The following is a 115,343-nucleotide window of genomic DNA, read 5'->3' as shown; positions in this document are numbered from 1 at the left end:
AGAGCTTAATTGCACCTTCACCTAGCAATTCCACAATTCTTAACCAAGAGATACCGGTTAAAAGCGTAAAGCCTGCACCCCAGAGGAAAAGAAGCACAAGCGTACTACCCAGAATATTCAGCGTTGGCAGTGCAAGGCTCGTTAATACGTCACCAACCACGCCACCTGATGAGAAGTACCAGATATCATCGAAGTTAATGTCAGCCAAACCACAGCTGGTCAGGATAAGCACCGTTAAGCCAAGTAAACGGGAGCCCCACAACATAAAGTCGATCTGTTCGTCTTCATTACGCTTACGGAATAAGACCCAAGCTGCAAAAGTCACTAAGATAGGGAGTGGATAAGCCAGAGAGCCGAACACAAAGAAAAGCGTATCTGCTAGCCATGCACCTAGATAGCCACCTGCGTTTTGAATATCACCACCCCACGCGGTTTGCGACCATGATGGATCGGCTGGGCTAAAGGTTAATAACGCAACGGCAAGTAGAATAGAGAAAAGAACACCCAATATCAGGCTGCACTCTTTAAGGCGTTGAGAACCATTCAGACGAGAAGACTGGGGCTCTTCACTCGTTTTAATGATTGTTTCTACTTTATTACTGCTCTGCTTGAACATAAACCAACTTAATAATTAAACGGGATAAAAACATAGCGAGCGGCACAGGCCGCCCGTTTCAATGAAACTACTGTTGATTTAACCATATCAAACCAAAAAACCCAATTCCAGAAAGCAAGAAAGCGGAACAAATGTCCGCTTTCTTTCATTTCACCAATTATGACTAACGAGTTTTAATCACAAGTTGATTGGTTTGTTTCACTTCTTCCATTACCACGTAAGTTCGAGTGTCGTTTACGCCCGGTAGACGAAGTAACGTATCACCCAGTAGCTTACGGTAAGCACCCATATCAGATACACGTGTTTTTAGAAGATAGTCAAAGTCACCCGACACTAAATGACACTCTTGGATGTCATCCAGTTTCTGCACAGCGGTGTTGAATTGTTCGAACACATCTGGCGCACCACGGTTCAAAGTAATTTCAACAAACACCAAAAGTGAAGCATCAAGGTACTGTGGGTTCAGCAGCGCTGTGTACCCAGTAATGTAACCTTGACGTTCTAAACGACGAACACGTTCAAGACACGGAGTCGGAGAAAGTCCTACTCGTTTTGAGAGTTCAACGTTCGAGATACGACCGTCTTTTTGCAACTCATTAAGAATGTTGCGGTCAATACGATCTAGTTCCTTGGACGGCTTCTTATAATTGTCTGCCATTTTTTATTCCACCTTATTACTTCCTTGCAAAAAAATATACTACAACTTTTTAATATTCAGTATCAAATTTTATCTGAACATATCTATACTAGATATTAATTCGACAGAATTACCCTACACATAGATAAAACAACCAAAATAAAATGAGGAGTCAGGATGATCATTGGCGTACCTAAGGAAATCAAAAACCACGAATACCGCGTTGGTATGACCCCAGCTAGCGTGAGAGAACTAATCTCACACGGCCACCAAGTTTTTGTTGAAACCAATGCCGGTACTGGTATCGGTTTTTCAGACGATGATTACATCGCTGTAGGCGCATCCATTCTTCCTACTGCTGCTGACGTTTTCGCGAAAGCAGAGATGATTGTAAAGGTTAAAGAACCTCAAGCTGTCGAGCGAGCTATGCTTCGCGAAGGGCAAATATTATTTACTTATTTACACCTTGCACCAGATTTTCCACAAACTGAAGAGCTTATCAAGAGCAAAGCTGTCTGCGTAGCCTATGAGACTGTAACAGATAATATGGGTCGCTTGCCACTATTAGCACCAATGTCTGAAGTAGCTGGTCGCATGTCTATTCAAGCAGGTGCACAAACTTTAGAGAAATCTAACGGTGGTTGTGGTCTTCTTCTAGGCGGCGTTCCAGGTGTTGAACCTGCGAAAGTTGTTGTTGTTGGCGGCGGTGTTGTAGGTGCTAACGCAGCACGTATGGCTGTTGGCCTTCGCGCTGACGTAACGATTCTTGACCGTAACGTAGACACACTTCGTCGCCTTGACGAAGAGTTCCAAGGTCGCGCAAAAGTGGTTTATTCTACTGAAGACGCTATCGAGAAGCATGTTCTAGAAGCAGACCTAGTGATTGGTGCAGTACTGATCCCTGGTGCAGCAGCGCCTAAACTAGTTACAAAAGAGCACATCGCTAAGATGAAACCAGGTTCAGCAGTTGTTGACGTTGCAATCGACCAAGGTGGTTGTTTCGAAACTTCTCACGCGACAACTCACGCAGAACCAACTTACATCGTTGATGACGTGGTTCACTACTGTGTTGCAAACATGCCTGGTGCTGTTGCTCGCACTTCTACTTACGCACTAAACAATGCAACACTTCCTTACATTGTTAAGCTAGCGAACAAAGGTTACCGCGAAGCACTTCTATCAGACAAAGGCTTCCTAGAAGGTCTTAACGTGATTCACGGTAAAGTGACTTGTAAAGAAGTTGCAGAGAGCTTTGACCTAGAATACGTAGATCCAGCTGAAGCTATCGCGATGTTCAACTAATAATGTCATGACTCACTGAGCGTCAAATTTTCTCGTTGAGGCGCTCAGTTGAATCATACACATGAAAAAGCCAGTCCGATTATGTCGAACTGGCTTTTTTGTCTCTGTAACACTCATATTCGAAAACTGTGAGAAGCACACTTTCTAGTAGCCGCACCGTTTATCGGTCGCTCTTAACACCATGAATCAACAGGTTTCTGGGGGTGATGCTACGTTCACAAAACTCTTCTATGGTTGCTTCATAGCCTTGTTCTTTTAAATAAATCGCTCTGTCTAATGCTAGCCATATCTCTAATGGGCGCCTGAAAACCTGCTGAACCAGACTTAACTTTTCCATCTCCCAGAAAAGTTCTTCGCCTTGCACTAGATAAGAGTCAAAATCGACATTAGAACCAAGCGACAACTCCTTCACTTCACAAGCCCAACGGCAGAACGACTCAAACCCTTTAGCTAGCTCTGATTTTTTGATACTCGGCACAGGAATGTATTCATCAATTCCCATTTCAGCCTTGAGTAACTGGCTGAAGGCTAGGCGATAACTCATCTCTAATTGACGATGACGCTTAACCCTCTCACCACCGGTCACAGTCTCTTGCAGTGGGATTCGTAAATCGCTCTTGCTCAATGTTAAATCCGAGGTCTTTGCCACTGATGACATCGGTTGGTAGTTTTCGTCACGAATAAGGTGATAACAACAAGGGGATATAGTCACAGCAGGAAGCCCATGCGACACGGACTTTTTAACTAACTCGACATGAAGATCACCACAGGCATGCAGCGCGACAGCATGTTGATTTGGATTAAATACCTCATCTGCCCTTTCAGAAAACGCGTCACCTTGTACAAAGGTCATCTCTAGATGTTGTGCATCCGCAATTTTTTGGCCACTCTCACACAGTGATTGTTGCCATTCAAAGCTGGTCACCTTTTGGCTCGATTGCTGAGACAAAATTCGCCCTAAGAACCCTTTACCAGAACACCACTCCAACCACTCTTTTCCGTGATGATGTTCAAGCGCTGCTTCACCCATAGATACGATTTGCTGCAACTTTCTTCCAGGGATACCGTCTTCAGTCCCTCTAGGAAGCTGCAAGCCTTTGAGAGCTGTATTAGTAAATTGAGTGCTTTGGTGAGCCTGCGCAAGCTGTGGCAGAAAACGACCGAGCTCAGTAATCAACAGATCAGGCTGCTCTTTCAGCGTCTGAATATTTTCGATCGTTAAGACATTTAACCAGTCAACAAGTGGCGGGTTAACTTCTTGCCATGGTTGCTGTTGTGTTTGGCTTAGGTGAAAAGGTTCGGAACGCCAATAAACTTGGTGCTCAAGCAAAAATAAGTCGAGTATTTTAAATCGTGAATGCATGCTTCCCCCTATGGTGCGTGGATTGTAGGGGTAACCGGCTTAAATGAAAAGGTTCGAGGTAAAGAGAACGAAAGGTGAACGGTAAATGCCAAAAAGAAAAACGGCCTGTCACTACAGGCCGATTAAAAATCTTGTTTTCAAGATAGAATTAACGAACTGGCAGCTCGATATCTTTAAACATCTCTTCAATCTCTTCATTCGATTTCAAAGAGATAGCTTGCTCTACCACTGGGCGAGTCAAATGAGGTGCAAAACGTTCCATGAAATCAAACATGTAAGAACGCAGGAACGTACCTTTTCTAAAGCCAATGCTGGTTGTGCTCGCACCAAATAGATGGCTCGCATCAATCGCAACCAAATCGGTATCTTGTTCATGGTCAATCGCCATGCTCGCAATCACACCAACACCAATGCCCATACGAACGTAAGTTTTGATTACATCAGCATCCGTTGCAGTAAATACCACGCGTGGTGTTAGACCCACTTTGTTAAATGCGGTATCCAGCTCAGAACGACCTGTAAAGCCGAAGACGTATGTTACCAGAGCGTACGCCGCCAGATCCTCAATAGTGATGTTCTGCTTTTGAGCTAGCGGGTGATCTTTTGTAACCACGATAGAACGGTTCCAGTGGTAACAGGGTAGCATGATCGCGTCTTGGTAAAGGTGAAGTGCTTCTGTCGCGATCGCGAAGTTTGCTGTTCCTTTGGCTACCGCCTCAGACATTTGGCTTGGCGTACCTTGGTGCATATGAAGCGACACTTTAGGGTAGCGTGCTGTGAAACCTTTAATAACATCAGGCAGAGCATAACGTGCTTGAGTATGAGTCGTCGAAATGTTCAATGTGCCCACCTCTGGATGAGTATGCTCACCAGCTACGGCTTTAATACTTTCAACGCGAGCTAGAATCTCTTGAGAGATACGAATGATATCCTCACCAGCTTGAGTAACCTGAGTCAAATGCTTGCCGCTTCGCTCAAAGATCTGGATACCCAACTCATCTTCCAGTAATCTAACTTGTTTACTGATGCCTGGCTGAGAAGTGTATAAACTCTCCGCTGTCGCAGAAACATTTAGGTTATGGTTTACAACCTCAACAATGTACTTCAGTTGCTGTAACTTCATATCTAACCTCGTAATCCTTTACTCATTTCTGTGCTAACTTATTTGCAAAGAGAGCATTCTAGTCTCGTGTAATATAATTATTAGTTATAACGCTTCAAGCACTAAAAAGACAGAAAAATTGAGTTTTTCTCGATTAACAAATAGAAATGACACGATGGCTTTGCTAGCTAGCCCTCATTCCCATAAATTAGTTGATAGTTTTGATTGCTGATTACGCTCAACAAGAGATAATCAGAAATTGCATTTTACGAGTGCCGATACATCATGGAATCGTGTATCCTCTCTAGTTAGCTCAAGAAAACATAAGCAGACATAAATATATGAATAACCCTGGTTTAATTATTGCCTTAGTCGCGATTCTTTTGGTGTTGGTATTAGGTTACAACATCATGCTTCAGTACAAAGTTAAGGTAGAAACAGCGAAGAAACAGGAAGCTTCTCGTTATTTGACCATTATTGATGGAACCGAAGAGCTTATTGGCAACGCGCACCACATGCCGTTTAGCCAAGATCTTCTTGTGTGCTTAAATAATCGAATTCTCGATGCATTAGAAAACATGTATCAGCTCGACCCCAAAAATAAGCAACTTGTCCAGCGTATTGAAAGCGTAAAACAGCAAATCACCCAGCTTAAAGAGAACTACCAAGGTGGCGAAAGCACGGCCTTTAGAGTTCCAAGCAGTGATAAACAAGCAATCATGATGCTCAAACTGGTTAAGCGCCTGCGCGATACGGTTCGTAACGAGCACAACAAAGGCCGTTTTGAAACCCAAGCTTACGTGGTAGAAAACGCACGTTTAGAGACTATTCAGATTCGAATCAACATTGAGAACGTGATCAAACGTGCTAATGATTCAATTTCACGCGGTCAACCAGGTACCGCTATTCAACTGCTTCGTAAAGGTATTGATGCATTAGCAACCAAGAATGACGCATACTCAATGAGAGCAAAAGAAAAACTTCAGCAGATGCTGAATGACCTTGACCAAAAACGCCAAGACAAAAACGCACACGATTTACAGCAGATGGAATCCAAAGAGCGCGAAGACGATATGGACGCGCTATTCGGTCAGAAGAAGAAGTGGTAACTGCAGCTTAATCCGAACGATTGAGAAGGCCACCATTAGATATCTAAGGTGGCCTTTTTTATCGCTGACGAATTTCCTTTCTCGATATAGGGAGATCCTATTAGCTGTGATAAACTCCCGCATTATCAACAAACCTGCTCCGACCATGTATCAAGAACTACTCGCACCAATCCACTCTTTTCTAAAAGCTGAAACGCCAGATTCATGGATCGATGAAGCCAAAAAGCCTGAAAACCTTCACATCATTTTGCGCGATCACATGCTGTGTGAACTTAAAGCAGCGCAGAGCGCTTTGTTCCTTATCCGTAAATACGCGGTAGATAAAGAAAGTGCTAAACAACTGAATGAATGGATCTTGCCATACGAGCAATTTGCCTACCGTCGCATTGGTAATTTAGAGTCACTTCGTGGCAAGAGCAACGTTTCAAAGCAAATCACAGCAAAAGAAGGCTGTAATTACGGCGCCGACCTTATCGATAAAATGGTGATGTTGATTAAAGAAGAACTGCACCACTTCTACCAAGTAATGGAACTGATGGAGAAGAAAGGCGTCACTTACCAGCCGATTGAAGCGGGTCGTTACGCTAAAGGGCTAATCAAACAAGTAAAGACATACGAACCAGATGCCCTAGTCGATAAACTGATTATTGGTGCCTTTATTGAAGCACGCTCTTGTGAGCGTTTTGCCAAATTAGCGCCTTTCTTAGAAGAAGACATGGAGAAGTTTTACGTATCTCTACTTCGTTCAGAGGCTCGTCACTACCAAGATTACCTTGAGTTGGCAGAGCAAATCGCTGGCAAAGATATCTCAGAGCGTATTGTTCATTTCGCTCATGTGGAAGCAGACCTGATCACCTCAGACGATAGCGACTTTAAATTCCATAGTGGCGCACCAGTATAATCCGCTAAGAAAGTACGCTCCAATCCAAACAAAGAGGGCCAGCTAATTGCTGGCCTTTTTATTTGTTCCACGCTAGCTATAAGAGAAAGTTAAGCTAGAGTGCCGTTGATTTCAGCAAGCACAGCTGCAGGGTCTACAGCCTGAGTAATTGGACGACCAATAACTAGGTAGTCAGAACCTGATTCAATCGCTTTAGAAGGCGTCATGATGCGCTTCTGGTCACCAACATCGGCACCTACAGGGCGAATGCCTGGAGTCACCAGCTTGAACTCCTGGCCAAGAGCACCTTTCAATAAAGAGGCCTCTTGTGCTGAACACACGACACCGTCAAGACCTGAGTTTTTAGTTAAAGAAGCCAAACGCATGACTTGCTGCTGTGGTTCAAGATCTAAACCGATACCAGCTAAGTCCGATTGCTCCATGCTCGTCAGTACTGTTACACCAATCAGTAATGGGCGATCTTTACCATAAGGTTCCAAGATTTCACGTGAAGCCGTCATCATGCGTTCGCCACCACTTGCGTGCACGTTCACCATCCATACACCTAGCTCAGCGGCTGCACGTACTGCTTTTGAACATGTGTTCGGGATATCGTGGAATTTAAGATCCAAGAATACTGAGAAACCACGTTTATGCAATTCACGAACAAATTCAGGACCAAACAGGGTAAACATCTCTTTACCCACTTTTAGGCGGCAAGATGCTGGATCAATACGGTCAACAAAGGCTAACGCATCCGCTTGGTTGTCATAATCCAAAGCTACAATGATTTTTTGGTCGTTCATTTCATCTCCTAACGCAGTTAACTTTCTTAAAAATATTTTCCCACCTATGTAGGTGGTATATAACAGTCATAAAAATGCAGCCCGAAAGCTGCAATTAATAATTTGGTCTAAAATGACCACAAATCTATTCACCATCTAGCCCACGAATAGGCTTGATCGTCCCCCACCCTTTACATGAAGGGCAGTGCCAATACATTGAGTGTGTTGAGAACCCACACTGACGACAACGGTAATGAGGCTTAACCTTAAGCTGTTCACCAACCATAGATTGAAGCGTGGTTAAGCTTTCTTTTGCTCGACCTTCTTCTGCTTCTGCTAGGTGGTAATCGATCAATCGATAGAAACCTTTCATGGTTGGGTTTTTCACGAGTTGCTTAGTCAGTAACTCTTGAGCAGAACCAATATCTTCATGATGAGCGACTAACTGCGCCAGCATCAATTCGGCCGACACGCCAGCTTTCTTCTGGATACAAGCTTTAAGGAATTCAACCAACTGAGCTTCATGCCCAAGTTTGTGGTAGCACTCAGAAAGGGTCGGTAACACCTCACTGATAAAATCAATATCTTGCTCAAGAACAGCCTCAAGACAATCAATCGTCTTTTGGTAATCTTCATTCGCTAAGTGGAATTTACCCAAAGCGATGCTCGCACGCACGCACTTAGGGTCTTCAGATAACGCCTTCTTAAAATACGCTAGTGCTTTAGAGCGATGACCATCGGCTTGTTCTTGCATTGCAAGTTCACACCAAAAATGCGCAACCGTAGCACGCATCTTCATTTTCTTCTTACCCAGCTTTACTAGGATATTTCCGTAATGTATTGCTTTGTTCCACTCTCGAGTTTGCTGATAAATCGCAACTAACTGCTGCAGAGCACCCTCTTTGTGGTCAGGTTCATCAACTAGTTGTTCAAAGATTTTTTCAGCACGATCAAGAAAGCCAGAGACCATATAGTCTTTAGCTAATTGTTGCAGTGCGAGGTTTTTCTGGTCGAGAGTAAGCCCTGAACGGGAGATGAGGTTTTGGTGAATGCGAATAGCACGGTCGACTTCGCCTCTTGAACGGAACAGATTGCCCAAGGCCAAGTGAGTATCGATGGTTTCATTGTCTACTTGAAGCAGCTCTATGAAGTGATCAACCGCTTTGTCAGATTGGTCTGACAGTAATAGGTTCAAACCCGTCACGTATTGACGGGAGATCTGGTGTGATTGCTTTTGTTTTTCTTGCTGAGCATTACGATTGCCCATATACCAACCATAAGCGGCTGCAATCGGCAAAAGTAAGAACAGTAACTCTAACATCAAATATAGCCTTTAAGCTTTAGTATCAGCAGCGACCTGCTTTGATTGCTTATTGAGTTGCTTCTTCAAGCGATGAATTTTCAGCTGAGATCGCATGTGCATGTTACCAAAGACTAACCAAGCAAGAGCAAAGCCTGAAATGAAGACAATACCTAATAGTCTGGAAAGGTGGAAATCACCTTGTGCTAGCAGGTAATTAAAAGTCACGATAGTTTGGTTTTGAGAGCCTAAAGCCAGTGCAATTAGGAAAAGTGCGATAACGGCGACTATTTTTATAATTTTCATAGTTCATCACTCATTGGTTGGTTAGCTGTACGATTATGCAGGAAAATTACTAATCAGACCACCATATTATGGTCATAAAAAAGCGGCATACATTATAGTATGCCGCTTTTCATAATTCCGATAAGTAGACTACATTCCTGTGTTTACTCGTTCACGTAGCTCTTTGCCTGGTTTGAAGTGAGGAACGTATTTACCTTCTAACTCTACCTTGTCACCAGTCTTTGGGTTACGTCCAACACGAGGCTCACGATAATGCAGAGAAAAGCTGCCAAAACCGCGAATTTCGATTCGATCACCACTTTCTAGTGTTGAAGCCATATGCTCTAAAATATCTTTTACAGCGTCTTCAATTTCTTTTGCAGAAAGATGCGTTTGCTCAGCGCACAGTCTTTCAATCAATTCAGACTTAGTCATAGTTACCCTCGTTGGTTTTCTTTTTAGAAATTATAGACCTATCGGAAAAATAAGCAAAAAAAAAGGAGCCTTACGGCTCCTTTCTTAGCGAAAAGTTAAATTATTCGCCTTTAGCAGCTTTGAATGCGTCTGCCATTGCGTTACCGAACGCGCCTTCTTCAGACTTGTTCAGTGAAGCCATTGCTTCTTGCTCATCAGCTTCATCTTTAGCTTTAATAGATAGGTTGATTACGCGGTTCTTACGGTCTACACCTGTGAACTTAGCTTCAACGCTGTCACCAACGCTTAGGATTAGAGATGCATCTTCGATACGATCGCGAGATACTTCAGAAGCGCGGATGTAACCTTCAACGCCTTCGATTAGCTCGATAGTAGCGCCTTTCGCGTCAACTGCAGTAACAGTACCGTTTACAAGAACACCTTTCTTGTTGTCAGCAACGTATGCGTTGAACGGGTCGTTTTCCATTTGCTTAACGCCAAGAGAAATACGCTCACGCTCTGCATCTACTGCTAGAACAACTGCTGAGATTTCGTCGCCTTTCTTGTACTCACGTACAGCGTCTTCGCCAGCAACATTCCAAGAAATGTCAGATAGGTGTACTAGACCGTCGATACCGCCTTCTAGACCGATGAAGATACCAAAGTCAGTGATAGACTTGATCTTACCAGTAACTTTGTCGCCCTTAGCTTGCATTTCTGCAAATGACTGCCATGGGTTAGCTTTACACTGTTTCAGACCTAGAGAGATACGACGACGTTCTTCGTCGATATCAAGAACCATAACCTCAACTTCGTCGCCAACATTAACAACTTTAGAAGGGTGGATGTTCTTGTTAGTCCAATCCATTTCCGAAACGTGTACTAGACCTTCAACGCCTTCTTCGATTTCAACGAAGCAGCCGTAGTCAGTTAGGTTAGTAACACGACCAGAAAGCTTGTGACCTTCTGGGTAACGCTTAGCGATTGCTACCCATGGATCTTCGCCTAGTTGCTTAAGACCTAGTGAAACACGAGTGCGCTCACGGTCGAACTTAAGAACTTTAACTAGGATTTCGTCACCAACGTTAACGATCTCTGATGGGTGCTTAACGCGCTTCCAAGCCATATCTGTGATATGTAGAAGACCGTCAACACCGCCAAGGTCAACGAATGCACCGTAGTCAGTAAGGTTCTTAACGATACCTTTAACTTCAGTACCTTCTTGTAGAGTTTCAAGAAGTTCGTCACGCTCAACACTGTTTTCAGATTCGATAACAGCACGACGAGAAACAACAACGTTGTTACGCTTCTGGTCTAGCTTGATTACTTTGAACTCTAGCTCTTTGTTTTCTAGGTGAGCAGTGTCACGGATAGGACGTACGTCTACTAGAGAGCCTGGAAGGAAAGCACGGATACCGTTTAGTTCAACAGTGAAACCGCCTTTAACTTTACCGTTGATGATACCAACAACAGTTTCAGCTTCTTCGCAAGCTTTCTCAAGAACGATCCAAGCTTCGTGACGCTTAGCTTTCTCACGAGAAAGTTGAGTCTCACCGAAACCATCTTCAACAGCGTCTAGAGCTACGTCTACTTCAGCGCCAACTTCAACTTCAAGTTCGCCAGCAGCGTTCTTGAACTGTTCAGCAGGGATAGCAGATTCAGACTTAAGACCAGCGTCAACAAGAACGAAACCGTTCTCGATAGCTACTACAGTACCTTTAACGATGCTGCCTTGTTGGAATTCTGTTTCGTTTAGAAACTCTTCAAAGAGTTGAGCAAAAGATTCAGTCATTATTTAATCTTCAATAATTAAACGTCCATGGGTATCCTACCGCATGGGGTTGATAAATTCGCCGGTCATCATCCTTGCGACCAACGTTCTTGCCAGCCGGGCAGAATTACCCGGCTAGTTTCGATTCAATATAGTGTAGTGCTTTTTCTACTACCTGCTCAATATTCATTGAGGTGGAATCAAGCACTAGAGCATCCTCTGCAGGGCGAAGTGGCGCCACTGGGCGATTACGATCTCGGTCGTCTCGCTCTTGGATCTCGCTCAAAAGGTCGTCAAATTTAACATCTAACCCCTTCTGTTGCAACTGTTTAAGGCGGCGAGTCGCACGCTCTTCTGCACTTGCATCTAAAAATATTTTTGCTTCTGCTTCAGGGAAGACAACGGTTCCCATATCGCGACCATCAGCTACCAAACCTGGCGCTGCGCTGAATGCACGCTGACGACGAAGTAGTGCTTCACGTACACGAGGTAATGCAGCAACTTTTGAAGCCGCCATGCCAGTCTCTTCTTTACGAAGTTCACCCGACACATCTTCACCTTCTAGGATAACCTTAACTAGGTCGCCTTCAGCAATAAACTGAACGTCTAAGTGAGTTGCAAGAGGAACTAAAGCGTCTTCCGATTCAGTATCTACACCGTGATGAATTGCTGCTAAAGCCAGTACGCGATAGATCGCACCTGAATCTAGAAGATGAAAGCCTAGCTTATCTGCTAGTAACATACACAGGGTACCTTTGCCTGCACCACTTGGTCCATCAACCGTAATCACTGGGCTTTGAGAAGGCATTTTTTACTCCACGTTTAGTCGTAAGTTTTATTCTGTACTAGCGAGTCGCCACTACTTTATAGGCGGCATATTATAGAGAAAAATTAGAAGTCGAGCGAGGTAAATCTCAGATAATTCCAAGATGATGATGCATTCGATAATGCAACAGGCCTAATATCAATCACCTGATGCTAATAAGACTTTCTACCGGCTGTAAATTGGCATAAAAAAGCCTCGCACGAGCGAGGCTAAGTATATTCGTTGCTTCAAGCAAATCTAACCGATGATGGCGCGTACCGCTTCCAAGTCTTCTGGAGTATCAACCCCCGCAGCGGGCGCTTCAACGGCAACATCTACGTGAATCTTCTCACCGTACCAAAGTACGCGAAGTTGCTCTAGGCACTCAATGCGCTCTAGGGTACTTGGTTCCCAGTTGATGTAGGTATTGATGAAACCCGCTCGGTAAGCGTAAATACCAATATGACGAAGCAACGGAGATTCTGCAGCAGTACCGTTATTAGCGTAAGCGTCACGATCCCAAGGAATCGTCGCACGGCTAAAGTACAGCGCATAACCATCTTTATCCGTTACTACTTTTACAGCATTAGGGTTAAACACCTCATCAACGTGAGAGATTTCTACACCAAGTGTAGCCATCGGCGCTGTGCTGTTTGCTAGGTTATTCGCCACCTGATTAATAATTGCACGTGGAATAAGTGGCTCATCTCCTTGTACGTTCACAATAATGTGGTCGTCAGGGATGTTCATCACTTCAATCACTTCAGCTAGGCGTTCAGTACCAGACTCGTGATTCGGTGACGTCATACACACAGTCGCACCAAATGCTTTCGCAGCCTTTTCAACGCGAGCATCATCGGTAGCGATAATAACGTTATCAGCTCCCGCTTTCATTGACTGTTCGTATACCCATTGAATCATCGGCTTGCCACCAATGTCAGCCAGAGGCTTACCTGGTAAACGACTCGATTGGTATCTTGCTGGTATAACTACCGTGTAAGACATTACTTGCCCTCGTCCATTGAAAGAGTGCGAGCTTCAGATTCAAGAAGAACAGGAATACCCTCTTTTATTGGGTAAGCTAGGCGATCGATTTTACAAACAAGCTCTTGCTTATCCTTGTCAAAAGTTAGTTTACCTTTACATACAGGGCAAGCAACGATCTCAAGCAGACGGTGATCCATAGTATTCCATAACCTCTTTTATTCTTTTTAAAATTTGCTGTTGCGCTTCTTCTTCGAACTGCGCAGAAACTGGAAGATACCACCAGTTGTCTTGGGCATATTCTTCGCATTTTACAGCGTCTTTTTCTGTCATAATCATATTCATACCTTTCTTTGCTAAGGCATGAAGTTCATCTTTATCAAAATCCTGATGATCGGCGAAGCCTTGTGTGTAAACCACATCACCATCAAGATCGTCTAATGTTTTGAAAAAGCGTGGCGGGTGTCCTATTCCAGCAAAAGCCACCAGCTTTGGTAATTCTGAAACTGGCTTTTTCTGACTAGTCTTTAGATTAACGGCTTCACTCGGAGCCAAAGACATTGAGAACTCTCGCCCTTGTACCTTCCCGCCATTGTTAATCAAGAAATCTACGTCAGCCAAACGTGATACTGGCTCTCGCAACGGGCCTAATGGAATCAGACTCTCGTTACCAAAACGCCTTACACCGTCGATAACTGAAAACTCAATATCACGCTCAAGCGCATAATGCTGCAAACCATCATCAGTAATAATGACATTCACGCCTTGATTCAATAAAGCCTTTACCGCGTTCGCTCTTACTGGGTCAACCGCTACCGGCGCACCCGTTCGCTTTCTAATTAGACGCGGTTCATCACCCGAGTGTTCAGCGGGCGTGTTCTCATCCAAAACCAGAGGGTAACTCGGCGCTTTTGCACCGTAGCCACGAGAAACCACACCGGGGTTAAAACCGTTGGCTTGAAGCATCTCAACCAGCCAAATCACAACCGGCGTTTTACCGTTGCCACCAGCGGTAATGTTACCAACAACAATTACAGGTAAAGGTGGTCGATAGGTCTCTCTTTTTCCAGATAGATAAGCATCACGTCGCTGCCCACTGATCATTTTGAACAGCAGACTCAATGGCCACAATAGCGGCCAAAGAAGGTATTTTAACGGGTGATTGTTAAACCAAATCTTTTCGATCACAACAAAGACCTAATCTTATCCGCTGAACTGAATTCGATGCAGTTGAGCATAGGCACCATCATGAGCAATTAGCTCTGCGTGAGGGCCTCTTTCTACAATCTGACCATCATCAACCACTAAGATTTCATCAGCTTGTTCGATCGTCGATAGTCGGTGAGCAATAACCAACACAGTTTTATCTTTTTGCAGTTCTTCTAATGCAGATTGAATCGCTCTTTCTGACTCAGTATCGAGCGCAGACGTCGCCTCATCAAGAATCAGAACTGGCGCGTCTCTCAATAGTGCTCGAGCGATCGCAATACGTTGTCTCTGACCACCAGACAAACTCGCACCATTTTCACCCACTACCGTATCAATACCATTTTCCATGCCCTCAATGAATTCACTCGCATGAGCAAGCTTAGCAGCATGTTCGATCTGTTCGCGTGAGTACTTCTCTTCAGCAGCATAAACGATATTGTTCGCAACGGTGTCATTGAATAGGTGTACGTTTTGAGAAACCAGAGCAAAGTGTTCACGCAGGTTTTTCAGTTCGTAATCACGAATATCATGGCCATCCAGTTCAATAGAGCCCGAGTCTACGTCATAGAAACGAGTAAATAGATTAGCAATGGTACTCTTACCTGAGCCCGAACGCCCAACAAGTGCAACCGTCTTACCTTTAGGTATATTAAAGCTAACATTATCGAGTGCAGCCTTCTCGGCGCCTTCGTAAGTAAAGGTCACGTCTTTTACTGCAACATCGCCACTTACTGTTTCAGGTTTCAATGTACCTGTGTTCTGCTCTGTGTCTAAGTCCATCAAGCCAAACAGTGTCGTACTTGCAGCCATACCACGTTGGAATTCAGAGGTTACGTTAGTTAATGCTTTTAGTGGACGCATTAGGCCAAACATTGCTGAGAAAACGACCGTAAACGTACCCGGCGTTAGCTCAGCCTTAATTGAATCAACGCTCGCCAAGACAAGTACAACAACAATAGCAACCGATGCAATCATCTGAATGATCGGGTTTGCGGCCGCTTGAGCTGTTACTAGCTTCATGCTCTGTTGACGCATCTGATTACTTACTTTATCAAAGCGATGTTTTTCTAAATCCTGACCGCCGTAAGTAAGCACCACTTTGTGCCCTTTCAGCATTTGTTCTGCTGAAGAAGCAACGTGACCCATGCTGGTTTGCATGTTTTTAGAAATCTTTCTGAATCGCTTCGATACTATGCTGACTGCCCAAGCTACCAGTGGAGCAACCGCAAATAGAACCAAAGACAACTGCCAGCTGTTCCAAAACATCAAGGTCAATAAGCCAATGATGCTTGCGCCTTCACGAACAATACTCACCAGTGCTTTACTGGTTGCTGCAGAAACTTGCTCTGAATCGTAGGTAATTCGAGACAGCAGCGCACCCGTCTGCTCTTTATCAAAGAAAGAGACTGGCATATGCATAAAGTGACTGAATATTTTACGGCGGATTTCCATTACCACATTGCCAGAAACCCAGCTCAAGCAATAGGTAGATACGAAGCCACTGACGCCACGAATGAACATCATGGCAAAGATAATAAGAGGAAGTGTGCGTAGGAAATCAGATTCTGCACTGCCAAAGCCTTCATCAAGTAATGGCTTTAGCAAAGAAATCATGTAGGTATCAGAGACGGCATTAACAATAAGCGCAATAACCGCAACACCAAGGCCAGCCTTATATAGTCGAATATAAGTCCAAAGTCGTTTAAATGTGACCCAGGTAGTTTCATCTGTTTGTGTTGACATAAAATCGCTTAATTTTCTCACAATAGTCTATCTATTCTACTCCCTTACGAAGCATCTGCCTATACCACTGCCGCCCTTGTTCTTCTCTAATCGTATGATAATGCCAACCTTCTTGGTCAATAGTGATGGTTATTTGTCCACTTTCACCCGTATCAAGCCAGGCACTTCCACTTTTTAGGTAACGTTGAATGACAGACTCACTTGGCATCCCCCATTGATTACCTTTTGCCAACGAAGCAATTGCTAACTTTGGTGAAACGGCTTCTATGAAAGGTGTAATAGATGAAGTGTCACTGCCATGATGAGGCACTAACATGACATCGCTTTGAAGGTGTTCGCCTTCCCGAGCAAGTAACCACTCACTCACGAGTTCAATATCACCCGTAAGCAACATCGAAAAGCCCGAATCTGGTTCAATAATTCGTATGACACAAGAATGTGGGTTATACGCCCTATTCACTAGTTTTGGAGGCCACAACACCTCGAACTGCACGCTCTGCCATTCCCACACTTCACCTAACGTACATGCTTGAACAACTGAGCTCATTTGATGATTCAAACTTTGGCTAGCTCTTATCCATTCAGGTTGATAGCTCTCAAGCAATGCAGGGTAACCGCCAGCGTGGTCAGAATCGAAATGGCTAATGATCACTCCTTGAATTTCATCAATACCTCTTTGCGATAAAGTAGGAATCAATAGTGACTCGACCATCGACCCTCCCGGCCACGCGTTGCCTAAGTCGTACACTACCACGTGACTGTTCTTATCAAGGATGAGAGACAAGCCATGCCCTACGTCCAAAACATCAATAGTTAACCTGTCCTGTTTAACTTTGCCAAATTCCCACCACAACAGGAATACAGAAATGATGACAGCAGCTGCTCCATGTCTAAGGTATCGAGCAATAAAAACGAAGAATAAGATAAGAAAAACGAGCAGCACGGTTACGTGATTATCTACCTGAATCCAAAACTGTTCAGAAAAAGGCAAGCTAAACACCAAGGGGTCAAGTGATAAATCAACCAGTTTCCATAACTGCGTAGAGAAACGAGCCATTGAGTCGCTCCGCCCAATTAAAGACTTAGTGATCAAACTTAGAAACATCGACAAAAACAGCAAAGGTATCATCACCATTGATACCCAAGGCAATAGCAGCAAATTGTAGACGACCGAAATCAAACTAACGCCTTTGAAAAACAACATCGAAAAGGGAGCAATTAACAAGGTCAGCATGACCTGTATTTTGATGAGATTTAGCACTCGTTCAATAAAGGTAGCTTTTGTAGAAGAGGCGTTACTATTGAACGCGATGTAAAGAACCGCACCCAATGTACCAAAAGATAGCCAGAAACTACTGGATAGCGCAGAAAAAGGCCAAATAACGAGGACGATACACAAGCTAACTAGAACATAGCGAACCATACTGATACTTTGTCCGCGCCACAGAAAGTAACTCGCCACGACACACATCACTAGCGCTCTCAGGGTCGGCAGTGTAAACCCAGCAAACCAACTGTAGAAATAGGCGAAGCCTAAACCGAACAGTGTCGGAAGCCACAACAACCGAGGAGACAGCAAACGCACTAGCTTCCCCACCTGATAACCGATACCAAAGGCAATACCAATGTGAAGCCCAGAAATCGCCATCAGATGAATCAATCCGCTACTTTTCAACAGCTCCCATCGCAAAGAAGGAATAAGCTCTCGGTAGCCGAAACTCAAGGCGACTATTAGGTCGTTATTGTTTAGCTGGCTAAGATTATCAAGACTTCGCTCGAACCACCGAGCACGTAGATGATTGCTAGAGTGGATTCTATATTTAGTATTCGCTCGGTAATTCGCATTTGCCGTAATCCCAGTGCTAAACAGGTGCTTTTCCAAGTCAAAGCCCGCTTCATTAAGCTTCCCAAAAACAGACTTGATACTTACCGACAAATGAACGTCATCACCCAAAGTGAGCTTGAAAGGCGTAAACAATCGCAATTTTATCAATTGAGGAAAGATTAATTTTTCACCGTCAATTGATCTAACTACTACGACGCTTTCAAAACCATGGTTATTTTCACTAAAAAGACTAACTACTGAGGCATTTATGGTAGTATTCTGCACTGATTGAAATAAGCGACTTGTTTGGATTTCAATCGCATTCCCTAGGCATACAACGAGCATCAACGCAGTAGCTAGACCTCTTGTACCTCGGAAAACGCTATACTTTATCGATGCGATTAGTAATAACAGCATCAATGGTGCCAAGACCCAATGTGGCATCACAGGCCAGAAGCTGGCAGACACAACTGTCGCAGCAAATGAAATCAAGAACCAAGTGTTAAACAAGAGAGTAGCTTCCTCCTATGCCAAGAAAGTTTATCAAACGATTTATGCCTGACCATGAGCTCATCAAGCGTCAGAAAGCATTAAAAGTTTTTGGCAATGTTTTGTACAACCCCAACTTATGGTGCCTTAATCGTCGCTCCGCGGCCGGTGCGTTCGCTGTTGGGTTATTCATGGCGTTTGTCCCTCTACCAAGCCAAATGATTATGTCTGCAGGCCTAGCCGTTGTATGTGGTGTTAACTTACCGCTGGCTGTCGCTCTCGTTTGGATCAGTAACCCCGTAACCATGCCGGTCTTGTTCTACTTTGCTTATAAAGTAGGTGCATTCGTTATGCATGTTCCGCCGCAAGCTTTTCAATTCGAGCTGTCTTGGGACTTTATCTTGGCGCAAATGAGCACCATCGGGCCTCCGTTCTTATTGGGCTGCATGATTTGTGGTGTGATTTCCGCAATAATTGGTTATTTCGGCATTCGTGGCTTATGGCGCTACTCAGTGGTAAGAAGCTGGAAGAAACGACAAGCAAGATAGTGAATCTATACTGACGCACTCTCCACTTTTAATGGATAGTGATCAAAATCAGACGAGTTATAAGCCATTAGGTGATAGGCATGTAATGAAAGTCTTAGATAATACAGTTTGAATTCAATAAAAAAGGATCCCACAGGGATCCTTTTTGTATCTATCAAAACAGTAGATTTGTTATTTGGAGCTCAACACAGAAGCTGGATTTAAGTTCGCTGCTCGAGATGCAGGGTACCATGTCGCCAGCAAACTTAAAGCGATTGCAGTACCCGATACCACAATGACATCCATCATATTCAGCTGTGATGGCAAGAAGTCGACAAAGTAGATATCTCCCGACAGAAATTGATGATCGATCAGCTTCTCAAGCCCTCTAATAAGAGTGGTCAGATTGAGTGCAACCAAAACACCTATCGCACTGCCAACTAAGCTACCTAATACGCCAGAGAACACGCCCTGCCAAACAAAGATACGCTTAACTAAGCCATCGGAAGCACCCATGGTTCTTAGGATTGCGATCTCCGAAGCTCTGTCTTTTACCGCCATCATCAATGTCGAGACAATATTGAAGCACGCAACACCAATTACCAGCACCATGACTAAATACATAATGGTGCGAACCAGTTGAATATCTCGATATAAGAAGCCGAATTTCTGTTGCCAACTACGCAGGTAAACATACACATCAAGTTGGTTTCCGACCTCTCGGACAATCTCGTTCGCGTTCAGTACATCGGTGACTTTCAAAGAGACACCTGTCACTGCCTCACCCAAGTTCGCGTAAACTTGAGCATCACCAATCGGAATGAGCGCTAAGCTATGATCGATTTGTCCATTAAGCGTCAGCAAGCCGGCAACTTTTACTCGTACCCGCTTGGGCGCCTGAACCCTAACAGAGCCGTTGACTGTGGGGATCATCAAGGTCAAATAATCACCCACTTGAGCGCCAAGCACATTGGCCACACCAGAGCCTAAGATGATCTGTTGCTGTCCTGCTTTGAAATCGCTCCACACTTGCTTATCAATGAAGCTTGATAGACTCGATACCTGCTGCTCAAGCTGTGGGTCAACACCACGCACTTCAATCGCTTTAAGTTCTTTGCCCTTTTCAGCCAGCGCTGTTATTTTCACATAAGGTGCAGCTGCAACGACTTTGTCATTTTTTTCGGACTGCTCTACCACATGCTCCCAGCGAGTTACAGGTTCATTGACCCCTTCAAACTCACCATGTGGAATCACAGACAGCACGCGCGATTCTAGCTCACGCTCAAAACCATTCATGGCTGATAGACCGATAATGATCACCGCCACACCAACCGCAATACCAATCGTCGAAGACAAGGAGATGAAAGACACCATCTTGTCTCGCTGTTTAGCACGGCTGAAGCGGCCGCCTACCAATAGAGATAAAGAAGAAAACACTTAGCTCTCCTCTTTTTCTACGTTAACCAACAAACCATCTTGCATGTGCAGTTGGCGGTCCATTTTAGCTGCGAGTTCGCCATCATGGGTCACGACTAAAAAGGCAGTATCGTACTCTTGGTTTAACTCTCGCATTAAGTCATAAATAGAAAGCGCAGTATTGTGGTCAAGGTTACCCGTCGGCTCATCCGCTAGTACAAGAGCTGGCTTGTTGACTAATGCACGGGCAATCGCCACACGCTGCCTTTCGCCACCAGAAAGCTCTGAAGGTCGGTGATCAACTCGATGACTTAGCCCCACTTTATCAAGTAGCAACTGTGCTTCTTGTTTCGCTTTCGCAGGCTTTTCACCGCCTATTAGCAATGGCATAGCAACGTTTTCTAGTGCAGAAAAGTCGGATAGCAAGTGATGGAACTGATACACAAAACCAAGGTGTCGGTTGCGAAGCTTAGCCTGCTTGTTCGAGCTCAGAGACGCTAGGTCTTGACCAAGAAAGCTCACACTGCCCGCAGAAGCATCATCAAGCGCCCCTAGGATATGTAGTAGCGTACTTTTACCCGACCCAGAGGTGCCAATAATCGAGACCAGTTCCCCTTTTTCAATTTCAAAGCTAACACCTTTGAGGACTTCGGTATCCAACGAGCCTTCACGGTACGTTTTACGGATATCATTACATTGAAGAAAATTACTCATAACGAAGGGCCTCAGCAGGTTTCACAGAAGATGCACGGTAAGAAGGGAAAATAGTAGCAATCAAGCTAAGTGCAATAGCGAGTACCACCACAACGGCGATTTGAATTGGGTTAATCAAAATAGGTAACTGACCACCAAACGAAAATAGAACAACTCCCATCGCTTCTAAAATCGGGTTAAGGTTCATTGCCAGAACAACGCCTAGTGCGCCACCCGATAGTGCGCCAATGACGCCGCTACTCGCACCCTGAACCATAAAGATGCCCATCACTTGACCATCGGTCATGCCTTGGGTTTTAAGTATCGCGACCTCAGATTGCTTCTCCATCACCACCATAATCAGCGCAGAGATAATATTGAATGCAGCAACACCAATGATCAGCCCAAGCATTAGGCCCATCATGTTTTTCTCCATACGAACCGCTTGGAACAGTTCACCGCGTTGGTCACGCCAATCACTCCACAACCATCCATCGGGTAAGGGTTGGCTCGATAGTTCCGCGACTTCAAATGGGTCTTCAAAAAACAGGCGCCAACCTGAAATGGTGTCTGACTTATAACGCATCAAACGCCCAGCATCTTGGATATCCGTCACCATAAGTTGAGCATCAATATCCGAGCCCGTATTAAAGATACCGGCTACCGTGAAATTACGTTGGCTAGGAATACGGCCAAGAGGTGTGTACTGGCTTGCGCTGGTCACCATTAGACGAACCTTGTCGCCCATCGATACTTTTAGGTTTCTCGCCAACGTGTGGCCAAGGAACAGCTGATATTGCCCAGCTTTTAGTGAAGACAGTCTACCCGCGATTAAGTGGTCTTGAAGTGGGTCATCCGAATTGGGTTGGATGCCAATCAAAAGGCCCGCTGACAGCTGAGCAGGGCTCTGAATCACCGCCTCACTGCGAACAATAGGTTCAACGTGACCATTGAGCGAAATCTGCTTAGCAAAACTAGGGGCCTGTTCAGAGATTAGCGTCTTACCACCTTGCTCATAAACCACTGCCTGAGGTAAAACGCCGAGAATTCGGTCTTTTAATTGCGCTTCGAATCCATTCATTACCGACAAAACAGTAATCAAAGACAGCACACCAATGGTGATACCCGCTGTCGACATATAAGAAACAAAACGGCTAAAGCGATCACCTGAACGGCCTTTCAAATAACGCAGGCCAACAAACATTGAAATAGGATGAAACATACTTTGAACCATCAAAAAGGGATGCGGGTTAATGTAACGGGTATTGCTGTTACTGTGTAGGGGTTAATTGAAAATATAGAGTGAATTAACTCAATTAGTTAGGCCTGAAAAACAGAACCCTGTCAAAACACCAAATTTCAAACAACTATTTGATAGTTTCAATTAACTGACCTTGATTACTGCCGCCACATAGTGATAATCAATAGGTCACTTCAAGGAACTAACGCATGACAGAACAAGAGTTTTTCACTGTTCACCACAGTCTTACCGCCAATATAGAACCGATGGAAAGTAACTTCACTTTACCCTCTCAAATTCAGTTCGAATCCGAGATCCCTGCCCCTTTTGTTGTGGCGAGTGAATTTAGCCAGTTGGACCTATTAGCCGACAGTGCTCGCGCAGAACTGAAAAACAGCGACTTGAAGAATGTCACCAGTTTATTGGATGCACAGAACTCTAAATTAAACCTGCTGCTGAGCTTTATGTTATCGCAGCAAGATGATGAGAAGTTTCGAACTCACACCTACTCCTTCGGTGCGAGCCAATTTTCCTGTTTTTCTAACACAGACATCGAACCAGGTCGCTTAGTAAAAGCTAAGCTGTTTTTGGAACACCCTGCCGCAGCAATTTACTGCTACGCGGAAGTGTTTGCAAGCCAACCTAAAGATTCAGGTTTCGAAATCAACTTCAAATACGTTCATCTTCGTGATACGGACCAAGACCTGCTGATCAAAGCGGCACTTCATCAACAACAGAAACTTTTGCGTCAACGCTCTCTAGACCGAGATAACAAGTAAATTAACATGACCAAACAATCTATTTTTACCCTACCAACCCTCAAAGGAGCCGGTGACAAAAAGCACATTGGTAACCTTGTGGGTTCATCTCTCGCTCTTGCTATTGCTAAACTCGCAGAGCAACACAACAGTCATACCGTACTTGCTGTGCCAGATCCACAAATCGCACTCAAGCTGCAATCTGAAATTGAACAGTTTACAGCGAGCGAAGTTGCACTATTCCCAGACTGGGAAACTTTGCCTTACGACAGCTTCTCACCACACCAAGAGATCATTTCAGATCGTATCGCGCGCCTTTATGCCTTGCCGACCTTAAAAGACGGCATCACGATCGTGCCGATCAGCACGCTACTCCAGCGCCAATCACCACGTGACTTCTTACTACAGTACACTCTAATGGTGAAAACTGGTGATCTTTACTCACTAGAGAAACTGCGCCTGCAGCTTGAAAAATCTGGCTATCGTCACGTTGACCAAGTATTTGGCCCGGGAGAATACGCAAGCCGTGGTTCTATTCTTGACCTGTTCCCGATGGGCAGTAAAGACCCTTATCGTATCGATTTCTTTGATGACGAGATCGACACAATCCGAACCTTCGATCCAGAGAACCAACGTTCTATCGAGGACATCTCTGAAATTCGACTCTTACCAGCTCACGAGTTCCCAACTTCTGAAACTGCGATAGAAGATTTCCGCATTCGTTGGCGTCAACAATTCGATGCACGTCGAGAACCAGAATCGGTTTACATGCAGGTATCTAAAGGCACATGGCCTGCTGGTATTGAGTACTGGCAGCCTCTCTTTTTCGATCACACTGAAACACTATTTGACTATGTCGCTGACGAAGCACAGATTTTAATTTTAGGTGACGTCGAGACCGCCGTTGACTCTTTCCTTACAGATGTCGCTCATCGATATGATCAGCGTGGGGTCGATCCATTACGTCCTCTACTAGCGCCAGAACAGCTTTGGCTGAAAAAAGATGAACTGTTCGCACACTTCAAGCAAAAGCCACAGGTCAACCTGAGCTTAGAGTCTATTGAAGAGAAAGCTGGACGCATCAACCTTCCGGTTACGTCACTGCCTGATCTCAGCGTTCAACACCAAAACAAAGAGCCTTTGGCTAACCTAAGAAAATTCACTGAAGCCTTCGATGGCAAGGTTGTTTTTTCGGTTGAATCAGAGGGTCGCCGTGAGGCACTAAGCGAACTACTGCGCGGTATAAAAGTACGACCAAACGAAGTAGAAAACCTCGATGCAGCCGTCAAGGCCAAGGACAAGTTCAGCCTGATCATAGGTTCAGCTGAACACGGCTTTGTTCACGAAGAGAAAAACATCGCACTTATCTGTGAAAGTGACTTGCTTGGCGACCGCGTTGTTCAACGCCGTAAAAAAGATAAGAAAAGCGTTAATAGCGATACGGTTATCCGCCATCTTGCGGAGCTAAAACCAGGTCAACCTGTTGTGCACATTGACCACGGTATTGGTCGTTACATAGGCCTGCAGACCCTCGAAGCCGGCGGCATGAAAACCGAATACGTTACGCTTGAGTACCAAAACGATGCCAAGTTATACGTGCCAGTTGCTTCTTTGAACCTTATTGGGCGTTACTCCGGTGGTGCCGAAGAATCAGCACCACTGCACAAGCTAGGTGGTGAGGCTTGGCAAAAAGCGCGTAAGCGTGCCGCTGAAAAAGTGCGTGACGTTGCCGCAGAGCTGCTGGATGTCTACGCCAAGCGCGAACTTAAACCTGGCTACAAATTTGTTTTGGATCGCGGGCAATACGCAACCTTCAAAGCTGGCTTCCCGTTTGAAGAAACCGATGACCAAGCAATGGCAATCAATGCTGTTATGTCTGACATGTGCCAAGCAAAAGCCATGGACCGCTTAGTGTGTGGTGATGTTGGTTTTGGTAAAACCGAAGTGGCGATGCGCGCCGCTTTCGTGTGTACCGATAACAGTAAACAAGTAGCGGTTCTGGTTCCAACTACCCTACTTGCTCAACAACACTTCGAAAACTTCCGAGACCGTTTCGCGAATTTGCCGATCCGTGTTGAAGTACTTTCTCGATTCAAATCAGCTAAAGAGCAAAAAGCGATCATGCAAGATGTCGCAGACGGCAAGGTTGATATCCTAGTCGGTACTCACAAACTGCTCTCTAGTGATATCCAGTTCAAAGACCTTGGCCTACTGATCGTCGATGAAGAACACCGCTTTGGTGTCCGTCAAAAAGAGAAAGTAAAAGCGATGCGTGCCGATGTCGACATCCTAACGCTGACTGCGACCCCAATCCCAAGAACACTTAACATGGCGATGAGTGGGATGCGTGACCTATCGATCATTGCTACCCCGCCAGCGCGACGCTTAGCTATCAAAACTTTTGTTCGTCAAAGTGATGATGCAGTAGTGAGAGAAGCAGTACTCCGTGAAATCATGCGTGGTGGTCAGGTTTACTTCCTCCACAATCAAGTCGATACCATTGAGAAAACCGCAGAGTCATTACAAAAGCTGATTCCAGAAGCGCGTGTAACGGTCGCTCACGGGCAAATGCGAGAGCGCGAACTAGAACGCATCATGAATGACTTCTATCACCAGCGCTTTAACCTGCTGGTGTGCACAACCATCATTGAGACCGGTATCGATGTTCCGACAGCCAATACCATCTTGATGGACCGAGCCGACAACCTTGGTTTAGCACAGCTTCACCAATTGCGTGGTCGCGTAGGTCGTTCTCACCACCAAGCTTATGCGTACCTGCTAACACCGCATCCGAAAGCGATGACCAAAGATGCAATTAAACGATTAGACGCGATTGCCTCTCTGGAAGATTTGGGCGCAGGCTTCACTCTCGCAACACACGATTTAGAGATTCGTGGTGCCGGTGAGCTGTTGGGTGATGAACAGAGTGGTCAAATCCAATCTGTCGGCTTCACGCTGTATATGGAGATGCTTGAGCAAGCGGTTGAGGCCTTGAAAGAAGGTCGAGAGCCATCACTTGACGATCTGTTACGTGAGCAAACTGAGATTGAGATGCGCATCCCAGCGCTATTGCCAGATGACTACATTCCAGACATCAACACACGCTTATCAACATACAAACGTATTGCGAGCGTGAGTGATACGGATGAACTTGCGGAGCTGAAAGTCGAGCTTATCGACCGCTTTGGTATTCTTCCTGACGCAACCAAGAACTTATTATCGGTTTCCGAGCTTAAGTTAGCGGCGGCCTCTATCAAAGCGAAGAAAATTGAAGCGCACGATAAAGGCGGATTTATCGAATTCTACCCGGATGCTGACATAAACCCAAACTACCTTGTTAAACTGTTGCAATCTCAACCGCAAAAGTTTTCAATGGAAGGGCCAACTAAGTTCAAGTTTACAATACCATTGGTCGACAGACGCAAGCGAATTCAATTTGTTAGTGATTTATTGGGCGAATTCAGACAGAACTTACTGCCTTCAGCGTAAAGCCTAATCCACTTACACATATAATTTATCCAGCCGGTAGTGCGGCTGGAAAACGGAGTAAAAATGAAAAGACTGATCCCACTGCTACTATTGTTCGTCTCACTGCCAAGTTTGGCACAGAGACAATTTGATATAGAAGTGATCATTTTTAAGCGCGCAGTTGATGCCGAGAAGGTAAATGAGTCTTGGCCTAATACCCAACCAAAGATTTCACTTGAGCGCGTTGGTTCATTTCAGGACACCCAGTACCGAGCAAGTAAAGGGGTAAAGATGCTCCCTTACTCGGAGTACAAACTGACACCTCAGAAAGATAAGCTAAAGCAGCATGCTGGCTTTGAAGTATTGATGCATACGGCTTGGCGTCAAGGCGATCAAGGGAAGAGCTCAGCACCTGTATTTCACATTCAAGCAGGTAAAGACTTCTCGAAACAGTTCAATGCTGACGGTTCAGAAAAAGGCGCAGTAACGGCATCTGCAGATGGCTTCCAAGAAGAGACTATCGACAAGCCGCTTTACGAACTAGACGGCAAGCTACAAATCTATGTTCAGCACTACCTATACGCTGAAACCACTCTGGATTTGAAAGCACCAAGCGTTCGTGAAGTGAAGCTGCAAGAACAGCAAATCGAACTCGACTCTCCAGTAAACGGTGCTGAGAGCAATGTTCAAGTAGGTAACCTAACGGAAATCTCTCCAACGGTTGAAGTGGAAGAGTTCCTCAAGAGCTACCGTATGGAGCAAAAACGTCGCATGCGCAGTACTGAGACTCACTATCTTGACCACCCGCTCCTTGGCATGGTGATTCAAGTTCGTCGCGTTGCTGAGTAAACAGCCCAAGTGATATAGCGACGAAGCTAGTTGGTTTGTTAGCACCCGAACTATACTCCTACTAATCATTCAAAACGCCCTCCATTGTGAGGGTGTTTTATTAAGTGCTGGCTACTCTCAGCAGGTACTTACAAATTTAATTGGTACGCCCTATGAGCCCCGACTTCCAGATCAATACTCAAAACCTTAACCTAAGAATTATTGAGCCTTCTGACGCTCACGAGTTTTCTCAACTGATCAAGTCTTCCCCTAGCTTACTGCCTTGGGTCGACTGGTGTCATGATCGGTTCTCTATCGCGGAAGCTGAAAAGTTCATTCTCGCCACTCGCTTAAACTGGGTGAAAGCCGATGCGTTTGGCTTTGGCATTTTCGAAAGAAAAAGCGACAAGCTGGTTGGCATGGTGGCAATCAATGAGCTTTACCACACCTTTAATATGGCGAGTTTAGGGTATTGGGTTGGCGACCAATTTCAAAGAAAAGGCATTGCAAAGGAAGCGATGCTAGCTCTGTTTGAGTTTTGCTTTGCTCAGCTCAAGCTAACACGTTTAGAGATAGTCTGTGACACCGAAAACCTACCAAGCCAAAGGCTCATAGAAAAGTGCGGCGCAGGGCGAGAGACCATTGCCAGGAATCGCTTTATCTTCAACGGTAAACCAAAAGATGGGGTCGTTTACTCGGTATTGCCGCCGGTGGCTTAGCAATCACCAACAAGGCTACCACTTAACTGATACGATCAAAAAAGAGCTCCGAAGAGCTCTTTTTTACTATTAGCGTTAAGCGTTTTGAAAGCTTAACTCTTCCTCGAAAAGCTAACTAATTAGTGAAGCTTTAGATTTGGACGTAGAGCACGGTTAATACGACTAACCAACATCATTAGAGATGTCTTAATGATTCCGTGAAGCGCCATCTGGTGCATTCGATACAAAGAGATGTAAACCATACGAGCAATCCGACCTTCAACCATCATCGAACCTTTGGTCAGGTTACCCATCAAGCTACCTACTGTAGAGAAACGGCTTAACGATACTAGTGAGCCTTTATCTTTGTAGATGTAGTCTTTCAGGTCACGACCGTTCAACTTAGCAATGATATTGCTGAATGCGCAACTTGCCATTTGGTGAGCCGCTTGAGCACGAGGTGGCACAAATGAACCATCCGCTTGTGTACATTGCGCCAAGTCACCGATCGCAAAGATGTTGTCATCAAGCGTCGTTTGCAGCGTGTTTTTCACAACCAGTTGATTGATACGATTAGTTTCAAGACCACCAATATCTTTCATGAAATCTGGCGCTTTGATACCTGCTGCCCAAACCATAATTTGAGCAGGAATTTTGTCGCCATCTTTAGTCGTTAAACCATCAGCGTCTGCTTGCGTCACCATAGTATTGGTACGAACGTTCACGCCAAGCTTAGTCAGCTCAGAGTGTGCAGCGCTTGAAATACGAGGTGGAAGAGCAGGAAGAATACGCTCGCCCGCTTCTACTAGGTTTACGTTCAACTTGCTTGAGTCTAGGTCGCCGAAACCGTAGGTACGAAGCTCTTTCACAGCGTTGTGAAGCTCAGCCGACAGCTCTACACCAGTGGCACCCGCACCAACAATGGCGATGTCTACCGTGCCTTGACCGTTCTTAGCATGCAGCTTTAAGAACTGGTTGTTCATTTCAGTACGGAAACGGTGAGCTTGCTCTGGGCTATCAAGGAAAATACAGTTATCACGAACGCCAGGAGTATTGAAATCGTTAGACGTTGAACCTAATGCCATAACAAGAATATCGTATTCAAGCTCGCGGCTTGGCATCAGCAGTTCACCGTGCTCATCTCTCAGCTCGCTGAGTGCAATCAGTTTACGCTCACGATCGATATCGTTCAGGCTGCCCATTTGAAAATCGAAGTAATGGTTTTTTGCGTGCGCGCGGTAACTTAACGCATCAACACCTTCATCTAGAGAGCCAGTTGCTACCTCATGAAGTAATGGCTTCCATAGGTGGCTTGCTTTACGGTCTACCAGTGTAATCTGGGCACGTTTCTTACGACCTAAAGTGCGGCCAAGCTTAGTTGCTAGTTCTAAACCACCAGCACCGCCGCCTACTACGATAATTTTTGTCACAATGACAATCCTCTACAAAATGAATAAATAGGGTTCGGCTCGATTACTCCAACCGATAAATTCTATGTATCTACCCGGCCTTTACATACGGCTGTGACATATTGGATAACCGCGAAAAAGAATAACGACAGCTCACCGAGTAGTTAGAGGGATTACAAGCAACAAACATCCGCTTGTCGACTTGCTCACGTGGATAAAAAAGGTGACGACCATAGAGGCAGTACACAAATGATGGGCAAGTTTTATCACTCGCTCTCAATTTTTTTGATATTTATCAAAATATTTTGCTTTCGAACATTATATATAGCAAACCGATGACCGCAACTAAAATCCTTACCCTCAATGAGGATTCACCGCTAAATAGTTAACGTTTGCGCAAACTTATCAACATAGCAGCTACGACAGCATCATCAATAGTAACGTTTCATTCAAAATAAAAAAAGCGGCACTCATTGAGTGCCGCTTTTTATAAAATACTAGAAGTCTTAAGCGTCTTTGAAAGCTTTTATTGCTTGAAGATGTTGAGAGATCTTTTTGAATTTATGGCTCTCTTTCTCATCCCAAATAACATCGTAGTAATCTTCGAGTGCAGCAGCGGTTTTGCTATTGTCGTGAATTTCATCTTCTCGAGAAAGCACCACTAGGCAGCGACCTTTGTTTTTCATGCGGTACTGTTCCACACACTTAGTCGCAATATCTTCGTACTCTTCAGGACGGTCAATACGGCCTACCATGTTGTTCTCAGGTTGAAGATTTGGATTGAAAATAACCTGTTTGATACCACACAAGAAGCCAATACGCTCAGACCAAAAACCACCTAAACCAACACCACAGATAATTGGATGTGGGTCGTCTGATTGCTCTATCACTTTGTGCACCTCTTTCAGTAGGTGCTGCATGTCGTGCTTTGGATGCAAAGTACTGTAGTTGATAAAACGAACGTCATCATCAATGAATTGCAACTGCAGTATTTTTTCGTGATTGCCTGGGCTTGTTGAGTCGAAGCCGTGAAGATAGATAATCATTGTACCTCCCCCATTGAATATTGGTACGTTTTGATCAATCTAACATGAAAAACAAGGTTTTAAAGGGAAGACCATCGAAATTATATTTTTCACTTCCTAAACGTGATCCTAGCTACAAAAAGTGTGACTCAGAGCCTCAGCTTCACGTAGGTAACTTTCATCTCCCCACAGTTGGTGAGCGAGCAAATACCACAACATCGCCATCATTCGACTTCGTGGTAACCACGCTTTTACACCATCTAGCCAAAGCTGAACATCGTGAATACCGCGCAGCTGACAATACTTTTCAACCGTTTCTTGCACCCGGGCATCTGCAACTGAAATGGTTAAAGTTAAATCTAATCTAGGGTCAGCAATTGCCGCGTATTCCCAATCAATGATTTTAATCCCGTCACTGTTCTTCACCAGGTTATAACCGCCGAGATCAAAGTGGCATAAGGAGAGCTCAACACTCGGGATACTTGGCGTTGTGCGCCACTCTTTATAAATGGTGCTGTAGGCTTCGGTCTTATGAACGGCATCAAGCTGAAGCCAGTAGTGGTCAACTCTCGCTGTAAAACTAAACGGCTTAATTGGTAATCGTGCGGTGTTAACCAGATGCACAGAGATAAGCGTTTTCAGAAGGTCATCAATATCTAACCCTTCATATAGCGTATCCCCAGCAACCCATTCAACCAGTAAGCCCTGCTCATTCACCACTATCGGGCTTGGTCCAATACCGAGACGCTCTATGGCAGACAACACTTGGTACTCTTCATGGCGGGAAATAAAGAAGGCGTTGGTAATTGGTGTGATCGGACGCCACACATATTCAGCGCCATTAACAGAAACCAGCTTCCAACATCGGTTAGTCAGACCACCGGTGAGTGTCTGAGCCTTCACTGGCGGCTGCGAAAAATAGCCATCAAGCGAACTCAAACTGGTATCAAGAAGCTTAGCCTCAGACCAAGAGAAAATTGCCATTACTCATTCCCTATAAACGTCTTCGTTTCCCTACAAAAAAGACACTGACCAGAGCCAGTGTCTTCAAATATCGGCACATCATGTACTGAATTGGCGTGTAACCAACTCATCCACTTTCAAAAGTAAGTGTTCAAAGTTGGCAGTTAAGCGAAATTAAAGACCTAGTAGGCTCTTAGATTGCTGCTTACGGATTTCCGTCTCGTCAGCCCACTCGATCAAGCCAGACTCAAGGTCCATCAGACGCATGGTCATTTTGTAGTACACGTCTTCGTCGCTGCCCGCTTTCTTAACGATGCTTGATAGGTTGCCGTACAGCATGTACTGAGCACCAACCATCTTACCGAACTGAATCGCAGAACTTTGGTTCACTAGCTCATCGTTGTTTTGGAAGTTTAGTTGGTCACGAACAGACTCTACACGGTCCATGTCAACGAAACGGAACTTACCAGAGTTCAGCATTTTAGTACTGATTGTGTCAGTGATTGACTCAGTATCAATGTGCTCACTTGTTTTGTTCTTGATTCGCTCTACGAACACGATTGGACGCTGATCACGAGTAATGTAAGACACTGAACCAGAAGCCATCATGCTATCAACCATCTCACCAGCAATAGTTTGAAGGTCAGTTGAACCGAAATCGATTGTCGTGGTTTCTACTGCTTGTGCATCACCGTAGCTTACCTTGTTCGAACAACCGCCTAAAATAACCGCTAAGCCTAATAGTGCAATAACACTCTTTTTCATGATGTTTCCTCAACTTATCATTGAGTGGGGTTACCCACACTCTTAAATTTTTATCTGTGCGAATCAATTCGCTTTCTTAAGTGCTAGTCGACATTAACTCGCACCGTCTGTAACTAAATCTGTTCTTACTGCTCTCGGAACTGTACTCGGAATTGAGTTGCTTTCGGGTTTACCGATACTTCCGACAACGAAATGCTTTCAAAGCCACGCACAATCGCTTGCTTCCAAGGCCCTTGTTTCAAGTTGACTTCAAGCCCAGCATCGTCATACCAATAGAAACGATAAAGGATATGTTGGTCGCCTTTATAGTTACTGTTTAAGCGGACAATACCTCGAGTGTGGCCATCAATCTGATCGGTACGAATATCTTCAACTTGTAAACGGCTGCCCAATACATTGTCGCCAAAGAATACGTTCTGAGTCAGACTATCAACCCTTACGCCAGCTGTATTATCAGCACAACCAGCCAGAGCTATAACCGCTGCTAAGCTCACTAACCACTTTTTCATTACAGCCTCCCTAGCTGTTTATGCCACATTGTTGCGTTGTTTCCTTGTCGAGAAATCCATACCAAAGTGGTCTGCCCTTCTCGAATATCAAAATCGTAGGTTTTAGCGCCCGCTTCCAAGGTATATTGACCGCTGTTTGCTACAAACGTACTGCTCTTAATCTCAGCTGGTAATGATTGCCAACTGCGGGTGTCTGGTTGCTCTGTCAGCGTGTTCCACACATTGAACAAAATATTGCCAACATCATCCCCCTTGGTTGCCTCTTTACGAATGCGGTCTTTTGCGACCACCCGCAGTGCTTGGCGAATAACAATGCTCGTCATACGCTCAGATAGATCGTTCTGAGCCATGGCGTTTACGTTGGTGATCGAATGCTCTTGCAGCGGTTGCCCACTGATTCGTAATGGAGAAAAACGCTCTACGTTCTGACTTGGGTAATATGGCAGCGCAAGAGAGTATATTGCTCCCTGATCGCGACTGTCATAAACAGGTAAATCTAATCGCCAACTGTCCATTGCTTGAACAGCACTCTGCTCTTGAAGAACAATCACGCGCCCTTGGCCGCTACTTAACTTAGATGACTGCTTGTAACGCTTCTCAAGTGTCGCTAAATCCTGTCGCATACCCAAGCGTGACGCCGTTGCCATGGTTCTGTCGATAATCTCTTGATTATCAGGCATCACTGCCAATGCACGTCGATAATCAACATAAGCACTGTTTAGGTCGTTTGAAGCTTCATAAAGCAGACCCGATAAAAACATCAGATAAGCATTTTGTACTGACTGCAGCTTTTTACCCGCATCTGGGTAATTCGCAAGAATACTGCCAACATTGGCAGATACCCCCTGCTTCTTCGCATCGCTGGCTGCTCTTTCTAGCTCAGCCTCACGCTGCTTCTTTGCTTGCTCTTGAACTTGGTTGGCGCGACGCATTTCAATCACCGCACCTTCTAAATCGTTTTTCTTTAGATAATTCAAACCGAGGTAGAGATGAAGAAAGCCTAACTCGTAATCGGGCGGCACATACTCGGTAATGTTGTCATTCACAGCCAATGCACCCACACTGGTTGCACTGTCTGAGATTGAGATGACGGCTTTTCTCTGTTGCTCGGTAACAGCCTGATCCGCCGCTTCAAACGAAGACTTACTCTCTGGGTATTTTTGATCCAACAGATTGATTCTGCCTCTCTCAAAATTATCGAGAATATCGCCAGCTGTGTAATCTGGTAACTCTTGTTGAGCCTCTGAATAATCTCCAGATTTAACGGCTTGGTAGATACTTTTATTTTGTGCGCTGTAATGACTGAACAGGTTACCTGCAGACATACTCGCGCATCCCGCGGTCAGCGCCGATAGTAGGGCAATGGAAGCGAATCTAAACTGTTGCTTCACTTATCGTCTCCGTGCATGTTTAAAATGCCAACTTTGTTAGGGTCTGCTGACCTTTCGTGGTTGAATTTTGTTCGAGATAGAATCATTTTAGACGCGGCAAGGAGTATGTAGCCTAGTCATTCTAAATTAATACTTCTTAACAAAGCATAAAACGATTCTAGCCGAACCCTTCGGGCAGTCTTTGTGGCTCATTTCTACTGCGTTATCAGCTTCTCATGTAGACTGGCTACACTTTAAAGCCTCTGCCTTGTAGAAATTTCCCGAAAAGTTCTGCAAAAATCAGCTAAACAGACCCTATTCTCGCTATCAAAACGAAACGTGCTGTAAAAAGGATCTCAAGCAAGTAAATGCTTGCTTCATCAGGCCCTGGTTAAGTAAGGCCGATATTCAGACAACAGATAACTATTAAAGTTGGCATACAAACAACAAATTTTCCAACTTGCTGTTTGTGTTAATTAACTCATTAACTTCCCAGTTCGTTAATTGACTATTTTGTTAACTCGTTAACTCATTTGATTAGCTCATAAGTAGAGGTCCAAGCGGACGGCCACCAACTAAGTGCATGTGGATGTGGTAAACCTCTTGGCCACCATGAGAGTTACAGTTCACGATAAGACGGTAACCATCTCCCGCGATGCCCTCTTTTTCTGCTAGCTTACGAGCAACAGTAAACATGCGCCCCATCATTGCTTCATCTTCCACTTCAACATCGTTAGTCGTTGGGATCAGCTTATTAGGGATGATAAGGATGTGGCTAGGAGCGCGTGGATTGATGTCACGAAACGCTGTCACTAAATCGTCTTGGTATAGCAGATCTGCTGGAATTTCTTTATTAACAATCTTACTAAAGATGGTTTCTTCAGCCATGTTTTTCTCCAATAAAACATTTACTTTTTAGTATTTTGAGTATGCGCTATGCCGCATCAAACCACAATAAACCTGCTGTAAAGCTTAATAAAAAACACCGTTCAAATCAAAAAAAACTGGTCTTAACTCTCAAGAATGGCATGTTGATTACAACTGAGCGCTATTTTTGACGTGTGCGTCATAAAATGCGTAAGAGGAGCTCATTAGAATGCTGACAATTTTGTTATTTTTACTTTGACCTGACATTAGGTCTGTATTTTATCTAGGGAGAAAGCCATGAAGGGATCTGTGATCAAGCGTATGTACGCTGCTTTCGCACTGATCATCATCATGTTCGCAGTCACGATAACCATCATGATGAACAGCATGAATCAGATACACAGCAATTTTGAGAGTGTTTCAGAAACCTCATTACCGCTTGTTGCGCTTTCCAATCAAACAAGTGTCCAATTGCTTTCTGCTGATAAGTTATTTAAAGATTTCTTAACCACACAAAACGCTGAACGCATGTCTGCAATGCGCACAGAATTTGCTGCATCACAAAACGCTTTTTCAGAAGTTCTTGGTAATCTAGAAACAGCAAGCCAAAACAACACCTCCCTCATCGAACGCATTACTCAGCTTAGAGCCATGGAAGAGCGATACTTTGCTGAAGCGGGTGAAGCGATGAACAATTACGTTGCGATGTTTGAAGCACAAGAGCAAGTACAAAAAGCATCACGTGATTTCCAACGCCTGCACTCAGAGTTGACCGTTGGCATGAAAGAATACGTTGCCGATCAAAAAAGCATCTCTGTGAAAGTAATGGCGAAAAGCTACTTCATTAAGCTGCAAGACGCAGAAGTCATAACATCAGACGCACTTGCGAGCTCTGATGTGGCATTCGTACAAAAAGCTGTGAACCAAAACAAGAAAGCCGTTACTCACCTAAACTACGCCTACCGCGGTTTGGCAACACAGCTACCTGCTCTTAAGAATGTATTCGATGAATCAGTTCAGAAATTCACTAAAGACGTAGGCCAAAAAGGCGGTGTTCTCGATAAACACAACAACTACCTACAAGCAAAGCAAGCCTTGTATGTGAACATCGCAAATCTAGCGGTTGAAGTAGACCAAGCGATGGCAGTTTTAGACTCATTCAACGTAACAGCCGAAGAACAACTTAACTCTTCATTAGCAGACGCGAGCAGAATCTACGACAAAGGCCTATTCAATGCTATTGCCATCGGTGTGGTTGTCACACTATTTGCAACAGCAATTGGCTACCACATCGCGCACAGTGTAAGAGAGCCACTAACCCGTATCCTTAAGACACTGGAAGGCCTAACAGAAGGCGACATGACACAGCGCATCGATATTCGTTACAACAACGAATTCAGCCGTGTAAGTGGTCACATCAACACCTTAGCCGATAACCTGCACAACATTCTTGTGAAACTTAACGATGCGTCAGATGACCTAACCAAAACAGCAAGCGTTAACCAGAAGACTTCTTCAGAAACTCAGGCTCAACTGAACAACCAGCGTGAGCAAACTGCAACAGTAGCAACGGCGATGACAGAGATGTCGCACTCTGTACAGGAAGTGGCAAATAGCGCACAAAGCTCTTTGACTATGGTTCAGCAAGTTGAAACCGCTTCTGAATCAGGTCGTCAGATCATGAACACCAACATCAGTACCATCAATCAACTGGAAACTCGCTTAACCGAATCAGTTAGTGCTGTGGGGGAACTGCAACAGATGAGCAGCCAGATTGGCTCAATCCTAGACGTAATTCGCGGCATTGCAGAGCAAACTAACCTACTTGCACTGAATGCTGCGATTGAAGCGGCGCGTGCCGGTGAGCAAGGTCGTGGTTTTGCGGTCGTTGCCGATGAGGTTCGTGTACTGGCACAGAAAACAACGCAATCTACAGCTGAAATCGAAACTATGATCAGCAACCTACAATCCAGTTCGAAAACCGCAAGTAACGTCATTAAAAGCTGTATGAGTGATATGGACATGTCGGTACAACAAGCATCGAATGCCAACAGTGCAATGGAAGAGATTCAAGCCTTGATTCTAGAAATCAGCCATATGAGTACTCATATATCTCAAGCAGCAGCTGAACAGAGTGAAACGTCGGGCGATATCGCGCGTAATATTGAAGACATCAACCACATTGCCGATGCAAGTTATCAAGCAATGTCATCAATAGCTGAGGCGAGCCAAAACCTAACGATTCTAGCGAGTCAACAAGGAGATTTGGTTCATCAATTTAAGCTATAGATAAATGATTTAACCATAGATATTAGGTGAGATTATTGGGACTTTCTACCCAATAGTGGTAACTATTTGAACAAGGGCAACTTTTATCAAGAGTTGCCCTTGTTTTTTATGAGCTTTGTCATTATATGATTATTAAGGCTTGCTGTTTCCAGTTTTCTTTCACCTTTATGAGCGAGCCGCTATTAAGGAATTTATATGGCTGTTCATGTTGGCATTATCGATCAAGACCCTATTCGCTTGCTTACCCCACTACTTGATAATCGAACGATCAGCACTCACATCGTGTTCATCGGCGATAAGAATCAAGTCGATATGTATCAGCGCTTAGACAGCGTTTTACAAAAGCGTGATATTACGAGCGAGTTTTTTGAAATTCCGACGATCGTAAATACGTCAGTAATTAAAGAATCCATTCAAAACCTTGCGGAAGATTTAAAAGCACGTGGCCAAGAAGTGAAACTCAACGCTAGTTGTGGTCTGCGTCACCGTCTACTTTCAGTTTACGAAGTGTTCCGTACTTACCACTGGCCTATCTTCGTTGTAGAGCCAAATAGTGACAAACTGTGCTGGCTTTACCCGAACGGAAAAGAAGACGCGCAAGTTCAAGACCGTATCACTATCGATGACTACCTAACCGTATTTGGCGCCCGTGGCGAATTCAGTGATGTACAGCTACCTCCACAACTCGATCAGAAGCTATACGAGCTAGGTGAACGTTGGGCAAGTAACGCACTTGAATTAGGTCCTGGTCTTGCGACACTTAACTACCTTGCAACCACTTGTCGCAAAGAGCAGAAGCTGGATGTTGAGTTATCAGAGAAGCAACAGGGCTATCGTGAACTGAATATGCTTTTAAGCGATTTAGTAGAAGCGAAAATTGCGACTTATGAGAATGGCACCCTAACCTTTGCCAGTGAAGATGCTCGACGCTTCTCGAACGGCGAGTGGCTTGAAACTCTCGTTCACAGCACGGTAAAGCAGATCCAAGATGACATGCCGACCATCCAAGATCGTTCTTTGAATGTTCAGGTATACCGCCAGCTCGGCGAACGTGAAGTTCGAAATGAGCTAGATGTGGCATCTGTGGTGAACAATAAACTGCACATAATCGAATGTAAGACGAAAGGCATGCGTGATGATGGTGATGACACCTTGTACAAACTGGAATCACTAAGAGACCTTTTAGGTGGCCTACAAGCCCGCGCTATGCTAGTGAGCTTCCGCCCGCTTCGCCATAACGACATCACACGCGCAGAAGATCTTGGCCTTGCTTTGATCGGCCCTGACGAGTTGAAAGATCTTAAAACGCACCTAACAGCTTGGTTTACGGCTGCTGGCGGTAACGAAGACCAAGAGTGCTAAAAAGAAGCATTTAAGAGCAAGCTTCTCTTAAACCAATATAACAAAGGCGAGTCACTATTCAGTGACTCGCCTTTTTCTTATCTGTTTTTCTCTGTCACTTAACCAGTAAATAAAAAATAGCCGCATCAATCGATGCGGCCATTTCAAAATTTGCTGTCAGATTGAGACTTAAAACACTTTTGCTACTTAAAGCATTTTGCGAGCAGCTTCTACAACCACTTTGATTGAGCGTGCTTCTGTTACTTTTAGTGTTTCGTGATCAGGCGTCTCTGTTTGCGTACGGTTGATGATTACACCAGCAACACAACCCGCTTTCAGACCAGAACTTGCACACATAGTTAGCAGCGTTGCAGATTCCATTTCGAAGTTTAGAACGCCCATGTCTTGCCACTCTTGCATAGAGCCTTGGAAACGCTTAACTACACGACCAGAGAACGTGTCGTAACGCTCTTGACCTGGGTAGAAAGTATCACTTGAAGCCGTTACACCCATGTGAACTGTTGCGTCAGCCTCTTCAACTGCAGCTTTCATTGCTGTCGCTACTTCGAAGTCAGCAACTGCTGGGAACTCCATTGGAGCAAAGTGTAGGCTAGCACCGTCTAGACGAACAGAACCAGTAGAAACAATCATGTCACCCACGTTTACATGAGGTTGGATAGCACCAGTAGTACCAACACGTAGGAAAGTGCGAACCCCCAGTTGAGCTAGCTCTTCTACAGCGATAGAGGTAGATGGACCACCAATACCTGTTGAACATACAACCACTGGCTTACCGTCTAGCTCTGCGCGGTAAAGTGTGTATTCACGATGGCTAGCAAGAAATACTGGGTTCTCCATCTCTTCTGCAATTTTCTGTACACGAGCAGGATCACCAGGAATGATCGCAAGAGTAGCACCGTTAAGATCTGCTTCAGTAACACCTAAATGGAAAACAGCTTGAGACATAGTTCGCTCCTTTTGGCTTATTGGGCTTTTTACCCTTATTTAAGCTCATAGTAAATTCGTGGGGTACGAACACACTCTAACCAAGCTCATTACAAAATGAAGTGACACAACTCACACCATTGGTAGCAAAATGATTTCAAGTTTCACAAAAAAACGATTGGTATCACAAAGATAAGCAATCTCAGAAACTTCGTTGCATACTAATGAGACAAAAACGCCTTTAACGTATTACCGCTAAAGGCGTTTATATAGAAGGCAATTTTGTATTAGAGCGTTGAATTTAGTCTGCTTTAGACTTGAATCGTAGCAGGCGCAATGCGTTCAATGTCACTAGTGCTGTTGCACCACTGTCCGCTAGAACCGCTACCCACAAGCCCGTAATACCAAATAAGCTCGTCACTAAGAACACACCTTTCAAGCCAAGAGCCAGAGCGACGTTTTGACGGATATTATTGATAGTAGCTTGCGACAGCTCAATCATTGCTGGTAATTCAGTTAGACGGTTATGAGTCAGTGCTGAATCAGCAGTTTCCAGAGCAACGTCTGTACCCCCACCCATTGCAATACCGACATGAGCGGTTTTCATCGCTGGAGCATCATTAATGCCATCTCCAACCATCGCTACATGCGACTGTTGGGACAACTCTTGTACGTAAGACACCTTATCACTTGGAAGCAGGCTTGCTTTGTACTGCATACCAACCTTGCCACTGATAGCAGCAGCACTGCGCGGGTTGTCCCCTGTCAACATAATAGATTGAATACCGAGACCATTAAGGCGCTCAATCGCTAACTTCGCGTCACTACGTAATGTGTCTTGCCACGCAATCAGACCAATGGCGTTGGCTGCTTGATCAGAGTCTTTAACCTCTAATGCAATCACAACGGTTTTACCTTCATCTTCTAGCGATTCGATTTGCTTAGATACCTGTGTATCCAAATCAAAATCAAGTTTAGATGGCGCAAGCACTCGATATTTCACACCATCGACGTCACCTTCCACGCCACTACCAATCAGCGCTTTCTTGTTGTGTGACTCAGGAATATCAATACCTAATTCTTCAACTTTTGCCACTAGCGATTTTGCCAATGGGTGAGTAGAGCCAACTTCAATAGCACCAACAAAACGAAGCATCGCCTCTTTCTGCCAACCTGACAGTGGCTCAATATCAGTCACCTGAGGCTTACCTTCGGTCAGTGTGCCTGTTTTATCGAAAGCAATAGTTTCGATCTTACCAAGCTGCTCAAGTGCTGCACCGCCTTTGATTAGCGCACCGCGTTTTGCTGCCGCAGCTAAACCAGAAGTTATCGCCGCAGGAGTTGAAATAACAAGTGCACAAGGACATGCGATTAGCAGTAGCGCTAGACCACGGTACACCCATGTTTCCCAAGGTTGAGCAAACAACAATGGTGGCGTGATGATGACGAGCAAAGCCACTACCATCATCAATGGTGTGTACCAACGACTGAACTTATCAAGGAAACGTTCTAGTGGTGCTTTACGTGATTCCGCTTCTTCAATCAGGTGAAGAATACGGTCAATGGCGTTCTCACCTTGTTTCGAGGTAATGGTAATCCGAACCACTTTATCGACCACAACAGCACCAGCCATGATGCTATTACCTTGGGTGTGTTCCACAGGCACAGACTCGCCAGTCAACGCACTTTCGTCAAAACTTGCAGCATCGGAAATCAACTGGCCGTCTGCTGGCAAACGAGAACCCGCAGCCACTTCTATCACATCACCAGGTACCAACTCGCTTACCGCTACTTCAACACGTTCACCATTGATAATCTTAGTCGCATTCTCAGGCACTAAGGCCATTAGCGCTTGAACGCCGCTTCTCGCCCTAGAAGAAGCAAACGCCTCTAAGCGCTCACCAATCAAGAACAGAAGCAATACCATTGCCGCTTCTGCGGTCTCGCCTAGGTACAGTGCACCAAATGCTGCCACACTCATTAAGGTTTCTATCGCGAAAGGAGTTCCCGAGCGTGCTAGTTGAACAGCTTTCTTAGCGACCGGATATAATCCAAGTAGACATGTCACGATGAATAAGCCTTCACTTAATTGAGGCGCTGAACTTTTCAGTAACGCCGCGAACAGCATCGCAGCGGCTATCGCTATGATCTGTAAATTAGGTTGGATATGCGCTTGCCAAAATGTCTCTGGTTGTTGTTTTTCTTTCTTAGAACCCACTTCCGTTAATGGGAAGCCAGTTTTGATAGAGACTTGTTCGATAGTGTCTGCAAGACTTTCATTGTTATATTTCACAACCAGTTTTTCGGTAGCAAAGAGCACCTTCGCTTGAATTACACCGTCGATATTACTGATCGCTTTTTCTATTTTTCTGGCACAAGCTGGACAGTCCATTCCGGAAACTAACCAACTTTTAGAAAATTGGGCATCGTTCGTTGTCGTTGAGGACTGACTGTCTTCTTCTCCGCTGTCTGAACTACAACAGCCATCACCCGATGACGAGACTGTCGCTGAAGAAGAGCTGCAACATGCTGATGATGTACCAGCTGCAGTAATGCTTGAAATTTTAGGGCTAGAGCAGCTTGTTGCGGCTGCTTGTGGTTGAACGTCCACTTTTACTGAGCGGCACGCTGCGTGTTTTGCGCACATAATGTATCTCCTTAATACTTCAATACCCTTGGAAGGTTGCTCAGCCATTAAAGCAACCAACCCCAAGTCCATCGGAAGTATAAACCTTAGAGGTAGCTCCAAGGTCAAGAAGAAGTTTTCGGTTAAGGCGTTTTATTTAACAGCCTCAACCAAGTAGGTCACTATTATCGAGGCTTCAGTTCGGCACACTCTTCTCTATTCGCAGAAACATCATCAATCAGTACAGCATCATGAGAACAGAAAGGCTGTGTATTCAAACTTACGATAGACACGTCGTCTTCAACAGGATCAACGTTAGAGCCCTGCATCAATTCAGAGATGTGGTAACGAAGGACTAAGACACCCAGCAATCCAAACAGAATATTACCCAGCGCTTGTCCGTAAAGAACGCCTAACGCGCCATACCATTGCGAACCTAAATACACGAAAGGTAAAGTACCAAGTGTCGCCTTACCTAAGTTCAGAGCTGTGGAATACAGCGGCTTGCCTAGGTTATTAAATGAGGTATTCGCGACAAACAGCGCACCGTTAAAGATGAAAGTAATGGCTACATAGGTACAGAAAGCAGCAACAATGATCGCCGCATCCCCTTGCAGGCTAAAGCCATGAATCACGAGGTCTTGTAGGAAGTACAACAGGACACAAACCACAATGGTGTACACCGTGGTCACAAACAGAGAGTTACTGAGCGTCTCTTTTACTCTGTCCATTCTCTCGGCACCAAAGTTCTGACCAATGATTGGCCCTACCGCGCCAGACAAAGCAAAAATCACAGCAAAGCACACCGGCGTTAAGCGACCAATCACCGCGAAGCCCGCAACGAAGTCTTCACCATATTGTGCAATACCTGTCGTGACAATGGCATTGCCGATAGGTGTCGCGGTGTTAGTAATGATTGCAGGGATCGCGATTGCTAAGATTGGGCGGATATTGATGCGCCACTGCACGAATGATGGCGGAGCCACCAGCTCATGACTGCGAATCAAAGGATAAAGTGAGAAAAAGAGAACCGAAAAACGTGCCACCACAGAAGCGATAGCCGCCCCTTCGATGTTCCAACCAAAGCCAAAAATAAACAGAGGGTCTAAGATCGCATTTACGAGCCCTCCCGATAATGTCGCCCACATTGAACGCTTGGCATCACCCGCAGCTCTTAGGCCAGCACCTGCAGCCATCGCAAGCGCCAAAAATGGGCCACTCGGTAATAAAATCTGCAAATAAGCTTGTGCACGCTCTGCGGCCAAGCCTTTCGCGCCAATGGCTGCCAATAGCTCAGGGATATAAGCGTAAATCACAGCAGTGACCGTTGAGCTAATGACAAACGCGGTCAGCATAATACTGGTGCTGAGGTTTCTAGCTTGGTCTCTATTTTTTGAGCCAATAGCTTTTGATACTAACGCTCCCATCGCAATGGAAGTACCAATCGACACAGAAGTAGAAAAGAAAGTGAGTGTGCCAGCAAAACCAACCGCAGCAGCCAGTTCAACCTGACCTAGCATACTGATAAACAACATATCGAGCAGGTCGACCACAAACAATGCCATCAAGCCGACTGAGCCTGCTCCCGACATCACCAAAATGTGGCGCATCGTTGAACCTTCTACAAACTTTGCAGCTTGGTTTGACATGAAACCTCCAAAAACTGAAACACCAAAGGCTAAACCTATAGACCGACAAACAGGTCTAATTAGAAAAACTCCACGAAGAAAAAGGCGCTAGTGCGCCTTTTTTATTTCAGGATGTTGAGAAAAATAATCGTTCTTAACACGCTACTATACAGGATGTTGGAAACATTCATCTAAGTTCTTGCCGATTGCTCTTAAAACATCGGTTCGAGTGATAATACCGACCAATTTCTGATTGTCGATGACAGGATAAGCTTTCGGTTTACCTACCTGCATCATATCTGCCAATTCGATAATAGATAAATCTGGTGCGACTGATAGCACCTCTTGGTACATACAATCACCAACAATATGGGTGTCTTGGCAGAAGTAGCTAACCTTAACTAGCTTCTCTAATAAATCTTGCTCAGAAAGGAAACCAATCACTTGCTCATTGTCGTCAATAACTGGTCCACCCATGTGATGACTACTCATCACTTTGTCTAACGCTAGACTTAACGGCATATCAGGAGTGAATGTCACAACCTGCTGCGTCATGTAATCTTTCACTTTAATTGAATGCATAGCGTTCTCCCTAAATACTTTGCGTCATGTTTTTATCTGCTTCTTTCATTTAATTGTTGTCTAAAATCTTGATTTTACTAAATGGATTTCAGCAATTTTATTGATAGGCAAAACCTAACAAGACAAAAAAGCGAGGTAGATAAAGGGTTGAGCGTATTTTCAAACATCCAAAAAAAGTAAAAAAAGAGCCCTTACAAAGCCTTACTTTCTCTTTCTCGACCTTACTTAGCCGCACTAGCCTGTATATATGAACCCTGTAATCTTCACCGTATCAATAATAAAAACACCATTTGAGAAAGTTTATGCAACACAACGAAAATGCTATGTATGCTTATGTCTATAAGGGCCAGAACGGCACGGACAACCCACTCATTGCCACTATCGACAACCAAGAAAAGCCTCTGGTTTCGAATTGTCTCGACGAAATAAAAAACATGTCGAATCTAGCCATTGATTTAGCCGCTCAAAACAATCTAAGGGTCAAGCTCGTCAAATATCAAAAAGAGCAAGAGATCGATTTCGGCATGTTCTTCAAATAATCATTCACATACTCCCCCTCGCTATACGGCAGCCATGCTCGAGTGGTTGCCTAATTCAGACTGACAAGCTTGAGCCACAAACGGTATACTTGATAAACACCACGTTCTCTTCCTTATTCGGTCTCGCATGCCTTTTCCCACCGCCATCTACAAGATTAAAACTTACTTCAGCACATTACTGGATTTTCAGTCCCGTATTTGGGTGGTTCATATCTTTGAAGATTCGATTACTGACCATTCATTTGTCATTAATGAGGATGTCTTTAAAGAGCCGCTAGAGTGGATGAAAAAGCGGGATTACCAATCAAAAATGCTCGAACGTGTTGATAAGATGAAGATATCACAGGTTATCGAGATTCAATTCGAAGACAAAATGCATAGACTGATGCGAGTAAAATAGTGGTTCAGTCCTGGCCATTTAACCGAAACACCCGATACAAAAAAGGCCAGCAATCACTGACCTTCTCTTACAAGTTCTGTCGTATTTCAACTAACGTGCACAGTACTCATGCCATAGGCGTACCGCTTTTTGTTAGGCCTCAGTTTTGTCATGCGTCTCCGCAAACAAAATAGCTGTCATACTATCGACCACTGTGTTCGCCATCAAAGTCATCTCTTCAGCTGGTGTCCCGGGTACACACTCACTCGGCAATGGTAGATCTGAGTTCATCATCTCTTCCCAATAGAAAGACTCAACTTTATCAGGAGAGCTCATCCATACCGTTTGACTCACTTTCGGGTTGTATTCCGACTCACCGTTCATTCCTTTGAAAGAGATAACCGAATGAGATTTGTTGCCAATCACATGCTCAACTTCAGCATGAAGCTGTGGGAAGCCAGGGTGGAAGCTGCCACGTAAACCTAAACGGCCACCCACTTCCCTTATCAAGCTGAACTGCCTCTTGAACAACAGCTCGCATCAATCGCGAATCAAGAACTAGAGCTTTTAGAGTCTGAAGGTTTTATCAATTTATCACGCGTGCTTTTCTCTGAGTACTTCCATAATATGGAACTCGCGAGCCAAGTAATGGAGAAATACTCTCAAGCAGAGAGTGGGCTGATGACTTGGATAAAAGCTGCGCAGGCCGATGGTCGCTTAGTCGAGCTCGACCCTCTGTTTGCTTCAACTCAATTCATTGCACTCATTAAGTCGTTCGCTTTTTGGCCGCAGATCATTGGTCATACCCCTTCTCCAGACACACAGCACAAACATATCATCGTGAACTCAACGGTTGAGATGTTTCTCAAACAGTACCAGGCCAAATAAAAGTTGAGCCCTGCTAAGTTTTGCTGGGTTTTAATTAGAGATAGATAAACGAGTGAGGTATGATTTGCTCGTTTTGTGGCTGAGCGGTTTGCCAGTTGCAGAATCTGATTTATTTCAGCCGTTGTTCAGATACAAAGACCACTATTTCATGCCAAAGTTGATAAGAAAAATTTGGGTACACGTTTTTATGCTGCTTGCGATGTTAATGGCCACTTTTAGTGTGGATAGCATTGCGAGTAACAATATCGTGGCATCTCAACATCTATCGACGCCGTCAAACAGTATCTCGCCTTCACAGCCAATCGCTCAGTCTAATATTAAACATCATTGCTGTGGCTCAGTCTGCTTATTAAAAATGCCACCATTGATTATGTCTGGGTCCTTCGTTACTCAAATTGCCTCTTTGGCTCTCATTGAAAAAGAGCCTTCACACAAAGCGATTATTGCGCCTCAAGCACCTTATCGTCCCCCTATTTCTTAATCGTTTGTCCCCAATTGGCAATCCATGCCACCCAAAAACAGCAGTTTTGCTGTACTTATCGACATCCAAATTTAGGAAATAAACACATGAAAAAACTATTTAGCCTTTTTGCTGCTCTAATTATGAGCGCTTCAGTCAACGCCGCTCAGTTTGAAGAAGGTACTCACTACAAGATCCTTGATGTAGCAAAAGCAGAAAAGCCAGTTGTGACTGAATTTTTCTCTTTCTACTGCCCACACTGTTACAAGTTCGAAGGGGTAATTAAGTACCTAAAAGAAGACCTACCGGAATCAGCAAGCTTCCAAAAGGTTCACGTCGCTTTTATGGGTAACAATATGGCAGTGCCGATGGCCAAGGCTTACGCAACAATGATTGCGCTGGATGCTGAAGAGACCATGGTTCCTGCTATGTTTGCTCAGATCCATGAAAAGCAAAAGACATCACGCGACGAAGCTGAACTGCGCCAAGTATTCATTGATCATGGTGTCGATGCGAAGCAGTTTGACGCGGCATACAACAGCTTTGCGGTTAACTCGATGCAGAAACGCTTTGATCAGCAATTTGATGCAAGCACGCTAACCGGCGTTCCTGGTGTGCTGGTCAATAACAAGTACATCGTAAAGCCGGACCAAATCAAAAGCTACGAAGAGTACAACCAGCTAGTTAACTACTTGCTAACGCTCTAAGTCGTTTTTCATCTCCAAGCCAGTGAACTCATCACTGGCTTTTTTATCCTATCGGCGCCCAGAGCGCATGTAAATTAAAGACTCGCGCTATTGTTCACTGGCATCCGCAGTAAATTTTCATATACTGCACCTTATTAAGTCATCGACTATGTTGTTGTACTGAAAATACTCGTACTCAAAACCCTTAGCACTCAAATATTGGGACCTTTATGATCACTCTGACTACCAACTTTGGCGACATTGAAATTGAACTGAACCTTGAAAAAGCACCAGTAACGTCGAAAAACTTCCTTAAATACTGCCAAGACGGTTTCTACGAAGGCACGACATTTCACCGTGTTATTGAAGGTTTCATGATTCAAGGTGGTGGTCACACTATCGACATGACAGAAAAACCAACACGTGCTCCTATCGTGAATGAAGCAAACCGCGGTCTAAAGAACGTAATTGGCTCTGTAGCAATGGCACGTACTGATGCTCCACATTCTGCAACAGCACAATTCTTTATCAACCTTGATGACAACGACTTCCTTGATCACACCTCGACTACGAACGCAGGTTGGGGTTACGCAGTATTCGGTAAAGTATCGGCAGGTATGGATGTAGTAAATAAGATTGCAGCTGAACCAACGACAATTCGCTGGGGTCACGAGGATGTACCTTGTGAAGATATTGTGATTACAAAAGTCACGATCAACAAGTAATCGATAGAGAGTAAAAAATACCCCGCTTATGCGGGGTATTTTATTAGTGCAGCGCTATAAAAATGGCAGCGGGATCAGTTCTAGTCCAAGAACACCGCTGATGCTCATCACCACCAGTAAAGAGACTTTAAAGACCGTCTTTGACCATTGGATGTAATTGGCGCAATCGACCTTACGGAATGTCACCTTGGTCCACATAAAGCATACTGCCGCCGACACCGCTAGGTATTCGTAACCCGCTTCTCCGAGCAAGAACAGCCCAAGAGCAACCGCGCCAAAAGCAACCACGTACGCTTTCATGTGTTTGTGGGCCTTATCGACACCCTCTTTTACCGGTAGTACAGGAATGCCCGCATCTCGGTAATCTTGAATGCGGAACATAGCAATCGCATACGAGTGCGGCATCTGCCATAAGCAGAACATGATAAACAGCAGTACCGCTTCGATACTCAAGTAGTTTGTCACACCAAGGTAACCAACTAATGGTGGTACCGCACCAGAGATACTGCCTACGAGCGTGCCATACACCGAATTACGCTTGTACCACATGGTGTAGAAAAAGACGTAAAACACGTAGCCTAGTAACACCACTACCGCAGACATCGGGTTAACGTATTGGAACAATAAAGCCGTACCAGCTAGCAACATGACCAACGCATAGATGAATGCGACGTCAGTATTGATGTTGCCCTGAACCAAATCTCGGTTCTGAGTGCGTTTCATTTTTTGATCAATATCGCGATCAAAAATGTTATTCACCACACAACCTGATGCAATCACAAGCCCCACACCCGCCAATGTTGTCAGCAACAACATCGCACTGGCTGGTTCTGTCTTTGCGGCAAGAAAGAACCCCGCCGCAACAGAAATCAGGTTGCCGAAAATGATGCCCGGTTTAGTAATAGACAAATAACTTTTCAGCATACCCTAGCCTACAACTTCATGTTGACGTTCATGTTGTAGATGATCCATACCGAGCCAGCGATCAGGATCAATACAACAATGGCAGTAAACATCAGTGATACTAAGTTCCACTGACCATCGGTTGTCTTCACTTCCATATGTAGGAAGTACTTAAAGTGTACGAAGACCTGCACTAGCGCACAGCCAAACAGAACTACGTAAGTCTCAGTACTTGGAAGCGCATGCGCCCACACTACATAGAACGGAATAATGGTCAGAATCAGTGATGCGACAAAGCCAATCACGTAATCTTTTGCGCCACTGTCTAGATGCTGTTCCATTACATCACCCCCATTAAGTACACGATGGTAAATACACAAATCCAAACGATATCTAGGAAGTGCCAGAACAAGCTCAAGCACTGAAAGCGCATCGACATGTTGTCGTTTAAGCCTTTAGTTGAAAGCTGGTGATACGCAACAGCCATCCAAATAAGACCGAATGTCACGTGCAAACCGTGTGTGCCTACCAAGGTAAAGAACGCAGATAGGAACGCACTCTCTTGAGGGCCATAACCTTCAGCAATCAAGTGATGGAACTCATACACTTCCATACAGATAAAGGCTAGACCCAGCAGAAACGTTACTTTTAGCCACTTTTTCAGACCAGAAACGTCTTGACGCTTCATTGCGATCATGCCAAAACCGAAAGTGATACTACTGAACAGTAGCATCATGGTTTCCACAAACACGAACGGAAGTTCGAAGATGTCTTTGCCGGTTGGTCCTGCAATAGAGCCACTTTCTAACACGGCATAAGTCGCGAAAAGCGTGGCAAACAGCACACAGTCACTCATCAAGTAAACCCAGAAGCCAAACAACTTGTTGCCCGCTGAGTCATGGTGATGATCATGCGAGTGTGCAAGATCGTAAGTGTGCGACGGAGTATTAGCTTGCATACGTCGTCTCCAAATCATCTTTATTTGTGTTGTTATCACCGTCGGCGCTGTTCTCACCCACCGACTGTTTTTTCGCTTCTGCTAACTGTGCACGTCGAGCCGCTTCAATCGCTTTGATCTCTTCTACTTCCACGTAGTAGTCAACATCGTCGTTGTAGCTGTGTTGAATACACGTCACGACAATACCAACCAGGCTTGCCGCCGCTAGCCACCAGATGTACCAGATCATTGCGAAACCAAATACCAACGACCATGCAGATACATAAATACCTGTCGGTGTGTTCTTCGGCATATGGATACGTTCGTATTCTTCTTCCTGAGTTGGATCAAACTCGCCGCTTTGCTTTTGATACCAGAACGCATCTAGCTCATCGCCCTTAGGCAGTTTTGCAAAGTTGTAGAACGGCGGTGGTGAAGACGTTGCCCATTCAAAAGTACGTCCGCCCCACGGGTCCCCAGTGAGGTCGCGGTTTTGGTCGCGGTCACGAACACTCACGAAGAACTGAACAAACTGACACACAACACCCATCGCAATCACACCTGTACCTGCAGCCGCAACCGCCAGTAGAGGGAAGAATTCAGGGTTAATGTCTTGGCTCAAACGACGCGTCATGCCCATGAAACCAAGAGCGTAAAGCGGTAAGAACGCCATCAAGAAACCGATGATCCAGCAGTAGAACGCACGTTTACCCCAAACTTCGTTCAGAGTGAAACCTGTCGCTTTCGGGAACCAGTAGCCAATTGCCGCAAAACAACCGAATACTACGCCACCGATGATCACGTTATGGAAGTGAGCAATTAGGAATACTGAGTTATGCAGAATGAAGTCTGCACCCGGTACTGCCATTAGTACACCCGTCATACCACCAACGGTGAAAGTGATAAGGAAACCAACAGTCCACAGCATAGGTGTTGTGAAACGGATACGGCCTTTGTACATGGTGAACAGCCAGTTGAAGATCTTAACCCCGGTCGGGATAGAGATAATCATGGTTGCGATACCAAAGAAGGCATTCACATTCGCGCCAGAGCCCATGGTAAAGAAGTGGTGTAGCCAAACGACAAACGCAAGGATTGTGATTGCAACCGTTGCCCAAACCAGTGAGGTGTAACCAAACAGTTTTTTGCGTGCAAACGTTGCTGTCACTTCAGAGAACACACCGAAGATAGGCAGGATCAGGATGTATACCTCTGGGTGTCCCCATGCCCAAATCAGGTTCACATACATCATCACGTTGCCACCAAGATCATTGGTGAAGAAGTGCGTGCCGATGTATCTATCCAGCGTCAGTAGCGCGATAGTTACCGTTAGGATCGGGAAAGAGATGATGATCAAAATGTTGGCACACAGGGATGCCCACGTGAACACTGGCATCTTCATCATTGGCATAGACGGAGTACGCATGCGTAGAATGGTCGCAAAGAAGTTCACACCCGTTAGCGTTGTACCGACACCAGATATTTGCAGCGCCCATATCCAATAGTCCACCCCGACTCCAGGGCTTGCCTCAATACCTGATAGTGGCGGATAAGCCAGCCAACCTGTACGACCAAATTCACCAAGGCCTAGTGACATATTGGTTAGGATCACACCCACGACAAACAGCCAGAAACTCAGGTTGTTTAGATAAGGGAACGCAACATCACGAGCACCGATTTGCAGCGGTACGATGATGTTCATCAAACCAATAACCAGCGGCATCGCCACAAAGAAAATCATGATCACACCATGAGCGGTGAAGATCTGATCATAGTGATGCGGTGGTAAGTAACCGCTCTCGCCTGCAGCGGATAGCAACTGCTGACTACGCATCATTACCGCATCAGCAAAACCACGAATCAACATGATCATTGCAACAGCAATGTACATGAAGCCCAGTTTTTTGTGGTCTACTGAAGTAAACCATTCATTCCATAAGTATTGCCATTTCCCAGCTTTCGTTACCGCAGCAACAACAGCCAAACCAACCAGCGCAATCACCGCAAGTGTCACGACGATAATAGGTTCATGGTAGGGAATGGACTCTAGAGTTAATCTTCCAAACATTACGATTATCCTTGGTTTTCCGGCAAACAGTTCATTGAACCAGGGTGCTGGGTCACAACATCAGTGAACAAAAATGGTGGGACACTAGAAAACAGCGTCACAGGTTCAGCGACACTTGGTGCTGCCAGTGAACGGAACTGCTCCCAATCTTCAATGCGATCAGGGCTTGCCTTCACCGTCTCCACCCAGTTTAAAAATGCCACTTGATCAGGCAGTGCTGATGCTGTGAATTTCATCTGAGAGAAACCTTCTCCACTGTAGTTCGATGCAAAGCCTTTGAAGTCACCTTCGTGGTTTGCAATCAGGTTCAACTTGGTCACCATTCCCGGCATCGCATAGATCTGCGAACCAAGACGCGGGATAAAGAATGCGTTCATGATGTTGTCTGAAGTCAGCCTAAACGTAACAGGAACATCTTTCGGGAACGCCACGTAGTTAACCGTTGCAATGTGTTGTTCCGGGTAGATGAACAGCCATTTCCAGTCCAGCGATACCACTTCAATCACCATTGGCTGTATATCACTCTCTAGAGGCTTAGATGGCTCTAGTTCATGTGTTGAACGCCAAGTGATGGTCGCAAGAATCGCAATAATGATGATTGGAATCGTCCATACTACGATTTCAATCTTGGTCGAGTGCGCCCAGTCTGGGGCATACTCTTCCGTGGTATTGGTTTCGCGGTATCTATAAGCAAAGTAGACCGTCATTAGAATCACGGGGATAACGACAATCAGCATCAGGAGTAAAGCAGTAATAATCAGCTCTTTTTCCTGAACACCAACACTACCTTTAGGGTCGAGCAATGCGGAGTTGCATCCTTCGAGCATCAGGGCAGTTGCCACCAAACCAATCCTCGACAGGTTTGCTCTCGATAAAATGCGTTTATATCTTGAAGCTTCCATTAACTTTCTCGATGGTTATCCAGTCTCAAATCGAATGTCCGAGTACTGGTTATCATGGTCATTAGAATATTTATGTGTTGAGCATGTGAAACGCTGCATCTCAAAGGGAAGCCAAATTAAGTTTAATTTTTCTTGGTGAAAACATTACCGCACGGTTAAAACCACACAAAAATTATGACTTAATTGTTACACTTTGAAATGCATTGTTACATTTGGCGCATTATGGAGAGTTTGAATTGAAAGCTCACCCAGCAAACTTGAAAACTAACCTTCCAGTTATGAAAGTAGAATGGCTGAAATGAGTCGAGAGAAAGGTGCACGAGATAGGCGTGCTACATCAACAAAGTTAATGGTGAAAAGGAATTGCAAAGAAACAATTGACGAAGAGGCAGGTAGTCAACGACCACCACAATGATGAACTACATTAGAAATCACGAATTAAATAAAGCGTGATCTTGTTCAAATTTATGAATTCACATACAAGCTTAATGGTATTCATAAATAAATTGTTAGTACGAAGTATTAATTTCCAATATGAATGACAAGCTTCATTTCATCGCGATGATTGGTATCGAAATAGAAGATCAATCAAGTTAAAGAAGAGTAAAAGGAGTCATTTTTGCCAACAAAACCTAGAGGCAAGCACACCCTTACTCTCTCACTTCGAGGAAAGTAAGGGTGCTGGTTTATCAATTATACCACTTGTGGTGCCATGGTTTTACGCTGTTTTTTTAGTCATCAAACGATAAACCACAGGCACAAAATAGAATGAGATAAGTGTGGTTAGTACCGTACCGCCAACAATCGCAACCGCGAACGGAGGCCAGAAGCCACCACCAGCAATAATCAACGGCATAAATCCACCGACAGTGGTGATCGTAGTTGAGCTGATATGACGAGTACACGACATCACCGCCTCTACAACCGCATCAACATTGCCAGTTGATGCTTGTTCGTCGAGCTTCAACTCCGCCAAAATAACGATAGCTGCATTAATCGCTAGCCCTGCAATTCCAAGCATCGCTATGATCACTGTAAAACCAAATGGATAGCCGAAGATCCACACCGATAGCAATCCTAGCCCACCAGCTAATGCCGCTACCATAAAGATGATGCTACTTAACCTAAACGAGTTAAACGACATCACGACGACTAACACCATCAACACAACCACAACAGCAACATTCGAGATAAGACTATTTACCGAATGATCGCGCTCTGCCGACTCTCCGCCAAACTCGATGCTGTAGCCCGATGGAATTTCGTAACTTTCCAATCGGTGTTGGAACTCATTGAGCACGGTTTGCGGCAAGACGCCCGCTTCAATGTAGCCCTCTATGGTGTTAACACGTTGTCCGTTACGACGAGTAATCGCACCACGACTGGTGGTCAGTTCAAGCTCAGCCAAAGTCGAAACATTAATGCCCGTCGAGTCGACTTCAGAGCTGATTGGCAAACGAATATTGCTTAAATGGGTCAGGTTTTCACGGGCTTCATCAGCAACACGAACACGAATAGGCACTGACTCACTGCCCTCAATCACAGAGCCACTTTCACGGCCAATCAATGTGGTTTGCAACATGCCAGCAAACTGATTCAGTGAAATACCGTTGAGTTTTGCCGTATCTTCATCGACCTTCAGCCACACCTTTGGCGTACCCGGTTGCAGCGTTTCCCTTGTGTGAGTGACATTAGGAACACCGGCCAAAATCAGACGAACATCTTCACCAATAGCTTTTAAGGTATCAAGATTTTCACCATAAACACGCAGCTCAACTGGCGCGGTAAATGGAGGCCCTTGGTTAAGCTTTCGTACCAAGATTTGCGCTTCTGGTACCTCTTCATCCAACACCTTTTGCAGCTGTGGAATTAGCGCATTGGCTTGGTCAAAGTTCTCTGTTTTCACCATGGCTTGCGAGAAGTACGGAGCGTTGTTTTGCCTTGCCTGCAAGTTGTAATAGAAAGATGGGAAGTTAGCGCCCACTAGCCAATCAATACGCTCCACTTCTGGATAGCGATGAATGATGTCGTCTATTTTTTCCGAGGTATTTTTCGTCGCATAAATACTGGCTTGCGGCGGCATGTAAACCTGAATCTCAAACATGTCTCTGTCTGATGGCGGGAAGAATTGCTCAGTCAGTTGAGACATGCTCCAGTAGCCAGTAAACGGCACCAACAATACCAACGCAATAGTGATGATTGGATGTGTGACACCAAAACGGACAGAAGATGAGAACCAACGTGTTAGAGCAGGAACTCTTAAGCCCGTCATGTACCAGTGATGTTGCCCCTTCTTGTCCACATCACTCAATTGTTTCGGCAGTAACCTTGTCGCTAAGCCAGCAATTAAGGTGTGCGAGATAATGTAAGAACCGATTAATGAGAAAGAGACGGTAATCGCAATACCACCAACAAATTCACCCGATGCACCCGGCATCAAGATAATCGGTGCAAACGCCAGAACCGTAGTCAAGGTTGAGCCAAGTAGGGGAACCCACAAGTGCTTCAGCGCATTCATGGTTGCTTCTGCCCTGTGCTGCCCTTTCAATCGATACGCCTGAATCGTATCAACCATCACCACTGCGTTATCGACCATGATCCCGAGCGCAACAATCAAGCCCGTGACTGACATCTGGTTGATTGGCACACCAGTGATTTTCATGATCGATAGCGTAAGCAGTGAAGTGAGTGGCAGCGAAATAGCCACTAATATTGCCGCACGGACACCTAAGGTCACAAACAATACAATCAAGATCAAACCGAAACCGATCATCAAGCTTTTACCTAAATCATCTAGGCGACTTTCGGTATAGCCCTGCTGATTGAACAGCAAGGTGACATCGATATTACTTGGCAGCTCTTGTTGAAACTTGTCGATCAACGCATTAGCACGTGAAGTCCAGCTATCAACCCGAAGATCAGGGTGCATTCGCGCCGCGACGATCACACCCGGTTCACCATCAATAATGGCGATCTGATCTTGTGGGGTTTTCTCACCACGCTTTACCGAAGCAATGTCTTCCATGCGGATGATGTGACCATTGCTATCCGTCGCGATAGGGACTTGCTTAATACGTTCAATCGAATCAAGTTCCGATTCAATCTCTAAACCAAATCGAGAATACGCGCTAACCAGTTCACCTGCTGAGTTCTTAGCATCTGCCCCTTCTAGCGACTCTGCGATGTTTGAACTAGAGCGACCAAGCGCTGCAGCATCAGCAGTTCGCAGGCTTATCTGGATTTCTTCTTGAGGCATCCCGTATTCATCAACGAACTCAGTGCCCGAAAGGGTTCTTAATCGCTTGGCTAACTCTTTGGCATAACGCCCTAGTGTTAAGCGATCAGGCTCACCAGCACCAGACCAAGTCAAAGAAGCAATGGTGGTGAAAGCATAGGTATGGTCACTGTCGAGATCGGGAGAATGGGCACCCGCAGGTAAAATGGATTCGATATCAGACAGCTTGTCACGTGCTTGCGACCAAACAGGTTCGGGCTCGGTGATAGTGTCATCAAGCTCAAGCGTCACAATAGACACGCTCGGCCTTGAGGTTGATCTCACCAGTTTAACTTCACTCAGCTCACGAAGCTTATTCTCGATAACCTCTGTAACCAAAGTTTCCACTCGTTTGGCACTGGCACCTGGAAAACTCGTCGTGATATTCGCATAACGGTTGATGATCACCGGATCTTCTGCGCGCGGCAGCGTCATGAAGGCTGAAATGCCACTTACCATCAGCAGCGCTGTCATTAAGATCAACAGTCGGGTATTGGAAATAGTCTCTATGATTTTCATACTATTCCCTATTCAGCAGCAGTGCTTATTGGCTTCACGGTTTGGCCTGGAACCAAGCGATGTAAACCACTCGCAATAACCTGCTCACCATCTTCAATCGCACCACTCACATACGCTTGTTGATTGTTAGCAAACAACACCTGAACACTTCTACGTTCAACCTTGTTGCCATCGCCAATTACAAAGATATTCCACACACCACGCAAGCCATCAATTAAGCCAGTTAAAGGGACCCAATAGCCTTGCTCCTCAACTTGTTCGTCAAATTGAAGGTAGGCCAGTTGCCCTTCCAATACCGAAGATTGCTCCGGAAATAGGTAGCGCAATCCAACACTGCGAGACTGAGTGTCGACCATCGCCCCCGGATTCAATAGCTCTACTGCATAATCGTTAAGTCCAACTCGGATACTAGGCGCAGAGAGTGACGTGACCTTTTGCATTTGGTGGGCTGGAATACCAATAAAGGCTTCTTTGTCTTCCGATGCCAATAGATTAAGCGTTGGATTACCGACATTGACCACATCACCTAACGAGACAAATCGAGTGGCGATAGTGCCAGAATAAGGTGCAAGAATCGTCGACTTCACTAGCTTGAGATCATTACCTTTCACCGAGGCGTCAATGCGCAGCAAGTTCGCTTGCAATACACGCTGCTCACTGGTTAACGAGTCGATTTCTGCTTCGGCACTGAAGCCTTTTGCTTTCAGTGAGCGTTGACGTTTTAAGTTCGCAGCCACAAGGCTCAATTGCGCTTTCACTTCTTCAGCTTGTGCTTTTAGTTGGCTGGATTCGGTCTTCAACAGCTGAGTATCTAACTTGATTAACGGCTGACCTTCTGTGACTGTGTCACCGACATCCACCAGAATCTCGTTAACTTTCCCCGCCAATTCAAAGCCGAGATTCGCCTGTTGGCCCGCTTTTACCACACCGACATATTCACGTTGTACTTCGTATGATGGAGAACGTTCTAGGGCGACGGTTTCTACCGTTAACACTGTCGAGCCAGCACTGTTCGATTCGGCAGTGCTCGCAGCATCAGAGGTTGTCTCGGCTTGTGTGCTTTCACCACACCCAAAAAGAAGAGTCGACAACGCCACGGCTACTGCGCTTCCCTTCATCAATTTATACATACTCACTGTTCCTATGCGGTACTCAATTATGTTCTTTTTTTAGACTAACCAAACCAAACTAGACTGTCTAGTTTGATTATGTTAAAAATAAGTTTCATCGTTAGTGATTGATAAAACCATCACAAAAAGCATAATGCTAGCGCACAACGAGTTAGCACTTGGTAGCGAGAAATAAGCACGTGACGAAAATCATCAAAAGTGAACAGAAGAGATCGCAGATCTTAACCGCAGCAAGTAAACTTTTCTCTGAACATGGCTTCAAGATCAATATGGATCAAATAGCCAAAGCAGCGAACGTTTCCAAGCAAACGGTCTACTCTCACTTTAAAAATAAAGACGTACTTTTTGAAACCTGCATGCAAACCGAATGTGCCGAGCGTGAGCTGAGCCATTCAGCCTTTGATATGGACGCCACTTTGGAAGAAGAATTGGTGAAGTTTGGTGTGAAGTTTCAGGACTTATTACTGGATGAACAGTCACGACAAACCTTTCAGAATGCGGTAAGCCAATCCAACACACACCCAGAGATCGCCTCTATCTATTTAGAAAGTGGCCCTCAAAAAACAACGAAATTACTCGCCGATTACCTGCAATCAAAAATAGATTCTGGTGACCTTACTTTGTCGACGTCTAGCTCACCGATCATTGCAGCTCGTCAACTGCTGCTGATGTTTCATGGCAAATCAGCCTATTGGTCTTTCTTCGGTCACGATAGCGGTGAATCCGATAAAGAAAGGCTCAACTACACGCGCGAATGCGTTGCACTTTTCTTGAACGGAAACCAGCCTCGTTAATTGTAGCTCTATCTTTGAATAAAAAAGGCACAGAGAAAGTCATCCTCTGTGCCTTATCAATCATCAGTCACTCTCAGCAATAATAGCGGTCAGTTTATTGGATATGTTCCACAATGATCAGCTCATCGGTATTAAACCCACGCTCTTTCGACATCGCTTTAAACTTCTCCATCACTTCTGGTGCAACTTCAGGCGTTCTTGCTAGTAGCCATAAGTAATCGGTGTCGGGGCCGGAAACGAACGCGTATTGGTATCCTTCCTCTTCCAATTCAAACACCACATAAGCACCATAAAACGGACCGAAGAATGACACTTTTAAGTAACCTTGGTCGCTACCTTCAACAAAGTACGCTTTGCCTTCTGCCTCATTCCATTCGCCCTTTTCAGCCGAATAGCCACGGTTGATCACTTTCACGCCGCCATCATCGCGTAGGCTGTATTCAGCGCTCACATTACTTAAGCCGCGCTCAAATGAGTGATCCAAACGAGCCACTTCGTACCATTTCCCTAAATATCTATCCAATTCAAACTGCTGAACTGGCTTGACGGTTTCTGGCATGCCAACGCATCCACCCAATAAAATCACACTCAGCAGCAAAAGTATTTTCTTCATCCTAACCTCGACTTGTTTTAATCGTAATACGAGTAAGTTATTTGAGTCTTAACTTACGTCCTTGTTAATACGTGAACCTCATTAGCATGGTTCATATAACATTAAATTATTCAGGCGTTTATGGAAATCGTTTCGTTGGTGAATGAATCAAAGCCGCTTCATTGACTCTCGATATTGAGTCGGCGTCACCTGCTTATAAGATTTGAACTGGCGATTGAAGTTAGCTTGGTTGTCATAACCGACTTTCTCCATAATTAGATTCACAGGCAGAGATGTATTTAGCAGTAAATCACACGCGACATTTAATCTAATTTTCTTCAACCGCTGACTGAAGTTCTCGTTGTAGTGCTTTTGATACAAACGCCTGACGCTACTTTCACTAATATACAAATGGCTATCTAAGTCTTTTACGGAAATATCGTGAATAAAATGATACATCAGAAAGGCTTCGACCTTATCTTGTTTGTCGCTGACTTCGCCTTTTTCAACCGAGTTAAAAGTTGGGTCAATTAACTGCACGACTTCTTGGTCATCAATCAGCAGTGCAAAACCAAGCGGCTGACCAAATTTTTACTAATGCCGATATACGGGCATCGAGAGTCAGATTCTATCGTTACTTATCACGGCAAGATCATTTTTATTGGCGGCCTCGAACAAGCACAAACATTTCAAGGGCAGAATACCGACGTTATCGACTTAGGGAATGCTTTTGTTCTGCCGCGTTTCATAGACAATCACAACCATGTTTTTGAAGCCGCCTCGGAACTGGGTGGCACTTACGAGCTGGATTCAGAAGCAACACTTGAAGAACTAATCCCCTACTTAGAAGCCTGTAAAATCAATGCGGATTCAAACGGCAGAGGATGGTTAATAGGGTATGGATTTTCTTTGGAATCCACAATCAACAGTGACTCAGAGTACACGTCACTTGAGATCATCGACAGTGTCTTCCCCGATCGACCAGTCGTGATCATGGAGCAGACTTTACATTCAATGTGGGTTAACTCCAAAACGCTAAAAATCACCTGGATTATTCCGCAATCACCAGACCCACAAGGCGGCGCATATTTAAAAGATCCTACAAGCGGTAGGCTCAACGGTATCTTACTGGACAACGCCGGTGACCAAGTCATGGAAATGGCGTGGAACAGTCAAAGCGAACTCTTCGAACAGAACTACCAAGGCTTAATGTACGGCCTTGATGCAGCAGCATACGGTATCACCACCATAGGTGATAGTAGAATGTATTGGAAGCGCGATTGGTATGATGTTTGGCTAGAAGCCAAGCAAAACCATGATCTTACAGCACGCGTCTCACTGCGTCCCTAGGTTTACCCTTCCATGGCAATGCTTTCTCAATTGGAAGTGTTCGAGAAGATGTACTCAGATGACAAAAGTCGTCTATTGCTGGTCGATCAGGTGAAAATGTACAGCGGTGGTATTTTTATCAATGGCACGGCAAAAACGCTCGCTCCTTACTTAGATACTTACTTATCAAACTCTCCTAACGGCTTGAACTTCATTCCACCAGCACGGATGAAACAGTGGTTAACGGCCCTAGAAAAAATCGGCTTTAGTGCCCACATACATGCCATTGGTGACGGCGCAGTTCGAGAATCTTTAGCTGCCATCGAGAGCGTACGTACGTAAGCAAGGTTCGCAAAAGCCATACACGCTAACCCACGTTGAATTGATCAATGATGAGGATGTTCCACGATTCAAACAACTCGGTGTAACCGCGGATTTCCAAGTTGGATCAGACTACGTCGTGCAACATGACCACGAATGGGCTAATGCCTTGTTAGGTGCAAGACGCGCGAAAGCCATGATGAACCTCGACGCAATCCTCAAAACCGACGCTAATATCACGTTAAGCAGTGACTGGAATGTACACGACATCAACCCACTGGTTGGCATCGCGAATAGCTTGATCATGGGAAAAACCGGTCTAACCGATATCTATACCGCTATCGACGCTTACACCCTCAACGCCGCTAAAAGCCTAGGAATTGATGATATTACAGATACGATTGAAGTTGGTAAATCTGCAGACTTCACCATTCTAAATAAAGATATCACCACCTTGTCAGCAAGGGGCATTGCCAAGACTCAAGTGCTGATGACGGTACTGCGTGGCGATGTGGTGTGGTGTATACGCAGAACGATTAAAACTAACCTCATTCTAAACCTAAGGAACTGTTTTTATTAGATACTGAAAACGATGTGGCAAGAATGAGTGTGGCAAAGATCAGACACAAGTAGATGGGGTATAGCGGATGGAGAGTAGCGGTGAACGCCAGCAACGACGCGACTCCATAGCCAAGTGTGTGAGACATCGAAATGAAGCCTGCGGCAGCACCCGGGGCTTCATTTTGTTTTTCAGTCGCAAATACCGTGTATGCAGGAACAAGCAGCGCAGCACCAATGGCTGTCAACATCATCGCACCACCAAACACCCAAATATCAGATATCAGCAACACGATAAACCCAAGCACTAAACATAATGCGCCAAAGCGATACATAGTTGGGGGCGTCAATTTGCTTTTCTTAACCACCAAAACTTGAGTCGCAAAAGTAAACGCTGCACTAATGGTTAATAATACGCCAATCGCATCACTCACTTTTTCAGTTGACCAACTAGTAACAGCATAAATGAGTGGCGAGAAGCTATATTGCGTTAATGCCACTGTCGCACAAAGCAACAACCCGCTCGACAAAAACACCCATAGCCCTTTTGGGGGCAGCCACGATGCGCTCTCTCGCTGTGCCTGCCTGGTAATGAGCATTGCCGGTTCAGGCAAGAAAATAGCTAAGACTAGCGCAACACACGGCAGTAGAATCATCAACATGAGCGGTGCGAAATAAGAAAATTTGAGTGCCACAATAGAGATGAGTGGGCCAATCAATCGACCAGCACTCAAACCGATACTCACCGATGTTATCGCCTGCAATCGGTTCTTCTCACCACACAACAATATTGCCCAGTGCTGACTTGCCGGCACCAAACCTGCGACCGTGCAGCCATATAGAATTCGTGCGATGACCAGCCCGATAAAACAGACAATGTACACGCGAGCACTATGGCTATCCGATTGAAAATAGGCGCTATTCATTGCAAACAGTGCCAATAACGCAAAGCTAACCGCCATTCCTGATAATGCCTGTAACACCACTTTCTTTGGGCCATGTTTATCACTGTACCTTCCCCAAAAAGGGGCGGAAGGCAAAAACAGCAAACTTCCAATCGCGATAAATACAGACCACGTAGGTAAGCTGAACGCAGAGTGTTCAACAAGAAACGGTAACGAGACAAGTAAACCGTTTTGTCCTATGCCCATCAACGCCGAAATCAAGCTAATAGCCACTAAATGAAATTTTTTATTTTGTATAACGGACATAATCTCGAGGTTGATTAAGCTATTTTTGAAAGCAAGTGAGTGGGTAACAACATGAATAGCAGCAAACTAATTGATTTGGAGAATAATTATCATTTGTTTTTCATTATGTTACATTAACGGCTAGTAGCCTATAACTCAACTTCATATTTCACTATGTACAAACTTACCAATGCCTCGTTCGAAATCGACGGTAAGAAGATCCTCTCCCCTACCCAATTAACCTTTGAGCCAAAAAAGGTCACCACATTACTTGGTCATAATGGATGCGGTAAATCGACTCTCATGAAACTACTGAGTCGACAAAATGCCCCAACCCAGGGAGAAGTATTCTTCAACGAACAACTACTGTCTTCATACAGTAACCTAGAGTTTGCACATCAAGTCGCTTACCTACCGCAGCATCCACCTATCACTGATGGTGTCACCGTTCGTGAGTTAGTTTGCTTTGGTCGCTACCCTTGGAAAGGCGCATTTGGAAGATACAGCAAAGAAGACTACCAAATTGTCGATGAAGCTATTGAAAAAGTAGGCTTGAACGATTTCTCAGATAGATTCGTTGCAACCCTATCGGGTGGTGAGCGACAAAGAGCTTGGGTCGCCATGCTACTTGCCCAAAAAAGCCAATGTATTTTATTAGACGAACCAACATCGGCACTAGATGTTGCCCATCAACATGAGCTACTGTCTTTAATTCGAGAGCTTAACCAATCACTGGGTTTGACCGTGATTATGGTACTTCATGACGTCAATATGGCGGCAAAATTCAGTGACCATCTTATTGCTCTTCACTCCGGTGAAGTGGTCGCTTCTGGCTCTCCGAAAGAGTTGATGACACCGGAAACGCTGATGAAAATCTATGGCATGGAGCTGGCGCTATTCGACCACCCTGAAACAGGGCAACCAATCAGTTACATCCCTTAAATGACGAGGAATCTGTTATGAAAAAGTTCATGGCGCTACTGTCTGTCTTATTCGTATTTAATGCTTACGCGCTAGAGAGCCCTCATGCATTAGAAATCACACACGAAATGGGAACCGATTCTTTCGAAACAACCCCTAAAAAAGTTGTGGCGTTAGATTGGGTTCTGTCAGAAACGATGCTCAGCCTTGGCGTTGAGCTAGAGGGCATTGCCGATGCCAAAGGTTATCAGCAGTGGGTTGTGAAGCCAGAACTGAACCAAGGTGCCACCGATGTTGGTTCTCGACGCGAGCCTAACTTAGAACTATTAACGAAGTTGAAGCCTGATGTCATCCTGATTAGCGAACACATGGCTGCGGCTTATCACCAACTCAATAAAATTGCTCCGGTGCTGGTTTATAGCGTTTACAGCCAAAAGAAGCAGCCGATTGAATCTGCTAAAGCGATTACGTTGTCGCTTGGTAAATTATTCGGCCAAAAACAAAGAGCCCAACAAATTATTGCAGACACAAAGCAGCGACTTCATGACAACGGTGAAAAAATACAAGCAGCAGGCAATTCAGATAAGCCATTGATTTTTGGTCGTTTCATCAACGATAAAACTTTACGAATTCACAGCCAAGGTTCACTAGCGCAAGCGACCATTGAAGCGATGGGGCTAAAAAACGATTGGCAAGAACCGACCAACCTTTGGGGCTTTAGCACCACAGGTGTGGTGAGACTCGCGGAACATCAACAAGCAAACGTGATGCTTTTTGGTCCTTTGACTGAAAACGAAAAAAATCAACTCACTCAATCTGCACTTTGGCAGGCCATGGAATTCACCAGAACAGATTCAGTGTATGAGCTTCCGAGCATCTGGACCTTTGGAGGCCTTATCGCTGCGCAAAGATTTAGTGACCACATAACAAAACTACTGACCCAAAAATGATAGCAACCACCAAGATTGAAGGTTCAGCAGTGGCAAGAACTCACGTTAAAGCAGTCGCCCTATCGGTTACGGCTGTTCTCCTTATCAGCTCGCTACTTCAGATAACCGCACCTTACTCGAAAGGCATTGGGTTGATTTGGGATACGCTCTTTCATTTTGATTCAGCGAACTACCAACACCTGATCACCCATCTCACTTATTTACCGAGACTTGCAGTTGCACTCCTTTGTGGTTTTGCACTAGCAGTCGCCGGCTGTGTGATGCAGTTTGTATTGCGTAACCCTATTGCTTCACCGACGACACTTGGTGTCGCTGCGGGCGCAGAGCTAGGTATGGTATTGGGTTTACTTTTAACCCCGACAAGTGTCGCTGTTCCTCTTTTTATCCCAGCTTTCATTGGTGGCTGCCTTGCTACGGGTTTAGTCTTTGCACTCAGCTCTACGCGTGGGTTTTCGCCACTACATATGGTTCTGGCGGGTATGGTCGTGAGCCTATTTTTAGGATCACTCAACACCATGCTACTGATGCTGCATGAGCAACAGCTCACCAGTGTATTCGTATGGGGCGCAGGTGTGCTTAACCAAAATGATTGGTCTAGCGTTCAAGTTTTATTACCCCTGATTGCCATTCCAACTCTACTACTGCTCGTCCTGCAAAGGCCATTGTCTGCATTGCAGTTTGGTGATAATGTTGCCACTTCGCTAGGCGTGAACATTAAGCAAATCAAACTGTTGTGTCTATCTCTCGCAATCTTTATCACCGCTGCGGTAGTCAGTGAGGTGGGCTTAATTGGCTTTGTGGGTATTGTTGCCCCAGCGATTGCAAGGCTACTAGGCGTTAGATCATTCGCTAAACAAATATTAACCAGTGGCTTGATCGGTAGTTTAATCCTGTTGATTGTCGATTTAGTGATTCAGCCATTCTCAGGTTTTGGTGGTGAGCTACTGCCAACGGGCGCAATGACAGCATTACTTGGCGCTCCATTTTTATTGTGGCTATTGCAACGTACTAAACTTCAGTCGGATCTTAAGAGCCGTAACGAGCATATTGAACAGTACAAGCGAGCTAATACGGCCAAAACCGTGATTGCTATGTCTTTAGTATTGGCGGTTACATGTTTGATTGCGCTCACTGTCGGTAAAAATCAATTCGGCTGGAGTATTGAGATTCATGAATCCTTATTTGAATTGCGCACGCCACGAGTACTGGTTGCACTATTAGCCGGTATTGGCCTCGCTTTCGCGGGCACCATTATTCAACGTATTTCAAATAACCCGATGGCGAGTCCGGAAGTGTTGGGCATAAGTTCAGGTGCTGCCCTAGCGCTGGTTCTCGGCACACTCTGGGGCAACTCGATTGGACGCGAAGAACAAATGCTGCTTGGTACACTTGGAGCAACATCTGTTACGACTGTAGTTTGGTTGATGGGCAGAAAGCACAACTTCGCGCCAACGCAAACTCTGTTAACCGGTATCGCGCTAAGTGCTGGGCTTGATGCTTTGCTGCGTATTACGATGAGTTCAGGTAACGAAAATGCCACGGCGCTGCTGACTTGGTTATCGGGTTCAACGTATCTGGTTGCCACACAAGATGTCGTTTTACTTGCTGTTGGTGTGACAATGGTTGGTGCTATTTCCCTTTCACTACATCGCTGGGTTGAGCTTATAAACCTGGGTGAAGTGACCACCAGCAGTTTGGGGATGAACACAACTACAGTTCGCTTAGCCTTGCTGTTATTGGTCGCAGCACTGACTACGCTGTGCACTATCGTTATTGGTCCTCTGAGCTTCATCGGACTATTAGCACCTCACATGGCCCGCTCGCTTCACCAATACAGAGCAATTCCGCAAATGCTGACAGCGGCATTGTTGGGCGCGAACATCATGGTCGCAGCGGACTGGATTGGTCGTACGTTGTGGTTCCCTTGGCAGTTCCCTGCTGGGCTACTGGCCTCTCTACTTGGAGGCGGCTACTTCCTTTACCTAATGAGAAAGTAATCTTTCAACAAGCCCCTTCACTTCGCTGAACTCCGAAGTGGAGGCTTATTTCAATTCTATCTTTATCTTTGTCTGTTCAATCCTTATTTATCCCCTCAACCCTCTTTTATCCTCTCAGTCGGCATCGCTAATCCGGAATACTGGTAATTGTTTTTTGGTTGCAGAAACACAATAAATGGTATTCGAGCACTTTTATGTTTACCATGGTTCCAATAATCAACTGATTTGTAAGCCCTATGGACATAACGACAATTACAAAGCTCCAACAAGACTTGCTATTTAAAGTCATTGCTAGCTTAAAAACCGAAGACGCTAAAGCCGGTAGCAGCCTCAATGAATCTTCTTTGGCACAACAATTCGAAGTCTCAAGAAGCCCAATACGCGCCGTTTTAAAACATTTGTCGAGTCAGGGCATTACTAAGGTTGTTCCCTATAAAGGTTCGGTGCTTCAAATGGACGCGGCTGATATCAAGCTAGACGTACCGACAGGCGACGAACAGCCCCGCCAAGAACAACTGTACCTGAATATTTTAATGGACCTGTTCTTTGGGGAATTAAACAGTTCCTTCTCGGAAAAAGACTTACAAGAACGGTATGAGGCTAATCGTGGCGAAATTCAAAATGTCACTCGTCTACTAGAAAGCGATGGTATTTTCCGCCGCAGCCCCGGCTATAAATGGCAACTTGATGGTGTTCTAAACACACTTGAAAGGCATACCGAGAGCTATCGATGCCGCTTGATCTTTGAACCCGCAGGACTACTTGAGCCGACATGGAACTTAAAGCGTAGCGAACTAGAAGCATGCCGAGATCGCCATATCTACGCCATCAACAATCCAAAATCGACTTCCGCTAGTCAACTCTTCGCACTAAGTGTCGACTTTCATGAACTGCTCGCAGCCAGCTCCGGAAACCGCTTTTTGTTGGGGATGATGCAACAACAAAATCGTCTGCGTAAGGCTACTGATTTGGTCTCTATGCATATCCAATCTTCCGTGGTCAAGTCATGCCAGCGCCGCTTGGACATCATGGAACTGGTTCTGGCAGGCGACAATCAAAGTGCCTCAACACAGCTAGCCCAATTGCTCGAAAACGATATACGAGTAATGAATCGCACCTACAACAATGTCATGAACGTATCGCGTGAACAACGAGAACAATTACGCAGCAGTATTTCAGGAAAAAACAATTAATCTAATAGCAGCATACTTTGATGCTGCTCTCTCTTCATTTACTTTCCGTCGCCCCACTCAAAAAAAATAGCATTTAATCAGTAATTTAAGATGAAATCAGACATAAGAACTGGGCTTTAACGACCCTGTAAAACAGACACTATTGTTGCATCTGAAAATAAATTGCATTCTCATATTGTTTTTTCACATCAAAAATACAATAATAATGATTCTTATTTAGACTAAGAGCTGAAACAGCAGTAATAACAACTCACTTATCCGATTCGTCATTACTCATCACTCTGTTGAGTCTGGATAAACACAATAAAAAATAGAGTCACCGCGCCAAAAGAAATGTGTGCAGCCTTTCATTGATAAATGCAGAGAAAAAAATGAAGACCGAAAAAGGAAGTTTCAAGCTTTCCACCGTCGCAATAGCAGTTGCGGCAGTAACCACAGTATTTACAGCCCAAGCTCAAGATCTAACAACTGAAGAAAAAATGGTGGTGGTTTCTAGCCGCACGCCTCAAACGATCAGCGATATTCCAGGTACCGTTTGGTACATTAACTCAGAGACTATCGAGCAAGAATACCGCGGTGGCAAAAGCCTTGATGAGATTCTAGCAGCTACTATCCCTTCACTGGATGTAAGCAGTGGTGGTCGCACTCACGCTGGCCAAAACTTACGCGGTCGCAGCCTGATGGTAATGATTGATGGTATATCTCTACAATCAGTTCGATCAATAAGCCGTCAGTTAGACTCAATTGACCCATTCAACATCGACCGCATTGAAGTACTCTCTGGTGCGACATCAATTTACGGTGCCGGCGCTTCGGGTGGTGTTATCAATATCATTACTAAAAAAGCGTCTGGTGAAGAAGTCGAATTTGAATCATTTGTTAGTGGGGCTTCAGGCTTTTCATCAAGCGAAGATTTTGACTACAAACTGGCTCAGTCAATAGCAGGTGGAAACGAGAAAATTCAGGGACGCGCATCGGTCGCTTACACCAAAACACAAGGCTATTTCGATGCAGATGGTGAGATGGTAACTCCAGATATGACTCAGGGTTCGACTCAGTTTAACGAGACCATTGACCTACTGAGTAACCTACAAATTAATGTTGCTGAAGGTCAACAACTACACTTGTTGGCTCAGTACTACAATAGCCAACAAGACACTCCTTACGGCCTTTACTTTGATAAAGATGGTAGCGGTAACTTCCAGTTTGTTGATGTGAGAGAGGGCTACTCAGCGGATCGAGAACAAGGCACAGAGCGTGTCATGTTAAGTGCGGCATACAGCAACAACAACTTCTTAAACCATCAGCTAATTGCTGAACTATCTTACCGTGCCGAAGAGCACACCTTCATGCCTTACACAGTTGATGGCAAGACAACTCTATCGACTAACTCCTCTCGCCAATCTACTGATATTTGGGCAATAAAAGCGGCACTTAATAGATCATTTGGCTCTTGGAATCTGACCTACGGTATCGACGGTTACATCGATAAATTTGATAGCGACAGAGCGATCTACGATCAAGCTACGACCGAAGCTACGGGAGGTTTAGTAAACGTCATCAGTGAAATGCAAGGTCGTTACCCGGGGATCGACACTCAATCTATCGCTGGCTTCATTCAAGCGGAATACAGCATTACTGATGATTGGTCTGTACAAACAGGTTATCGCTATCAGAAAATGGACATAGACGTGTCTGACTTCCAAGCGACCTCTAGTTCGGACTTCATTCCTGGCGGCTCAACAGATTACGCTGAAGGTTTGTTTAACTTTGGTACTATCTATCACCTAAATCCTACTTCTCAGATTTGGGCTAACTTCTCACAAGGTTTCGATATCCCTCAGCTATATCGCTTCTACGGCAAGAGCGCTACTCAAGATGTCGCCGCTTCTAAGCTAGATGGAATCAAAACCGACAGCTACGAATTGGGTTACCGTAACGATTTAGATAATATCTCACTACAATCTGCAATCTACTACTCACACTCAAGCGCAACCGTTCAGTACGAAGATGACCTATCGATATCAGGTCTTGCAGAGCCTAAACGTGTCTACGGCGCGGAAGCTCAAATCAGCTACTGGGCAACAAACATGCTACAGCTTGGTCTATTAGGTCACTATGTTGTGACAGAAATTGAAACAGACACTGGCTGGGAAGATCACGAGGCGATGGAAGCGAGCACTTCTAAAGCGGGGGCTTGGGTTGGCTGGTACGACAATGACTATAGCCTGAAGCTACAAAGCCTAACTATGTTTGACTACAAAGATGCTGATCAACGTGAGCTAGATGGCTTCACAGTAGTTGATTTCACAGGTAGCTACCAGCTTCCAGTTGGTAATCTGGGCTTTGGTATTAAGAACCTGCTAAACGAAGATTACTACACAACCTGGAGCCAACGTGCTCAACACTGGTACACCGGTAGCGATGCGCTTTACCAATACAAAGGCCGTGGACGTACTTATACTCTGAACTATCAGGTTAAGTTCTAAAGTTCGCTGTAGTTTATTAACAATTACAGGGTTGGTATTTAGTACCAACCCTTTTTTTATTCAATACTAATTTAGAATAACTAAATAAATAGGAGTCAGATTGTTAATATAAAATCGACTTAAAAATGCCCAGTATTAAATAGCGTAAAATTGAACAAGTCTCTCACTATAGCCGAAATTAGCCGGTGTATGGTTAATTTCAACTGTGATATTACCAGACAATTCACCGTCAGCTTTATATACAGGGCAAGATGCAATATCAGATAAATATGACTCTTCTGTTGGCGCGCTGAAGTAATAAATTTTTTGTAGATTACATTCGCCGACCTTCATTCCCAACGCTTCAACTTCAGAACGCTGACGGTAGTAATGTGGACCAATATCAAGAAGGTACTCAGGACTATGTGTATAGATCTCGCTAGTGTAGCGTTCGGTAAACTCACTATCCGCAATAAAGTGTCCACTTTCCATGCTATAAAGCACATTCAGGTGCCAGTAGATCAACTCAGACTCATCACTGGTTGATGCGCCTGGCTTAGAGTACACACACTGGATCTGACTATGAGGAACTTCAAGGCTCTGAGTCGCTTGGATATTATTACGCAGAGCCTTGATTCCACAGCGATGCATCGTGAAACCCTCTGTCTTCATCGACTCGGTAACTTGGTTGATAGACTGATATTGAACGTAAACCTCTTCCGGTGATTCGCCAGTGATAACATTAGTATTATCAGCATAAGCAAACGAACTAAGAGAAGAGATTACAGAGACTAAAGCTATTGTTTTTTTCATTGTTATTTTTCCTTTGTGATTGGCGGCAGGAAAATAACTCAGAAACCAAATATGCAACACAGTACATATCAATATTTGTGATCTTGGTGGAAGCAATGATTGCTTTTATGAATATTAAAGATTGGCGTCGGGTATATTTTATATATCGAAGGTTAAATAACTTAAATTTAATATGGATATAAAGTTAGTGAGAGAAACTTAATAGAGACATGGCGTTTATTATTAATAATTTAAACAATCAAGAAATATTCAACTATCACTAACAACGATTCTTTTTATTCACTATTCTGTTTAATTATAAACCATAAGGCGAACCTAATAGGTTCGCCTTGATTATTCATATCGTAAACTGATTTCACGACTGTTATTGAGACTCTGACAATAAGAGAGATACACCAGAAAAACTTCGGAACGCATTGATCATGATGTAAAGATCTTCATCAGCCCTAGGCACCTCGCAAGTTTCAAAGTTGCCAGAGCGATAAGGTCGGCAATCGTAAGTACTTTTCGTTGGTTGCGCGCCAGAACGAATGTAGAGATCAGCATCCCCTACTCCAGACTTCATAATAACATTCACGCCCGTATTGCGATTTGCAGCTTTGAGCACAAACAGTTTCTGTTGTCCGGACGTCGCGGAGAGATCGCTAATCAAGTTTCCTAAAGTCACCTCAGGAATATCATTGTTCGGCTCACCGAATGAGCCATCAGGCAACGTATCACCAAAGTATGCAGACACGTGTGGCCAAATCTTACTCATTTTCACGCCTTGGTTTTCACACCCTCCAAAATGATGCAGAGCAATCGCTTTGTTGTTATCAGTACGTAGAACAGGTGAACCAGACGAGCCGCCAATGGTGTCACAGAAATAGCCAGTATCGGTATTGGCACCTCGCCCACTAGTTGAAGCCACGTCAATCTGACACATTCCGGAACCATTTTGGTCACTTTCAATTGCCAGTTCTTTCGGCTTACCAGCGCCGTGCTGAGGAATGTAAATGCCATCGCCAAAGATTGGCTCTTGGTCATCTAGGCCTAGATAACCAAACGACTCAATTTTTGAAAAATCATCAATGGTGAAAAGTGTGTAATCCAAATCATAATCAGTGCTGAGTATCTTACTCCCCATGACTTTTACCGTGGTGGCCATAGAACCGTCACAAGTACGGCGCTGATAGTTAAACCATACCTCTGTATTTCTCAGTTCTGATTCTGATGCGACACAGTGGTTATTGGTGAACATATGGTTATCTGGCCCCACACGCCAAGCGGTACATAAACTACGCCCATTAATGAGAAGCCTTGCAACGGGGGTTGTCCAAGCCACCTTATCTGGATGAGACTCTTCCCAGCAGGCTACGTCTCTGCGCTCATTAACACCACATGTCGATAACGTTACCAATGCCTCTTCGTCTGCACTCTTGCCCGCCATGTAGTAATCTATCTCGAACTCAGCGTATTGACCCTTTGAGTTTGGCACAACCTCAATCAACATGCGTTCACTTGAAATAGACTGAGCGAACCAATCTGTCTGACTGTCACTATACTCAACCACTTCATCACTGGTGCTCGAACTCAAGCGCAATAGACTACCCTTTGGTACGACAAGCGACTTGAAATGAAGCTTAATGAATGATGCCCCCACATGCTCTATTCGCTGTTTATATAGTTTGTCCGATGTCTCAATCAACGCTTGATGGGACAGTGGATACTCAACTTCATTGGCAATAACAGGTAATTCTGGCTGAACGAGGAGCTGGGGTTGCGCATTTACGAACGAAGAAAATAGACATGTTGTCGCTAAACCAAGGTTAGATAAGATTAATTTCATTGGATTTCCTATATCAATTTGTAGTGGTTCCCTCCATAAACATACGTGCTAACAATAAATATGACATAAAATGCATATATTTTTGTTAGTAAAGAAATCTCAACACACAAAGTAAACTCGAATATTCAATAAGATAGACATCATCAGTATTGATTGACACCTCTCTGACTGTACAAATTTATGTGCTAGTTGAAGAAAAAATGAAACACGGAAAAGTCGCGTTGTTTGCTATTCTGAAGGTACATTCGGCAGAGCTGCACGCTTGATGTACTCATTTAAAACGATAGATAAAGTCTCAAAGCTAACAAGCATAAAAATAGGCGCCTGACCTATAGAGCATAAAACCACCAAGCTCACTTCGTTATTGAGCAGCCACTGAAATCCAATGGGTAAAAACTAAGCTGAACTTTCATTGCTGGTATATATCCTACCGATCACCAACATAACAAACGAACGAACAAGGCTATAGTCTTGGAGCAATGAACCCGTGTGTGGCATAAATACAAATAAAAAATGGAACGCCCTAGCGTTCCATTTTTGTTTGAGTGAAGCTTTAAAAATCGAAATCCATCTTCACATAGTAGGTACGTCCTACTTCTGTTTCTTCGTATACTTGGTTTGATTGGTCCAAGCGCTCATCCGTTAAGTTAGTCACCCCAGCACGAAGTTTGAAGTTATCATTAAACGCATACGATCCCCCCAATGATACGATAGTGTAAGGGTCTAGTTCAGCATCAGAACCGTCTTTTTGCTTGCCGGTATAATTCAAACCAGTAAAGAAAGCTAAATCACGCGTTGCCAACCAATTGAGATTTGCATTCGCTAACCATTCAGGGCTGTACGCGATATCTTTATCATCAACTTTGTTCACCGCATCGGTATACGTCGCATTTGCCGTAAACGACCAGCTTACGGAAAGCTCATAGCTACCCTCTAGTTCAATACCTTTGGTTTCGACTTTATCGACGTTCTCATACTGAATAATTGCGGAGGTGCCAGTGAAAAATGGAGTTAAGTCGCGGTCTATCAAGTTTTTCACATCATTATAGAAAGCCGTCGCCTGCACATACCCATCAACTCCTGAATACATCGCTGAAAATTCGTAAGTCTTAGAGGTCTGTGGCTTGAGATCTGGATTCCCGACCAATGTACATCGACCACCGCAACTCACTAATGAGAAATCTTCGGACGATTGGAAAAGCGTTGGCGACTTAAAGCCTTCGCCATATCCACCTTTGAAGGTCACATTATCGATGCCGTTGTAAACAAAATAGACTCGAGGGCTAAAGTCATTACCAAACTGGTTATTGTGTGTAAGACGACCACTTACGGTTGCGGTTAGATCATCCGTAACAAAGTACTCATCTTGAACATAAGCGGCACTTTGCGTTACTGAACGAGAGCTAGAATAATCACGCTCGTTCTCGACACTGGTATAAGACACTTGTGTCCCAAGTGACAAAATCTGGCTTTCAAACTGATCAACGACAAACTTAGCATCTACGGTGTGGTTGTCTTGGCTCAATACCGCTGCATCTACCATTGGGTGAAAATTGTCTTCATCCACTTCAGAGGTTTCGTAGAAATAACTGGCATCTGATTCACCCCAATCCCAACTACGTATATATCCTAGCGTGCCAGTTAGCTTTTCACCCTCATAATAGCTAGTTGCTAACCTGTTGAAATTAATCAAGTAACGATTCTCTACACGGTCATCCTTTGAGTAAGAAAGATCAAAATAGATTTCGTCTTGCTCTGTCGCGTACCAATTCAAAGATCCACGAAATACATTTCTTTTTTGTTCCGTTTGAGGAGAAAAGCTTGCCCCAGCATCTTCCGGGAACCAAGCATTACGCTCACTAATATCGACTGTCGTGGTGTACGTCAGAACATCGGGAATGATCGACCCGCTGACGAACACATTGCCACTTTTGAGTTCGCCATCTGCATCAGACAATAACGCATTCGCTTTGTTGTCTTCTGGCATGCTATAAGTCAGACCTCCAGAAACATGAGTCTCTGTCGACGCCTGCTTGAGAATCACGTTAACTACACCACCAATCGCTTCACTGCCATATAGAGATGACATCGGGCCGCGCACCACTTCAATTCGCTCAATCGCGCTCATTGGAATGCTCGACAAATCAAACGACGCCCCACGAATCACAGTTTCGCTAGAGCTGATACGACGACCATTTACCAAAAACAGAGTGTAATTTCCGTTGGCTGAGTTTTGGTTCTGCAGGCCACGAATTATGATTCTAGGCTCAGCACCCGTTGTTTTAGCCACATGCACACCCGCGACGCTCTCAAGCGCGGTCGAAATATCGGTCGCAGGAAGCTTATCTATCTCTTCGCGCGTAATCACAGATATTGATGCAGGTGCATTTTTTATCGCCGTTTCATACTGACTTGCGGTAACAACCATAGTTTCTGTGTGCTTTGCTTCACTAGCTTTAGCTGATAGAGAGGCAAATCCAGCCAGCATGAGGGCCGCTGCTAATTTATTTTTTTGTATTTTTATGTGTTCCATTTCTTGGGTATTTCCTTGGTCTTTACTTACTAAAAAGTGTTGTTAGTCCATCAGCGAGCAAAACGCGCCAACTGTAATAGTCATGACCACTCGCAGCACTTTTGAACGTAACGGGGTACCCTTTCTCTTTGAGGGTATTAAAAAGGGTTTTATTGGTTTGATAGATGCTTGCATGCACCGGCTCAGTCTCAAAAACACCTGCATTGAGGTAGACCTTAATGTCTTTCTTACCGCTTGATGCGACCAGTTCACTCATCCAACTTTGTTTATCACTTGCGATACTCTTAGCGGTCTTTGGCTGCCACCAAAATGAACCAGACTGACTCAACACTTTTCCAAAACGTTGAGGGTGCTCCAACGCAATGAACATTGACGCTAATCCACCAAAGCTCGAACCAGACAACACTGTATTTTCAGCTGCGGGGCATATTGAGTGCGTACTACAAAGCCAAGGGATAAACTCATTAGCGAGCATGTCGGCAAACACTTTATTCGGTCTCAGCTCTTCTGCTCGAAGGCTCGGTCTGGGCGGGTTAACAAACACCACTCTCATCGGAGGAATAGCTTTACTCGCAACTAAGTTATCTATCACCAGAGGCGCTGGGACTTTGTCGAGGTAAGAATCACCATCAAACAAGATCAAAAGCGGTGACTTATCAGTTGTTGAGTAAACGCTATTTGGCTCATACAGACTGATTTTCCTTGCTTCAGCCTCAGAGTCCCCCTGATAAAGAAAATGCGTTAACTGACCTTTGGGGTTACCTTCTTCTGTCGCTACGCTATCGCTTGATGCATGTTTAAGCGTCAAGGTAGAAGCAGCGCCAAATATTCCAGTATCAGAGCCAAAGCTGGGCTCCAAATTTAATGGGTCTAGTGCTGCAGTCGCCAATACTGCTCTGCGTTGTTCTCGGTTAGTATCTCGAGCTAGTTGAGGCACATTAGGTGCTATTCGATAGGAGAGACGCGTTGAATCTGGAACTTCAAAAGAGCGAAACCAGATATCACTGCCTTCAATTTTGCTCATCTGTGCATGTCCGCCATATGGCGCACCTAATAGCCGAACGTTGTTTGCATTCCCGCGAAATAAGAAAGTAACGAATGCTTTGTTGTTAAGTTGATACTCGACAAGCGGTGCCCCCTGAGACTCAATGATTTGCCAAAACTTTTTTTCTGCATCTTTTACACCGCCTTGAATATCATCTGCAGTACGTGACAATGTTGGACTTAACATCGACACCTTTGGCGATAGATACTGATCCTTTTTCAGAGGCATAGGAGCAAGCTGCATTTCAGCCTTAGATGCCTCAGTATCAGCACTCTGCATTTCAATTCGATAAGTGTCAGCTTGATCGACATACCAGAAAATCTCAGTCTCTCTCGCCTCATGATTCAGTAATTTTTTTATTGGATCGCCAGCGGAATTAAAAGCAATCACGTGTTCCATGTGGCTTTGGCTTCGGATAAAACCACGGTAGTAACCTGGTTCACTGATCTTTAAAAACGTGTCTTGCTGAGAGTGGAGCTCAATGCGCTGAGGCTTATTGGCTTCAACGATCATTGCCCGCGCACTTACTATTTGAGTGAACAGAGCGGTAACGAAAAAAATCCATTTCATGATAATCCAATTGCATTTAATGATATTGATTATCATTTATGATAATTTTCTTTTTCACTTGGGAACAGCAGATTGAGTTATCCAAAGTGACTGGATTGTTATGAAAATTGGCAGGAGCTTATGAATAGTCGAATACCTTCACCTTTTAAGAAAAGTGCCCTAGTGCGTTGGGTAGGGAGTGAAAAAAACTTTCAAATGGTATCGGAGCAATACTCAGAAACAGTCCCTCTAATTGAAGGCAATGTGGATATATGCAAAGTGCAAGAGAACTTCTCTCTGCACTGGGGAACCACGACAGAACTCAACGATCACCAAGTCATCTCGACTGCTCGTAAGGCTCTAATTTTAATAATTTTAAAAGAAGGAAAACTCGATTTCGGCTACGACGATTCAAACTTCTTTATGGATTCAAAACATGGCTATCAAGCCTTGGTAGTCAATCTAGCAAAACCCGCGACGTTCCGACGAGCTGTTCAAAAAGGCAACAAGGTTTCCAAATTAAAAGTACTCATCCCGCACCAGTGGATTCATGAACGTATAGAATCTGGCAGCAGGATTGACGATTTCATTTCTCAACACTTATCCCATTTCGACTTGCAATCAAATCATCAATTACAAGAACTACTCGAAAGGATCATCCAGTTACAAGATGGAAGCGACACATTTAAGAAGATTAGGTTAGAGGCATTAACGCACAGCTTGGTATTAGAAGTGTTCGAACAGCTGTCTAATAGTGATACCGCGTTAGAAGTCGGAGTTACAGAAACACAAACAGCGGCGACTGAAAGTGCAAAGCACTCGATTGATGAGTTGATTAACTACATTGAGGAGAACCTCGACAAAGACTTATCAGTTAAGTCCTTGGCTGAATACGCGACTACTAGCGAATCAAACCTTAGAAGAAAATTCAAAGACGTGATTGGTTGCAGCATCAAAAGTTACATAAGACGTCGTCGACTAGAAATGGCACGCAAGCACTTAGAACAAGGGTTGGTGTCAATCACTGAAGTAGCTTACCACGCAGGTTATCGACACCCTTCTAACTTCACCAGCGCTTATAAAAAAGCGTTTGGCTACCCACCAGCATTTTCAGTAAACAAACAAGATTGATTGCTCTAATAACTTGAGTGGAATAAATAAGAAAATGAAATAGGTATCAATAGAAAATTAAATTCGCAAGCAGCGCTCTACATAACCAAAAACACGTAATATCGAGCCCACTAATGTGAAATAGGTTGCACTTAATGGGGATTATTTTGATTTTATATAATTACGTAACATATATTCACCCGTATTCTTATTACTTAATAATAAAATCAGAGACTTATTATGCAAAAAACTCGCTTTGCTGCTTCTGTCCTAATGACCCTGGCGTTGGCTGGCTGTGGCTCCCTAAACAACTCTTTGGTAGAGAAAACTAAAACCGTTGAGTATTATCGAATTTTTAATATTGAAACCAATAGTCACCGTTCCTCTGTAATAGCTGCTGCTAGCGACGGGCTAGGACAAAATATTAATAACGCAACAGAGAACACCCCAATCCCATCATTTTCTAAGCCACCTTCTGAGCCAGGCAGATTCAAGCTAATTAATCCTTTTGAAGGGTCTTCAATGGCAGCTTTAGCTGCAGCAAGTGGTGCATCTATTAAAATGGCTTCTTGCGAGGGAGCAGTTTGGGTAGCTCAAGCCAATCGCGATGTTGAGGGCAGTGACAGTTTGAGGATTACAGCTTGTCTTTGGGAGTACGAAGGAGGGTATCATCTAGATACATATGCTACGTTCAAAAAACAAACTGGTGGACTTATGCAAATTAGCCGCGAAATGGCACAAGCAATGGTTGGAACTCCTGAGGAATGGACAGAAAAGACATTTCTTGACATTGTTAGGAAAGTAAAAAGTGAAACCGGTGCTGAAATTACTTACCTAGAGGGTTACCCTAATCTCCAAGGCACACCTTGGTTAGATACAGGCGAAGAGATCTAATAAAATATTGGAAGCTCCTTGCTAAAGGAGCTTCTTTCAGCTCAAGCACAAGCGGTTTATCATGCTTTAAGTTATTTTCAGTTCCCACATTCATTTTTCCAAAGCTAATTTTTAGCCTAATCCATTCGGGTAATGAAGGTTTGCTCATCATCCACAAAAGCAACAAAACCTCCGTGATAGATAAATACTCGACCACGCCCCTCAACTAAGCAGGCAAGCTGTGGGTTCAAATCTTCTTCATTATCCGGGCTTTGAAAAGTTCCGGTATCGGTGATAACGCCGCGAAGTGGAGGTAGGTATCCATAAGCGCGCTTGGCTTGATCAATCAGGCTCAATTCGCTAGCGACAGAAAAGCAGCGAGGGATCCTGCCTGCATCTTCGATAAACATAGTTCTCAGTTCTTCAAAAGCGGTAATAACCAGCCAGTCGATGTCATTAACTTGATGGATAAACATGGAGTTTCTCGGTAATTCTGATTCGGGGATTCTATCACTATCTGAGGCTGAGCGGAGTAGATATTGAGTTCCCACAGGAACACTCGGTGCCTTTCCATCGATCTATTAGAATACGTTCTTGTCACACCTAAGTTGGAGCCCTAAAACGAAGGGGGTGGTATCTCTACCAACCCTTGGAGTTTCACAAACCAACTCAAACTTAGAGGTGATTAATGTTTGTACCTAAAGGTATTACTGTCATCAACAATTTCGATTCTAACAGGAACTGTGCCTTGCTTAACGTTGCCGATTTTCGCAAATGCTTTGTGAGAAAGGTCGATCACTCGGCCTTTTACGTAAGGGCCTCGGTCGTTAATTTTCACTTCGACAGATTTATTATTGGTGGTGTTAGTCACTCTCACGATCGTGCCAAAGGCTAAGGTTTTATGCGCTGCCGTGTAAGCATTCATATGATACGTCTCACCACTTGCTGTGAGCTTGCCATGGAACTTATCACCATACCAAGAAGCTTTACCAGCAAGAGCATGTGACTTGGCATATTCCTTTGTTTTAGAACTGCCGACCGCCGACGTTGAGGTGCATCCGGCCAATATCATAAGAATAAGAGCGGTAAAAGTGATATGCAGTTTTTTCATGTAACTTGGGTGCGCTAATCTGTGCATTTTCTCTGTTTTCGTTGTGTTTTGGTTCGCCATACAGTGCTGAGTATAGTCGCGGTTCAGCAAAGGCTACCATCCGGTATGAATGCACCATGTTTTCATGAAGATCGCTTTCTCCAGTCATGTTCATGAAAGGTTTTATCGTCAAAACGTCAACTTTAACAAAACCTATCAAAGTACTGCGGCCTGTCCATCAGTACTTTGAAAACAACAGGATCAATAACCCACCAAGCTCAAAAAACGTTCAAAGCATCCTATGCACAAAAAACTATAAATAAGTTTTACAAGATTATCTTCAGAAAACAACGAACACAAAATACTTAAACCACGTACTTCTGAACAAAGAAATGCTTCTAAAGCTGCTTGTCCACATTGAATTATTAATAAAAATAAGTGATATAAAAGCCGAGGTCTATTTTATCATCCAAGCATCTTCAAGCTGACCAACGATCGGCCAGTGATAAGTTTCAGCAATCGAATAAATTAGAGCTTGAGCGAGGTCTCTTCCATTATCAGAATTTGTCATAATCACAGCGCCTTGACCTGTGTTCGGTAGTCCAACTAGCCAACCTTGGTAACCCGAGTTCTGGCCCAGCTTCATAAAATGAAGGTTATCACCTTGGCCCTTCACTACAAAGCCTAATCCATAAGGTGTATTTTTCTGACGAGAAAGAGATTGCCTTGCAAGTAAAGGGCTAACGATTTGTTTATTAGACCCTCTATAAGCTTTATTAATTGATATGATAAACTTGCCAATATCAGTAGGTGTGCTCCAAAGGCCAGCAGCTGCATATTCAGGATAAACTCTCCACTGATATGGAAATGCCTTACCATCACTATCAGTTGCTTGAGCCGCGTTGGCTAAATTATCATATGTGGGTTGAGCATAACTTGAATTGAACATCGCAAGCGGCTCAAAAATAAACTTATTAGCAGCTCTTTGAGCAGTCATTTGACTGATATTCTCAGTAATTAACTGAACAACCTGATAGCCACCGCCCGAATACTCATACGCGGTGGTAGGCTTTTGTGTTAACACAACAGGCTTACTATTTGCAGGTTCTTTACCACCCAGAGTTTCGAGAAGACTCGGTATTGACTCTCCAGGAGAGTAGCCAAAATACCCACCAACACCCAAACCAGATGACATACTCAATATTGTCCGTAAGGTCACATCATCATTTTGATGATTTTTAGGGTTTGGTATACGCCAATTTCCAAGAAATGGCTCGACATTGTCATCTAAATCAATGAGTCCACTATCAACTAAACTTAAAGCAAGAATTGCAAAAATAGATTTTGATATTGATCCAGCTTGAAATAATGTGTTTACATCGACTTCTTTCGATCCACTACTATTTATGTAGCCTATTGCATCAGCTCTAGCGATCTCGTTGTTCTCTATAACCGCAAAGCTCACAGCTGGCACTTTATAAGAGGTCATGGCTGAAATAATACTGCTAGTATCTAATGCAAACTCTTCTCTACTTGTAACACTTGAGCCCTTCTCTAATATTTTTATATCTTTTCCAGTTGTAAGAGTCTCAGCAGGAACTAGAAACGAAAAAGTTACGCTAAAAAAAAGAAATATTGATACAAAAAGTCGATTATTAATCATCGAAAAACCTCGTAATACCTAAAGTGAGTAACTAGGCGTTTAATAAACGCTACATTCTTGACTAAAAGGCTTATTCGTAATCAATTTGCGTACCAACGTATATCTCATATCTATCAACGATCTATAGTGATTTAAAAGTCAAATAAACAAAACGGATGGTAAAAAAAACCAAGTTATGGTGTAAAATACCTCATTAAATCACGAAGAAAGTAATTACTGCGCTCTCTGATTTCATTGATAATTCTAAAATTAACAATATTTAATTATCTAACCAGCATAGGTAACTTAGTAACCGCTTGAATCGAATCTATGTGAGTTCAAGCTACAAAAAAGGATTGGTATCTCTACCAATCCTCTTTGGGGGTGTTTAGGTTTTCTACCTTAAAGGCGATTACTCGTAATCTGTCGCGTACGTATCTTCGTATGAGTGAGAGTAGAATTCGAATAGGTTGCCAAACGGGTCTTCTAGGTAAACCATTTGTGCTTGTTTTAGCTCGTCTTCTGGGTGATAACGGTGAATGTCCATGCGTACTTTACCGCCAAACTCTTCTACACGTTTGATAGCTGAATCAAATTGCTCTTTTGGAAGCTGCAGACAGAAGTGGAAAATACCTAAACGAGAGAAATCTACTTCGTGACGCTCCTGGCGGTCAACCATTTCGAATAGCTCAACACCGATACCGTCTGAAGTTACTAGGTGAGCAATGTTGAAGCCTTTGAAGCCTTCACCAAATACAGCGATACACATGCGGCCGATTGCAGATTCGCGTTCTTCCATCACTTTAGTGTTGTTCATTACAACTCTTAGACCTAGAGCCTTTGTGTAGAACTCTACTGCTTGGTCCATATCACCAACCATGATGCCTACGTGATTCATTTTCATAACTTTCTCCAATTCTTCTTAATTCTGTACTTTCGAAGCTCAGCTTCTGTATTTCGTTTCGATGGAGAGAGTATATGGAGACAAACCAATTAAATGAAATTATCATAAATTATATTAATGATAATTTTATGTTATCAAGAACCCCAATAAGATCTTAACCCACTTCAAGAAACGCTACATAGATACTCACACTATACATAGGCGCTCACGCTAATAGAGATAAGCCTAATGTAGAGAACAACCTAACGAGCATAGTCACTCAAATTAGGTGTTGCCGACGTTTGATAGCTTTTGTCGATAACTTTCTCCTTTCAAAGATAGGAATCACCTATTGAATCTATAGAAATGTCCGATTTCACTAATTTTCGGTGCGGATGCAATATATCTCCATCGACGCGGGATAGCGTTAAACACTACAAATTAGAAAGAGAATCCAAACATGATCAATACAGAAATCAAACCATTCAACGCAACAGCATTCAAAAACGGCGAGTTCGTAGAAATCACTGAGCAAGACGTTAAAGGCAAGTGGGCAGTGTTCTTCTTCTACCCAGCAGACTTCACTTTCGTATGCCCAACTGAGCTAGTTGACCTACAAGAAAAATACGCAGAGCTTCAATCTCGCGGTGTAGAAGTTTACTCAGTATCAACTGACACTCATTTCTCTCACAAAGCATGGCACGATACTTCTGACAAAATCGGCACTATCGAATACTTCATGGTAGGTGACCAAACAGGCACTATCACAAACAACTTCAACGTAATGCGTGAAGGTCAAGGCCTAGCAGACCGTGCTACGTTCCTAATCGACCCAGAAGGCATTATCCAAGCAATGGAAATCACTGCTGAAGGTATCGGTCGTGACGCTGAAGACCTACTACGCAAGGTTAAAGCAGCACAATACGTAGCGGCTAACCCAGGTGAAGTTTGCCCAGCTAAATGGAAAGAAGGCGAAGAGACTCTAGCACCATCTCTGGACCTAGTAGGTAAGATTTAATCTATGCCTATCTAAAAAGAACAAATCAAACGGTTCTACAGGCGCGCTTCGGCCTCCCTCCTAAAGGGCAGTTGCGCGCCACCCTTTCAAAGCAGCAACACCACATTCAATTTGCCGACTTGCGCCCCCTTTTTATTTTCCTTTTTCAGCAAGAAGGTATTGGTCAATACCACGACACAGAATTTAAGAGCAGGCACGATTATGTTAGATCAAGCAATGAAGCAGCAGCTAAAAGCATACCTAGAAAACTTAAAAACCAATGTTCAGTTAGTACTGAGCCTAGATGACAGCGATACCGCACACAAACTCCAAGGCCTAGCAAATGACATCGCATCTTTAACCGATAAAATTGAAGTAACTCGCGATGATAGCGCAAGCACGCGTAGCCCTATCATGCAGGTAGTGAACCAAGAGAAAGGTACTGCGATCGGTTTCGCCGGTTTACCAATGGGTCACGAGTTCACGTCACTGGTACTGGCACTGCTTCATAGTGGTGGTCACCCTATCAAGCTTGAAGCTGACGTAATCGAGCAAATAAAAGAATTAGATCAAGAGCTTAATGTAGAGATTTTCATCTCACTATCGTGCCAAAATTGTCCAGAAGTGGTTCAGGCATTCAACATGATGTCAGCGATTAACCCGCTGATTAAGACCACTATGATTGATGGCGCAGCATTCCAAGAGGAAGTGAAGTCTCGCGATATCATGGCGGTACCAAGTGTATTCATTAATGGTGAACTATTCGGTCAAGGCCGTATGTCACTAGCTGAGATCCTTAATAAAGTAGACTCTGGCGCAGCGGAAAAGAACGCAACAAACCTAAACCAACAAGCACCATTTGACGTGTTAGTTGTGGGTGGTGGCCCTGCTGGTTCTTCAGCAGCTATCTACGCAGCACGTAAAGGCATTCGCACTGGTGTCGTTGCAGACCGCTTTGGTGGCCAAGTCATGGATACCATGGCAATTGAGAACTTTATTTCAGTGAAAGCGACGACGGGTCCTAAGTTAGTGGCTAGCCTAGAAGAGCACGTAAAAGAGTACGGCGTAGAAGTAATGACTGAGCAGCGTGCTGCCAACATCATTGCTGCAGAAGACACGAAAGACGGCTACATCCACGTTGAATTAGAGAGTGGCGCAACACTGCGAGCTCGATCCGTTATCACAAGTACAGGTGCACGCTGGCGTGAAATGAACGTTCCGGGTGAGCAAGAATACCGCAACAAAGGCGTGGCTTACTGCCCACACTGTGACGGTCCACTATTCAAAGGTAAGAAAACAGCGGTTATCGGTGGCGGTAACTCAGGCATCGAAGCGGCTATCGACCTAGCAGGTATTGTGGAACATGTAACCGTGCTTGAGTTTGCTGACACACTACGTGCTGACCAAGTACTTATCGACAAAGCGAACGCAACGCCAAACATCGAAATCATCAAAATGGCTCAAACCACACAAGTGTTGGGTGATGGAAACCGCGTAACAGGCCTGGAATACAAAGACCGCAACACTGAAGAGCTTAAACAGATTGAGCTTGCGGGTATCTTCGTTCAAATCGGTCTGATGCCGAACAGCGAATGGTTGAAAGGTTCGAAGGTTGAGCTTTCACCACGCGGTGAGATTGAGATTAACGCTCATGGCGCAACATCGATGAAAGGTGTGTTTGCAGCAGGCGATGTAACAACAGTACCTTACAAGCAGATCATCATTGCGATGGGTGAAGGTGCGAAAGCAAGTCTAGGCGCATTTGACCACCTAATCCGTAACCCCGCTCCAGTTAAAGTGGCTGAAACCGCTTAATCTTGTAATCAAATTGTCCTTAAGTGTCCTTGTTAACGTATCAGTTAAGATTAACTTATTAGTGATGATTAACTGACTGTTTATCGTTAACGACTTTGTCGATATTTAGACACCACTCCTATGGATTTAGGAGTGGTTTTTTTCTTTGGTAAAGACGCTCTACGCTGGTTGATAAAGCATAAAAGCAACCACTAACGCTAGGCTTCCACCCAAACAGCGGTTAACCATCACCATTTGTTTTGGTGATTGCAGAAGGCGCTGCAACATAGTGCCGCAATACGCCCAAACCAACATACACAACACACCGGTCCCCACCATGATGGTGGTAATCGTCACCACTTGAATCAGGTAATCTGCCTGTGTGGTGATGAACTGAGAAAATACGGTCAGCGAAGCAATCCACCCTTTCGGGTTTAAAACTTGAATCAAAACACCAGACATAAATCCTGAGCGATTCACCGACTCTTCTTGCTCAATTTCCATGTTGGCAATCGACCACGCCATAAACAGTAAATAAGCCGCCCCAAGGTATTTCATTACCGTGTAGATCTCTGGGTAAAGGGTAAATAGGCTCACTAAGCCAGCGCTTGAACCCGCCAGTATGATGATGATGCCAAAAGCGTTACCAGAGACAAAAGGCAATGTTGCCGCAAATCCATATCGGCTTGATATCCCAAGCAATGCAATGTTTCCTGCTCCCGGTGTAATTCCAATCGATATTGAAAACAACAAGAACGCTAGCATTAATTGAGCGCTCATTCTTTCTCTCCTAGTAAATAAAACGTTATTGGGAGAAGAGTTTACCGATTCGAGTAGGAATTAAATTGCTATATGCGCTAGTATAAAATCAAATTTGAGCAGAATTTATCTAAAAACACCATGAAAGTGAAAGAATCCACCAATGAAGTGCTAGATGATACGGATATTGCCATTCTTGGACATATCCAAAAAGATGGGCGCATGAGTAACAGCAAGCTTGCCGAGAAGGTCAACCTGAGTGAAACACCTTGCTGGCGTCGTTGGAAACGCATGGAAGAGACGGGCTATATTGATGGCTATACCGCGCAGCTTAATCGCAAAAAGCTAGGGCTTCATGTGGCAGGTTTTACCCTAGTGACACTCGGTAACCATGAGGTTGAAAACACCGAGCCTTTTGAAGAATTTGTCGCAGTGACAGACTGGATCACCATGTGTCACTGCATTGCAGGCGGTGCCGATTACATGATTCAGGTTTTGGCGAGAGATCTGGAAGAGTATTTTGAGCGAATCAGCTCAATTCGACGAGTGAAAGGCGTCAGTGCAATTCAATCTAACATTTCAGTGAAGGAGCTTAAAAACAGCTACCAACTGCCACTGCAAGATTAGTGGATTGAAAACTTAGAAGCCCAGTCAGCGATAATGCGACTGGGCTTTTTGTTGTCTTACTTATAAGAGTATCTGCCTCAGAAAGGCTTGAGACTGAGCTGCCTCTCTATTCACACGGATGCGCGAGATGAATTAGCGCTAAACCGCCCAATGAGGTCTCACGATATTTCTTATTCATGTCTTTACCCGTTTGGTACATGGTCGCGATAACCTTATCAAGTGAGATCAAGGATTTACTATTGCGTTTCAGTGCCATGCGAGACGCATTAATCGCCTTCATCGCACCCATTGCATTTCGCTCAATACACGGCACTTGTACCAAACCACCAATTGGGTCACACGTCATACCCAATGAGTGCTCCATCGCGATTTCTGCGGCAATGCAAATCTGCTCGTTGCTGCCACCGCGCAGCGCCGTTAAACCCGCTGCCGCCATAGAAGACGATACGCCGACTTCACCTTGGCACCTGAGATTGAAGCGTTGGTTTTGTACAAAATTCCGATCGCACCCGATACCGCTAAAAAGTCTTTTAACTGCTTAGTATCCAACTCTTTAATGAAGCGATGGTAATACATCAACACTGCTGGAATCACGCCAGCCGAACCATTGGTTGGAGATGTGACTACCTGACCGCCAGCTGCGTTTTCTTCACTTACTGCAAAGGCAAATAAGTTAATCCAATCCATGATTTCCATTGGATCGTTCTCAACCGCAGCATTCGCTTCCAACTTCTTCAGTAGGTTTGGAGCTCGGCGAGTTACGTTCAATCCACCATCAAGAATGCCTTCGGTTTCAAAACCGCGCTCCATACAACGTGCCATCACTCGCCAGATCTGATCAGCCTTTTCCGCAATCGCACCAGCATCTTGGAAAGCCGACTCATTTTTCAGGATCATACCACCAAGGCTCATGCCATTTTTTTCGGCTTGTTGCAGCATTTCATCGGCATTTTTAAAAGGATAAGCCACCTCAACCGATTGAGTTTTGGTGTCATTTTGCAATTCATCTGCCGTTGCAATAAAACCGCCACCGATCGAGTAATAGGTTTCATCGACAATCACATTTCCAGCTTGGTCGAATGCAGTGATCATCATGCCATTTTCATGCAAAGGTAGATTGTCCTCATGAAATAGCATGTCGGTTTTGTAGTTAAATTCGATGTTGTGGCAACCACTTAGCTGTAGTTCACCACTGTCGATAGCATGACGCATCGCTTGGTTAGCACTGGTGATCTTAATCGTATCTGGTTTGTTACCCACTAAACCCAAAATAGTCGCTCTATCAGTGTGGTGTCCGATACCAGTAAGTGACAGTGAACCATAAAGATCGACCTGAACGCGAACCACCTCTGTGATTCTATCCGCGATTAATTGAGTGAAATGAAAACCCGCAATCATTGGGCCGTTGGTGTGTGAACTCGAAGGTCCAACACCAATTTTGTAGATATCAAAGATAGATAACATAGATATACCAGTAATAGTCGGTCAATTAAGAAAGAGCGGCATAAAGCCAATCAGGGATAACAGTGCAAGCAACAATCGTCACTACGGCAAACACCAACAAGCCGTAGTGACTCGCGGTAGGCTTAGCGAAAAAATGCTTTTGCTTAGCGATAAATTCATTCTGTTGTTGAGTAACTTCACCAAAGAAGCGGCTCACGATAACGCCAAAAACGAGAAAAACGACGGTGCCAATCAGTGCAAACCAAGGCCAAGAAATACCACTGTATTTGGCAATAAACACCACAACCACACTGCCTATGCTGCCGGCAATCACCCCCTTCTCATTCGCTTTCTTGAAAAACAGCCCAAGGATGAAAGAGCCAAGACGAATACCAACAAAAATTGAAGTCAGGCTAGCAATGGTTTTAAGCACTGACTCATTTGAAACAGCCAGCAAAGCAGGAACAACTACTGACGCTGCGGCAACAAGGCTCATCTTTCTTGCTACCGATTCATAGTGTGCATCGGAGGCGGATTTACGGAAAAAGCGCTTATAAAAATCGAACGTTGCGACGGTTGCCATAGAGTTGTACGTCGAGTCGAGAGTCGACATAGCGGCAGCCGATAACGCAGCAATCACTAAACCGACAATGATTGGATTGGTGTGGTTAAACACAAAATCGAGAATCACTTCATTACTGTTTTCAAAACTATTGTCTTGGTAGAAGACGCTTAGCAACACGCCCATTACCGCAAAAAATAGGTAGATGAAGAAGGCGCCGTAGCCACACAACAACATAGATTTCTGTGCGGTTGTCACATCCTTTGTCGCCAGCGTTCTTTGAATAATCAATTGGTTAGTGCCATACACACTCAAGTGTAAAAAACTCACTGCCACCACGCCTGCCCACAATGTGGTGTCGACACCTAGGTCAAATTCGAGGTTAATAATATTCAGATGCTCAGGAGACAACACCTCCCCCGCATCAATCTTCATCAGTAATAGGCCGAAGATCGCTATGCTACCGATAATCAATACTGTCGACTGCAGCATGTCGGTCCATATTACGGTTGAGATACCACCAGCATAGGTATAAAGAGCGGTGAACAGGCTGATATAAATAATTGCTCCAGAAATCCCGATGGGTAGCACTTGTACTAAGATCAGCGCTACTGCATACAAAATGACACCTGCAGAAATACATTGAACCACAATAAATACGATGGAGTTAATCGTACGAGCAACAACGCCGAAGCGGTGCTCTAGGTATTCATAAATTGAAGTCAGGCCAAGCTTGTAAAAGACAGGAACAAAGAAAACCACAGCAAAAAAGATCACTATTGGGTAATTCAAATGAACGCTCATCGCTTCCATACCAGAGCTATAAACCCAGCCAGGCATACCCACGAACGTCATCGCACTGATGTAGGTTGCAAGAATCGACACACCTGCCGTAAACCAACCAAATTGTTTCCCACCAGTTGAAAAATCGCCACCACCGCTATAGCGCTTATTAACTAAGTAGCTGATAAATAAGGTAATTAGCACATAAAGGGCAATCACCACAAAACTTGAGTACGTAACCATTTGTAGATTCCGTTTATTATATTTCGCAAATTATTCGCAGCCAATATTACTTAAAATTGGCTAACCTCCCTCAAAAACCTCCTGTAAGTGTGAGTATTGTCACTAAGATAGATGAATAATCACTCAAACATGCATAAAGTGCCAAAAACGTGATCTAATGGGATCAAGATCACCAAAATACACAAAATGGGTACGCACTCATTTTAAAATTGACTTTGATCACGGTTCTAATAACCACAAAAAATCTATTATCTCTCCCGAAACGAAGACTGTGTAGTGACAGCCAATAACCACTACACCGTAATCAAAACTAAAAACACTCTATATAAAATAAAGGTTTATCGGTCATGACTACGAAAAAACACATGAGCGAAGTTCCTATGATTCAAAGGGTAGCTGCTTATCTTGCAATTCTAGTGGGCTACTTTTTCTATTGTTATAACTTTGTAATTATTGACTACGTACGCCCATACATCGTTGATGCGTATGATGGCATTAACTTAGCGGATACCGCTCAGTTCTATACATGGCAGTCGGTTGGTGCGCTTATTGGTGCCCTAAGCTGTGCATGGGTGGCATCAAACTTTGGTAAGAAATCGACTCTTATTGTCATCACTGCACTGAACGGCGGCGCAACGATCATCAACATGATGTTTACTGACTACGCTATGTGGGCAGCCATGCGTTTCATCATCGGTATTTCTTTAGGTGGTTACTTCACAGTAGCAGTAAGCCTAATGATCGGCCTATTCACGCCAACGGTTCGCGGTAAATTAACGGCATTCGCTTCTTCTATGTTCTCGGTAGCTCTAATGGCGATGGGTGCTTACGCAGCGTTTATCTCTAGCATTGACGCACCGTGGCAGAGCCTAATGTGGGTTGGTGGCATCCCTCCTCTAGCAGCGGCAGCACTAATGATCTTTATTCTTCCGAGCGACAAGAAAGTGATCGCTTACGGTGAAGAAGATCAAGCAGAAGCTGAAGCATCAAATGCACCTGCGAAAAAAGGTTCTTGGAGCGAAATGCTTAGCGCACCGTACCGCAAGCAAACCATCACTTGTCTACTACTAGCAGGTCTTAACTTCTACGGTTACCAGTTCTTCTCAGGCTTCGTGACAACGTACCTAAAAGAAGTTCGTCAATTCGACGGCGCGACTATCGGCATCATCTTCTCTATCTCGGCATTCGGTTCTCTATTCGGTGCTTGGGTATGGGGTGCGATTGCAGACAAATACGGTCGTAAGGTTAACGCATTCGGCTTCATCCTTGCGGGCATCATGGCATCGGTATTCTTCGTTGCTCCAAGCGACGTGATGATCGGCAGCCTAAACATGCTTGCTATCCTGGGTCTTATCTACAACTTCGGTCTTTCAGCTTCAGCGGTATGGGGTGGTTACTTCTCAGAACTGTTCCCAGCTCACCTACGTAGCTTCGGCGCAGCTCTATTCCACGGTGGTCGTATCATCGGTATGTGGGCACCAATGGTGTTGGTATTCATCCAAGAGCGCAGCGACCTTGCAACAGCAATGTGGGGCTCACCGATTGTATGGATTGTGGCAGGTCTACTGTGGCTATCTCTACCAGAAACATTGAAAGGCGGCATCTTCGACAAGAGCAAAAAAGCGGAATCAGCTAAGGCTTAATTCCCTTTCGCTAAAGGCCTTTCAAGACAGCGAATGAACACTATTCCGGCAGAGCAATCAGCCAGTAACAAAATCCAAATCGAGTCCTGTTCCGAATGTTGACTCGACAACAAAAAGAGAATGAATTATGTCTAAATATCAAGAAGCTAAACGCATTGTTCGCGAGTACTTTGATGCAATAGAAAATGCAACTCATGAGAACGTAGCTGAAGTACTAAAAGCACACACTTCTGAAGATTACTTGTGGCGCGGTGTTTACCCATTCCGTGAGCAAGAAGGCGCTCAAGCGGCAGCTGACGTATTCTGGGCTCCAATGATGAAATCAATGACTCGCATGCAGCGTCGTCAAGACATCTTCATCGGCGGTAACAACGAAATCAATTATGATGAAATTTGGGTAATGAGCATGGGTCACTTCATGGGTCTATTCGACGCTGAATACCTAGGCATGCGCCCTACTGGCAAAATCATGAACGTTCGCTACGCAGAATTTAACTGCGTTGTTGACGGTAAGATCACTAAAACAGGTCTATTCCTAGACCTACTTGGCATGATGGACCAAGCGGGTTGCTACCCACTACCACCATCAACAGGTAAGCACTTCGTATACCCTGGCCCACGTAACCACGACGGTCTACTGTTTGAAGATGCAGCACCAGAAGAAGGCGTAGCAACGCTTGCCCTAGTGAACAAAATGGTTGATGACCTATCTGCACTTAACGACAGCGGCGCTATGGGTTGCCCACCAGAAGTGCTAGAGAAGAGCTGGTCCAAAGATATGATCTGGTACGGTCCTTGTGGTATCGGTGCATCTTACACCATTCCTCGTTACCAGAAGCAGCACCAACTTCCTTTCCGTAACAACCTGAAAGACAAGAAGTTTAACGGTCACGTTTGTCGCTTCGCTGAAGGTAGCTTCTCTTGCTTCTTCGGTTGGCCAAACCTATCAAACACGCCAACAGGTGGCTTCCTAGGTATGACTGGTGGCGAAGTTCGCGCAGACATGCAAGTGGTTGACGTTTACTACCGTGACGGCGACAAGCTATCTGAGAACTGGGTACTGATCGACCTTCCTTACTGGTTGAAACAGCAAGGTCTAGACGTGTTCGAACGCACTTCTACTATCATGAACCCAACGCTGTAACCTTGCCTCATTACCTGCTTAGTTCTTACCTACGCTAGGTGGACATGACTGCCGAGGGCTCCTTCTCGCCCTCGGCAACTTGCTACAAATCTACTTATCTCACTAAGTAAAGTAGACCAAACAAAGAGAAGTAGATCTATCAAAACACTTGGATCTACCTAAGAAAACAAGCTCCACCCAAGATTATCAACTTGTGCCTCACGGATGGGCACACCCTGCCAAACCATTACGAATATAACGGGCTTGAAAGCACGGTGGCTTTCTACGGCCTGAATAAAGAGAATTACAATGAAAAAGTCGATTCTTTCTGCAATGATCCTGACAGCACTGACTTCAGGTTCAGCTTTTGCTGCACACACTTTTACCAATGACGCGGGCGATAGCCTAACACTAGATGGTCGTTTTGACGTTCGTTACCATGATAAGGGCGGTGATCATAATGGCGAATGGAACAGCGGTAGCTCTCGTTTTGGCCTAAAAGGTCAAATGGGCTTAGATAACGGTTGGACTGGCTTTGGCCACGCCGAATGGGGTTACAACTCTGGTGCTAACGGCGACAATATTTACGACCGACTTCTATACGCTGGCGTAGAGCACGATAAGTACGGCAAGATTGCAGCTGGTACTAAGCAGTGGTCTACCTTCTACGATGTCGCTTGGTTTACCGATATGGGCCGTGTATTTGGTTCACGTGGTTCTGGCTACTACAACCTGTCTGACTGGGGCATCGCTTCTGGTACAGGCCGAGCGGAAAACTCAATTACTTACCGCAACAACATCAACAACAACTGGAAATACGGCTTCACTTACCAAACCACTCGCGAAGATGTTGGCTTAGCTGATGGTAAAACAGCAACACTGAAAAACGGTATGGGTGCATCAACGCTGTACACGGTTATAGATGGCCTAACCATTGGTCTAGCTTACCACCAGAATGAATTTGACGATGTCGACGCAGGCGTTCAAAACATCAAAGATGGTGATACACAGCGTATTGGTCTATTGGGTGTGAACTACACCAATAACGGATTATTTGTTGGTTTCACTTACAGCCAAGGTTCGAACTGGGAAACCACCAGCAAGGCAGAATTCTACGACCACCGCGGTGCTGAATTCTTCACTTACTACCACTTTGAAAACGGCCTTCGCCCAACCTTTAACGTTAACTACTTAACAGATACAGACGACAATGCGAACGGCTACGAGCGTCAGTTGTTTATCCCTGGTCTTGAGTACCACTTTAAGAAGAACAAGTTCTTAGTATGGACGGAATACCAGTTCGATAATGGCAACGACAAAGCAGTGGGCAATCACTACGAAAACAGTGATGACCAGTTTGCTGCGGGTATTCGTTACTACTTTTAATCGCTAATTAAAGCATTAAATTAACGCGACTCAATCAATACTTAATGAAGCTCTGCCTATATCTATTCTATATACGCAGAGCTTTTGGGTTATACCCAGTATAATACCCAACAACGTCAATTAGCCCTTATTTTTCATACCACTCTAACGCATAGACTTTTTGAATACGTACCTACCTATGGTATTCTCTAGTTTGTTACTTGGTTAAAAAGCATGGTCTATGAACTCTCCCAAAAACGCCTCTGCGTCAAAAACAACTGTCACTTCAAAAGATGTCGCTAAACTGGCTGGCGTTTCTCAATCCACCGTTTCTCGTGTATTTGTTCCGGGTAGTTCGGTTTCAGAAAAGACTAAGCTAAAAGTATTCGAAGCCGCTAAAGCCCTCAACTATCGCCCTAATGCGTTTGCGCGAAGTCTAACTACCAATGAATCTAAGTTAATTGGTTTGGTCTTCCCAGACGCTGACTACCCTATTCACATGAAAACCCTACAACTCATTTCTACTGAGTTACAAAAGCAAGGGTATTCAGCGGTGCTTATTCCGTGGCAAGTGGATGCAAATGACAACCATTCGATTCCTAACATCTTCCAATATCGTGTTGATGGTGTGATTGCAGCCTCCGCTACGTTCAACAAATCACTGTATGAAGAATGCAAAGAGTTCGACATCCCGATTGTTCAGTACGCTCGTGTGGTGGAAGGCACGAAGAGTAGCCATGTCGTCAGCGATAACTACGCAGCAGGCCAAGTTGCCGCTCAGTACTTTCATAATGTAGGGGTAAAATCAGCCATTTACCTAACCGGTAATGTACCGACTTATACCAACGGTGAACGTGAAGCTGGTTTCTGCTCAGAGTTCGAAGATCTAACAGGCAAGCAAGCTCGCGTTATCGAGGCCGATTACGACTATCTTGATGCACTAGATACTATTCGCGCTATGTTCTCAGAGTCATCAAAGCCAGAAGCGATATTCTGCGCAACAGATAACTTGGCGATGGCAGTGATGGACATAGCTCGATTGGAGTTCAACCTACGTATTCCTGAAGATCTTCAAGTCATTGGCTTCGATGATATTCCGCAAACGCAGTGGCTTAACTACCAGCTCACGACATTCAAACAGGATTTCAAACGCCTTGCTCGTGAATCCGTGAAAATTGTGGTGAGTCAGATTCAAGACCAAGATACTAGCCTAGTAAAACTGATGGTTCCAGTGAAGTTTATTGAGAGAAAAACAACGCTCAAGTAATACCGACTGAAAGATGCATTCCAACAAAAATCCCGCTCATACAAGCGGGATTTTTATTATGCTGTTTAACTAGTTGTCCACTCCACCGGTATTGTCTGGCTGAATTTCTGGCGTTTTAGGTGGCCACTCTTTGAAGGTGGCTAGGTGTTGTTGCACAGCTGCTTGAAAAGGGCCGAGTGCTACATCTTCTGCCCCATCCACTTCAAGTACATGCCTGACTCTTCCGCTGCTCACTCATAAGGGTTGCGTCGCAAGTTAAATGGTTGGATTGACTATCATATAGTTGCGAGATGGATAACGCAGATCAATCCAGGTTGGAAGTTTCACGCAACTATTGATGCAGGGCTTGGCAGTGATACCGACTTTACTTCATCGCTACTAACTTGCGCTCTCTACCAGATTAATGATTGGTCTGACTTAAATCTCGCTTATAAATCGACTTAGGTGGACTACGAAAACAAAGGGACTTTTGAATATGACACAGCATCGCAAGGTTTCTTAATCGGTTGGGCTGCTCAATTCTAGTCAAATAATAAAAAAGGTAAGCCTAATAGCGTTAGGCTTACCTTACAAAATCATCCTTTCTGCGCTCTTGCCATTTTTAAATAGCGAATAGGCAAAACAGAGAATAACTAATTAAGAATCTGCCTGTTTACAGATCTTGGAACCACGCACTCTTTCTTCATGATTTTAAGACCGACATAGAGAGTTTCCGTCCATGCTTGTTCGACTTGATCATTGTAGTGAGGATCGTATTTCTCGACCGTGTTGAGCAACGATTTAGACCACTCATTGAGCTCTTACTCAGAGATATCCATTCCTAAATCTTTGTGCTGTTTTCCGAGTCGTTTTACGGAATTGCGCACACTGGGCAACCCAGCTGAATTATAAATGAGGGTGATGGAAGCCTTGAGCATCTTAGTTTGTTGCTCCAATCCTACTTTCTCAAAGCGTTCTGAAAACCTAGGATTGTGTTGGCCAAAGTCGGTCAAGAATGACTCCAAAAATGCTTGATCAATCCGGCAACGCTCGAAGCTCTCATAAAACAGTTCGTTTGACGTCACCTCGCCAATCCTTCGCAGTAGTCTATTTGGTTTGAACCACTAAGGTGACTTAATTATACGTCACTGTGGTATAAACGAACTGCGGCATATCGTGAGCTACGATACAAAGTAAGTTGCACAGATCTTGTTTCCATCAGGACCACGCAAATACGCCATGTAAAGTCAGCGCTCATCTGAACCTCTCTCACCTGGCCCGTTTTCAATACTCGTACCGCCATTTTCTTCACCAACGCGATACCACTCATCCACCGCTTCTGGCGAAAAAGCCAAAAAGCCAAAAAGCCAACCGTTATACCAGAGCCTTCGCTGAAACCAAGCACCTTCATAATTGGATCTTAGAAAGACTTCGCGCGCTCAACATCTTTGGTACCAAGAAAAACATGGCTAAACACAACTAACCTCTTATTTGAGTGAAAGAACTTCCGAAAATAGTCCCTTCAACCTCATTTGTCTAGGCGCTCCCTAACTACAGTTTTTGCTTTATCCACTGAGCAAAAAACTGAAGCAAGATTTGCTGTTGAGCCACAAAGCCATGACGCCCAACGGCACGGTCGAATTAATGTGCCATCCCGCGCTTTTTACCAGTGACGAACTGAGATCACTATCTAGCTATCTCACTAAGCGAGTAGAAGAATACACCTTATTGACAAGTCCAACCTTACAACAATGGCTCTCTGACAATAGTATTGAATGCATTGGATTCGATCAGCTTTAGCTAAATCCGAAAACCAATCTAGTCAACGATACGCTGAGCCCCCTGCCCTTGGTCATACAGAATATCTTCTGGGTTTAATAGATGGCACTTCTGCATGCTCAGACAGCCACAGCCAATACAGCCTGTGAGGTTTTCTTGTAATGAACGGATCTGTGCCATCTTACTGTCGAGTTGCCCTTGCCATTTCTTTGCCACTCGCTCCCAATCGCGCTTGGTTGCGGTGTGGTTCATCGGCAAACTAGACAGCTCTTCAGTGATCGCTTCAAGCGTAAACCCTATTGACTGGGCGACTTGAATCAGCGCAATTCGACGTAGCATCGCAGATTGATAACGGCGCTGGTTACCATTGGTACGTATTGAGGCAATCAATCCTTTGGTTTCATAAAAACGCAGAGCCGAGGGTGCGACACCACTGCGCTCCGAGAGTTGACCAATCGTTAAATACACGATGTTTTTCATGTCTGTTTACTTTCCCTGAATGTATTGATGATAGGTTCAAATCCGTTTTGGATTATAGCTAAAGTTAACCTTAAGTTTAGCTATATTGACTAAATTACGTTGACAACACGTGAAACATCTTTACCTGAAACAAAAAGCAGCCGTCAAAGATGGCTGATTTGGCTTAGTATAAAATATAAATCTTATATTCAGATCTTCTTCATGATCATCCTAAGATTCTCGATCATCTCTAGGTTGGTCATCTCGCCCGTCTCCATATCGAAGTTATCGTAGAAGCTTGGCACTGACATTGAACCTTTCACTTCAGCATCGAAGTAAGGTGCTGAGTTCACCGCAGAAGACAATACCGAGGTTGCGCCACCTGGGCCCGGAGAGGTGGCAAGCATCACTACTGGCTTGCCTTGGTACACTTTCATATCGATGCGTGATGCCCAATCGAACACATTTTTAAACGCCGCTGTGTATGAACCGTTGTATTCTGCAAAAGAGATGACCACCGCGTCTGATTCTCCGATTTTGTCAAAGAAGCGTTGAGCGTGTTGATGAATGCCCGAGTCTTGCTCTCTTTTCTCGCTATAAATTGGCATCTCAAAATCATTGAGATCAAGCACCTCAACTTGCGCGCCTTCGACTAAACCTGCGGTGTATGCTGCAAGCTGTTGGTTGATTGATGTTGTACTGTTAGTTGCGCCAATCGCTAATACTTTCATTATTTATCCTCAAATTTGGTTAGAAACATTTCTTTAGAGTGAAAAGATGATGGTTTGTATTTTTAGATTGGGAAGGATGATAAAACCTCAAGTTAACTTGAGGTAAAGCGATATTCTTAAAAAAACAGGAAATAATTTAAACGTGCTTATCAAGCAATGATTTATAATAGGTAAATGGTTGAATGGAGAAAACAAGCACACTCACAAATCCAGTGAGTGTGCTTTATTGATGTACTATTTATTTGAATGGATTTAGTGGACCAACACCAGAATAGGCAACGCCCGATAGTTCTGCCATTTCACGATTCCATGTCGCCAAATCGTGAGGGTTAAATTGATTCAGGTGCTCATGTCCACACGCTCTCGCCATCACTTGCATTAGCTCTGTCGACGCCTCGAAGAAGTTTTTAAGCTGATTCGAGGCCTTGTCAACATTTAAACGCTGGCGTAAGTCGGCCTTTTGAGTCGCAATACCCGCCGGGCAATTATTAGTGTTACACATTCTCGCCGCCACACACCCTATCGACTGCATAGCGCTGTTTGAAATAGCAACACCATCTGCGCCAAGTGCCATCGCTTTCACAAAGTCCATCGGCACGCGTAAACCGCCCGTGATGATCAATGTGACTTGGTCACTAACACCTTGTTTATCAAGGTAGGCTCTAGCGCGAGCCAAAGCTGGAATCGTTGGCACACTGATATGATCTCGGAACATTTCTGGCGCAGCCCCAGTACCGCCGCCTCGACCGTCTAAAATGATATAATCGGCACTGGCATCCAATGCGAACTGAATGTCTTCTTCGATATGGTTAGCACTTAGTTTAAAGCCAATTGGGATACCGCCCGTCACTTCTCGAACTCGGTCGGCGAATTTCTTGAAATCCGCTGCGGTTTTTAGTCCTTTAAAAGTAGGAGGAGAAATTGCCGCAGTGCCCGCTTCAATGCCACGTACTTCCGCGATCTTACCGATATTCTTCACACCAGGCAGATGCCCACCCGTTCCAGTTTTTGCGCCTTGCCCACCTTTAAAATGGAAGGCTTGAACGTTTTTGAGCTTAGCTTCATCGTAACCAAACTGAGCACTGGCTAGCTCATAAAAGTAACGAGAATTGGCCGCCTGTTCTTCCGGCAACATACCGCCTTCCCCGGAGCAGATCCCAGTTCCAGCAAGTTCAGCCCCCGTAGCCAAAGACACTTTCGCCTCCTCAGATAGCGACCCAAAACTCATGTCCGATACAAACAGCGGAATATTGAGCTTAAGTGGTTTTCTGGCGTTAGGACCAATAATCAGTTCCGTTCCTACTGGCACATTTTCCAATAAAGGCTTAGTGGCCATTTGCGCAACCATCACTTGAATGTCATCCCAGTGAGGCAAGAGGTGCCTAGGTACACCCATAGAAGTCATAGGCCCATGATGTCCTACTTTGGACAAACCATCACGCGCTAACTGATGAATAAACTCCACAGTAGGCTCTTCTTTGGTTGCGGTTGCCGCAGGAGATAAATCAGGGGCTGCCGCTTGAATATGAACTTCAGGGCCTTCTTGCCCAACTTGCTCCGCAGTGAACTTTTTATGAGTGCCATCGCAAAAAGGAAGATTGTTAGAATACTTACAGCGACACAGGTAGGCATCACCGTCCTCTTCGGCAACAAAGCTTTTCGGTTTAAACCCTGTACCGGCATGAGAACCGTCACAAAACGGTTGGCTTTTCGATTTTCCACAGGTACAGAAGTAGCACTCCTCCCCCTTGGTCAACTCTACTTTGACGGGTTTGTTATCCGCAATTACTGGACTCTTCATAGTTCGCTCACCTTTTCTTTCTTATGATTTGATGACTGAATCGATGACTTGCTCACAAGAGTAAAGTAAAGGTGAGATACGCGGCTAATTCAATAAATGGCCCATTAGATAGAGTTAGTGAACCAACTCGATAGAAGGAAAAATGGCCGCCCAGTAGGCAGCCATTATGTGCGATAGCTTAGTAGAAACGAATATACGTGGGATTAATCAAACAACTCAATGACCAGTTTGTTATCTCGGATTACCAGATTCGGTTCTGATGACTTGATCAGCGACTCTTGAACCTTGTTGCTATCCAGTTTGTAAACTGGAGATTGAGACAAAGCAAAACCGATCATTGATACCGCAGGCTTAAGCAGCTTTTCAATCTCAGGAGATAGCTGTTGTTCCTTCTCTTCAAATCGCTCTAGACGCAACGACTTTAGGTATACTTCACCACTTTCCTTATCATATTCAGGAATCGCACTGAATTCTAAATCTAGGTCCAACCCCATATTCGGCATATTGAAGACTTGAACTTTTGCATTGGTGTTCGCTAACACTGACACTCTCTGTTCATCTTCTCGACCAATTTTCACTTGTAGATCATCGACCGCGACTTGCGCATACATCACGCTTTGTACACCTACCTCTTGTTCAAGCATGACTGAATCAGCAAGATATTCTGTCATCTCTTGCTCGGTAATGCTGTAGCTGACACAACCATTCAAGATGAACGCGATACAGGTGATGATGAAGCGATTAATTAGCTTGGTTGTCATGTAAATTCGACTCTTAATTTCTAATTGCATGGAACGGATGTTACCTCTAGATGATATCGCAAAACAGTCGTCACACTGACAGTGTCGGATATGTAGGCAGAATGATCCACCTAATCAACATTCGCGTATAGCTTGAAAATGACAAAAATAGTAAAGAAATCAATGACTGAATTAACAATATTTTATGATGGAACGTGTCCACTGTGTGCAAAAGAGATGGCTGCGCTCGCCAAATACGATACCAAGAACAAGATCCAGACCATAGACATCTACAGTGAAGCGTTTGAAAACTATCCTCAGATTGATGCGGATGCGGCTAACACAGTGCTGCATGCTCTTGATGAGAACGGAAAGTTACTAATTGGGTTAGATGTGACCTACCAAGCATGGAACCTGGTAGGAAAAGGTTGGCTATATGCACCATTGCGTTGGGCCATGTTTAAGCCGTTTGCGGACTGGTGCTACCTAAGGTTTGCCAAGAATCGATATAAGATCTCATTCTGGCTAACCGGAAAATCACGTTGCAATGGAAACAGCTGTACGAAATAGTATTGAGTTAAGACATACCACTAGTGACTTTGTAGTAAACGATGCCAAATAGTGCAGCAAATATTAATACGGTAAGTGCGACTTTCAACCAAATAAACTTCATGCTTTGTCCTTTTCAGTCGAGTTACTGATTAAGGCGACAAGTTACCACAACAAGGCGCAAGGTTGTGTAACGATTGATAGAACTTTGTACATGACCCTTATTCCCAGAGAGAGACTTTATGTCGGCAAAAGAGAGAAACCTTCCCACTCATCGACTTTCTAGATTTAGCAAGTTCGCCTCGCTCGCGACAAGAGTCGCAGGTAACGTGCTAACAGAAGGCACCAAGCAAATCGCACAAGGCAACAGGCCCAAAGCAAAGGATTTGCTGTTAACGCCACAGAACATATCTCGCCTGACCGATCAACTCGCACACTTACGCGGTGCGGCTATGAAATTAGGACAGATGCTTTCAATGGATGCGGGGGACATCTTGGAACCGGAGTTAGCCGACATTCTTTCTCGCCTGCGCTCAGACGCTGACCCATTGCCAACAAAGCAGCTCAATCAAGTCTTAGAGAGCTCTCTTGGAAGCGATTGGAAAACCGAATTCCTTTCCTTCAACTTTAAACCGATTGCCAGTGCGTCCATCGGGCAAGTGCATCAAGCGTACAGCGATGCTGGGAACAAGCTCGCCGTCAAAGTCCAATATCCAGGGATTCGAAAAAGTATCGACAGTGATGTAGATAACGTCGGCACACTGCTCAACATTGTTGGCTTGATTCCCAAATCAGTCGACTATAAAGGTTTACTAGAAGAGGCAAAAAAACAGCTCCATGATGAAGCGAACTATGCTCGCGAGGCTGACTATGCGACTCGTTATCACAATGCATTAAAAAAGCACTCACACTTCGTCGTACCTAAGATTCATCCGCAAGTCTCTTCAGAATCAGTGCTCGCCATGGATTTCATTGAGGGCGTCTCAATAGAACAGATAGAAGGTTACAACCAAAGCACCCGTGACTTTGTAATGCACAGCTTGCTTGAGCTCCTATTCATAGAGTTGTTCGACTTTAAGATGGTGCAAACCGACCCCAATTTCGCCAACTACCTATACGTTGAAAACACCCGACAAATTGGCTTGTTGGATTTCGGGGCAACCCGTGAATACAGTGACCGCTTCAGCGAGGGTTATCGTTTGGCCTTTTCCTCTGTCATTAACAATGACGAGCAAGGGCTCAATAAAGCGCTGGAGCAGATTGGATTCTTCAGCGAGACAATTCTTCCTGAACAACGCCAAGCGATTCTAAATCTGGTGAAGATGGCTTGTGAGCCGATGTTAGTAGACGAAGACTACGACTTCAAAGCAAGTGGGTTAGCGCAACGTCTTCGTGAAGCCGGCACCATTCTGAGCATGGAACAAGAATATTGGCACACCCCACCCGCCGATGCGCTGTTCTTACACCGAAAAATCGGAGGTATGTATCTACTCGCGGCTCGCCTTGGTGCGAAAGTGAATATCAGTCGTTTGGTCACTCCATATCTTATCTCAGAGCACAAATGTGCAACTAAAAGCGCGAGTTAATGGGCCAGAAATACTACGCAAAGTGATCATTTTATCGTGCTCAAGAGTAATAACCATTACGCCAACTAAAATGAGCCAACCCTATGAAATGTTCACTACTTTGCTCAATCGCCCTGATCACAAGCCTCACGAGTTCCACCGCTTTTGCAGCGAGCTGTCCCGAGATACTCAGTGGCAAGCAACGCTTACTAAATTCAACCGAAGAAATCGCGCTGTGCGATGAATTTAAAGGCAAGACTCTGTTGGTGGTAAATACAGCGAGCCAATGTGGCTTCACTCCACAGTTTGAGCAACTCGAGCAACTTCATCAAACCTACAAAGACCAAGACTTCACCGTTATCGGTTTCCCAAGTAATGATTTTCGCCAAGACAAGGGAAGCGAAAAGAAGACGGCAAAGGTTTGTTACTTAGACTATGGCGTGACCTTCCCAATGATGGCGCGAGCTTCACTGTCTGGTAGCAACGCCAACCCCGTGTTTGCGGAGATACAACAACAAGCAGGCGTAACGCCCAAATGGAACTTTTACAAATTCTTGATCAGTAAAGAAGGTAAAGTCGTCGCTACCTTCCCTAGCTCCACATCACCAGTGAGCGCTACGCTCAAAAACGCAATCGAGCAACAACTATGAGGGCGGGTTACATGGCAACAACTCAAACCCGTAACACCATGGCCAAACTGGGGTACATGGGGTTAATTCCGTTTTTATTCGGTCTTCTCCTTTCGCTCACCAACAGCCAATTTATGGGGATAAGCGGTGAAACGCTCTTCATCACCTACAGCGTGGCTATTTTGAGCTTTCTTTCAGGGATCTTGTGGGCAAATGGCATTGAAAACTTTGCAAGCCAATCAAGTAACAAAGCACTGCTACTAAGCAACGTGATTGTTCTTGTCGCTTGGCTGGCAGTATTGCTTGGCGAACAAAAAGAGCTGGTGACAACTCTGATTCTCATCTTTGGTTATATTGCGGTTTGGCGAGCTGAAAGGACAATGAGAGAAGAGAACCAGAGCCAAGGTCCTGATGGTTACTTTGATATGAGGACTCGACTCACCTCTAGTGTCGTGTTAATGCACGGTATCGTGATGCTGACTTAGGGCTAAGAGATTGTCTTTGAAGCTTGAACCTTTGATTTAGTTAAGCGCCTTTGATTAAAAACCGTAAACAAAATAGATGATGAGCTGCATCACCAACCTCGGCTCATCATCACCAATGCAGTTTTCTTCCTGTTTGATCGTAGAAAACCCCATCGAAGCGTAGAGCACGTAACAGGATGTGTTGCTTGGATGTACAGTGAGTAAAAGCGTAGCGTCTCGGTGCACCTGCTCAACCGCCTATTGCATCAGTTTCCTGCCAATTCCCATACCACGATAATTCGGGTCTACCGCTAATGATAGGACCCAAATCTCATTATGCTTGTCAGTGGTTGTCGTTAAGGCATAGCCCGCAATCTTTGAGTCTTGCTTAGCAACTAATAGGCCTTTTCCCCAGCAATCAAATGCCTGACGAATGAAAAATTGCGGACAGGCATGGTTACCAAACGAAGCATGTTCAAGCTAGTAAATTTCAGCCAGTTCCTTGTTTTTCCGCACAGAAAATATTCATAGATAGACTTTTATAGATTTGGCTTCACCCTTGTTACAGCTGACCTTCCACCGTAGTGAGCCAAGTTGGTAATCGCTTCCTATACCATTCAAGATACTTCGACGCATCTGAAATATCACGCGTGACTAATAGGTTCGTCACTTCAACAACGATCCAGCTTTTCGCGATGATCAATTGCCTTATTAAATCTTCTCGTGAAACCAGATTGTTATGAGGCAGGTACTGGTCAACAATACACTCATAATCCGACAGAGTGCCCATTTGAGAAACGAGCGGTGCCAAATCGATAGCTGGGCTGCCATAACCAAAACGCTCCCAATCAAATAAAACAATCTGACCATTGTCTCTCTTTCCCCAGTTTCCCTGGTTTGTGTCACCCGAAACCAAGGTGTTATGGTGAAACAAAGCATCACTAAACTTCTGGATATGCAGTAAGCTGTCTTGAGTCACTTCAGGTAAATTCAGAGACGCTAGTGCAGCTTCAGTATCACTGGTACTCCATCTATGCTCTTTCACTTTAAAACTCGGTGAGTATTGAGACTGATGAATACGAGATAGTTGCTGAAACAGCTCAGAAGTCGTTTGAAGCTCATTTAGTGTAAAAGAGTGAGGAATATACTCGATGAACAGAGTATCTCCCTCCACCGCCAACAATGTAGGGCTGTGCACGCCAGATAAATGTTGCGCAGCATGTTGGTAAAAAGAAATCTCAACCTCACCCGCCCCTTGCTTTCGAATACAAGGTACGCCGTTACGATTTACAAGAGTGACCTTAGCCGAACCCATTTTAGATAGGTCTTTGTTACTCATTAGAGCTCCCTAAAAATACAATGAAACGCCTTTCCTTTATCGCTTATTTTCCAAGCGCGCCTCTATCAATGACCATTGCTGAGCAAAAGGCAAAAAGTTCTTATGAGGTATGAATTTACGTGCGGCTAAGTTCTGTTTTAAATACACCTCTTCCAACGCCCAAATATGGTGGTCAGCAAAAATGCCCCAAGCACAGACGCCATCAATGATACTCGCTTTTGAAAGATCATTAATGGACAGGTAACCGCTAACAAATTCGACCGACTTCTTCACATCCATATCAAACATGTACATGCAAGCCCGAGCTATTTCGTAGGCAGGTGGCATATATTGAACCAAGTCCCAATCGATGATACCGCTCACCTTAGAGCGATTATCAAAGAAGAGATTATAATGATGGAAGTCGCCGTGAATGAGTACTCGCTCGGTTTTGGTCTGATAAGAGTGGACGCAGTGGTCACTTGCTAAAAAACAACGTTGCTGCATAGACCTTCGCAGCGCCCAAGCATCCTCAACGTTTTGCTCCCCTTTTGCTTCGATAGCAGCAATGATCTTATCAAGACGCTGCAGCCATTGTTCTCTATTCCATGACAGTTGAATTACTGGAAATATCTCGTTTTGCATTACATTTCGAGGGTAGAGACTCAACTGACGATGAAGCTTAGCAAGGGTAATACCGGCTTCGAATGCATGCTTATCTGTCAAAGCATGCTTTTCAATCAACGAACCATGAGCCTTTGGAAACAATGCATGGTATTCACCATTGGCCTCAACAAAGCTTTGCCCATCTGAAGTGAGACAAGGCGAAACGACAGTGGGTACTTTTTGAGATAAAAAGAACAGCAGTTTATGCTCATTCATTATACGGCTGGCATCATGGGCCCGGTACTTCCTCAAAAAGAAAGCTGGCGTGGATTCAACCTTATACACCGAGTTGTTTGCCCCAAGAGTAACTTCAGCTAAGGACATATGGGGTTTGGTTTCTGGCCAATGAGAAAGGATTTCTGTACTTACCATATTACTTTCAGCCCTGATTCGTTACTGTCGACTCACCAACAGATTAGCACCGGATAGAGCAAGAAAAACCGAGCACGCTTTGTTAAAACGCTTCGCCATTTGCGGCTTGGAGAACCAATTTCTGAGGTATAAACCAAAGGCAGCATAGATAGATATTGCGAGCAGCTCTAGCACTAGGAATGTGCTACCTAGAATGAAGAACTGTGTGTTTACATTGGCTGAAACATCAACGAATTGAGGCAGAAATGCGGTAAAGATGAGTATCGCTTTGGGGTTACCAGCTGCAAGGGCGAACTCTTGTTTCACTAGACCAAACCTGTTTTTATTGCGTTCGATGCCTACGACAGGGCTGGCTTGTGAACGCCATAGGTTGAACGCGATCCACAATAGATACATTGCGCCAAAAAGTTTGATCAGGAAGAACAAGGTTTCAGAAGTATAAAGAACGACAGCCAAGCCAGACGCCGCCAACGCGATCATTCCAGAGAAAGCAAAGATTCTACCTAACCCTGCGATAAATGCAGCTTTAAAGCCATAGCAACGGGCATTATTCATCGACAAAAGATTATTTGGGCCAGGCGTCATGTTCAGCGCAAAGCACGCTGGAATAAACAGCAGCAACTTCCATATTTCCATTGGTGTGTCCTAGTTTCAATATTCCAAGGCAATTGAATCAGAAAGTAAAGATTTCCCTTCTAACTGAAGTTTATCTTTTTGCAAAGACATAACAAGAAATAACGGTCAGCCATCGTCACTTTCAACTAATTCTCAAAGAATTTTTCATATTCTGGAGTCGATAGGTTTTTAGCAACGCCCATTTCACCCACGAAGTAGATTGCGCTGGTTATCGTATCTATCGTTGGATTCGATTCACGTTCAGGAAAATCCCCCGCAGAAGAAACTAATTGTGGTTCGGATATCGAATTACAAACAAGACTGTTACAAACGCTTTGTTGCATTTCCAAAGATGGGAGCTCTGGGACATCAAAATGGTGAGACAATAAATCTTGGCTGACAAGCTCAGCAGAAGCATAAGACAGAGTTGAGCAAAACGCTGAAAGTACAATCCACTTATTCATATATCTTTCCATAGATAGTATTCATTGAATTTATAAATACTATCTAACTCAGTCAATAATGAACAGCGTTTTATTTAGTTGGCGTGTGACTGTTTTCCCGGTGTGAGCTTATCAAGCAAAGCCTGAGGAATAACGATCACCGAATATTTCACAAAGGCCACCAGCGTAATCAATGCGATAACAGTTCCTAAAACAAACTCATGGACATCGACCAACATCAGCCCTAAAACACGGTCACAAACAATAGCAACAATGGCAACACTGATTGCAGTTATCCATCTACGATGCTCATAAGGTAAACGCTCCATCGATTGGCTAACAAAATACAGAAGCAGTAGCCTCAAAGTATAAATAGCACACAGAACCGCAATCACGCCCCACACTCCATATATTGGAGTAATGGTAAAATAACCGATTGCCGCCAATACCGCACAACCGCCTTGGATCCACATCTGAGATTGACTTGAATGACCGCTGAAACAACCTAAGTTGAGATAGTCGCCCGCACTTTTAATAACAGCGATGGCCAGCAGTGCCACCACAATAACTCCAGCCTGGTGATAACTGCTCGGTAAAATAAGAGAAATGAACCCTGGGACAGTCAAAATCATCAAGCCTCCCAACACTATGGCGAAGTTAACTCCAGTTAATGCTTTGTCAGCACACATTTTACTGCCGCCGGGCTGCTGAAGTATGACGACCCGGTTAGGGAACCACCAAAGTGCGTAAGGTTGTAAAAGTAAACCTAGAATTAATGCAAATTTACCACTAACGGCATAAACAGCCAGCTCCTCTACCCCGATAAAAGTAACCATTACCCAACGATCTAAACCTGTAACCATGTAAATCGATGCTCCACCAACCAAAGTCGGCAAACCAAATTTCAAAATTTTCGCGGAATGCTTCAAACAACCCAGACTCCCCATTTGCTGCCATTGATAACGCGTCAGACAAAGCATCAATACCACACTAGAAACCGCGGAAGAAATCAGCACACCATCGATACCATAACCAGCCTCAAGTAACATAATTGTCATAACTGCCTGAACACCAGTTTTCAATACATTAAGTTGGCAAAAGGGTTTCGCCAACTCATTCATTCGCATTAAAGTCAAAGGGATCGATATAATTCCATCCAACGCCATAGGAAAAAGAAGGAGGGCAATCTGGTATGGTTGAAATTCCACAGGCAGAATTCGTAGCAGTAGCGGCATACTCAACCCAATAAGCATACAGCCTAATAGGCACACCACTAAACTGAGCGTGAAGCAGTTCGATATGAGCTTTCGCTTTTCATCGCCTACAGCGACACCAACATAACGATACATCGACTCAACAATACCAAAGCTGAACAATATCGTACCGATGTCTACGAGCAAAACAATCGCTTCTAGGGAACCGTATTCTGCCAAGGTCATTTTGTGAGTTATGTAAGGGAGCATCACCAATGATACCCCTTTCATCATCAATATGCCGACAGCGTAATAGGCAGACTGTTTTAATGAACCCATACGAGTCACCGCTCCCTTACCATGCAGGTTTTAGGAAACTCATACAGTCACCTATCAAGTGTCGCAATGTACGTTTTTGAGGGGCCATCACTAAAGAACGAAAGCTGTAGACAAGAGCCTGTCTGTTCTGTTGTAAGCCTCGATAATAGTCTGCATAGCCCTCTAATATTCTCGCATTTGCAACTTTAAAACTAGACTGAGATAAATCCCAATGCTGGCTGTTGCTTTGATAGCGCTGAAGAATAGTCTCTATAAAAACTAAATTTCTGAGCTTGAGGTCTTCAGTTCGAGTCACTGATGTTGCTCTCATTAAGTAGCCCACTTCAATAGAGTTCAACACACCAACCTGATGGTTTTCACTTATTCGAAGCCACAACTCCCAATCTTCCCCATACTTGATGTCTGCATTAAAGCTATCGGTTTGAGAAAACACATCTGCTTTAAGCATGACGGTCGATGTACCAATAACGTTGTTTTCAATAATGAATTCTAATGGGTTATCGATGTTGATGAACTGCTCTTCTCGGTTTTGGAATTGCGACCAATAACTAAAGCAATCAACAATGACTTCGTAGTCCTCTGTAAGGTGCTCGTAGTTAGTAAAACTCATTGTCATGTCTGGGCACCGTTGGTGAAACTCGAGTTGGCGCTCAATTTTCTCAGGAAACCAGAAATCGTCAGCGTCTAAAAAAGCAATAAACTCCCCTGTCGCTTTCTCAATACCGAGGTTTCTAGCCTGAGGCGCACCAACGCCTGAGGTCGTCAGCGTGATGATTCGATCATCCTCTAAAGAATCTAAGTAGGTGGACGTTCCGTCGTTACTGTTGTCATCAATGATAATGATTTCAACATCTTGATGGGTCTGTTGTAACACGCTACCAATTGCCTTTGGTAGATAGTTCAAGCAGTTATAGGTTGGGATAATAGTACTCACTTTAGCCATAGTGACGATCACTCAATTATTCGTTATACAGCTAACAGTGCATCTTCTATGCCGAGTTCAGAAAACAATTGGAGTTCATTCATATCAGCCACTTACAGCTCTATTCGCAAAATGACAACGGAGAATAACGTGCCAGCAAGCACACAATTCAAAATTGATTTCCATTTTGAGAAAAATAGGGGTAAACGACGCATAAGAGTAAGAAAAGCATCAAAAAGTCGCTCAAACAAGAGCTTTCGTATTGGTTCATATCTTGCTTAGTAACTGTAAATACCTTCATTAGGGAGATGGAGAGAGGTGGGGAAAGTGAAGAAAGTAGCATTTGTAGCGCCGACATATCCTGTACTCAGCGAAACTTTCATACAAACGGAAGTCGATTCGCTTAAAGAGTGCGGGCACGACGTCTGCGTAATGACATTCAAAATTGAAAGCAACGAAAAATCGTTCGACTACGACATTGTTAAAATTGGCCAAAATATCCGTGTGGGCAAAATAACCCACATCAATTGGTTAGGCTTTGTCAAAGCATTTTTATTTGTCTCAAGACAAAACAGTATGCCGAAGCCGTCTCTGTTTGCATACGGATTTAAACTCGCACTGCAATTGGCGGAGAGAGACATAGACCACGTTCATGCTCACTTCTGCCAGCATACTGCTGCTCACGCGATTGTCGCAGCTAAACTACTTAACATTACATGTTCGTTTGTCGCCCACGGACACGATGTCTATGAATACCCGTACGACATTGAACAAAAGATTTCTTCGAGTGATTTCGTGGTTGCCGTTTGTAAAGATATGCTTAACGACTTCAATAGCATGACTAAAGGGAATGTGAAACTGCTCCACTGTGGTGTGAATACCAAGCAATTTCAAATGCAACCTAAAAACGACACTAAACTCATGCGTCTAATCTTTCTCGGTCGACTGGTTGAACAAAAAGGCGTTCATCACTTGATCAATGCACTAGCTCCCATCGCACAACCGCTCAACATACATTTGGACATCATAGGAACTGGCGATTTAGAATCTCAACTCAAGATGCAAGTAGAGCTTCAGAAACTTACCCGAAACGTGACTTTCCATGGTGCTCAAGCCCACGAGTGGGTGAAAAAGAACTTATCTAACTACGATGGCTTAGTGGCGCCTTTTTGTTTTTCAAAAATAGGCTGTGTCGATACTGGCCCCGTAGTTCTGAAAGAAGCGATGGCGGTTGGCGTTCCCGTTATCACCACTAACATTATGGGTTGTAAGGAGATTGTCACTCCAGAGACTGGCTTTTTAGTGCATGCGGGAAATGTTGGTGAGTTACAAGAAATTATAGAGCATTTTGCTCAACTAAGCAGTGACGAAAGAGGCGAGATGGGTATTAGAGCCAGAGCACGCGTTGAGACTGAGTTTAACTCTATCAAGCAAGCCCAGCAGCTGTCTAACTGGATAGAGAACACCGCTTAGGGCCAGCCAAAGCTGTCGAGTAAAATAGAACATAAAACAAAGCGTTACATGCTCAAAGCGGTAACACTTTAGTTAGGTTTTGCTCTCACGAGCAGTTCATGTTAACCGGCGCGCAATGCTAAGATCTCTGCAAGATCGTCCGTTTCGGGATAACGGCTCAAACCTTGCTCCTTCGAAGAGATCGCCACGATAGACATTCGGTCAGCAAGCTCATTGCCCTCAATACCGACGTGACCGTTTACGTGGTAGATAGTAATTTGAGATGCAAGCTCTTTATAAAGTGCATAAGCGGCCTTAATGATATCGAGGTTTTTTATCTCGCCACCAGACTTAGTCCAACCCTTTTTCTCCCAGCCTGATGCCCACTTAGTGATGCAGTCTATCGAATATTTTGAGTCGCTATAAATCGCAACAGACAGACCAGTTTTCAGCTTCTCTTTTGCGAGAATAAAGGCCTGTTCTAAACCTTGTAGCTCAGCAGTATTGTTAGTCCCCATCGGTTGGTACAAGCCATACCATAGTTCAGAGAGATCATTCTTCAAATAAACCGCTAAACCCGTTCCCGCTTCGCCTGGGTTAGGTTCACAAGCACCATCAGTAAAGATTTTAATATCAAATAGCATGTCAGTAATTTGCTGCTGAGAAAGAGGTGGCGTCTTTGACTTGTTTACACCACTGGACTTCGAAAATGCAGACTTAGAGCCAGAGGCAGCTTTAGTAGCAAAAGACGATCTACCACCAAAGGCAGATTCAGCTTCTCCCAGTGTTGGAAACGATTTATATCTCGCGCCTGCAAAACCATCGACTTGCGCTTTACACTCATTCCAAGTGGTAAAGATACCCGATTTACGACCTTTCCAAACCACATAATATTTCTTAGTCAAATTAACTCCTTACCAAAAACTGACGACACAAGCAGTGAATCAATACATTAGAAGTCACCGAACCACGTCTTGCAAGGTCAATTACTCAAAAACGGGTCTAAAGAAGCTGCGCTCATAACTCACAATACAATCAACTTCATCCGCATATTCAAAAGCTCGAATACACTCCGGGTCTTTTAACGATAAGGTTCGATACTCTTCATAAGCCGCTAAACTATCGAAAGAAAACAGTGTCATCGCACTATTGTTGGCACCTTCAGATGGTAAAAAATAACCATCGTGTTGACCGCCAAATTTAGCCACCAAAGGAATCCACATTTTTGCGTAGGTCTCAAACTCCTTAATCTTTTTAGGATCAATTACATATCGAACATAACAAGTAATCATATATCGCCCTCAAATACCGAATAACACACCAAATTTAGATTAGCCATCAAGAGAATAAGAAATCAATCGCCACAAGGTTGTAGAACAAAAACACCGCCATACTGACACCAATGGTTAGCAGCACGTTGCTGGTTTTCCATATCAGCAAACCTGTCACAAGCGCCCCAATTAAATACGGGTTTTCAAAACTTGGCCAAAATGTCTGCTCTGGAGCAAACACAATCGGTCCCCAGATCGCAGTAAGTACCGCAGGGCTCGAATAACGTAATAAACGTCGCGCGGCTTGGTTAAGTCGAAGCGGAATAGCAGGCTCAAGAAATAAGTATCGGCTAAAAAACACAATCGCTGTCATCAGTAATATCGTTAACCAGATCATCTCTATTTCCCTTCCATGATTGGCTTTTTGCCGTTATTGCGCTCTTGAAATGACTCGCTGAAAAAGCCCACTAACATGCCAGCAATTGCTGCAATCATAAGCCCACCTTCAACGTTATTCACCGACATAACAACCGAGGTCACCAATGAAACCAAGACGCACACCACAACAGGCAATGTTCTGATTAACGGGAATACCAATGCAATGAAAGTCGCAGCGACCGCAAAGTCGAGACCAATTTCATTGAGGGATGGGATTTGGCTTCCAGCGACAATGCCAACGAAGCTCGCGATGTTCCAAAACAGATAAAAGCCGCCTCCAACACCCGCGGCATACCAACGATTAAACTCTTGCTGAGACTGCCCACTACAAATCGCAAACAGCTCGTCCGTTAACCAAAAGCCAAGCAATAAGCGCCAACGAGCAGGAAGGTGGCTTATCTTGTCGCGCATCGACACACTGTATAAAAAGTGCCTTGAGGTGATGAACAGCGTAGTCAGTAGCATAGTGCCAAGGCCAATGCCCGCTTTGAACATGCCTGCCGCGACCAGCTGTGCGGAGCCAGCAAACAAAATCGCTGACATTGCTTGTGCTTGCAATTGATTCAATCCAGCATCAATCGCGTATGAACCAGCTAAGATTCCCCACGGTATCACGGCGATACTCAGAGGCATTCCAGCTAAAACGCCTTTCCACAATTGTGCTCGCCAATCCATCTTTTGATTATCCATATTGTTCTTTTCTCTCTTCACATTGGCTATTCAATGTAAAACACCTGATTGGATTCGATTGTACAAACTTGCTCGATTAAGCGACCGTATTTTTCACTAACGCTCAAAGCATCTTAATGTATTGCCCCGGCGTGTAGCCATTGGCCTTTTTAAAGTGTCGATGGAAATGGCTTTGGTCGTGAAAACCACACTCTTGGGCAGTATCTGAAATGGTATGCCCTTGCTTCAGCAGCTTGCGAGAAAGCCTCAAACGAGACTGGATCTGATAAGCATGGGGAGGAAGACCAAACTCTTTCTGAAATGATCGAACTAAATGAAAGGGACTTAAGGCCGCCAATTTAGACAACTCTTCCAAAGAGACATCGGCCTGCGGGAAATCATCTAAAAACTCTTTAACCAGAACAAGTTGGCGCTGGGTTTTACTATCCAACTGAGGCTTAAGGCTCGACTTACCATGTCGGCTAATCAACTTAACCAACATCCCATACATCAAGGTTTCACGGAGCAGTCGATTATCCGATTCATCAATCGCATTAAACACCAACCTCAGTTGATTAGCGAGTTCAGGGTCTTCAACAACTGCCCTAGGGAAATAAGGGGCACCATAATTAGGAAGGTTTAGTTCTTGAGTAATTTTGGCTAGCTGCTCTGGGAGCGGGTACATGGCGCGATAAGCCCAACCGCCTTCCGTTGCCGAATGACCGCTGTGTACCTCGTCGGCATTGACCAGAATAATGGCGTCTTGTGGTGCAATATGGTGACCACCTGTGCGATAGAAACGTTGAGCGCCCTGCTCTATAACCCCAAGCGTGTACCCCTCATGGCTATGACGTGAGAAGTTCTGCTTTTCGTACTCAGCATTAAGGATTTCAATGCCGCCGAGCTCCTCAGCGACTTTATATTCGGCCTTTTCTTTAGAACGTTTCTTGTTCTCCATAACAATTCCCAAGCCTGTTAATTATCGAACGACTTATCAGTCTACTCTATAGGCTCTTTTAGCTTTTGTACAAAATTGCGCTTTTGGTCGGTAATACTATTTTTAGCTTTAGATTCAAAGCTTGCGATAATACTTTCTAATTAAGAGCGAAGTCGTGCTAGGCTGGTACTTGGCGAAAAATTGACAAATGAATGGCTAAATCATGCCAATAATTCTCACCCACCATAAGCTACCCGTAGAGAGATATAATGAAAAAAACCGTAGCACTTCTGTTCTTCTTAAGCCTAACAGGCTGCACTCACAACCAGTCAAAAGCGTTAAGCATGAACTCTTCGTCTGTGAATTCATACCCGCAGTCGATGTCGAACCTACAACTGTGCGATACCTTGTATTACGGAAGGCCGAGTAATCAAACACTGGCAGCTATTGGCAGCGAATTTAACCGAAGAGGTCTGTCAAAGCATTGGTGTGATACAGAAACCAACAAGCTTTATTTAAACAAGACAATTGACTGGGTTACTAAACAACTAGAAGGCAATGAAGATTCTAAATAAACATCGGCATTGAAACTGCCTTCGCATTAAGAAATTTAAACGTGTGGACATGATAATTGATGTTCTTCAAAAATAGTCATTACTAATACGTATTTTTAATTCTTTCATCACAAAAATTAAATATTATCTCCCGTGTTGATATCAATAAAAACCAGAGTATAGACACATAGCTTATG

At 44.4% G+C, this 115,343-nt stretch carries 99 protein-coding genes and 11 pseudogenes (1 of these 110 running past the window's edge); 40 read left to right on the top strand and 70 right to left on the bottom strand.

Annotated elements, in window-relative coordinates; translation table 11 throughout:
• Positions 1–616, bottom strand: partial view of a DNA translocase FtsK 4TM domain-containing protein gene (locus A3712_RS03680; protein WP_063522333.1) — the beginning only. The gene continues 2,552 nt to the left of window position 1, outside the view; the window shows 616 of its 3,168 coding nt (coding positions 1–616); its start codon is at positions 614–616; its stop codon lies off the left edge, out of view.
• A gap of 163 nt (positions 617–779) precedes the next feature.
• Positions 780–1,274, bottom strand: a complete 495-nt coding sequence (lrp, locus tag A3712_RS03675; RefSeq protein ID WP_004734558.1) for a leucine-responsive transcriptional regulator Lrp — start codon at positions 1,272–1,274, stop codon at positions 780–782.
• 156 nt (positions 1,275–1,430) lie between these two features.
• On the opposite strand from lrp, the gene ald reads away from it, so the two are divergent.
• The gene (gene ald / locus A3712_RS03670; protein ID WP_063522332.1) at positions 1,431–2,555 is read left to right on the top strand and encodes an alanine dehydrogenase; all 1,125 of its coding nucleotides are present in this window, start codon (positions 1,431–1,433) and stop codon (positions 2,553–2,555) included.
• 160 nt (positions 2,556–2,715) lie between these two features.
• Here ald and A3712_RS03665 read toward each other — a convergent pair whose 3' ends face one another.
• A complete protein-coding gene (locus tag A3712_RS03665; protein ID WP_063522331.1) occupies positions 2,716–3,918 on the bottom strand; it encodes a methyltransferase in 1,203 nt (400 codons plus the stop codon).
• A gap of 148 nt (positions 3,919–4,066) precedes the next feature.
• A complete protein-coding gene (cysB, locus tag A3712_RS03660) occupies positions 4,067–5,041 on the bottom strand; it encodes an HTH-type transcriptional regulator CysB (RefSeq protein WP_063522330.1) in 975 nt (324 codons plus the stop codon).
• Positions 5,042–5,361: 320 nt separating this feature from the next.
• Here cysB and A3712_RS03655 point away from each other — a divergent pair, with 320 nt between their 5' ends.
• Positions 5,362–6,129: a hypothetical protein gene (locus A3712_RS03655; RefSeq protein WP_063522329.1), complete on the top strand. Its 768-nt coding sequence runs from the start codon at positions 5,362–5,364 to the stop codon at positions 6,127–6,129.
• Positions 6,130–6,235: 106 nt separating this feature from the next.
• Entirely contained in the window at positions 6,236–7,030 is a 795-nt protein-coding gene (gene miaE, locus A3712_RS03650; RefSeq protein WP_269451407.1) for a tRNA isopentenyl-2-thiomethyl-A-37 hydroxylase MiaE, read from the top strand.
• An 89-nt stretch (positions 7,031–7,119) separates the two neighbouring features.
• On the opposite strand, the gene pyrF is transcribed toward miaE, so the two are convergent.
• The 11 genes from pyrF to A3712_RS03595 all read right to left on the bottom strand — a co-directional run bounded on the left by pyrF (position 7,120) and on the right by A3712_RS03595 (position 18,442).
• Positions 7,120–7,815, bottom strand: coding sequence for an orotidine-5'-phosphate decarboxylase (gene pyrF / locus A3712_RS03645; protein WP_061031782.1), 696 nt, complete (start codon positions 7,813–7,815; stop codon positions 7,120–7,122).
• Positions 7,816–7,939: 124 nt separating this feature from the next.
• A complete protein-coding gene (gene lapB, locus A3712_RS03640) occupies positions 7,940–9,115 on the bottom strand; it encodes a lipopolysaccharide assembly protein LapB (RefSeq protein ID WP_063522328.1) in 1,176 nt (391 codons plus the stop codon).
• 12 nt (positions 9,116–9,127) lie between these two features.
• Positions 9,128–9,400 (bottom strand): LapA family protein, encoded by a 273-nt coding sequence (locus tag A3712_RS03635; RefSeq protein WP_063522327.1) that lies wholly within the window; start codon positions 9,398–9,400, stop codon positions 9,128–9,130.
• Positions 9,401–9,529: 129 nt separating this feature from the next.
• The gene (gene ihfB / locus A3712_RS03630; protein ID WP_004741980.1) at positions 9,530–9,814 is read right to left on the bottom strand and encodes an integration host factor subunit beta; all 285 of its coding nucleotides are present in this window, start codon (positions 9,812–9,814) and stop codon (positions 9,530–9,532) included.
• Positions 9,815–9,914: 100 nt separating this feature from the next.
• Positions 9,915–11,585 carry a 30S ribosomal protein S1 gene (gene rpsA, locus A3712_RS03625; RefSeq protein WP_061031784.1) on the bottom strand — a complete coding sequence of 557 codons (1,671 nt, stop codon included), beginning with the start codon at positions 11,583–11,585 and terminating at the stop codon, positions 9,915–9,917.
• Between the two features lie 106 nt (positions 11,586–11,691).
• Positions 11,692–12,372, bottom strand: coding sequence for a (d)CMP kinase (cmk, locus tag A3712_RS03620; protein ID WP_004741977.1), 681 nt, complete (start codon positions 12,370–12,372; stop codon positions 11,692–11,694).
• Between the two features lie 255 nt (positions 12,373–12,627).
• Positions 12,628–13,374 (bottom strand): 3-deoxy-manno-octulosonate cytidylyltransferase, encoded by a 747-nt coding sequence (gene kdsB, locus A3712_RS03615; protein WP_063522326.1) that lies wholly within the window; start codon positions 13,372–13,374, stop codon positions 12,628–12,630.
• Complete coding sequence (locus A3712_RS03610; protein WP_063522325.1) at positions 13,374–13,553, bottom strand: Trm112 family protein; 180 nt, start codon at positions 13,551–13,553, stop codon at positions 13,374–13,376. The genes kdsB and A3712_RS03610 overlap by 1 nt, the downstream gene beginning before the upstream one ends.
• On the bottom strand, positions 13,534–14,541 hold the full coding sequence (lpxK, locus tag A3712_RS03605) for a tetraacyldisaccharide 4'-kinase (protein ID WP_063522324.1): 1,008 nt from the start codon (positions 14,539–14,541) through the stop codon (positions 13,534–13,536). The genes A3712_RS03610 and lpxK overlap by 20 nt, the downstream gene beginning before the upstream one ends.
• Before the next feature lie 15 nt (positions 14,542–14,556).
• Positions 14,557–16,305, bottom strand: coding sequence for a lipid A ABC transporter ATP-binding protein/permease MsbA (msbA, locus tag A3712_RS03600; RefSeq protein ID WP_063522323.1), 1,749 nt, complete (start codon positions 16,303–16,305; stop codon positions 14,557–14,559).
• A gap of 31 nt (positions 16,306–16,336) precedes the next feature.
• The gene (locus tag A3712_RS03595) at positions 16,337–18,442 is read right to left on the bottom strand and encodes a DNA internalization-related competence protein ComEC/Rec2 (RefSeq protein ID WP_443083574.1); all 2,106 of its coding nucleotides are present in this window, start codon (positions 18,440–18,442) and stop codon (positions 16,337–16,339) included.
• 215 nt (positions 18,443–18,657) lie between these two features.
• Between A3712_RS03595 and A3712_RS03590 the strand changes: the two genes are divergently transcribed.
• A complete protein-coding gene (locus tag A3712_RS03590) occupies positions 18,658–19,167 on the top strand; it encodes a DUF2062 domain-containing protein (RefSeq protein ID WP_063522321.1) in 510 nt (169 codons plus the stop codon).
• 171 nt (positions 19,168–19,338) lie between these two features.
• Here A3712_RS03590 and lolE read toward each other — a convergent pair whose 3' ends face one another.
• Genes lolE through lolC form a run of 3 tightly spaced genes read right to left on the bottom strand, consistent with a single transcriptional unit; the run spans position 19,339 to position 22,477 of the window.
• Positions 19,339–20,583 (bottom strand): lipoprotein-releasing ABC transporter permease subunit LolE, encoded by a 1,245-nt coding sequence (gene lolE / locus A3712_RS03585; protein WP_063522320.1) that lies wholly within the window; start codon positions 20,581–20,583, stop codon positions 19,339–19,341.
• Positions 20,584–21,276 (bottom strand): lipoprotein-releasing ABC transporter ATP-binding protein LolD, encoded by a 693-nt coding sequence (gene lolD, locus A3712_RS03580; protein ID WP_063522319.1) that lies wholly within the window; start codon positions 21,274–21,276, stop codon positions 20,584–20,586.
• A complete protein-coding gene (gene lolC / locus A3712_RS03575; RefSeq protein ID WP_063522318.1) occupies positions 21,269–22,477 on the bottom strand; it encodes a lipoprotein-releasing ABC transporter permease subunit LolC in 1,209 nt (402 codons plus the stop codon). Before lolC ends, lolD begins: the two co-directional genes overlap by 8 nt.
• 227 nt (positions 22,478–22,704) lie before the next feature.
• Between lolC and A3712_RS03570 the strand changes: the two genes are divergently transcribed.
• From A3712_RS03570 to A3712_RS03555, 4 genes are all read left to right on the top strand, one after another.
• The gene (locus A3712_RS03570; protein ID WP_063522317.1) at positions 22,705–23,274 is read left to right on the top strand and encodes a hypothetical protein; all 570 of its coding nucleotides are present in this window, start codon (positions 22,705–22,707) and stop codon (positions 23,272–23,274) included.
• Positions 23,275–23,280: 6 nt separating this feature from the next.
• Positions 23,281–26,742 (top strand): transcription-repair coupling factor, encoded by a 3,462-nt coding sequence (gene mfd, locus A3712_RS03565; RefSeq protein ID WP_063522316.1) that lies wholly within the window; start codon positions 23,281–23,283, stop codon positions 26,740–26,742.
• A 63-nt stretch (positions 26,743–26,805) separates the two neighbouring features.
• Complete coding sequence (locus A3712_RS03560; protein WP_063522315.1) at positions 26,806–27,570, top strand: peptidoglycan binding protein CsiV; 765 nt, start codon at positions 26,806–26,808, stop codon at positions 27,568–27,570.
• A 152-nt stretch (positions 27,571–27,722) separates the two neighbouring features.
• Complete coding sequence (locus tag A3712_RS03555) at positions 27,723–28,268, top strand: GNAT family N-acetyltransferase (protein ID WP_063522314.1); 546 nt, start codon at positions 27,723–27,725, stop codon at positions 28,266–28,268.
• 119 nt (positions 28,269–28,387) lie between these two features.
• Here the strand turns inward: A3712_RS03555 and A3712_RS03550 are convergent, their stop codons facing one another.
• From A3712_RS03550 to hinT, 7 genes are all read right to left on the bottom strand, one after another.
• On the bottom strand, positions 28,388–29,677 hold the full coding sequence (locus tag A3712_RS03550; protein ID WP_063522313.1) for an NAD(P)/FAD-dependent oxidoreductase: 1,290 nt from the start codon (positions 29,675–29,677) through the stop codon (positions 28,388–28,390).
• Between the two features lie 485 nt (positions 29,678–30,162).
• Positions 30,163–30,702 carry an alpha/beta hydrolase YcfP gene (gene ycfP / locus A3712_RS03545; protein WP_063522312.1) on the bottom strand — a complete coding sequence of 180 codons (540 nt, stop codon included), beginning with the start codon at positions 30,700–30,702 and terminating at the stop codon, positions 30,163–30,165.
• Positions 30,703–30,810: 108 nt separating this feature from the next.
• Positions 30,811–31,665 carry a phosphotransferase gene (locus tag A3712_RS03540; RefSeq protein WP_063522311.1) on the bottom strand — a complete coding sequence of 285 codons (855 nt, stop codon included), beginning with the start codon at positions 31,663–31,665 and terminating at the stop codon, positions 30,811–30,813.
• Between the two features lie 153 nt (positions 31,666–31,818).
• Entirely contained in the window at positions 31,819–32,409 is a 591-nt protein-coding gene (gene lpoB / locus A3712_RS03535) for a penicillin-binding protein activator LpoB (protein WP_004741952.1), read from the bottom strand.
• A gap of 125 nt (positions 32,410–32,534) precedes the next feature.
• Complete coding sequence (locus A3712_RS03530) at positions 32,535–32,918, bottom strand: YcfL family protein (protein WP_063522310.1); 384 nt, start codon at positions 32,916–32,918, stop codon at positions 32,535–32,537.
• Positions 32,918–34,309: a COG3014 family protein gene (locus A3712_RS03525; RefSeq protein ID WP_063522309.1), complete on the bottom strand. Its 1,392-nt coding sequence runs from the start codon at positions 34,307–34,309 to the stop codon at positions 32,918–32,920. Before A3712_RS03525 ends, A3712_RS03530 begins: the two co-directional genes overlap by 1 nt.
• A gap of 516 nt (positions 34,310–34,825) precedes the next feature.
• Positions 34,826–35,176 carry a purine nucleoside phosphoramidase gene (gene hinT / locus A3712_RS03520; RefSeq protein ID WP_063522308.1) on the bottom strand — a complete coding sequence of 117 codons (351 nt, stop codon included), beginning with the start codon at positions 35,174–35,176 and terminating at the stop codon, positions 34,826–34,828.
• Positions 35,177–35,452: 276 nt separating this feature from the next.
• Between hinT and A3712_RS03515 the strand changes: the two genes are divergently transcribed.
• Together A3712_RS03515 and A3712_RS03510 are read left to right on the top strand one after the other, a co-directional pair.
• Positions 35,453–37,444 (top strand): methyl-accepting chemotaxis protein, encoded by a 1,992-nt coding sequence (locus A3712_RS03515; protein ID WP_063522307.1) that lies wholly within the window; start codon positions 35,453–35,455, stop codon positions 37,442–37,444.
• A gap of 195 nt (positions 37,445–37,639) precedes the next feature.
• The gene (locus A3712_RS03510; RefSeq protein ID WP_063522306.1) at positions 37,640–38,806 is read left to right on the top strand and encodes a DUF1887 family protein; all 1,167 of its coding nucleotides are present in this window, start codon (positions 37,640–37,642) and stop codon (positions 38,804–38,806) included.
• A 186-nt stretch (positions 38,807–38,992) separates the two neighbouring features.
• On the opposite strand, the gene udp is transcribed toward A3712_RS03510, so the two are convergent.
• The 4 genes from udp to A3712_RS03490 form a co-directional block, all read right to left on the bottom strand.
• Positions 38,993–39,751, bottom strand: coding sequence for a uridine phosphorylase (udp, locus tag A3712_RS03505; protein WP_063522305.1), 759 nt, complete (start codon positions 39,749–39,751; stop codon positions 38,993–38,995).
• A gap of 280 nt (positions 39,752–40,031) precedes the next feature.
• Positions 40,032–42,377, bottom strand: a complete 2,346-nt coding sequence (locus A3712_RS03500; protein WP_063522304.1) for a zinc/cadmium/mercury/lead-transporting ATPase — start codon at positions 42,375–42,377, stop codon at positions 40,032–40,034.
• A 164-nt stretch (positions 42,378–42,541) separates the two neighbouring features.
• On the bottom strand, positions 42,542–44,005 hold the full coding sequence (locus tag A3712_RS03495) for an MATE family efflux transporter (RefSeq protein ID WP_063522303.1): 1,464 nt from the start codon (positions 44,003–44,005) through the stop codon (positions 42,542–42,544).
• Positions 44,006–44,149: 144 nt separating this feature from the next.
• Positions 44,150–44,566 (bottom strand): CBS domain-containing protein, encoded by a 417-nt coding sequence (locus A3712_RS03490; protein WP_008221675.1) that lies wholly within the window; start codon positions 44,564–44,566, stop codon positions 44,150–44,152.
• A 302-nt stretch (positions 44,567–44,868) separates the two neighbouring features.
• Here A3712_RS03490 and A3712_RS03485 point away from each other — a divergent pair, with 302 nt between their 5' ends.
• Positions 44,869–45,105 (top strand): hypothetical protein, encoded by a 237-nt coding sequence (locus A3712_RS03485; RefSeq protein ID WP_063522302.1) that lies wholly within the window; start codon positions 44,869–44,871, stop codon positions 45,103–45,105.
• Between the two features lie 127 nt (positions 45,106–45,232).
• A complete protein-coding gene (locus A3712_RS03480) occupies positions 45,233–45,505 on the top strand; it encodes a hypothetical protein (protein ID WP_063522301.1) in 273 nt (90 codons plus the stop codon).
• Between the two features lie 132 nt (positions 45,506–45,637).
• On the opposite strand, the pseudogene A3712_RS03475 reads toward A3712_RS03480, so the two are convergent.
• Positions 45,638–45,979, bottom strand: a pseudogene (locus A3712_RS03475) (glycosyl transferase family protein); the annotation flags it as partial.
• On the opposite strand from A3712_RS03475, the pseudogene A3712_RS03470 reads away from it, so the two are divergent.
• From A3712_RS03470 to A3712_RS03455, 4 genes and pseudogenes are all read left to right on the top strand, one after another.
• Positions 45,974–46,372, top strand: a pseudogene (locus A3712_RS03470) (TetR/AcrR family transcriptional regulator C-terminal domain-containing protein); the annotation flags it as partial. The pseudogenes A3712_RS03475 and A3712_RS03470 overlap by 6 nt on opposite strands.
• 148 nt (positions 46,373–46,520) lie before the next feature.
• Positions 46,521–46,853: a hypothetical protein gene (locus A3712_RS03465; RefSeq protein ID WP_063522529.1), complete on the top strand. Its 333-nt coding sequence runs from the start codon at positions 46,521–46,523 to the stop codon at positions 46,851–46,853.
• Between the two features lie 86 nt (positions 46,854–46,939).
• Positions 46,940–47,539, top strand: coding sequence for a thiol:disulfide interchange protein DsbA/DsbL (locus tag A3712_RS03460; RefSeq protein ID WP_063522299.1), 600 nt, complete (start codon positions 46,940–46,942; stop codon positions 47,537–47,539).
• 209 nt (positions 47,540–47,748) lie between these two features.
• A complete protein-coding gene (locus A3712_RS03455; RefSeq protein WP_063522298.1) occupies positions 47,749–48,243 on the top strand; it encodes a peptidylprolyl isomerase in 495 nt (164 codons plus the stop codon).
• Positions 48,244–48,297: 54 nt separating this feature from the next.
• On the opposite strand, the gene cyoE is transcribed toward A3712_RS03455, so the two are convergent.
• The 7 genes from cyoE to A3712_RS03420 form a co-directional block, all read right to left on the bottom strand.
• Complete coding sequence (cyoE, locus tag A3712_RS03450) at positions 48,298–49,167, bottom strand: heme o synthase (protein ID WP_063522297.1); 870 nt, start codon at positions 49,165–49,167, stop codon at positions 48,298–48,300.
• Positions 49,168–49,175: 8 nt separating this feature from the next.
• Positions 49,176–49,487: a cytochrome o ubiquinol oxidase subunit IV gene (gene cyoD, locus A3712_RS03445; RefSeq protein WP_063522296.1), complete on the bottom strand. Its 312-nt coding sequence runs from the start codon at positions 49,485–49,487 to the stop codon at positions 49,176–49,178.
• Positions 49,487–50,104 (bottom strand): cytochrome o ubiquinol oxidase subunit III, encoded by a 618-nt coding sequence (gene cyoC / locus A3712_RS03440; RefSeq protein ID WP_063522295.1) that lies wholly within the window; start codon positions 50,102–50,104, stop codon positions 49,487–49,489. Before cyoC ends, cyoD begins: the two co-directional genes overlap by 1 nt.
• Positions 50,094–52,151 carry a cytochrome o ubiquinol oxidase subunit I gene (gene cyoB, locus A3712_RS03435; RefSeq protein ID WP_063522294.1) on the bottom strand — a complete coding sequence of 686 codons (2,058 nt, stop codon included), beginning with the start codon at positions 52,149–52,151 and terminating at the stop codon, positions 50,094–50,096. Before cyoB ends, cyoC begins: the two co-directional genes overlap by 11 nt.
• A 5-nt stretch (positions 52,152–52,156) precedes the next feature.
• Positions 52,157–53,053: a ubiquinol oxidase subunit II gene (gene cyoA / locus A3712_RS03430; RefSeq protein WP_082856167.1), complete on the bottom strand. Its 897-nt coding sequence runs from the start codon at positions 53,051–53,053 to the stop codon at positions 52,157–52,159.
• 718 nt (positions 53,054–53,771) lie between these two features.
• A complete protein-coding gene (locus A3712_RS03425) occupies positions 53,772–56,846 on the bottom strand; it encodes an efflux RND transporter permease subunit (protein WP_063522293.1) in 3,075 nt (1,024 codons plus the stop codon).
• An 8-nt stretch (positions 56,847–56,854) separates the two neighbouring features.
• Entirely contained in the window at positions 56,855–57,976 is a 1,122-nt protein-coding gene (locus A3712_RS03420) for an efflux RND transporter periplasmic adaptor subunit (protein ID WP_063522292.1), read from the bottom strand.
• Between the two features lie 179 nt (positions 57,977–58,155).
• On the opposite strand from A3712_RS03420, the gene A3712_RS03415 reads away from it, so the two are divergent.
• On the top strand, positions 58,156–58,770 hold the full coding sequence (locus A3712_RS03415; protein WP_063522527.1) for a TetR/AcrR family transcriptional regulator: 615 nt from the start codon (positions 58,156–58,158) through the stop codon (positions 58,768–58,770).
• Between the two features lie 94 nt (positions 58,771–58,864).
• Here the strand turns inward: A3712_RS03415 and A3712_RS03410 are convergent, their stop codons facing one another.
• Positions 58,865–59,383, bottom strand: coding sequence for a lipocalin family protein (locus A3712_RS03410; protein WP_063522291.1), 519 nt, complete (start codon positions 59,381–59,383; stop codon positions 58,865–58,867).
• A 147-nt stretch (positions 59,384–59,530) separates the two neighbouring features.
• Positions 59,531–59,932, bottom strand: a pseudogene (locus tag A3712_RS03405) (helix-turn-helix transcriptional regulator); the annotation flags it as partial.
• Between A3712_RS03405 and A3712_RS03400 the strand changes: the two are divergent.
• Positions 59,884–61,592: pseudogene (locus A3712_RS03400) on the top strand (amidohydrolase). The pseudogenes A3712_RS03405 and A3712_RS03400 overlap by 49 nt on opposite strands.
• On the opposite strand, the gene A3712_RS03395 reads toward A3712_RS03400, so the two are convergent.
• Positions 61,561–62,781, bottom strand: coding sequence for an MFS transporter (locus A3712_RS03395; RefSeq protein WP_063522290.1), 1,221 nt, complete (start codon positions 62,779–62,781; stop codon positions 61,561–61,563). The pseudogene A3712_RS03400 and the gene A3712_RS03395 overlap by 32 nt on opposite strands.
• 153 nt (positions 62,782–62,934) lie before the next feature.
• Here A3712_RS03395 and A3712_RS03390 point away from each other — a divergent pair, with 153 nt between their 5' ends.
• The 5 genes from A3712_RS03390 to A3712_RS03370 all read left to right on the top strand — a co-directional run bounded on the left by A3712_RS03390 (position 62,935) and on the right by A3712_RS03370 (position 70,310).
• The gene (locus A3712_RS03390; protein ID WP_063522289.1) at positions 62,935–63,702 is read left to right on the top strand and encodes an ABC transporter ATP-binding protein; all 768 of its coding nucleotides are present in this window, start codon (positions 62,935–62,937) and stop codon (positions 63,700–63,702) included.
• A 17-nt stretch (positions 63,703–63,719) separates the two neighbouring features.
• Positions 63,720–64,631: an ABC transporter substrate-binding protein gene (locus A3712_RS03385; RefSeq protein WP_063522288.1), complete on the top strand. Its 912-nt coding sequence runs from the start codon at positions 63,720–63,722 to the stop codon at positions 64,629–64,631.
• Complete coding sequence (gene fhuB / locus A3712_RS03380; RefSeq protein WP_063522287.1) at positions 64,628–66,628, top strand: Fe(3+)-hydroxamate ABC transporter permease FhuB; 2,001 nt, start codon at positions 64,628–64,630, stop codon at positions 66,626–66,628. Before A3712_RS03385 ends, fhuB begins: the two co-directional genes overlap by 4 nt.
• Before the next feature lie 236 nt (positions 66,629–66,864).
• Positions 66,865–67,821: a GntR family transcriptional regulator gene (locus tag A3712_RS03375; protein WP_063522286.1), complete on the top strand. Its 957-nt coding sequence runs from the start codon at positions 66,865–66,867 to the stop codon at positions 67,819–67,821.
• A gap of 371 nt (positions 67,822–68,192) precedes the next feature.
• Entirely contained in the window at positions 68,193–70,310 is a 2,118-nt protein-coding gene (locus A3712_RS03370) for a TonB-dependent receptor (protein WP_063522285.1), read from the top strand.
• Between the two features lie 135 nt (positions 70,311–70,445).
• Here A3712_RS03370 and A3712_RS03365 read toward each other — a convergent pair whose 3' ends face one another.
• The 4 genes from A3712_RS03365 to A3712_RS03350 all read right to left on the bottom strand — a co-directional run bounded on the left by A3712_RS03365 (position 70,446) and on the right by A3712_RS03350 (position 77,078).
• Positions 70,446–71,102 (bottom strand): hypothetical protein, encoded by a 657-nt coding sequence (locus A3712_RS03365; protein WP_063522284.1) that lies wholly within the window; start codon positions 71,100–71,102, stop codon positions 70,446–70,448.
• A gap of 364 nt (positions 71,103–71,466) precedes the next feature.
• Positions 71,467–72,930: a serine protease gene (locus tag A3712_RS03360; protein ID WP_063522283.1), complete on the bottom strand. Its 1,464-nt coding sequence runs from the start codon at positions 72,928–72,930 to the stop codon at positions 71,467–71,469.
• A 553-nt stretch (positions 72,931–73,483) separates the two neighbouring features.
• Positions 73,484–75,463 (bottom strand): TonB-dependent receptor domain-containing protein, encoded by a 1,980-nt coding sequence (locus A3712_RS03355; RefSeq protein WP_063522282.1) that lies wholly within the window; start codon positions 75,461–75,463, stop codon positions 73,484–73,486.
• A gap of 22 nt (positions 75,464–75,485) precedes the next feature.
• The gene (locus A3712_RS03350) at positions 75,486–77,078 is read right to left on the bottom strand and encodes an alpha/beta hydrolase (protein ID WP_063522526.1); all 1,593 of its coding nucleotides are present in this window, start codon (positions 77,076–77,078) and stop codon (positions 75,486–75,488) included.
• 120 nt (positions 77,079–77,198) lie between these two features.
• Between A3712_RS03350 and A3712_RS03345 the strand changes: the two genes are divergently transcribed.
• Together A3712_RS03345 and A3712_RS03340 are read left to right on the top strand one after the other, a co-directional pair.
• Positions 77,199–78,188: a helix-turn-helix transcriptional regulator gene (locus A3712_RS03345; RefSeq protein ID WP_231891760.1), complete on the top strand. Its 990-nt coding sequence runs from the start codon at positions 77,199–77,201 to the stop codon at positions 78,186–78,188.
• A gap of 219 nt (positions 78,189–78,407) precedes the next feature.
• The gene (locus A3712_RS03340; RefSeq protein ID WP_008220953.1) at positions 78,408–79,061 is read left to right on the top strand and encodes a hypothetical protein; all 654 of its coding nucleotides are present in this window, start codon (positions 78,408–78,410) and stop codon (positions 79,059–79,061) included.
• A 116-nt stretch (positions 79,062–79,177) separates the two neighbouring features.
• On the opposite strand, the gene A3712_RS03335 is transcribed toward A3712_RS03340, so the two are convergent.
• The 4 genes from A3712_RS03335 to A3712_RS03320 all read right to left on the bottom strand — a co-directional run bounded on the left by A3712_RS03335 (position 79,178) and on the right by A3712_RS03320 (position 82,676).
• A complete protein-coding gene (locus tag A3712_RS03335; RefSeq protein WP_063522281.1) occupies positions 79,178–79,516 on the bottom strand; it encodes a hypothetical protein in 339 nt (112 codons plus the stop codon).
• 209 nt (positions 79,517–79,725) lie between these two features.
• Positions 79,726–80,178 (bottom strand): septal ring lytic transglycosylase RlpA family protein, encoded by a 453-nt coding sequence (locus A3712_RS03330; RefSeq protein WP_082856175.1) that lies wholly within the window; start codon positions 80,176–80,178, stop codon positions 79,726–79,728.
• A 409-nt stretch (positions 80,179–80,587) separates the two neighbouring features.
• On the bottom strand, positions 80,588–81,793 hold the full coding sequence (locus A3712_RS03325) for a serine hydrolase domain-containing protein (RefSeq protein WP_063522280.1): 1,206 nt from the start codon (positions 81,791–81,793) through the stop codon (positions 80,588–80,590).
• A 391-nt stretch (positions 81,794–82,184) separates the two neighbouring features.
• Entirely contained in the window at positions 82,185–82,676 is a 492-nt protein-coding gene (locus tag A3712_RS03320; protein ID WP_063522279.1) for a VOC family protein, read from the bottom strand.
• Between the two features lie 439 nt (positions 82,677–83,115).
• Between A3712_RS03320 and ahpC the strand changes: the two genes are divergently transcribed.
• The gene (ahpC, locus tag A3712_RS03315) at positions 83,116–83,673 is read left to right on the top strand and encodes an alkyl hydroperoxide reductase subunit C (protein ID WP_063522278.1); all 558 of its coding nucleotides are present in this window, start codon (positions 83,116–83,118) and stop codon (positions 83,671–83,673) included.
• 201 nt (positions 83,674–83,874) lie between these two features.
• The gene (gene ahpF, locus A3712_RS03310; RefSeq protein ID WP_063522277.1) at positions 83,875–85,467 is read left to right on the top strand and encodes an alkyl hydroperoxide reductase subunit F; all 1,593 of its coding nucleotides are present in this window, start codon (positions 83,875–83,877) and stop codon (positions 85,465–85,467) included.
• Between the two features lie 159 nt (positions 85,468–85,626).
• Here ahpF and A3712_RS03305 read toward each other — a convergent pair whose 3' ends face one another.
• Positions 85,627–86,226, bottom strand: coding sequence for a LysE family translocator (locus A3712_RS03305; protein WP_004739990.1), 600 nt, complete (start codon positions 86,224–86,226; stop codon positions 85,627–85,629).
• Between the two features lie 120 nt (positions 86,227–86,346).
• Here A3712_RS03305 and A3712_RS03300 point away from each other — a divergent pair, with 120 nt between their 5' ends.
• Positions 86,347–86,832: an Lrp/AsnC family transcriptional regulator gene (locus A3712_RS03300; protein WP_004739989.1), complete on the top strand. Its 486-nt coding sequence runs from the start codon at positions 86,347–86,349 to the stop codon at positions 86,830–86,832.
• Positions 86,833–86,938: 106 nt separating this feature from the next.
• Here A3712_RS03300 and A3712_RS03295 read toward each other — a convergent pair.
• Positions 86,939–88,296 (bottom strand): annotated as a pseudogene (locus A3712_RS03295) (L-serine ammonia-lyase).
• A 25-nt stretch (positions 88,297–88,321) separates the two neighbouring features.
• The gene (locus A3712_RS03290; protein WP_063522276.1) at positions 88,322–89,863 is read right to left on the bottom strand and encodes a sodium:solute symporter family transporter; all 1,542 of its coding nucleotides are present in this window, start codon (positions 89,861–89,863) and stop codon (positions 88,322–88,324) included.
• A gap of 347 nt (positions 89,864–90,210) precedes the next feature.
• Between A3712_RS03290 and A3712_RS03285 the strand changes: the two genes are divergently transcribed.
• The 4 genes from A3712_RS03285 to A3712_RS03270 all read left to right on the top strand — a co-directional run bounded on the left by A3712_RS03285 (position 90,211) and on the right by A3712_RS03270 (position 95,261).
• Entirely contained in the window at positions 90,211–91,506 is a 1,296-nt protein-coding gene (locus A3712_RS03285; protein ID WP_063522275.1) for an MFS transporter, read from the top strand.
• 127 nt (positions 91,507–91,633) lie between these two features.
• On the top strand, positions 91,634–92,650 hold the full coding sequence (locus A3712_RS03280) for a nuclear transport factor 2 family protein (RefSeq protein ID WP_063522274.1): 1,017 nt from the start codon (positions 91,634–91,636) through the stop codon (positions 92,648–92,650).
• A gap of 288 nt (positions 92,651–92,938) precedes the next feature.
• Positions 92,939–94,015: a porin gene (locus A3712_RS03275; RefSeq protein ID WP_063522273.1), complete on the top strand. Its 1,077-nt coding sequence runs from the start codon at positions 92,939–92,941 to the stop codon at positions 94,013–94,015.
• Between the two features lie 220 nt (positions 94,016–94,235).
• Positions 94,236–95,261 (top strand): LacI family DNA-binding transcriptional regulator, encoded by a 1,026-nt coding sequence (locus A3712_RS03270; protein ID WP_063522272.1) that lies wholly within the window; start codon positions 94,236–94,238, stop codon positions 95,259–95,261.
• A gap of 69 nt (positions 95,262–95,330) precedes the next feature.
• Here A3712_RS03270 and A3712_RS27285 read toward each other — a convergent pair.
• Positions 95,331–95,521, bottom strand: a pseudogene (locus A3712_RS27285) (arylsulfatase); the annotation flags it as partial.
• On the opposite strand from A3712_RS27285, the pseudogene A3712_RS26490 reads away from it, so the two are divergent.
• Positions 95,511–95,786: pseudogene (locus A3712_RS26490) on the top strand (hypothetical protein); the annotation flags it as partial. The pseudogenes A3712_RS27285 and A3712_RS26490 overlap by 11 nt on opposite strands.
• 107 nt (positions 95,787–95,893) lie before the next feature.
• On the opposite strand, the pseudogene A3712_RS03265 reads toward A3712_RS26490, so the two are convergent.
• Both A3712_RS03265 and A3712_RS03260 read right to left on the bottom strand, forming a co-directional pair.
• Positions 95,894–96,325, bottom strand: a pseudogene (locus A3712_RS03265) (globin).
• Between the two features lie 96 nt (positions 96,326–96,421).
• Positions 96,422–96,717: pseudogene (locus A3712_RS03260) on the bottom strand (VOC family protein).
• A gap of 113 nt (positions 96,718–96,830) precedes the next feature.
• Here A3712_RS03260 and A3712_RS26485 point away from each other — a divergent pair.
• A pseudogene (locus A3712_RS26485) lies at positions 96,831–97,040 on the top strand (ChbG/HpnK family deacetylase); the annotation flags it as partial.
• Between the two features lie 18 nt (positions 97,041–97,058).
• Here the strand turns inward: A3712_RS26485 and soxR are convergent.
• The 4 genes from soxR to A3712_RS03240 form a co-directional block, all read right to left on the bottom strand.
• A complete protein-coding gene (gene soxR / locus A3712_RS03255; protein ID WP_063522270.1) occupies positions 97,059–97,499 on the bottom strand; it encodes a redox-sensitive transcriptional activator SoxR in 441 nt (146 codons plus the stop codon).
• Between the two features lie 188 nt (positions 97,500–97,687).
• On the bottom strand, positions 97,688–98,209 hold the full coding sequence (locus A3712_RS03250) for an NADPH-dependent FMN reductase (RefSeq protein WP_063522269.1): 522 nt from the start codon (positions 98,207–98,209) through the stop codon (positions 97,688–97,690).
• A 238-nt stretch (positions 98,210–98,447) separates the two neighbouring features.
• Positions 98,448–100,010, bottom strand: a complete 1,563-nt coding sequence (locus A3712_RS03245; RefSeq protein ID WP_063522268.1) for a glutamate synthase-related protein — start codon at positions 100,008–100,010, stop codon at positions 98,448–98,450.
• Positions 100,011–100,213: 203 nt separating this feature from the next.
• Positions 100,214–100,771 (bottom strand): DUF1439 domain-containing protein, encoded by a 558-nt coding sequence (locus A3712_RS03240; RefSeq protein WP_063522267.1) that lies wholly within the window; start codon positions 100,769–100,771, stop codon positions 100,214–100,216.
• A gap of 162 nt (positions 100,772–100,933) precedes the next feature.
• On the opposite strand from A3712_RS03240, the gene A3712_RS03235 reads away from it, so the two are divergent.
• From A3712_RS03235 to A3712_RS03220, 4 genes are all read left to right on the top strand, one after another.
• Positions 100,934–101,320 (top strand): thiol-disulfide oxidoreductase DCC family protein, encoded by a 387-nt coding sequence (locus tag A3712_RS03235; RefSeq protein WP_063522266.1) that lies wholly within the window; start codon positions 100,934–100,936, stop codon positions 101,318–101,320.
• A 221-nt stretch (positions 101,321–101,541) separates the two neighbouring features.
• The gene (locus A3712_RS03230) at positions 101,542–102,885 is read left to right on the top strand and encodes an ABC1 kinase family protein (RefSeq protein ID WP_063522265.1); all 1,344 of its coding nucleotides are present in this window, start codon (positions 101,542–101,544) and stop codon (positions 102,883–102,885) included.
• Positions 102,886–102,968: 83 nt separating this feature from the next.
• On the top strand, positions 102,969–103,514 hold the full coding sequence (locus A3712_RS03225) for a glutathione peroxidase (protein WP_063522264.1): 546 nt from the start codon (positions 102,969–102,971) through the stop codon (positions 103,512–103,514).
• A complete protein-coding gene (locus A3712_RS03220; RefSeq protein WP_063522263.1) occupies positions 103,511–103,978 on the top strand; it encodes a DUF3429 domain-containing protein in 468 nt (155 codons plus the stop codon). Before A3712_RS03225 ends, A3712_RS03220 begins: the two co-directional genes overlap by 4 nt.
• A 54-nt stretch (positions 103,979–104,032) precedes the next feature.
• Here the strand turns inward: A3712_RS03220 and A3712_RS26480 are convergent.
• The 7 genes and pseudogenes from A3712_RS26480 to A3712_RS03190 all read right to left on the bottom strand — a co-directional run bounded on the left by A3712_RS26480 (position 104,033) and on the right by A3712_RS03190 (position 109,846).
• Positions 104,033–104,486, bottom strand: a pseudogene (locus tag A3712_RS26480) (GNAT family N-acetyltransferase).
• A gap of 33 nt (positions 104,487–104,519) precedes the next feature.
• Complete coding sequence (locus A3712_RS03215) at positions 104,520–105,296, bottom strand: phosphotransferase family protein (RefSeq protein WP_063522262.1); 777 nt, start codon at positions 105,294–105,296, stop codon at positions 104,520–104,522.
• A 36-nt stretch (positions 105,297–105,332) separates the two neighbouring features.
• A complete protein-coding gene (locus A3712_RS03210) occupies positions 105,333–106,313 on the bottom strand; it encodes a phosphotransferase enzyme family protein (protein WP_063522261.1) in 981 nt (326 codons plus the stop codon).
• Positions 106,314–106,334: 21 nt separating this feature from the next.
• Positions 106,335–106,949 (bottom strand): LysE family translocator, encoded by a 615-nt coding sequence (locus A3712_RS03205; RefSeq protein ID WP_063522260.1) that lies wholly within the window; start codon positions 106,947–106,949, stop codon positions 106,335–106,337.
• Between the two features lie 125 nt (positions 106,950–107,074).
• The gene (locus A3712_RS03200) at positions 107,075–107,392 is read right to left on the bottom strand and encodes a hypothetical protein (RefSeq protein WP_063522259.1); all 318 of its coding nucleotides are present in this window, start codon (positions 107,390–107,392) and stop codon (positions 107,075–107,077) included.
• A gap of 74 nt (positions 107,393–107,466) precedes the next feature.
• Entirely contained in the window at positions 107,467–108,903 is a 1,437-nt protein-coding gene (locus A3712_RS03195; protein ID WP_063522258.1) for a lipopolysaccharide biosynthesis protein, read from the bottom strand.
• 16 nt (positions 108,904–108,919) lie between these two features.
• A complete protein-coding gene (locus tag A3712_RS03190; RefSeq protein WP_063522257.1) occupies positions 108,920–109,846 on the bottom strand; it encodes a glycosyltransferase family 2 protein in 927 nt (308 codons plus the stop codon).
• Positions 109,847–110,152: 306 nt separating this feature from the next.
• Here A3712_RS03190 and A3712_RS03185 point away from each other — a divergent pair, with 306 nt between their 5' ends.
• Positions 110,153–111,298 carry a glycosyltransferase gene (locus A3712_RS03185; RefSeq protein ID WP_063522523.1) on the top strand — a complete coding sequence of 382 codons (1,146 nt, stop codon included), beginning with the start codon at positions 110,153–110,155 and terminating at the stop codon, positions 111,296–111,298.
• A 101-nt stretch (positions 111,299–111,399) separates the two neighbouring features.
• Here A3712_RS03185 and A3712_RS03180 read toward each other — a convergent pair whose 3' ends face one another.
• The 5 genes from A3712_RS03180 to A3712_RS03160 all read right to left on the bottom strand — a co-directional run bounded on the left by A3712_RS03180 (position 111,400) and on the right by A3712_RS03160 (position 114,613).
• Complete coding sequence (locus A3712_RS03180) at positions 111,400–112,182, bottom strand: ribonuclease H family protein (protein WP_063522256.1); 783 nt, start codon at positions 112,180–112,182, stop codon at positions 111,400–111,402.
• Positions 112,183–112,263: 81 nt separating this feature from the next.
• Positions 112,264–112,569, bottom strand: coding sequence for an NIPSNAP family protein (locus tag A3712_RS03175; protein WP_063522255.1), 306 nt, complete (start codon positions 112,567–112,569; stop codon positions 112,264–112,266).
• Between the two features lie 46 nt (positions 112,570–112,615).
• A complete protein-coding gene (locus tag A3712_RS03170) occupies positions 112,616–112,945 on the bottom strand; it encodes an AzlD domain-containing protein (protein ID WP_063522254.1) in 330 nt (109 codons plus the stop codon).
• Positions 112,946–112,947: 2 nt separating this feature from the next.
• The gene (locus A3712_RS03165) at positions 112,948–113,676 is read right to left on the bottom strand and encodes an AzlC family ABC transporter permease (protein ID WP_063522253.1); all 729 of its coding nucleotides are present in this window, start codon (positions 113,674–113,676) and stop codon (positions 112,948–112,950) included.
• Positions 113,677–113,779: 103 nt separating this feature from the next.
• Complete coding sequence (locus tag A3712_RS03160) at positions 113,780–114,613, bottom strand: AraC family transcriptional regulator (RefSeq protein WP_004739967.1); 834 nt, start codon at positions 114,611–114,613, stop codon at positions 113,780–113,782.
• 248 nt (positions 114,614–114,861) lie between these two features.
• Here A3712_RS03160 and A3712_RS03155 point away from each other — a divergent pair, with 248 nt between their 5' ends.
• Positions 114,862–115,167: a hypothetical protein gene (locus A3712_RS03155; protein WP_063522252.1), complete on the top strand. Its 306-nt coding sequence runs from the start codon at positions 114,862–114,864 to the stop codon at positions 115,165–115,167.
• Positions 115,168–115,343 lie beyond the last annotated feature (176 nt).

Origin of the sequence: Vibrio sp. HI00D65 (assembly GCF_001635455.1) — a bacterium.
Taxonomy (GTDB): domain Bacteria; phylum Pseudomonadota; class Gammaproteobacteria; order Enterobacterales; family Vibrionaceae; genus Vibrio.
The sequence above is the reverse complement of the archived record's forward strand: the minus strand, read 5'-3'. Positions and strand labels throughout refer to the sequence as shown.

Excerpts from the sequence above, each read along its gene's own strand:
- lrp (WP_004734558.1), bottom strand. The coding sequence starts at position 1,274 with ATGGCAGACAATTATAAGAAGCCGTCCAAGGAACTAGATCGTATTGAC.
- A3712_RS03190 (WP_063522257.1), bottom strand. The coding sequence starts at position 109,846 with ATGGCTAAAGTGAGTACTATTATCCCAACCTATAACTGCTTGAACTAT.
- A3712_RS03320 (WP_063522279.1), bottom strand. The coding sequence starts at position 82,676 with ATGAAAATGAATCACGTAGGCATCATGGTTGGTGATATGGACCAAGCA.
- lpoB (WP_004741952.1), bottom strand. The coding sequence starts at position 32,409 with ATGAAAAAGAGTGTTATTGCACTATTAGGCTTAGCGGTTATTTTAGGC.
- A3712_RS03460 (WP_063522299.1), top strand. The coding sequence starts at position 46,940 with ATGAAAAAACTATTTAGCCTTTTTGCTGCTCTAATTATGAGCGCTTCA.
- A3712_RS03235 (WP_063522266.1), top strand. The coding sequence starts at position 100,934 with ATGACTGAATTAACAATATTTTATGATGGAACGTGTCCACTGTGTGCA.
- cmk (WP_004741977.1), bottom strand. The coding sequence starts at position 12,372 with ATGCCTTCTCAAAGCCCAGTGATTACGGTTGATGGACCAAGTGGTGCA.
- A3712_RS03335 (WP_063522281.1), bottom strand. The coding sequence starts at position 79,516 with ATGTTTATCCATCAAGTTAATGACATCGACTGGCTGGTTATTACCGCT.
- A3712_RS03515 (WP_063522307.1), top strand. The coding sequence starts at position 35,453 with ATGAAGGGATCTGTGATCAAGCGTATGTACGCTGCTTTCGCACTGATC.
- ald (WP_063522332.1), top strand. The coding sequence starts at position 1,431 with ATGATCATTGGCGTACCTAAGGAAATCAAAAACCACGAATACCGCGTT.
- A3712_RS03410 (WP_063522291.1), bottom strand. The coding sequence starts at position 59,383 with ATGAAGAAAATACTTTTGCTGCTGAGTGTGATTTTATTGGGTGGATGC.
- A3712_RS03530 (WP_063522310.1), bottom strand. The coding sequence starts at position 32,918 with ATGAAAAAGTGGTTAGTGAGCTTAGCAGCGGTTATAGCTCTGGCTGGT.
- lapB (WP_063522328.1), bottom strand. The coding sequence starts at position 9,115 with ATGTTAGAGTTACTGTTCTTACTTTTGCCGATTGCAGCCGCTTATGGT.
- cyoA (WP_082856167.1), bottom strand. The coding sequence starts at position 53,053 with ATGGAAGCTTCAAGATATAAACGCATTTTATCGAGAGCAAACCTGTCG.
- A3712_RS03245 (WP_063522268.1), bottom strand. The coding sequence starts at position 100,010 with ATGAAGAGTCCAGTAATTGCGGATAACAAACCCGTCAAAGTAGAGTTG.
- ahpF (WP_063522277.1), top strand. The coding sequence starts at position 83,875 with ATGTTAGATCAAGCAATGAAGCAGCAGCTAAAAGCATACCTAGAAAAC.
- A3712_RS03425 (WP_063522293.1), bottom strand. The coding sequence starts at position 56,846 with ATGAAAATCATAGAGACTATTTCCAATACCCGACTGTTGATCTTAATG.
- A3712_RS03480 (WP_063522301.1), top strand. The coding sequence starts at position 45,233 with ATGCCTTTTCCCACCGCCATCTACAAGATTAAAACTTACTTCAGCACA.
- hinT (WP_063522308.1), bottom strand. The coding sequence starts at position 35,176 with ATGGCTGAAGAAACCATCTTTAGTAAGATTGTTAATAAAGAAATTCCA.
- A3712_RS03455 (WP_063522298.1), top strand. The coding sequence starts at position 47,749 with ATGATCACTCTGACTACCAACTTTGGCGACATTGAAATTGAACTGAAC.
- A3712_RS03555 (WP_063522314.1), top strand. The coding sequence starts at position 27,723 with ATGAGCCCCGACTTCCAGATCAATACTCAAAACCTTAACCTAAGAATT.
- A3712_RS03160 (WP_004739967.1), bottom strand. The coding sequence starts at position 114,613 with ATGGAGAACAAGAAACGTTCTAAAGAAAAGGCCGAATATAAAGTCGCT.
- A3712_RS03665 (WP_063522331.1), bottom strand. The coding sequence starts at position 3,918 with ATGCATTCACGATTTAAAATACTCGACTTATTTTTGCTTGAGCACCAA.
- A3712_RS03205 (WP_063522260.1), bottom strand. The coding sequence starts at position 106,949 with ATGGAAATATGGAAGTTGCTGCTGTTTATTCCAGCGTGCTTTGCGCTG.
- A3712_RS03175 (WP_063522255.1), bottom strand. The coding sequence starts at position 112,569 with ATGATTACTTGTTATGTTCGATATGTAATTGATCCTAAAAAGATTAAG.
- A3712_RS03375 (WP_063522286.1), top strand. The coding sequence starts at position 66,865 with ATGGACATAACGACAATTACAAAGCTCCAACAAGACTTGCTATTTAAA.
- mfd (WP_063522316.1), top strand. The coding sequence starts at position 23,281 with ATGACCAAACAATCTATTTTTACCCTACCAACCCTCAAAGGAGCCGGT.
- msbA (WP_063522323.1), bottom strand. The coding sequence starts at position 16,305 with ATGTCAACACAAACAGATGAAACTACCTGGGTCACATTTAAACGACTT.
- A3712_RS03590 (WP_063522321.1), top strand. The coding sequence starts at position 18,658 with ATGCCAAGAAAGTTTATCAAACGATTTATGCCTGACCATGAGCTCATC.
- udp (WP_063522305.1), bottom strand. The coding sequence starts at position 39,751 with ATGTCTCAAGCTGTTTTCCATTTAGGTGTTACTGAAGCAGATCTTAAC.
- cyoE (WP_063522297.1), bottom strand. The coding sequence starts at position 49,167 with ATGCTGAAAAGTTATTTGTCTATTACTAAACCGGGCATCATTTTCGGC.
- A3712_RS03610 (WP_063522325.1), bottom strand. The coding sequence starts at position 13,553 with ATGGATCACCGTCTGCTTGAGATCGTTGCTTGCCCTGTATGTAAAGGT.
- cysB (WP_063522330.1), bottom strand. The coding sequence starts at position 5,041 with ATGAAGTTACAGCAACTGAAGTACATTGTTGAGGTTGTAAACCATAAC.
- A3712_RS03280 (WP_063522274.1), top strand. The coding sequence starts at position 91,634 with ATGTCTAAATATCAAGAAGCTAAACGCATTGTTCGCGAGTACTTTGAT.
- A3712_RS03195 (WP_063522258.1), bottom strand. The coding sequence starts at position 108,903 with ATGGGTTCATTAAAACAGTCTGCCTATTACGCTGTCGGCATATTGATG.
- cyoD (WP_063522296.1), bottom strand. The coding sequence starts at position 49,487 with ATGGAACAGCATCTAGACAGTGGCGCAAAAGATTACGTGATTGGCTTT.
- cyoB (WP_063522294.1), bottom strand. The coding sequence starts at position 52,151 with ATGTTTGGAAGATTAACTCTAGAGTCCATTCCCTACCATGAACCTATT.
- A3712_RS03495 (WP_063522303.1), bottom strand. The coding sequence starts at position 44,005 with ATGTCAAACCAAGCTGCAAAGTTTGTAGAAGGTTCAACGATGCGCCAC.
- A3712_RS03655 (WP_063522329.1), top strand. The coding sequence starts at position 5,362 with ATGAATAACCCTGGTTTAATTATTGCCTTAGTCGCGATTCTTTTGGTG.
- A3712_RS03220 (WP_063522263.1), top strand. The coding sequence starts at position 103,511 with ATGAGGGCGGGTTACATGGCAACAACTCAAACCCGTAACACCATGGCC.
- A3712_RS03395 (WP_063522290.1), bottom strand. The coding sequence starts at position 62,781 with ATGTCCGTTATACAAAATAAAAAATTTCATTTAGTGGCTATTAGCTTG.
- A3712_RS03215 (WP_063522262.1), bottom strand. The coding sequence starts at position 105,296 with ATGAGTAACAAAGACCTATCTAAAATGGGTTCGGCTAAGGTCACTCTT.
- A3712_RS03570 (WP_063522317.1), top strand. The coding sequence starts at position 22,705 with ATGACAGAACAAGAGTTTTTCACTGTTCACCACAGTCTTACCGCCAAT.
- A3712_RS03240 (WP_063522267.1), bottom strand. The coding sequence starts at position 100,771 with ATGACAACCAAGCTAATTAATCGCTTCATCATCACCTGTATCGCGTTC.
- A3712_RS03355 (WP_063522282.1), bottom strand. The coding sequence starts at position 75,463 with ATGGAACACATAAAAATACAAAAAAATAAATTAGCAGCGGCCCTCATG.
- A3712_RS03340 (WP_008220953.1), top strand. The coding sequence starts at position 78,408 with ATGCAAAAAACTCGCTTTGCTGCTTCTGTCCTAATGACCCTGGCGTTG.
- A3712_RS03290 (WP_063522276.1), bottom strand. The coding sequence starts at position 89,863 with ATGGTTACGTACTCAAGTTTTGTGGTGATTGCCCTTTATGTGCTAATT.
- ahpC (WP_063522278.1), top strand. The coding sequence starts at position 83,116 with ATGATCAATACAGAAATCAAACCATTCAACGCAACAGCATTCAAAAAC.
- A3712_RS03485 (WP_063522302.1), top strand. The coding sequence starts at position 44,869 with ATGCAACACAACGAAAATGCTATGTATGCTTATGTCTATAAGGGCCAG.
- kdsB (WP_063522326.1), bottom strand. The coding sequence starts at position 13,374 with ATGTCTTACACGGTAGTTATACCAGCAAGATACCAATCGAGTCGTTTA.
- A3712_RS03300 (WP_004739989.1), top strand. The coding sequence starts at position 86,347 with ATGAAAGTGAAAGAATCCACCAATGAAGTGCTAGATGATACGGATATT.
- A3712_RS03325 (WP_063522280.1), bottom strand. The coding sequence starts at position 81,793 with ATGATTAATAATCGACTTTTTGTATCAATATTTCTTTTTTTTAGCGTA.
- A3712_RS03370 (WP_063522285.1), top strand. The coding sequence starts at position 68,193 with ATGAAGACCGAAAAAGGAAGTTTCAAGCTTTCCACCGTCGCAATAGCA.
- A3712_RS03635 (WP_063522327.1), bottom strand. The coding sequence starts at position 9,400 with ATGAAAATTATAAAAATAGTCGCCGTTATCGCACTTTTCCTAATTGCA.
- A3712_RS03465 (WP_063522529.1), top strand. The coding sequence starts at position 46,521 with ATGCCAAAGTTGATAAGAAAAATTTGGGTACACGTTTTTATGCTGCTT.
- A3712_RS03250 (WP_063522269.1), bottom strand. The coding sequence starts at position 98,209 with ATGAAAGTATTAGCGATTGGCGCAACTAACAGTACAACATCAATCAAC.
- A3712_RS03270 (WP_063522272.1), top strand. The coding sequence starts at position 94,236 with ATGAACTCTCCCAAAAACGCCTCTGCGTCAAAAACAACTGTCACTTCA.
- A3712_RS03275 (WP_063522273.1), top strand. The coding sequence starts at position 92,939 with ATGAAAAAGTCGATTCTTTCTGCAATGATCCTGACAGCACTGACTTCA.
- A3712_RS03540 (WP_063522311.1), bottom strand. The coding sequence starts at position 31,665 with ATGGCAATTTTCTCTTGGTCTGAGGCTAAGCTTCTTGATACCAGTTTG.
- A3712_RS03385 (WP_063522288.1), top strand. The coding sequence starts at position 63,720 with ATGAAAAAGTTCATGGCGCTACTGTCTGTCTTATTCGTATTTAATGCT.
- A3712_RS03510 (WP_063522306.1), top strand. The coding sequence starts at position 37,640 with ATGGCTGTTCATGTTGGCATTATCGATCAAGACCCTATTCGCTTGCTT.
- A3712_RS03305 (WP_004739990.1), bottom strand. The coding sequence starts at position 86,226 with ATGAGCGCTCAATTAATGCTAGCGTTCTTGTTGTTTTCAATATCGATT.
- A3712_RS03345 (WP_231891760.1), top strand. The coding sequence starts at position 77,199 with ATGAATAGTCGAATACCTTCACCTTTTAAGAAAAGTGCCCTAGTGCGT.
- A3712_RS03360 (WP_063522283.1), bottom strand. The coding sequence starts at position 72,930 with ATGAAATTAATCTTATCTAACCTTGGTTTAGCGACAACATGTCTATTT.
- A3712_RS03155 (WP_063522252.1), top strand. The coding sequence starts at position 114,862 with ATGAAAAAAACCGTAGCACTTCTGTTCTTCTTAAGCCTAACAGGCTGC.
- A3712_RS03225 (WP_063522264.1), top strand. The coding sequence starts at position 102,969 with ATGAAATGTTCACTACTTTGCTCAATCGCCCTGATCACAAGCCTCACG.
- A3712_RS03330 (WP_082856175.1), bottom strand. The coding sequence starts at position 80,178 with ATGCACAGATTAGCGCACCCAAGTTACATGAAAAAACTGCATATCACT.
- ihfB (WP_004741980.1), bottom strand. The coding sequence starts at position 9,814 with ATGACTAAGTCTGAATTGATTGAAAGACTGTGCGCTGAGCAAACGCAT.
- A3712_RS03210 (WP_063522261.1), bottom strand. The coding sequence starts at position 106,313 with ATGGTAAGTACAGAAATCCTTTCTCATTGGCCAGAAACCAAACCCCAT.
- A3712_RS03170 (WP_063522254.1), bottom strand. The coding sequence starts at position 112,945 with ATGATCTGGTTAACGATATTACTGATGACAGCGATTGTGTTTTTTAGC.
- A3712_RS03365 (WP_063522284.1), bottom strand. The coding sequence starts at position 71,102 with ATGAAAAAAACAATAGCTTTAGTCTCTGTAATCTCTTCTCTTAGTTCG.
- A3712_RS03490 (WP_008221675.1), bottom strand. The coding sequence starts at position 44,566 with ATGCATTCAATTAAAGTGAAAGATTACATGACGCAGCAGGTTGTGACA.
- A3712_RS03390 (WP_063522289.1), top strand. The coding sequence starts at position 62,935 with ATGTACAAACTTACCAATGCCTCGTTCGAAATCGACGGTAAGAAGATC.
- ycfP (WP_063522312.1), bottom strand. The coding sequence starts at position 30,702 with ATGATTATCTATCTTCACGGCTTCGACTCAACAAGCCCAGGCAATCAC.
- A3712_RS03230 (WP_063522265.1), top strand. The coding sequence starts at position 101,542 with ATGTCGGCAAAAGAGAGAAACCTTCCCACTCATCGACTTTCTAGATTT.
- pyrF (WP_061031782.1), bottom strand. The coding sequence starts at position 7,815 with ATGAACGACCAAAAAATCATTGTAGCTTTGGATTATGACAACCAAGCG.
- rpsA (WP_061031784.1), bottom strand. The coding sequence starts at position 11,585 with ATGACTGAATCTTTTGCTCAACTCTTTGAAGAGTTTCTAAACGAAACA.
- lolD (WP_063522319.1), bottom strand. The coding sequence starts at position 21,276 with ATGAGTAATTTTCTTCAATGTAATGATATCCGTAAAACGTACCGTGAA.
- cyoC (WP_063522295.1), bottom strand. The coding sequence starts at position 50,104 with ATGCAAGCTAATACTCCGTCGCACACTTACGATCTTGCACACTCGCAT.
- A3712_RS03285 (WP_063522275.1), top strand. The coding sequence starts at position 90,211 with ATGACTACGAAAAAACACATGAGCGAAGTTCCTATGATTCAAAGGGTA.
- A3712_RS03350 (WP_063522526.1), bottom strand. The coding sequence starts at position 77,078 with ATGAAATGGATTTTTTTCGTTACCGCTCTGTTCACTCAAATAGTAAGT.
- lolC (WP_063522318.1), bottom strand. The coding sequence starts at position 22,477 with ATGTTTCATCCTATTTCAATGTTTGTTGGCCTGCGTTATTTGAAAGGC.
- soxR (WP_063522270.1), bottom strand. The coding sequence starts at position 97,499 with ATGAAAAACATCGTGTATTTAACGATTGGTCAACTCTCGGAGCGCAGT.
- A3712_RS03500 (WP_063522304.1), bottom strand. The coding sequence starts at position 42,377 with ATGTGCGCAAAACACGCAGCGTGCCGCTCAGTAAAAGTGGACGTTCAA.
- A3712_RS03165 (WP_063522253.1), bottom strand. The coding sequence starts at position 113,676 with ATGGATAATCAAAAGATGGATTGGCGAGCACAATTGTGGAAAGGCGTT.
- fhuB (WP_063522287.1), top strand. The coding sequence starts at position 64,628 with ATGATAGCAACCACCAAGATTGAAGGTTCAGCAGTGGCAAGAACTCAC.
- A3712_RS03560 (WP_063522315.1), top strand. The coding sequence starts at position 26,806 with ATGAAAAGACTGATCCCACTGCTACTATTGTTCGTCTCACTGCCAAGT.
- A3712_RS03420 (WP_063522292.1), bottom strand. The coding sequence starts at position 57,976 with ATGTATAAATTGATGAAGGGAAGCGCAGTAGCCGTGGCGTTGTCGACT.
- A3712_RS03200 (WP_063522259.1), bottom strand. The coding sequence starts at position 107,392 with ATGAATAAGTGGATTGTACTTTCAGCGTTTTGCTCAACTCTGTCTTAT.